The following is a 91,320-nucleotide window of genomic DNA, read 5'->3' as shown; positions in this document are numbered from 1 at the left end:
AATTATGAAGCTTTAAAAGCAGCTTAATTAACGCTAACACCTTGAGGCTATTGGCCTGTCGCCGTGTCAGTGGATGCGCATTATAGGCAAGTTAAGATTTAGCGCAAGGGCTTTTGGCATTTTTTATCTGCAACACAAACTGAATGCGCAAAAGCTAAACAATTCGTGGTTTTTATCACCTAAAACCACCCTGTTTTGTTGTTGACTGCCAATTCTAGGCTGCTTGTTTACCTTCAATAGCTCAAGTATTGGAACTAAGTCTTCAATAAACTCGATAATAACTATTGGTTTTAAGGTTCAAATCGCCTATTTTATTTTTAATAAGGAAAGTTGGTATACACCATTTAGGAATATATATGCTTAGTTTACGTTTATTGTGTTTAATAGGCTGTTGTAGTTTGATACAAGTTGCCAATGCTACCGTGATTTATTCTTGGGTCGATGAGAAAGGGGTAAAGCATTATAGTCAACAGCCACCGAATGAAGTTAATTCTGAAAAACTCTATAGTGAAGACATTGAGCCTGCACAAGTGGGTTACTTACCTGTTATTGCTAATGCATCATCAAGTGCAAATAAACCATCGGATGCAGAAAAGAATGCCGAAACCATTAAGGCTAGAGATGCTGAACAAGCAGCGTCTATTTGTGAAAGCGCTAAACACAGCCTAAATGTATTAAATACTTATCAACGATTACACCGCAAAGATCCCACCACCGGTGAAGCCGTACAGGTAACCGAAGAAGAGAGACTTGCTCAAATTGAAACCAATGAAGAAAGAATAAAACTGTTTTGCCAGTAATATTGTATTAGCTACAATATTAAGCAATAGCATGACATTGTGATATTAAGGGGCCTATTGGCCCCTTTTGCTATAAGCTTTGTCGATTGGGCATGATTAATTGCCAACAGTGTACATTGATTTAAACTCGCCACCATTACAGGTTTGGGTACCTGAGCGCCAACCTTTTTCAAATGCATTTATCCCATTTAAGGTTTTATCTTTCATTCCGTCGAGTGATTCACTTGATGTGCTTTGCAATAGTGCACTTTGACAGCCACGGTTATAGCCATAATGATAAATACTGTCGTAATCAACATTACCAACCTTAATAACTGGGATTTCGCATTGGTTTGGGGGGCAGAGCTACAGCCTGTTAGGGCTATTGCTATGAGTGCGCTACTTATTACAACTAATTTATTCATGCTATATCCTTTTGACTAAAATCACAGTGGTTGAGTTAAACAGTCTACTTTCAAGCTAGTTTATAAATTTGATACTCGCAAGATAGCTTGCCGACACTGGGTTTACGAATTCGTCAAAAGGGTTATTTATTTTGGATAGTTTCTATTGATCAGTCTCACCTCGCCAAAAACACAAAAGGGGCATAGTTAACTACTATGCCCCTTTAATTGCTTCACTCAATTGATTAGCCATGCACTAAGTTGATTAATGACGAAGTAGATTATTGGCTAAATGTTAGCAAACCATCTTTCACATCTACGTTGATTGCTTTACCTGGTAGTAAATCACCTTTTAGTAAGTGATTAGCTAATGGGTTTTCAACTTCCTGCTGCAAGGCACGCTTGAGTGGTCTTGCTCCATATATAGGATCAAATCCTGCTTCAGCAATTAATGCCAGTGCAGCTTTAGAGATCGTTAAGCTAAAGTCTTTTTCTGCTAAGCGCGCTTTTAAGTTCTCTAACTGGATTTCTGCGATATAGGCAATATGTTCAGCTGATAGTGGATGGAACACCACAGTTTCATCGATACGGTTTAAAAACTCAGGCCTAAAGCTTTGGGTAACGACTTCCATTACCGATGCCTTCATCTGAGCATAGTTTTGGGTTTCAAAACCTTGCTGGATAATGTCAGAGCCTAAATTTGAGGTCATGATAATAACGGTATTTCTAAAGTCGACCGTTCGGCCTTGGCCGTCAGTTAATCTACCATCGTCCAATACTTGCAGTAAGATATTGAATACATCAGGATGGGCTTTTTCAACTTCATCGAGCAAGATGACAGAATAAGGCTTACGACGAACGGCTTCTGTTAAGTAACCGCCCTCTTCATAGCCGACATAACCAGGAGGCGCACCCACCAGCCGTGACACGGTATGCTTTTCCATAAACTCTGACATATCGATACGCACCATGGAGGATTCAGTATCAAATAGGAATGTCGCTAATGATTTACATAGTTCGGTTTTACCCACACCAGTTGGGCCTAAAAAGAGGAAAGAACCTATAGGGCGGTTTGGATCAGCTAGACCTGCGCGGCTTCTACGAATCGCATTTGATACCGCTTCTATCGCTTCATTTTGACCAATCACTCTTTGATGTAGTGCGTCTTCCATTTGCAATAACTTGTCACGCTCACCTTCGAGCATTTTACTCACTGGTATACCGGTGGCTTTTGACAACACTTCTGCAATTTCAATATCGGTGACTTTATTGCGTAATAAGGTCATGTCTTGCATTTCAGCCTGAGAAGCTAAATCTAATTGCTTTTCAAGTTCAGGAATACGGCCATATTGCAGTTCAGACATTCGCGTTAAATCGCCTGCCCTTCTCGCCACGTCCATATCCATGCGCGATTGTTCTAAATCGGCTTTAATATGTTGAGTGCCAGCCAATGCGGCTTTTTCAGTGCGCCAAATTTCGTTTAGCTCGTTGGCTTTAATTTCAACTTGAGCAAGCTCAGCCTGTAAATCACTCAGACGTTTGCGACTGGCTTCATCTTCTTCTTTCGCTAGTGCTTGTTCTTCTAGCTTAAGTTGAATTGCGCGACGCTCTAACCTATCTAATGACTCTGGCTTTGAGTCAATTTGCATACGGATACTTGAGGCTGCTTCATCAATCAAATCGATAGCTTTATCAGGTAACTTTCTGTCAGAGACATAGCGGTGTGACATAGTGGCTGCGGCTACAATAGCAGGATCGGTAATTTCCACATGGTGATGCAGCTCATAGCGTTCTTTTAAACCCCGTAATATCGCAATGGTATCTATCACACTTGGCTCATCAACCAGCACTTTTTGGAAACGACGCTCAAGTGCGGCATCCTTTTCAATATATTGACGGTATTCATCAAGCGTGGTAGCGCCAACACAATGTAAATCGCCTCGAGCAAGAGCGGGTTTAAGCATATTACCTGCATCCATCGCCCCTTCGCCTTTACCTGCACCAACCATAGTGTGCAGCTCATCGATAAACAGGATGACTTGGCCTTCTTCTTGGGCTAACTCACTTAATACTGCTTTGAGGCGCTCTTCAAATTCACCGCGATATTTTGCGCCCGCAATTAACGAGCCCATATCAAGGGAAAGTACCCGTTTGTTTTTAATACCTTCAGGTACTTCGCCATTGACAATCCGTTGAGCTAAGCCTTCAACGATGGCAGTTTTACCCACACCGGGCTCGCCAATCAATACTGGATTGTTTTTACTACGGCGCTGCAGTACTTGGATGGTACGGCGAATTTCTTCGTCGCGGCCAATAACCGGATCTAATTTACCTTGCTCTGCTCGCTCGGTAAGATCGACGGTAAATTTCTTTAGCGCTTGGCGTTGATCTTCGGCATTGGGATCATCGACATTTTGTCCGCCACGGATTTGATCTATGGTCGACTCCAAGACTTCTTTGGTGGCACCCGCCGCTTTAAGGCTTTTAGCTAACGGGTCATTGCCTTCTAACGCCGCTAATACAAACAACTCTGACGAAATGTATTTGTCTTTTCGCTTTTGGGCTAATTTATCGCATAAGTTCAGCAAGCGGATCAGGGTTTGTGACAGCTGAATATCGCCGCCAGTTCCTTGCACTTGCGATACTCGTTCCAGCTCTTGGCTTACTGACGAACGAAGCGCACTGACATTAATGCCCGCTTGAGTCAGTAATGGATGAATTGAACCTGAATCTTGATTTAACAAAGCCATCATCAAATGAATAGGTTCAATAAACTGATGATCTCGTCCTAACGCCAGTGACTGTGCATCTGAAATGGCGATTTGAAACTTATTGGTCATACGATCGAGTCTCATACGGCCTCCTAAACAATTAATTTAAAAACGGGAATGTTTTTGATAAGTAAAATATGGGGGTGTTTATGGATTTTTCAATCTAATGAGGCGAATTTAAAAATAAACCGTTAGGTTAAATGATGTAGATCAAATCTAAAAAACAGATTAGGACTTAAGCCAGATAAGCGAAGCCATGCGGCCAGTTTGTTGATCACGGCGATACGAGAAATAATCACCATCACTAAAGGTGCAGCGATTAGCGCAATAAATTTGGGGAATACCTAATAACGCCAGTCTCATTTGAGCTAAGCCCGCTAAATCTGCTAAATACTTTTCAGCTTGCGGTTTAAAGTAGTCAGTCGCTTGAGGATGCTTTTCGGTAAAATATTGAAGTACTTCTGCGCCAACTTCAAACGCACCTGGGCCAATTGCAGGACCTAAATAGGCGATGAGTTCAGTCGTTGGAGAGGAAAATTTGCTAACTGCGGCTTCAATTATGCCATCACATAAGCCACGCCAGCCGGCATGGACTGCAGCAACTTCAGTGCCCGCATTATTACATAGTAATACAGGAAGGCAATCTGCGGTCATAATCGCCAGTGCAGTATTGGGGGAGTTGGTATAACTACCATCGCCAATGAGAGGAGATGCAATATCAGCTGTCGTCAGTCTAGAGCAATCAATGATGTCAGTGCCATGCACTTGCTCAAGCCAAACAAGTGGCGACTGGATTGAATGCGCTGTTTGTAATAAAGCCCGATTGGCCATGACATCTGCTACAACATCCCCCACATGCAAGCCTAAATTCAGGCTGTCATAAGGTGGTTTGCTGACACCGCCATGACGATTTGTCATGGCGATAGCAACATTATCAGGTAATGGCCAACTGGCTTTAAACACAATCAATCCTTATGCCATCGCTTACGCAAGACTAACACCTATAGGTATTCTATTGGATTTAGTTCTGTGTCTTCGCGCAATGCTTTGGTTAGCATCTTCATATCCTCAGGGATAGGAGCATGCCAAGTCATAATTTCTTGGGTAAACGGATGTGCAAGCTCCAAACGCACCGCATGTAACGCCTGACGCTCAAAGCCTTTTAAAAGTTCAAAAAACGCTTTGCTTGCTTTTTTAGGCGGACGTGGACGACCACCATAAACAGGATCACCAACTAGCACGTGGCCAATATAAGCCATATGAACACGAATTTGGTGAGTACGACCTGTTTCAAGACGCAGTCTTAAACGAGTATGGGCTCTAAATTTTTCAGCAACGCGATAATGAGTGACTGAAGGACGGCCCCCCATAATCACTGCCATTTGAGTACGACGAGTTTCATGGCGTTCAATAGGTTCATCAACCGTGCCACCAGCTGTCATAGTACCAATCACAATTGCTTCGTATTCACGCACGATATCACGGGCTTGAAGCGCCGCAACAAGGTGAGTTTGTGCTTCAACCGTTTTAGCCACCACCATTAAACCTGTGGTGTCTTTATCTAAACGATGCACAATACCAGCACGTGGTACATGTTCGATTTCAGGACAATGATGTAATAACGCATTTAATAATGTGCCATCAGCATTACCTGCACCAGGATGCACAACCAAGCCCGCTTGCTTGTTTACCACTAAAATATGGTCATCTTCGTAGACGATATCTAGTGGGATTTTCTGCGCTTTATCTTTAACTTCTTCTTCAAGCGTTGCTTCTACAGCAATTAACTGCGACTCTAGTACCTTCTCACGAGGTATATCGACGACAGTATCATCAACTGAAACTGCACCAGATAAAATCCATTCTTTGATGCGTGTACGGGAATAATCAGGGAACAATTCAGCCAAAGCTTGGTCTAATCTTAGACCCGTTTGACTTGCTGTGATTTCGCTTTTTAGATTAATCTCTTGTGTCATAGGAACCGTACCCCTTTTTTGGGGTCCAAAGTGAATGAACTATCTGTTACAATCGGATTGTTTTCTATTTTACAGTGAAATGGAAAAATTCTTAACAATAACTTATAAAAGAATTGAATTTACATATGCATAATTTTGCCAAAGGCGCCGCCCTAGTATTGTTTTCATTGACTTTAACGGCTTGTAGCACCTCTAAAGGTTTTGAAGAAGAAGTTGTCAGTAACAAGTCGCCAGAAGCACTTTATGCTCAGGCACGAACCTCAATGGAACTTGGGAACTACTCAAAAGCCGTTAGAACCCTAGAAGCGTTAGACTCGCGTTACCCGTTCGGCCCCCACAAAACTCAAGTCCAATTGGACATGATTTTTGCCTATTATAAGATGGATGATGTCGCATCAGGTATTGCTAACATTGACCGCTTTTTACGCTTAAACCCAACCCATCCAGATATTGATTATGTCTATTATATGCGTGGTTTGACTAATATGCAGGCTGATAATTATCTTTTTCACGATATGATGAATATTGACCGCACCGATCGCGATCCTAAAAATGCCCAAGATGCTTTTAAAGATTTTGATCGTTTAATCAAAAGCTACCCAGATAGTAAGTATGCAGCAGATGCACAACATCGTATGCAATACCTAAAAAACCGTTTAGCAAAATACTCAATCAAAGTAGCTGAGTATTATATTAAAATGGGCGCTTGGAGCGCTGCAGCGGTAAGAGCACAAACTGTGATGGAGCAATTCCCAGGAACACCATCAACTGAACATGCCCTTGAAATCATGGCTCAGGCTTACGAAGAATTAGGTCAAGAGCAGCTAAAGCAAAACGTGGTAACCGTGATGGCGGCGAATTTCCCGAATAATGAGTTAGTCAGTAACTAATGTTTAGCCTTACTGCTTAACAACGCTAGAATGCCTTCAATTTGAAGGCATTTTTTATTTATACGCCATGTAGAATAAAACATCACAAAAGGTACAAAAGATATGCAGTTGACACATTTTCAGCTTAAATGCTAAAAAAACGGTTGACTCAAACGCCTTAAAACCTTAAATTGCATCCCGTTGCCCGAATAGCTCAGTCGGTAGAGCAGAGGATTGAAAATCCTCGTGTCCCTGGTTCGATTCCGGGTTCGGGCACCATATTTAGATTTGGTGGCTAACGCGACCAAATAACAAAAAAGCCTCGCAATGCGAGGCTTTTTTGTTTCTGTCATTTATCATTCATGCGGTAACCATTGCATCAATAAAGCGCCTTAACGACTTTGAGTCAGTACTCTGACTCATTTACTAGCTCCTTGTACTAGCCTCTTGAGCAAGCACACCTGAGTAATACCAGCTCATTAAAGCGCAACTTATTAGCGCCGCAGCTAACTAACACAAAGTCACCCTTGGCTTAAGTTAACCTCACAGACAATACCCATTAAGCTGGCTCAATGTAATCCACCAGCATTTGTACGGTTTGATTACCTCTAAACTCATTCACATCCAGTTTATAAGCCACACGAGCATGTTTTATGCTTGCATCAGGCCAAGTGGTTAAATCAACATTAAATGCAATCGCATCCATCATTACAGCGCCACACTGAGACTCTAACACCAGCTTTAGGTGCTTTTCACCGACAATGCGCTGTTGAATGACACTGAAATAACCATCAAATAATGGCTCTTCAAATGCTTGCCCCCATGGGCCTGCATCTCTTAACAAATAGGCAGTATCGAGGTTCATCAGCGCGACTGGCAATTCACCATCAGATAAAATCTCACCGGTAAGCTGCTCAGGTTTTAATATCTCGCGCACCGCTTTGTCATAGGCTTGTTCAAACTCGCTAAAGGCATCAGCTTTTAGGGATAGTCCTGCTGCCATCGCATGTCCGCCAAACTTAAGGATCATCCCAGGGTGACGGCTATTAATTAGCTCCAATAAGTCACGCATGTGTAAGCCCTTAATCGAGCGAGCGGAGCCTTTAATCTCACCGTTACCCGCATCGGCAAAAGCAATCACGGGGCGATGATATTTATCTTTAATGCGTGATGCTAAAATACCAATCACGCCCTGATGCCAATCTTCTTGAAAAATGGCTAATCCCCAAGGTAATTTAGTTTCATCCAAGCTGAGTTTTTGTAAGCTTTTTAGGGCTTCTTGCTGCATACCGGTTTCTAATTCGCGGCGCTCAGCATTCAGACCATCAAGCTCACCTGCCATGCGTCTGGCGAGCATCATATCTTCACAAAGTAGGGTTTCGACCCCTAAGGCCATTTCATCTAAGCGTCCTGCGGCATTAAGTCTTGGGCCTACTGCAAAACCAAAATCTGATGCGACAATGCGCTGCGGGTTTCGCTTAGCGACTTCAAGCAGAGCTGTGATCCCAACACGGCAGCGACCACTACGTACTCTTTGTAAGCCAGCTTGCACTAAAATGCGGTTATTACTATCAAGGGAAACCACATCAGCCACAGTCCCCAGTGCAACAATGTCCAATAAACTGCCTAAGTTCGGCTCGGCTAATTGATTAAGCTGATACCAATCGCGGGCGCGTAATTCACTGCGCAGTACAGACATCAAATAAAATGCCACGCCCACACCTGCAATAGATTTACTGGCAAACTCACAGCCAGCTTGATTTGGATTAACAATGGCATCGGCTATGGGCAATGATTTACCCGGTAGATGGTGATCTGTCACCACTACGGTCATCCCCAGCGCTTTAGCCGCTGCTACGCCTTCTATGGATGAAATACCATTATCTACGGTAATTAATACCTCAGCGCCTTTTGACTGCGCCACAGCTACAATTTCTGGGCTTAAGCCATAGCCATAATCAAATCGATTAGGAATAAGATAATCCACATGCTGAGCACCCATCATCCGTAATGCCAACAAACACACACTGGTTGAGGTAGCGCCATCTGCGTCAAAGTCGCCCACAATCAAAATGGACTTTTTCGCCATAATAGCATCGGCAATAATACGCGCAGCTTCAGCCAAGCCCATCATAGAATCTGGGCGTAATAGCTTTGAAAGACTCAGATCACAGCCCAAAAGGTCGACGCCTCGACGGGCATACAATTGCTTTAAAATAGCAGGAATACTAGCTGGTAAATGACTATCGTCTACTAGAGGTCGGCGAACAATTTTATGGGCCACAAAAACACCTTAAGAAAATATCGAATTATGAAGTGGGAATGAATCATTGAAACTGAATTTACCATAACAAAAAAGGCGAGCTTTGGGCTCACCTTTTGTTATAAATTAACGTCTTTTAACGCGCTTTAGCGGCTAAATCCGTTAACTCACTGTAGATTAAAGATTGGTTTTAATGGTATTTAATAATGCTTCAGGCGGTTGATAGCCTGGTACTAATACGCCATTTTCTAACACAATTGCTGGGGTACCGTTAATACCAAATGAGCCACCTAAGCGGTATTGACCTTCGATATTAGCATCACATTTTGCCGCTTTTACATTACGACCAGTTTTGGCATCGGTCATCGCTTGTAGTGGATCTTTAGCACACCACACAGCTTCCATTTCATCGGCATTCGCTGACGGAATACCCGCACGAGGATAAGCTAAATATCTTACGGTAATTCCTAAATCGTTATAGCCATCCATTTGCTGATGCAACTTACGACAATAGCCACAATCAACATCGGTAAAAATAGTCACCACATGTTTTTCATTTTTGGCTTTATAAACCAACATATCCTTTTCAAAAGGTTTTAGCATATCAATGCGAGGGCCTGCTAGTGCTGCCTCGGTTAAGTTTTTCATGCCCTTTTGTAAATCATACATATTACCGTGAAGTAACTTACTGCCATCTGGAGACACATATAGCAGACCACGGTCAGTAAGCGCTTGATAAAGACCATCAATTGGCGATGCCTCAATGCTCAAAACATTCACACCTAAGGTATCTGAAACTTGTTTTTTGAGTTCTGCTTCATTAGGGATATCAGAGGCAGAAGCGGCATGTAATAACGGGGCTACTGCAAGCGTTATCGCTAAAGAGAATGCTTTGGTTAACTTCATTTAAAATCCTATTTGGTCAATCTGTATTAGTCTACTCACTATATAGACCCGCTCATCAGCGCAAAAGTTACAGACAATATTTCATGAAAGCAACTACACAGCGCTCATTTTGTGTAAGCAATAATAAACATTCATTTTGCACTAACCTCTTGGATGGTGCTCACTATGCAACTGTTGCAGCCTCGCTTTAGCTACATGGGTGTAAATTTGCGTAGTCGATAAATCACTGTGGCCCAGTAGCAACTGCACTACCCGTAAGTCTGCGCCGTGATTTAATAAATGGGTCGCAAAAGCATGGCGCAAAGTATGGGGCGACAAATGGCTGTGTATTCCTGCCCGTAACGCATATAGCTTAATTCGGTGCCAAAAGGTCTGCCTTGTCATCATTTGACCGCGCTTTGATGGAAACAGTACATCACTTTGCTTATTACCCAGTAGCTCAGCTCTTGCCGCAACAAGGTATTGATCTACTTCTGTCACCGCTAACTCACCTAAGGGAACTAAGCGCTCTTTACCGCCCTTACCGACAACTCTCACTAAGCCTTGGCGTAAGCTTATTTGCTCAAGGGTTAAGCTAACCAGTTCGGTTACCCGCAGCCCAGTGGCATAAAGTAACTCCAACATGGCTTTATCTCGGCACTCTAGCGGATCATCAACATTGGGCTCATCCAGTAAGCTGTTTATTTGGGCTTCACTGAGTGCCTCGGGTAATTGCCTAACTAATTGAGGGGACTCAACCAGCGCGGTGGGATCAACAGCTATCTGCTCATTAACCAACAAATAACCATACAAACGCCGCAAGCTACTCAATAACCGCGCAGTACTGCTTTTTGCAAAATTTTGTTCCACTCGAAAGGCTAAGTAATCGCGGATCAGCAACTGATCGACATTAATCAACTGGCGTTTTTTCGTTAGCACAAAACGTTCAAAATGGCGTAGATCAGTACGATAGGAAGCCAGTGTATTGTCACTAAGTCCTTTCGTAGACCAAAGGTCATCTAAAAATGCATCGATAATGGGATCGGCTTGATACTTATCTGTCACATGAATTCCTAAAAAAACGGCGTTATTTCAAGATGAAATAACGCCGTTAGTGTAACTAAAGTTAGCTTAGTTTGACAAAGGTTACCTAGCTTGCAGCTAAAGCTTGATCCTTGGCAGGAACAAATAAACAAGCAACAATCGCAAGCCCTACTGGTAATAACCATGCCATGCCTTCAGCATGAAGTGGCATAAAGCTTAGGAAACTTGTATCTACGCCAGCAACTTGAAGACCATCAAAAATACCAAAGAACAAAGCAACAGATAACACTAAACGATGTGAAAATTCAGGACGAGGGAAACGCTCAGTTAAGAAAGTAATCGCTACCAATGCAATTGCCACTGGGTAAATAGTCATTAACACAGGAATACTGATGTTAATTAACTGCGTTAAGCCCACATTGGCAACCGTGGCACAAACCAAACTGAAGAAAATCACAAACGCTTTGTATGAGATCTTAGGCAATAGCTCATTGAAAAACTCTGAACAGGCGGTAATTAACCCAACTGCAGTTGTTAAACAGGCAATGCTCACTACCGTTGCTAATAAGATAGTCCCCATAGTGCCAAACTCATGAGTCACATAGTTTGTTAGAATTTGGCCACCATTTTCAGCGCCCAAAGCAATATCACCAGCGGTAGCGCCTAAATAGAATAATGACACATAAACAAAAGCTAAACCCGATGCAGCAATGATAGCAGCGCGTACTAAATAGCGAGTTTGCGCTTTTGAATCAGTGATGCCTTTTTTACGCAAAATATCAATGATTAACATACCGAAAATCAATGATGCTAGCGTATCCATAGTGTTGTACCCCTCTAAAATACCTTTAGAAAGTGGACTATTAATGTAATCACCGCTTGCAGCTTGAATTGCAGCGCTAGGGGTAATGATCACAGATAATGCTAAACCGACTAATAGGAAAATAAGAATAGGGGTTAATACTTTACCAACGCTGTCTAATAATTTACCTGGGAATAACGACAACAACATCGCAATGGCAAAAAAGCCAATGGTATAAAACAATTGTGCTTTATTAAGTGACAGTGCACCAAGTTGGATGATTGCATCGGCATTATCTAAAAATGGACGAGCACCAATTTCAAAAGCCACCAAGCCTGTACGCGGAGCAGCAAAGGCTGGGCCGATAATAATATAGATAGAAATCGCTAAAGCAGTTGCCGCAAATGCCGGTAACATCGCCATGACCTTACCATTTGCTTTTGCAATCGCAATAAGTCCAGCAAGGGGTAAACCCACGGCAGTAATAAGAAAGCCTAACATTGCTAGTGTCATGTTCTCACCAGCTAACATACCTGCAAACGGTGGAAAAATTAGGTTACCAGCACCTAAGAAAAATGCGAACGTCATAAAGCCTAAGCCTATCGTATCGCCAATACTCATATTATTGTTTTGCACACATTGCCCCATCTTGTTGTTTTGTTTTTTTACAAACTTAAGGGAATAGTCACCAATTAGCTATCGCTAATCTAACCTCCCGACAAACCTGTAAACTTTAAATTACACTTAAGCTCACTAAAATCACTGCAATATTGCTGATAAATTCAGCGTATTTTCGTAATACCTATGCCGATTTGTGAAGCTGATTTCATTTTTCCTATTTAAACCGCAATAATGTGCTCAAACGGGTAGGAACTAATAGCAAATAGCACTTAGATACACAAGCGCAAAACCCGCATAAAGCAAAAACAACCATCATCTGAAAACAAGCTTAAAAACAGCCAAACATTAGCGCTACAATAACAACACAAGCACCGAAGCTGTCAGTATATTAGCAACAATAAATCAACCTACTATCCGTTTGGGAAAAATTGCAAAAACAGTTACCATAATCGGCCATTTCTCAATCTATAGTCCTATGCCTTTTAGTTTCAAACAATTTCATATTGATGATAGCCGCTGCGGTATGCCCGTCAGTACAGATGGGGTGATGTTAGGCGCTTGGGCTAATATCGAACATAGCCGAACGATTTTGGATATCGGTGCAGGTAGTGGATTACTGACCTTGATGGCAGCCCAGCGAGCCCATCAACAAGCAAGCTCAGCGATTAAAATTGTCGCTGTTGAGCTCGATGATTTAGCCGCTCAAGATTGTTTACACAATATCGCCAATTGCCCTTGGGCTGAGATGATTGAGTTACACCATGGGGCAATACAAGACTTTAGTGCCCAGCACTTAGTTCAGTATAAAGCTAAGCTAAGCCCATTATTTGATAGCATCATTTGTAACCCGCCCTACTTTGATAATGGGCCGCAATCAAAGCTGCAGCAGCGAGCAACCGCGAGACATACCGATAGCTTAAGCTTTAGCGAGTTACTGAAACATATTGAGTTATTATTGGCGCCACATGGCGCGGCGAGCTTGATTCTTCCAATTGAAAGTGAAACGCGCTTTACCGGCGCATTAACACAAACCTCTTTGGCCATATCTAAGCGCGTCAGCGTTTCAACGGTTAGCAAAAAGCCACCAAGACGATTACTGCTTGAGCTTAAGCATCAAGCAAAGATTGAAAGCACCGAGCACTCAAGTTTGGTGATAAGCGATCCCAGCGGTCAATATAGTCAGCAAATGATCGCCCTTTGTCGTGAGTTCTATCTAAAACTTTAAGCTTTGTATAGATATCGCTCTCGCTGAGTTGCGCTTCTTAGGTTATAATGCTCGGCTATCAATCAGTGAGACCTACAGCGCATGCTATTTGAAGATTTTGACCTAGATCCAATGCTTTTAGATTCATTAAAGGCCATGGGACATTTGAGCCCGACCACAGTTCAACAACAAACATTGCCAATGGCGATGGAACAACGGGATATTTTAGCTAAAGCGCCAACAGGTACCGGTAAAACGGCCAGCTTTTTGCTGCCGGCATTACAACACTTGATTGATTTCCCAAGACGATTCAATGGTCAAGCCCGTGTGTTAGTCCTAACCCCAACACGTGAGCTTGCTAGCCAAATTCATCGTTACGCTTGCCACCTTGCCACCGATTTAGATCTCGATATTGGTATTATCACCGGTGGTGTGCCATACGGCCCCCAAGAAGAACAACTTGAAGACAATGTCGATTTATTGATTGCCACTCCCGGTCGCCTAGTTGAATATCTTGATAAAGGCCAGTTTGAAGCAACAGAAGTTGAAATCCTGATCATTGATGAAGCTGACCGTATGTTAGATATGGGATTCTCGTCAGTGGTAGAAACTATCGCCATTGAGGCCCAAGGCCGTAAGCAGAATATGTTATTTTCTGCCACCCTTGAAGGCAGCGGTGTATCGCGCTTCGCGCAAGTGCTATTGAATGACCCGGTCACGATTGACGTTGACTCACCTCGCAGTGAAAAAGCCAAAATTCACCAATGGGCTCACCTTGCCGATAATCAAGCCCATAAGTTTGCCTTGCTATGCAACATTCTTCAGCAAGAGTCAGTTAAGCGCACTATCGTATTCGTAAAAACCCGTGAGATTGTAGCAAGCCTTGAAGGCCAGCTGCTTAAAGCCGGAATTCCTTGCGCTTTCTTACGTGGTGATATGGAGCAGAAAAAGCGCTTCCAAGCCTTAAGTAAATTCAGTAAAGGCGAAGTCAATATCTTGCTGGCAACCGATGTTGCAGCCCGTGGTATTGATATTGAAGGTATCACCCACGTGATTAACTTTGATATGCCTCGCTCAGCCGACGCCTATGTTCACCGTATTGGACGTACTGCACGCGCAGGCGCGAAAGGCACGGCAATTTCATTAATTGAAGCCCATGATATGCGCATCGTTAATAAAATTGAGCGCTATATTGAGCAGCCACTAAAACGTCGTTACATCGACGGTTTACGACCAACGCACAAAGAAGCGAAAGTGCCTGGCAAGAAAAAAGACAAAGTGAAAATCGCTGCGAAGAAAAAATCTAAAAAAGCAAAAGCGAAAAAGAAAAAGTAAGCCTTTCTCTCGCGATTAAAAAACTGTTTAAGCCCTGAATCAATATAATGCTTCAGGGCTTTTTTTTATCTAAAAATCAGTTTTATAGTGTAAAACCCTAAATAAAGATGAAAAAATCTTATGAAACATTTAATTTACATCTATCGCTTTAGCTCGCTGACGAACTCTGCTAATTTAGCGGGTATAAGACTCTAAAAGTCATGAAAAAAATAGAGTTACTCTCTGATGTAATATTTTGTATGGATACAGTTACCAATGAAACGAATCTTAAGAATCCTATCGCCTTTATTTATCCTGATCATTTTCGCAGGCTTAGCTTTTGTGCTGCTAAGTACCAAAGAAGCTCCTGAGCAAAAACAAGAACAAGCTAAAATTGCTATTGTTGATGTCATTGACGTCGAGCTACAAACAGTCTCGTTAAATCTGCCTTCGTATGGTGTTGTCAGCCCTAAATACAAAACCCAGTTAGTCACCGAAGTACAAGGCCGTTTAGTTAGCCTAGATCCAAGTTTTGTCGCCGGCGGTATAGTCAAACAAGGTCAAGCCTTAGCACAAATTGAGCCTTCAGATTATGAAGCAGATTTTATCCAAGCAGAAGCCAGCCTTGCCCAAGCTTATGCCGCGCTCAATGAAGAGGTCGCTCGTGGAGAAGTAGCCAAAATTGAATTTAAAGATTTTGATGACGGCTTACCGCCAGAGTTAGGTCTACGTATTCCGCAACTGAAAAAAGAACAAGCCAATGTCAAATACGCTAAAGCCGCACTTGCCCGTGCTCAGCGTAATTTAGAGCGCACAGTGATAAGAGCCCCATTTGATGGCCTCATTAAAGCGCGTAACGTCGATTTAGGCCAATATGTATCTTTAGGGACAAATTTAGGTGAGCTATACGATATCAGTATTGCTGAAGTTCGCTTACCGTTAAGCAACAATGATTTAGCTTACTTAGAGTCGGTGGATAACCCTGATACCTCAGTCACTTTAAGCGCTTCTTTGGCGGGTAATTCATTTACTTGGCAAGGTAATATTGTCCGCAGTGAAAACGTCATTGATGAGCAAAACCGTATGGTTTACTTAGTCGCAGAAGTTAAAGATCCTTACCTAAGACAGCAGCGCGGCGAAAATGAACTCCCACTTAAATATGGCAGCTTTGTGACTGCCGTTATCACCGGTCGCACTGTCGATGGCATAGTGAAGCTACCCCGCTATGTGGTAAGAGACAATCAAGTTGCCATTGTTAAAGACGACAATACCATTGAAATACGCCCAGTTAATATCGTGCGCACCGATATTGAACATGTCTATATTAAGGGTAGCCTGAAAAGTGGTGAGCGCGTATCGATCACCGATATCAATAATATGACCTCAGGCCAGAAAGTGAAATTGTTAGGTGAAGAAGCTGACGCGCCAGATGAGGAACTAGAAGCGCCAGCAGAAAACAGTGATGAAATAACCATAGCAGGTGATCTGTAATGGATAACACTAATTCAAACTCAGCCTCCGATAACGATATCAATTACAACAAAGGCATTATTGCTTGGTTTGCTCGCAATAGTGTTGCCGCTAACTTACTTATGGCAGCCCTGCTCATTGGTGGTTTATTCAGCGCCAAATTAATTAATAAGGAAGTTTTCCCTAGCTTTGAACTTAATTTGCTGACGATCTCAGTAGCCTACCCTGGCGCTGCACCTCAAGAGATTGAGGAAGGGATTAATATTAAAATCGAAGAGGCCATTCAAGATATTAATGGTATTACCAAGGTCACCTCAGTTGCCAGTGATAGCGTAGGAACAGTCACCATTGAGGTTGAAGACGGTTATGATGTTCAGCAAGTTTTAGATGAGGCTAAGCTGCGTATCGATGCGATTTCAACCTTTCCTGACAACATAGAAAAGCCGAATATTTTCCAAATAAAACCTGAAAACAATGTCATCTGGGTCTCTGTCTATGGCGACTTAAGTCTCCATGAGATGAAAGAAATGGCTAAAAGCATCCGTGATGATATTACCGATTTACCTGCTGTCACACGTGCCCAAGTTAATGGCGTGCTAGATTATGAAATAGGCATTGAGTTATCAGAAGATAAGCTGCGTGAATATGAAATAACCTTCACTCAAGTCGCACAAGCGGTACAAAACTCTTCGATAGATTTACCCGGTGGCTCAATTAGAGCCCAAGATGGTGATATCTTGCTGCGCACTAAAGGCCAGGCCTATACTGGAGCCGATTTTGCCAACATTGTGGTTTCCACCCGCCCAGATGGCAGCCGTATCATGCTACCCGATGTTGCCACCATTAAAGATGGTTTCGAAGAGCGCATTGAATACACCCGCTTTAATGGTAAACCTGCCGCGATTATTGAAATCACCAGCATTGACGATCAAAACGCGCTGACGATTTCAGAGCAAGTTAAAAGCTATATCGCCGATAAGAAAACCACCCTACCCGCCAATGTCGAGCTAGATACCTGGGGAGATTTAACCCATTACCTTGAAGGCCGCTTAAACATGATGTTATCAAACATGTTTTATGGTGCATTATTGGTGTTTATGATCTTAGCCTTGTTTCTCGACTTGAAACTGGCATTTTGGGTTATGGTCGGCTTACCCGTGTGTTTTCTTGGCACTTTATTATTGATGCCATTAGAGCCCTTTAACATGTCAATCAACATGTTAACCCTATTCGCCTTTATTCTGGTGTTGGGGATCGTGGTGGATGACGCCATTGTCATCGGCGAAAGTGCCTACACAGAAGTAGAAAACAACGGTCACTCCTTAGAGAATGTCATTAAAGGGGTGCAAAAGGTCGCCATGCCCGCAACCTTCGGCGTACTCACCACAATTGCCGCCTTTATACCGATGATCATGGTGTCAGGACCTATGGGGATAATTTGGAAGTCCATCGGTATGGTGGTGATCCTAGCGTTAGCGTTTTCACTTATCGAATCAAAATTGATTTTACCGGCGCATTTAGCTCATATGAAAGTGAAGAAAAAGCGCCCACCGACTAACGTATTTTCAAAATTTAAACAGTGGATTAATGAGAAGCTGCAATATTTTATTCATAATAATTATCGCAATTTTTTAGGTACTTGCATTAAAAACCGCTACAACGTAGTGGCGGTATTTGTCGGAGTTCTGATTTTATCCATCGCGCTGGTTGCCAGTGGCAAAGTCCGTTGGGTGTTTTTCCCTGATATTCCGTCGGACTTTATTCAAGTCAATCTTGAGATGGAAGAAGGTAGCTCCGAACTCAATACCTTATATGTGGTGCAGCAAGTTGAAGAAGCGCTGTATGCCATGAATGAAAAATTTGTCGAAGAGACCGGCTCTGACGTGTTAAAGCACAGCTTTATTGCGATAAACTCTAGTAGCTCTGGCTTTATTTTTGCTGAGCTATCAAAAGGTGAAGATCGTGAAATCGACGGCGTTACTATTGCTGAAGAGTGGCGCAAACAGCTACCTGAATTATTGTCAGTTAAAAAGCTTAATATTTCAGCTAGTACCAATGATGCCGGCGGCGATATTTCGTTTAGATTGACCTCAAGTAACTTAGAGCAACTAGCCCAAGCCTCTAAAGAATTAAAAGCCAAACTTGCCACTTATGAAGGTGTGTTCGATATCTCGGATAACTTTTCATCTGGTAGCCAAGAGATCAGACTCAACATTCGCCCAGAAGCCGAAGCACTAGGGTTAACCCTGTCAGATCTAGCCCGTCAGGTGCGTTATGGCTTTTATGGTTATGAAGCCCAGCGAATTCTTCGTAACAAAGAAGAGATCAAAGTGATGGTGCGCTACCCATTAGAGCAGCGCCGCACCATTGGTCACCTTGAAAACATGTTAATTCGCACCCCACAAGGTGTTGCTGTGCCTTTTTCAACGGTGGCAGATATTGAGCTAGGTGAATCCTTTGCATCAATTACTCGTGTTGATGGTCGCCGAGCGATTACCATTAGCGCTAATGTGAACAAAAACACCGTTGAGCCATCAAAAGTGGTTGGTGAAATCCAAGAAGAATTTATACCGCAATTGACTGAGCGCTACAAAGAGGTCAACGCCGCATTAGATGGTGGCAGTCAAGATGAACAAGATGCCATGCTGGGCCTTTTGCAAGGGTTCTTTTTTGCCATGTTTACCATATATGCTTTGATGGCGATTCCATTAAAGTCATATAGCCAGCCATTAATCATTATGTCGGTGATCCCATTTGGCATGATTGGCGCTTTGGTGGGTCACTTCATTCTTGGGATATCCATGAGTGTATTAAGCCTTTGTGGCATTGTTGCCTTGGCTGGGGTTGTGGTCAATGACTCACTGATTTTGGTGGACTTTGTTAACCGCGCCCGCCGCAAAGGCTTCTCGTTAATGGAGTCAGCCATCGACTCGGGCTGTTATCGCTTCAGAGCAATAATCTTAACCTCAATGACGACCTTTGTTGGCTTAGTACCTATTTTGTTAGAAAAAAGCCTGCAAGCTAAAATCGTCATTCCGATGGCAACATCATTAGCCTTTGGTATTTTGTTTTCCACTGTAGTAACGCTGATTTTAGTGCCTGTGCTGTACATCATTTTAGATGATGTGAAGCAGTTAACGCGGCGGATATTTAACTGGTGGTGGCAGCCGAAAAAAGAAGACGATGAAGCTTATTATTAGCGCCTAGTCCAAGTACATTAACAAGGGAGCTTAGCTCCCTTTTTTATGCCTAAAGCTCATGAAATTGGCGCTTTAGCAAATAATGCGAACTCACAAACAGATATCAATATTGGCTTAGGTTAATATCATTTAATCACACTGCAATAATGATATTCAGATGAAGCCTGAAACCACAATGTCAAAAACGAATACCACAGCAACGGCGACAAATGATACCGCAGCCAACACCTTAGTCTATGATATTCGCGGCAGTCGCTACCTTAATATTACTGGTCGCTGCACCTTAAGATGCCAGTTTTGCCCCAAACATAATGGCTCAAAACAAGTTCATCAATATGAATTATCTCTTGATAGGCAAGTGAAGCCTGACGATATTATTCCTTTATTAGGCAATGCTGCTGACTTTGATGAGTATGTTTTTTGCGGTTATGGCGAGCCAACCTTAAACCTTGAGACCTTATTAGTGGTCGCTACGCAGCTTAAAAAATCAGGTGCGAAAGTGCGTTTAAATACCGATGGCTTAGCTAACCTTTTCCATCGGCGCAATATATTACCTGAGTTAGCATCTTGTATTGATAGCTTGTCAATATCGCTCAATGCCGATACTGAAGCCCTGTATATTCAGCATTGTCAGCCCAAATTGAAACACGCATTTGCTGCTGTACTCAGCTTTATCGAAATGGCGCCCACTTTTATAAGTGATGTACAGGTGTCGGCAATCAATGGCCTTGAAGGGGTTGATATTGCCCGTTGTAAAATATTAGTTGAGCAACGAGGCGCAACCTTTAAATGTCGTCAACTGGATATTGTTGGCTAACTAAACCAAGAGGCTTCTGGATTAAGCTTTATTATTGGCTCCACTTGCCCTTATGGTAACTTTTACCTTTGAACAAAAAATTACTGAAAAACTCAGTCTCTAAGGTCAACCTTATGGGGCATTCGTGCTAACATTCACTTACCGGGACTGTTAAAAATAAGTAAGTGAATGTTTAAGAGATATACTAATAAAAACGTCTCAAAGTCTGTTTTAATCTCCACCCAAGATATTCAATGGGCGCGACAACATGTATTAGCGCTGTCTAGTCAATTATTGGTTATGCTGTTAAGTATTGTCATTTTGACTGTGCTACTGCTTAAGTTAGGCGAAAGGCGCCTACAAGAAGATTGGGCAGATAAGCGTTATAGTGAAATACAAACAGTAGGCACCCTCGCATCGGATAAAATTAACTTCCTTCAATTTCGCACCCAAGCTTTCGCGAAAGCAGAGCTTGTGAAACAATATTTAGCCAATCCATCTGAGGCGCAACGTCATAAGCTAGAAGAAAACTGGGACATATTGCTTAACAATATTCCTGAGTTATTAGGTTTAACCCTGTTTGATCCCCAAGGTAATCCACGCATAAGCTCAACAGATGCTTTTAGTAACGTCACTATCCCTGAATTTATTCTAGAAGCTTCCAATACAATGGGAGGCAATGACACTTACTACTCCAATATTCAATTTGTGCCAATAAATGGCAAGTTAACCCCTTATGTTTACCAGTTGGCATGGATTGAAAATAACGACCAAAGTATTCGCGGTTACTTAGTGACCTACAACTCGGTTTCTGAAATACTCGAATCCATCAAACCGGCATTTTTTAACCATAACTCGCCATTACTGCTTATTGGCTCTAAAGGCGTGCTCTATGCGGGCGGTAATCAGCAGTTTCCCATGAAAAGACTACCTAATACATTGGGCAGCAGTATTATTCAGTCATACCCAGAATTATGGCAACACATGGCCAACACCCATTTTGGTCAATTTCATACTGACAGTGGCACTTTTGTGTTTTTAAAGGTTGAAGTAGCACCTCAAGATGCAGAGGTAAGAGAATACTATCTACTGTCTTATATTCGCCATGAGGATATCGCTGCAAAGTTTGATCACTGGCGCTATATGTTAATTTGCTTCTCTTTGATCATTACCGCGTTAGCCTCCAGTTTATTGGTGTTAAAGCATCGCTTCTATTTAGAAAGCACCGCCAATAGCAATAGTATTAATTTAGCCAGCGTATTATTTAACAGTAATCAAAATTGCTTAATAGTGAATACTAGCGGTCGCATCATCAAAGCCAATTTACAAGCAGCTAATACCCTATCAACCAGTATTGAATCACTGTTTGAGCGCAGTTTACAGCGCGTATTGTCATTAGAAGATGAGCAATATAAACAGCTCACTGAAGCCATGCGTGACAATGTCACTTGGAAGCAGGTGGTCAATTTAAATAATGACAACTGCACTATTTCACTATGTTGTCAGCCCAGCTATAAAAATAAACACAGTGAGCAATACTGGCTGGTGACCTTTGAAAACATCACCGAACTTACCCAAGCAAAGCATCAAGCATACCGTTACCAGTTATTATCTGAGAGCGCGGTAGCCACGGCATTAACGGATTCCAGCGGTCAATTACTCAAATATAACCTTAAATTTAAAAACTTAATGGCCCTCGCTGCTGACAGCAATGTCAATATCTTAAGCCTGTTAGGTAAAGACATCACCAAACAATGGGCCGATATCAATAGCCGCATCAGCTTGCAAGGGAAATGGAAGGGCCAAGTAATCGCCAGCAGTGAAACCCCTTTTGCCACTAGCTTAAAAGCCAATATTCGCTCGGAGCATTCTGTCGACGGTGAACACGAGTATTTTATCTGTACTTTTGAAAATCTATTGCCGCAAACAGCGCTAAAACAATTACCTAATCAACAAACGCCACTGAGTTCAATGGTATTGCAGCTTTCAGAATTAGAACTACATTTTAATACCCTAACAGAGTCTAGCCGTGAACAAACCTGCTTATTGATCATGGACATTAACCCTGAGGGGCTCATAAGTCACATCAGTGATATAGACCATTTAGAGCAACGCCAAAAAGACATTGAAATGCAGTTACTCATCGATTTACCCACAGGCTTTCAAATCGCCCATTGGCGTCTAGGCTCTTTGGTGATATTGCTGCCACTAAGTGATTCCGTTCAAGCACACAAATACGCCATGAGCATTATGGATAGATTGGAGCAAAATGAATTAAATGAAGGGATTAATATCGGTATTTCTGGGTATCTAGAGCAGCAGTCTTTTGAACATTATCTCAGTAATGCAGAGGTAGCATTAAGGCGTGCAAAGCAAACCGGTAACCAAAATATTTGCCAAGCCTTTACCCGTAAGGCTCGCTAATCATAGCCAGCCTTATATCATCACTACAGCTAAAGTCTAATTGGCGAATAAGCAACTTATTCGCCAATTTCTAACAGCCCACCTGGCAGTTTGCTTTGAGTAATTTCAATGATACTAGAGCGGCTCATAATAACTTTGTAACGGGCATATTCAAGTGGGCCTTTGCCATCTTTTAGCACTGCAACAAGGTTGACTTGATAGCGCCTTTCTACTGATTCGTTACTGACTTTGCCATCTTGTTCACTATAGATTTTTGCCTTACCACGCTCTAAGTGGCGGGCAAATGGCACCAAGCTAAAGTTTACTTGCTCTTGGATTTTGGAGTAGCCAGCTTCAAATTCTTTGTTGGTCACCTTTGAAGCAATACGGTAATGCAGCACCACGGCATCGACTTTATTTTGCCTATGCCGCTGTTTCATTATCTCAGCGACTGCAGCGGGAATATCCTGGGTGCGGATAAAATCCAGCCATACGAACTGCTTAGCAATCACGGCTTGGGTGGTGGTATCCCTTAAAATCTGACTCCAGCGTGGACGTCCTCGCTGAATATAACGCCACATCGCAACCCGTACATCTTCTTTAAAAATTTCACGAAAACCGTATATCACCGCTAAGGTAACCACCAAACTCATGGTTAAGCCGCTAAACACCCCTTGGGCCTTAATGATCAGTGCTGATACCACCATCATCACTAACCCCGTAGCTAATCCCGTCACGAACTTTTTCAAGCCTATGCCTAAAGGTTTTAGCTCCTCCTTTAATACCACACCTTGTTGTATTAAGCGCCTTAATAACAGCATCTTATTTGAAATACGATTAGCATCTTGCTTGGTGCCGGATGAGTTATACTTTCTTTCCTCTTCACGGTAATGATGCTCAGCGCGGCATAACGCCACCAGTTGATCTTTAACATCACTATATTCAGCACTACGCGGCCGATAAGCTAAGGTTTTTAACAGTTGTTGTTCACAAAACCAGGACAGGTAATTGTCAGCATTATTGAAGTAGGATTTGAGCTTTTCATCGCTGGGCTCGTTACGGCGAAACTTTTTAAGTAACTGCGTGACCGACTCACCTAATTCAGTTAATGCGGGATAAAAGTCGTCAGGGTCAGTGATAAGACGCAATTCTTTTGCATCAGTCTCAATGGCTACGGCAAATTGATAGGCAAATAAGTTGAGGTATAAACGGAACTCTTCTTTAGTGCGTTTATTAATACTGGCAAAACGGTTTTGTACTAATGGTAGGTGTAACCCTTGAGAGTAATAAGACCGCCGCCCAAGCATTGCGCTGTGGTAATACTCTTCTTCGTCTAGGGTTTTTTCGCCAACCCCCATTTCTGTGGGTAAGTAAAAATATAAATCAAAGCTGCGCTGCTGCCCAGCCTCCATTTGATGGCTGAATTTAATCGATAATGATTCTTCTTTCTTTACTTTGACTTTAGCCACTATGGAAGTATTTTATCTCAGAGTTTGCCTTGCCTTAACTATAACGAATTTCAGCAGATAAAGGAGGCGTAAATAACTAAAACTATACCATTATTCATGTAAACGGCATGCCCAAAGCATATTGTAGGGCTTAAATTTCATTAAGATATATTTATTATCAATATCCATTTCTAAGACTTGAACAGCTATATGCAGCTGTGTTTGAGTTTGCAACTGAGCCGCTGTGGTTTTAAGCTCTTTGGCGAGGTACTTTCTCAAATAGGAATTATTTTGGTTAAACTGAGCATCGGTTAACACTAAATCTAATTTATAGGTCATGTCACCAACCTCTAGTTCAGTCAAATCGCCATCGAATGTTGCATATTCATGGTTTTTTGAACCTTTGGCATTGTAATAATTCAACTGAATTTGCTTATTTTTAACTGTTAATGCTAAAAATAGTGGTCCATGATCAAGCTCGATTGTATGCTCTTTGTCAGCGCTAAATTCATATAAATCACTCTGGCAATCAAAGGCCCATATATCTCTTGTATCAGCAAACTGCTCTAACATTAACACCGAAATACAAGAGACTACGATGAAACAGACAGTAAAAACAACACGACCAATTCTAGTTAACAAAAAATCTGTTACTGCTTTAACCACAAATATTTACCTTTTTTAGCCACGCAGGCGTTACAAAGCTATGCTGAGCTTGATCCCTCAAAACCTTGATATTATAAAAACGCCAGCGATCGGGTAGGCGTTTTTTCATTACGATGCTGACGGCTTTATTATCTTCAGCCAAAGTGGCGGAAATAGCATCCCAAGGCATGATGGGGCAATTTCTTAACTGATTAGAGATACGGTCTGCAATACTGCTTAAATCTAAATCGATTTCACTGGCTTTAGAGGCATATAAATACAGGTTAGAAACATTGCCTTGTTGAGTTAAAAACTCTCGGCTAGCATCCGGCTTCACCGATTCTTGATTATTAAGGTGTGAATGAACAAAAAATAGTGCGATTAACGTTAGCAAAATAATCACAATATACTGACCATAAGAAATCACCTTATTAGGTGAATCAAATAGGCTATTCTTACCAGAAACGACTTTAGTATAAAGAATGACACCCTGATTGGGGATTAACTCTATTAGCCTGCTATGAGAAGCGCCTAAATAATCCTGAAACAACACAATTATTTGTTGTAAATCTTCTTCTGAAATTTGCTGCTGATGCTGGCCATCAGTGGGGAAAGAGAGGCTTTCGATAGGCACAACTTGTCCGCGATGTTTTGCTAATAAGCTCAACACCCAGAATTCGTTATTATTGAGCTGCCATGTGGTAGCTTTGGATTGGTTGCTAAGCACTTTTTGCTTATCATCAAACCAACAACACCCAATTTGCATGCCTAGTCCATCTCATATTGCTCTATATATCATTAGATTATAGCGGAGCAGTAAATAGTTATTTGTGATCCACACAACTGATAGTCAGACAAGATTAAAATTCGTGAACTACGCCGCGAAATTTCGACATAAATCAACTCCAACGGCCCGCAAAAGCATACAACTGTTAACCAAGTTGCATCAAAGTCACACCGAAACCAACACAGATCAACATCAACCGATACTTAGTAACACCACCCACCACCCCTAGCGAACATAAAAATCATTTTCAATAGTTGGCGAGCTTTTTTTTTGCGCTAATTTTGTATCAATAAAGCTGTATTATTAAGCAAAAAAAAACCGAGCATAGCTCGGTTTCTGATATGACGATTTTTTTAAGGGCGCTTGCCCCAAAAACTAATTAGAATGCATACAACAAAGTCATATTGGTTTCAGTATCAGTACTCTTTTTATCTTCAAGTGGTGCATCGTTATAACGCACAATAACAGCAAACTTCATTGCCAATGCACCAATGATATTAGCCGTTAGCGCAGTTTCAGAGCGGCCTTCTAAGTTGTCACCGTAATCGGCAACAAACAGTTGGCTAAAAGTTGAGCTATCGGTGATTTTATAGGTAAAGTTCATCATACCATGAGCAACAACACTGTCCTCAGTGTCATAACCTAATGCCAATGATTGCTCATCATCTAATTGCTTATAGATATAACCTGGACCGATTTCTGCACTCAAAAAAGCTCTTTCATTATCAATAAACTTGTAACCATAACCCGCTGAAGCAATCATTTTGTAATCAAAACCAGTAAAAGGATCGGCTTCATAGTTTGCGGTGATATACATATAGCTTTTTTCGTCGAACTGATAGTTGCCTTGAACACCGGCATAGTAACGTTTAGCAGTATTTTCACCAGAATCTTCTTTATACAAACCTTCTAGCAGGTATGCATTCTCCCAATTGCCTAATTCTTGTTTCAAACCTAAACGCGCTTTAACTGAAGAAGTATCGGTATTACCCGTTGTTAGTGTTGCGCCTAATTCAGCCTCACCAGCGAAGGTTTTATCACCTTCAACAAAGTCTGCACCAGCATGGGCAGCAAACGGCATAGCTAAAGTTACAGCTGCAGCAAGTAGCAATTTTTTCATGTCATCAAGTCCTTTAATTACAATAGTTTCAAACTCACCCCAAAAATCGAACCGAATTCTAACACTTTGATAGCGAAAATGAAAAAACTACTCACCTATTAAAGCGATTAATACAAAACCCTAGAAACCATTTTCTATAATCTCTTGTGCTGCATCAGCTTAGCGCTGCCAAATTATCACTAAGCCATCACTAGGCACTTTTGCTGCCAACGCCCACTGCGCCAGCGCCATAACATCAATAAGCCCCTAACCCACTCGTCCACAGCCAAAGCGCACCAAATGCCTACTAAGCCTAAATCTAAATGTACTCCTAAAAAGTATGCCCCAGGCACAGCAATACACCACATAGATAAAAGGCCGATAAAAAATGGGAAACGAGCGTCGCCACAGGCTCTTAAGGCATTAATGACGACCAGATTAAATGTCCGACCAGGTTCCATTAATAGAGTTAGAATAAATAGCTGACCAACCATAGTAAGGATATCTTGGTCCTTGGTAAAAAAGGCCACTAAATGCTCGCCAAAAGCAGCAGCTAATGCCGCCACTATAGTGGTGACGATTAGCCCTATCTTGAGTGCTTTATACATTTGTGCTTCAGCAGCTTGATATTGTTTGGCGCCTATCATATGACCAATAATAATCTCATTACCAATGCCAATAGATAAGCCGAATAACAAGATAAACATACAAATTTGGAAGTACAAAGCTTGTGCGGCGAGGGCTTTATCGCCCATTAATCCCACAAAGGCGGTCACCACCATAAATTGCAGCATCCAAGAAATATTTTCTCCCGCTGCAGGCAGTCCGATATGAAAAACTTTATTAAGAAGCTGCTTTTTAGGTTTGATAATTTCAAGCAGTTTAAGTTGGATTTTGGTGTACTTAACAAATAAGTAAGCCATTAATGTCATGCCAACTAAGCGCCCTACAACCGTGCTAATAGCCACACCTGCAACGCCCATTTGCGGCAAACCAAACCAGCCGTAAAGTAACAGCAAGTTGCCGCAAAAGGTAATCACATTCATCAGTAAAGTGACCCACATGGCTTGTTGGGTAAAGCCATGGGCTCGCATCCCTGCAGCAAGACACATTGCCATCGCCTCAGGTATTAAACAAATACCGACAATTTGCAGGTAAAGTTTACCATCTGGGATCAGCTCAGCAGGTAAATTCATTAGATGTAGAATTAATCCTGCACCACTAAATACCCCTAATGCCGCAACCACACCCACTAATAAATTAAACCCTATCGACGAGTAAACAACGTCGCTAGCCGTTGCCTTATTATTGGCTCCAAGATATTGAGTGATCACCACACTGGCGCCAATACTGACGAAGCTAAAAAGCGTAATCGATAGCTCAAATACCATGTTGCCCACTGACAGTGCGGCAACCCCTTGATAAGAAACTCGGCTAATCATTAATGTATTTAAAGCTGCGGTCAAAAAGTGCAACGCAAAGTCAAAAAATAATGGCCAAGTGAGGGAGAAAAGCGATAACTGGGCATTGGGTTTAGCGTGCATACGTCATATTCAATATAGGTTAAAGGTTAGTCAGTTCCTTCTAAAGCTTAACAATAATTTATGAGATTTCGCCCAGCTTATTGTCAATATGAAATTAAGTCCGTTTTTAAGGGCGGCGATATTGCGCTATTTACCTAAGGGATACAAGTGGTTTTAGAAAAAAAGCCATAAAAAAACCCAACGCGAAAGGTTGGGTTTTTAGTACTATTATTAATCAATTAGTTACACAAAAAGCAGCAGTAAAAAACCATTGAACATCTTGTATGCACTATTGAGTAAGTTAGTTAATTTGCGGATCTAACTCACCAGATTGATACGCTTTGTACATTGCTTGTAGTGACTTAGGCTTAATTTTAGAACCCATGCCAGCACAGCCAAACGCTTCATAACGTGTGGTACAAATGTCAGCCATTGCTTCCATTGACGCTTTTAAGAATTTACGTGGATCAAATTCAGCTGGGTTTTCAGCTAAGAATTTACGTACTGCACCTGTTGATGCTAAACGTAAATCGGTATCGATATTCACTTTACGCACACCATGCTTAATCCCTTCAACGATTTCCTCTAAAGGCACGCCGTAAGTTTCTGGGATTTCACCGCCGTACTGGTTAATGATCTGCAGCCACTCTTGTGGTACTGAAGACGAACCATGCATGACTAAGTGCGTGTTAGGAATACGGGCGTGGATCTCTTTAATACGGTCAATACGCAGCACATCACCCGTTGGACGTTGGCTGAACTTATAAGCACCATGGCTAGTACCAATCGCAATAGCTAAAGCATCTACATGAGTGTCAGATACAAAACGCGCCGCTTCTTCAGGGGTTGTTAGCATTTGCTCCATCGTTAAGATACCAGCAGCACCGATACCATCTTCTTCGCCTGCTTCGCCAGTTTCTAAACTGCCTAAGCAACCGATTTCACCTTCAACAGATACACCACAAGCATGTGCGAAAGCAACAGTGCGACGAGTTACATCAACATTGTATTCGTATGACGCTGGCGTTTTACCGTCAGCCATCAAAGAACCGTCCATCATCACAGATGACATACCTAATTGGATTGAACGCTGACAAATATCAGGATCAGTACCATGGTCTTGGTGAATACATACTGGAATATCTGGATACTGCTCAAGTGCGGCAGCCATCAAATACTTAAGGAACTGTGGACGAGCATATTTACGCGCACCCGCTGATGCTTGCACGATAACAGGGCTGTCAGTCGCTTCAGCTGCTTGCATAATTGCACGCATTTGTTCTAAGTTATTTACGTTAAATGCTGGAACACCGTAACCGTGTTCTGCAGCATGATCTAGCATTTGTCGTAGAGATATTAAGGCCATTTTTTACTCCAAAAATAGGGTGATTACTCACCTAGGTCGCTATCGCTTGGATTGATTTTTATACCCTTACATCTTGCTAATATCCGATGTAAAAGTGCTTGTTAACTTATGTCAGCAAGCACTCAAACAGTAAACTAGCAAGTATAAGAGCGGTTTTTTTCTAATTATTATCGGTTTCGTACTACAATTTTTACTCGTTATTCGCGATAAACCACGACTCATCTTGACTCAGTTGTGCCGAGATAACTCTGATAATCGCGATTAAATTCGCCGCTTAAGCTATTAGTGCTTATTATTTGCCGCGTTGTTCGAGCATAGCAACGGCTGGTAACTCTTTACCTTCAAGGAATTCCAAGAACGCGCCGCCACCTGTTGAGATATAAGAGACTTTGTCTGCTATATCGTATTTATCCACTGCCGCTAAAGTATCACCACCACCCGCAATTGAAAATGCACTTGAATCGGCAATCGCTTGAGCGATACGCTTAGTCCCTGCGCCAAACTGATCAAATTCAAATACGCCCACTGGGCCATTCCATACTACAGTGCCTGCAGCTTCAATGATTTTTGCTAATGCTTCAGCGCTATCGGGGCCGATATCAAAAATCATATCTGTGTCAGCAACATCCGCCACTGACTTTAAGGTTGCCGCTGCAGTCGGGCTAAACTCACTGGCAACAACAACATCTGTAGGGACAGGGATATCGCCGCCACGGCTTTGTGCATTGGCCACTAAACGCTTAGCCTCATCAACTAAGTCAGCTTCAAAGAGTGATTTACCCACTTGATGGCCTGCTGCCGCAACGAAAGTATTAGCAATACCACCGCCTACAACTAACTGATCAACTTTAGTTGATAAGCTTTCAAGTACCGTTAGCTTAGTTGATACTTTTGAGCCACCCACAATGGCCACCATTGGACGAGCTGGATTATCAAGTGCTTTACCTAATGCAGCTAGTTCACCTGCAAGTAGCGGGCCAGCACAAGCAATAGGCGCATGTAGACCAACGCCATGGGTTGATGCTTGTGCGCGATGAGCGGTGCCGAAGGCGTCCATTACGTATACATCACATAATGCAGCCAATTTTTTAGCTAATGCTTCATCGTTTTTCTTTTCGCCGATATTAAAGCGCACGTTCTCAAACACAACCACTTCGCCAATGTTAGCAGCAACACCATCAAGGTAATCAGCAGCTAAAGTCACTGGGCAGTCTAATGCCGCTTGTAAGTAGTTAACCACTGGTTGCATAGAAAATTCAGCGTTGAATTCGCCTTCTGTTGGGCGCCCAAGGTGAGACATCACCATCACTGCGGCGCCTTTTTCAAGGGCTAGCTTAATTGTCGGTAAAGCAGCGCGTAAACGTGCATCACTGGTCACAACACCGTCACTGACTGGCACGTTAAGATCTTCACGAATAAGCACACGCTTATTGGTCAAATCCAACTCACTCATATTGATAATAGCCATGGAGATATTTCCTTTTAATTTAAAAACAAAGCTGCTGTTACAATTGAGCGCTTTACCTCATAAGATAAAGCGCTCAATTAATATAAATTAATTACCGTTATTTTTAGCGCAAATCATCGCTAAACTGGTATCAAGCATTCGATTAGCAAAGCCCCATTCATTGTCACACCACAGTAATAGCTTCACTAAATGCCCTGCGCTGACGCGTGTTTGGGTACCATCGACGATACTGGAACGGGGATCGTGGTTAAAATCACACGATACTAATGGTTCATCAGTATAACCCAAAATAGCATTAAAACGACCGCTGGCGGCATGCTCTAGCACATGATTTACACTGGCAATATCAACCAGTTTATCAACGGTGACTGATAAGTCGATTGCGGTCACATTGATGGTTGGAACACGCACTGAGATCGCTTCAAACTTGTCTTTCATGTGCGGTAAAATCCGCTCGATGCCACGGGCAAGTTTAGTATCAACCGGTATAATTGACTGACCTGCTGCGCGGGTTCTACGTAAATCATCATGGTAGGCATCAATCACTTGCTGATCGTTCATCGCTGAATGAATTGTTGTAATTGCGCCGCTTTTTACTTCAAAGTGCTTATCCAGTACATCGATGATTGGCACGATGCAATTGGTGGTGCAAGATGCATTTGACACCACAGTATGATGCGGCTGAAGTAAGTGGTCATTAACCCCAAATACGATAGTGCCATCAACATCTGCAGAAGATGGGTGACTTATTAACACTTGTTTGGCCCCTGCATAGATGTGGGCTTCACAGGCTTGCCTTTCAATTAAGCTGCCACTGCACTCATACACTATATCGATGTCTAATTCGGCCCAAGGTAATTTACTGGCGTCAGCTTGGTGAAATAATTGGATGACATCATCACCAATATGTAATTGGTCTTCATGCAATTTAACGCTGTTTTGAAAGCGGCCATGGGTGGTGTCATATTGGGTTAAATGACTGATAGCAGAAGGTTTAGCAAGCTCGTTAATGGCAACAATTTGGATCTGTTGACGTTTACCCGATTCGTATAAGGCACGTAAGATTGAACGGCCTATTCGGCCATAACCATTGATAGCAACTCGGATCATTGAGGGTTAAGCTTCCTCTTAACAGTACTCAGCAGAATTTAGAAAAAAAACGGCCTGCAAGTGATTGCAGGCCGCCATTATACAGATTAAAAGGCTAAAAGTTTACCCTTTAATTGAGTCGCTTAGGGATTAACCTAATGAGTTAACCGTATTAACGACATTCTCAACAGTAAAGCCGAAGTGTTTAAGTAAGTCGCCACCTGGCGCTGATTCACCAAAGGTCGACATACCAACCACTGCGCCATTGAAACCAACATACTTATGCCAGAAATCAACGTGAGCTGCTTCAATCGCAACACGCTTAAGTACTGATGAAGGTAATACAGACTCTTTATACGCAGCATCTTGCTTATCAAATACATTCGTAGATGGCATAGACACTACGCGAACCTTTTGACCTTTTTCAGTCAATGCTGCTGCCGAGTCTAATGCAAGTTGTACTTCACTACCTGTGGCAATCAAGATAACGCCTGCTGTGCCTTCACAATCAGCAAGTACGTAACCACCTTTAGCAACATTGGCTAACTGCTCAGCTGTTCGAGCCTGGGCTTTTAGGCCTTGGCGGCTAAAGATTAATGAGGTTGGCGACTTGCGCGTTTCAATTGCAGACTTCCAAGATACCGCTGTTTCAGCAGCATCACATGGGCGCCAAACCGTCATGTTTGGCGTCATGCGTAAGTTAGCTAATTGCTCAACCGGTTGGTGAGTTGGACCATCTTCACCTTGACCAATTGAATCATGGGTGTAAACAAAGATGTTTTGAATGCCCATCAGTGCAGACATACGTACCGCATTACGCGCATATTCCATAAACATCATGAAAGTTGCACCATAATTGATAAAACCGCCATGTAATGATGCACCATTCATGATGCCGCTCATACCAAATTCACGTACACCGTAGTAGATGTAGTTACCGGCAGCGTCGTCTTGAATACCTTTTGAACCAGACCAAAGGGTTAAGTTTGAACCCGCTAAGTCAGCACTGCCGCCTAGTAATTCAGGAAGCATTTCGCCGAAGAAACCAATGGCATTTTGTGATGCTTTACGACTGGCAATGCCTTCTGCTTTATCTTGACACTCTTGGATAAATGCTTGAGCTTTAGCTTCAAAATCAGCTGGTAAGTCACCGTTTAATACACGGCGCTCAAATTCAGCAGCAAGTGCTGGCTCTGCCGCTTTATAAGCTGCAAATTTTTCATCCCATGCTTTTTCGTTAGCAATACCAACTTCTTTAGCGTCCCAACCTTGATAAACATCAGCAGGAATTTCAAATGGCGCATGTGGCCAACCAAGGAATTCACGTGCTGCAGCGATCTCAGCATCACCCAGTGGTGCGCCGTGACAATCATGGCTACCAGACTTGTTTGGCGAACCAAAACCAATGACAGTTTTACAACAAATCATTGTTGGCTTGTCTGTTACTGATTTAGCTTCTGCGATTGCTGCGCGAATAGCATCACTGTCGTGACCATCAACACCCGCAATAACATGCCAGCCGTATGACTCAAAACGCTTAGGGGTATCGTCAGTGAACCAGCCTTCTACGTGACCATCGATAGAAATACCGTTGTCATCCCAGAATGCGATAAGTTTACCTAGACCTAAAGTACCCGCTAATGAACATGCTTCATGGGAGATACCTTCCATTAAACAGCCATCGCCTAAGAAACAATAAGTGTTGTGATCAACAATGTCGTGACCTGGACGGTTAAATTGTGCTGCTAAGGTTTTTTCAGCAATCGCCATACCGACAGCGTTACTGATACCAGCGCCTAAAGGACCGGTTGTGGTTTCAACACCCGGTGTGTAACCAAACTCTGGATGACCCGGTGTTTTAGAATGCAGCTGACGGAACTGTTTTAGTTCTTCAATCGGAAGTTCGTAACCCGATAAATGCAGTAAAGAGTAGATAAGCATTGAACCATGACCATTTGATAAGATGAAACGGTCGCGATCGGCCCAGTTAGGATTGGTTGGGTTATGCTTTAAAAAATCATTCCATAACACTTCAGCAATATCTGCCATACCCATTGGTGCGCCTGGGTGTCCAGAATTTGCTTTTTGAACGGCATCCATACTTAACGCACGGATTGCGTTGGCGAGTTCTTTACGAGATGACATGCTCTCTCCTGCTTGTTGATGATGAGGTCTAGCGGGCAATTGTGGGGACATATTTTCCCCTACTCAGCGATGGGACGCAAATTATAATTAAATATAAGTAGCAATTTTTTATCCCGAGCAATACTGCTTACACCTGACGATATTATTAATGGCTCGATTTATACCATGTTATCGGTAACATTTAAATCACATTTACACCAATAATTAACATTTTGTAAAAGTTGAACTTTGGATGCGTTGGGGAGGCAATAGCTGAAATGATAACGGGAAGGAAAAAAAGGCCAACATCCTTGTTGGCCTTATAAAGGTAATTAAACAATAAGAAGTACTGCCACAAACCCGATTAATTATATGACTTGATAATTCATCGGGCTGATATTAACAGCGAGTTTACAGTTAGTTTTTAAGCTATTTCTGAACACGTTTACGTTGGCGAATACAAGCCATGATAAGTAACATCATCCAACCCAAACCCAAAGCACCACCACTGCTTTTAGTTGGTTCTTCGATTACCGGAGGTATAACCTCTGGCGCTGCGGCAACCGTGAGTGTGAACATGCTAAATGCTGATAACTCACCATCCGTTGCTGTCACTTTAATTTCAAATGTTCCCGCTTCAGTCAAGCTGCCAGATAAGCTCATGCCATCAATGCTTAATGTATCTAAGCCTGACACGCTATAAGTCAGAGTGTCATTTTCGGCATCAGCAAATACATCTGTTAAATCAACACTGAATGCAACACTGCCTGAGTCAGTAAGCTCAGTTTCAACATCGCTAAGTGGATTAGCCACTGTTGGAGCGGTATTAACAGGTACTTCAACTGGAGCCAAACCTTCAACTTTAATCAGTGTGCCACCAATGTTACGCACTAAATTTGACGTTGTCCCCAGTTCTAGTAAGCCGTAGTAAACCTCACCTTCTTCTAGCGGAGTTAAGGTTTGACTGTCATCAAGATAGCCATTAACTGTCATGCTGACATCAAACTCTTCGTCTTGGGCAACAGTACTTGGCGCATCAATGTCGAAACTGGCTTGAGAAGAATAATTAACATGAGTCACTCGCACTGTAACGTCATCAGCCTCATCAGCGACTGTGCCTTCATAGTTATGCGCAAGTATCCAGTAATTACCTGTGGTAGGTGTTGGAATAATACACTGTTCGTTAGAGTCAATTTCACCACTGATACACACTAATGAGTAATACAGTTCGCTTGCATCCGCTTTACCATCATTGTTCTCATCAATACCCACATATAAGTCCATGTCAGGTGAAGTTGTATCTGTGATTTCAACCACTAAACGTTTGGTATATGGTTTAACAACAGTCGTTGTGGTAAATAACACCTCTTGATTGTATGCAGGGCTGTTACGCTCAACATCATTAGATGCACCGATCGCTGTGCCGCTAAAGCTTTGTGATTTAAATAAACCAAAGCCGTTAACTTGCAGATCATTACTACCAGATGTAACGATGTCATTGATCTCGATTGTATTATCTAGGTTGTTTAACTTAGCTGAAACGCTATCTACGATTTGCCCCGCTTTAAAGCCAATAGTGGCCTGTAAGTGAGTATCACTCATGTCATCAGCTGAATTCTTTAGATTAATGTAGCCATGCACCCATTCATCAACTAACTCTGCATTAGCGATAGCCTTGATCGTCAATACTTGAGACTCACCAGCGTTAAGTGCAAATGATGAAGGTGACACTTCAAAAGTAAACCCATCATTTAAGTACTCATAACCCACTGTCCAGTTACTGCTTTTCGTCGCTGTGACTTTACGTGTCCAAGTACAATTTGAAATACACTCATTGTTAACCATCGAGCTTGTATTCAAATCACCTGGGTTACCGTCAATCGATGGGTTAGCTGCAAGATATTCTTCTTTAGTGATATCCATTAATAAACCCGCTTTTAGGGCATCATTAATACGGATACTACCGGCACCTTGAGTGAAGAAATCAGAGCGCTGTTTAACACCGTCATAGTCATCATCTTGGTAAGTCACCTGATAAGCTGTAGACATAATAGCCATTTGCGCTTGCGCAGGCGTCCATTGAGGATAAGCTGATTTGATCAAGGCAAGTGCGCCAGCAACATGTGGGCTTGCCATGGATGTCCCAGAGAATGACACATAAGGAATATGGCCAATCTCACCTTCAAATACTCTGTCCTCTGCATTTGCAGCATAGATATCCACACCCGGTCCAGCAATATCAGGAGCAAAAATATTCGGATATGGCAAGTTTGGTCCACGAGATGTAAATGCGCCGGCAATATCACCCAAACTATCATCAGTGCTGGTTACACTGGCAGCTATTGTTGCTTGGTGATCAGTCCCAGTTGCTAACCAGTCAGTCAATAATTGACCGTCAACATCATTTAAATGAATAGCTGGAAGTACGTGGTTATCATCATTTACCGTATCTGCACCACCTTCCAGGTTAATCAAAATCATGCCACCCGCACCGGCGTCTCTGACAATAATACCTTTACGTACACGCGCGTTAAGGCCACGTTCACAGACAACAATTTGATCGCTAGTAAATGTGTCTGCTTCAAAAGGCTCAGTACACATAGCATTGGCTTCATCATAATCTTTAGCCTGAACCACCTTACCGGTAAAGCCTTTGGTAACACCACGGCCCGATAAATCAGCCAGAGAAGTGCCACCAACAGAGGTGAAATCAGTCAAACCTTTCTCGTCAAAACTCAGGTTATGGCTATAAGCTGCTACGGTTGTTACCCAAGGCGCATTACCAGGAGAGCCAATTGTGCTCGCTGTAGGTCCTGCGTTACCAGCTGCTGTTGCCACATGAATACCAGCTTCACGAGCATTTAGGAATGCCTCAGCGCTTACTGAATCCCACGGGTCAGTTGCAGAGCCGCCAACTGAATAATTAAGTACTTGCACGCCATTTTCAATGGCATGCTCAAGAGCTTGAATCGTAAATTCAGGGTAACAAGAGCCTACATCGTCACATACTTGGTAAGAGACGATATTGGCATGGGGGGCCACGCCACTAATCTCAGGAAACTCAAAGGCACTTTTTTCGGCAATGATATTGCCATCTTCTTCTTCCACTTGAAGGTAATAATTAACGTTTTGAACGACGTTACCTGCTGCCGTAGATGCCACATGTGAGCCATGTCCGTGGAAGTCATAACCCACTTTAGCTTTATCCGCTAGGTCATCATAACTTGGGTCATCTAGGTTATATGCAACACTTGCCCGATAATCAACAAGCTCTGGATAACTCACAATACCAATCAGTTTGTTGTTACAAAATTTAGGGTATTGCTGACAATCGCCAAAGTATTGATTTTCGCCATTTGGATTAACAAATACATGGCCATCATCGCCCACTTCTTTGAATGAGGGATGCGTAGCGTTAATGCCGGTATCCATAATACCGACAATAATCCCTTCACCTTTGGTACCAGGGATATCATTGACACCTTGCCAAACTTTTTTGGCTCCGATAAATTCAGGTCCTGTAGAAGTCTGAATATAATGCATACCGACAGGTTCAACACTGTATACATCTTGATCTTTTTGGATGGTTTTAACTTCACTGGCATCAAGCTGCAGTGCAAATGCATTAGCAACTACTTGATACTGTTGTGTTGGCTTTAAAGTACGGTTAAGTTTACCGCTTAACCTTTGGGTAATTTGTGTCTGCTTTGACTCAAGGTAGCGTTTATAGCTCACACTGGCTTGAGATTTAAGATTTAATACGCCCGCTGTAGTTTTGTTACTTTGATTACTTTTGATGCTGGTTGCGGCATAGCCTGTAACCGAGCCATCGTAACTTGCTAGCGCGCTATCTTTTAAACGGACAAAGTACAGTCCGTCAGTACGCATTTTTCCGGCACGTTCTAGTTTTATTTTTTCTTGGCCAGGATTGATGCTGTTAAGCGGTTTGCCTGAATCAGCATGACTAGAAAATGCCAATACTGAACTCACAGCACTAAGAACCAAATATCTACTACTTAATTTCATTTGATAACCTATTATTCTTTTTATAAAGGGAAAGCCGAATTCGGCTTTCCCTACCAGGGTTAAACAAGCAAGTGTTTAGCCAGTTAGAAACGACGACGCAGTGCGATAAGACCTGCGAACAGCAGAGATAACATACCTAAGCTACCACCACTGTCTTTTTCATACGTTGACTCTACAGTTAACGTATGGCTCACTTCATTCACACCGTCAGAAGCCGTAACAGTTAGTTGATGACTACCTTCACTATCAAGTTCACCCGTGATTTGAGTGCCAGCGATAGCCAGTGCAGTAAAGCCTGAACCTTCAACTGTGTAGCTTAAGCTGTTACCTTCGACATCCATAAACAGTCCATCGATATCCATGGTAAAGCTTGCTGAATCGCCTTTTTTGAAGGTCAATTGAGGTGTCGGCATAGCAGCGGCAACGTCTTCATCAACTACTGGCGCAATATCATTCACGTCCGTGACCATCACCTTAATGCTTTCGGTTTCACCAACTGTGTTGCCTTTTTGAGCAAGGATTTTAAGTTCAAATTCTTGGTTGTTCTCAAAATCAAGCGCTGACGGATTAACCACGTATAACTCATGAGTTTCTTGGTCAATCGCAAAAGGCGTACCTGTAACTGAATTAACGATATGCAATTCAAGCGGCTCAAAGTCTGTTGAACCGTAAGTAAAGAAGCCCTGAGTATCCAGCTCAATCTTTCCTAAAACAGTATTCATTTCAGCGCCTTCTGCAACGCTAAAGACTTGGTTAGCCTGTGCTCTTGCAACAATAGAACCATCATCATCTACCATTGCGTTATAGCCAATTTGCATAAAGTCATCGTTTACACTAACAACCATGAAATCTTTCGGTGCAGGGATCTGGCCGATACCACCTAAATCAGATGCGCCCACTGAAGCGATATAAACCTCTTCACCTGGTTGAGCGGTATAGGTTGGTGAAAACGCTAGCTCGCCAACTTCAGCATCTTGACCCATTGCCGCAAAACCAACATGAACAGAGCGGTCATTTGCTATATCGGTACACACATCCATGCCGGTAAGCCAATCAGAGTAACAAGACTCTTCAACAGCATAATTACCACCTTTAATCGGGTTAAATTGTGCAATTGGTTCGTATTGTTCTTTACCTGTGTGGCGGTCGGTTTGAATATGGAAACCAAAGTTTTGGTCAAAATCTTCTACGCTATCAAGCTCGTGGTGATATAGGTCTTCAAGACAAACCTGAGAAACGATATTTTTGCCATTATTGGTAAAATACGTTGGTAGGGTAGATTCTTTCATACGACCATTTGGGTTGGTGTAGTCATAAGCAACGCTGTAATCAATTACATATGTCGCTGGTTGACCTTTGGCATTTAACGCAATACGTGGCTGGTTTACTTGCTGCGCTTCATCCCAAATGTAGCCATCTGCAAAACTCTCATTCCAACCATTTTCTAAAACAACCGATTCAAAAAATAGGTCATAAGCAAATAGCTGTGGGCCACGCTCTTGAAAGTTAGCCAGTGCCACATCTGCGCGGTCGAATAAGCTTACGGCAATATTTAGCTTCTTACCTGAAACCGTACACATGGCATCATCAAAAATAGCGCCACCAACAGCTTTGATTTTATGACCTTTAACATTTTCTAAATCAGGTCTAACGGTACGGTTTTGTAAAATTAACGGATAAGCTTGAAAGGTTGTTTCAGTCTTAGAATCATTAATGAATGAAGCCACATAACCTTGATAACTGCCATTACCAAACTCATCATCAGGGTATAATTCACGACCCCAAGCTAAGTGATTCCATTCTGTTTGGAAAGTGTCTGGGTTCCAACCTAGATAAGTCGGAAACTCAATCGCGTTTGGGCGTTTAGTAATCGAGGTGCTGTGACGCGCTTTTACCATCCAACCAAGGTTAAGCTCAGGCTTACCTTCAGACATTAAGCTAATGTAACCATTTAGCTCAGTTGCTTTTAAGTTAGCGTCAGTATGATCCGCAGTGCTCATCAACGGCCATTGTGGCAGTTTATTAGCATCAACTATCATAGACACAGGTATAACCACACTTGAATTAGCAGGGATATTCACTGATTCAGGCAAGTTAAGTGTTAATGCTTCATGGGCAGCTTTATCACCGACCATTTTAAACGATAAGCTGTAGGTCTGAGCGGTATCTGAGACATTGCGAACAGTGATATTCTTATGAACTGTTTTAGTATCTGCAATTTCATGCATACCAAATTGAACGTAAGGTTGATTTGAAGCGCTTTCCCAAGCCACTAAAGGCGAGCTGATTGCAGCATCTAAATCTTCAACACCATGACCAATAGAATAGATTTCAGCAGGGGTAATTTCATCACTTTCTAAAATACTATCGATATTAGCAGTGTTAGCTAAAACAGCTTTAATTTCAGCAGGACCAAAACCTGGGAACTGACTTTTAATCACCGCAGCAGCGGCAGCAATTCTTGCAGCACCTGCCATAGAGCCAGAGCGCATACCGTACTTAGCTGCAGTTTCATCTGCATTGGAAATATGCACCACTGGCTGATTGTCAGTGAAAGTGACAATTTCAGGCTTTAACGTTTGTGAGCCACGCACTGGGCCCATTGCAGCCCATTCAGGTACAACAAGTGTTTCACCATCGTCAGCATAGTTTACTGCACCAACAGTAATTGCCGAAGTCGCACTACCTTCAGCTGAAATCCAGTTACGGTGTTTAGCTTCAGCGTCACCATAAAGTGAGTACTCAGCTAAATCTCCAGCATGAGTGACGACAGTCATACCTTGAGCTGATACACGTTCAATCATCAATTGCAGTAAGCTTACCGAGGCATTACCATCGATATCAAAAAATGCACCCGCGCCAGAAGCCTCTAGTAATGCAATATCGATACGGTCACTAATATCACCATCTTGGTTAGGGTCAAGAGCATGCTCAAAGGCTTGAACAAGTTTATCTAATGAAGGTCCTGACGCCGTAATATAAGTAGGGTCCCAACTTGCGCCCGATACGTTATAGACTTTATAAGCATGAAGTGATGCACCAGGTGCAAGTTGATGCACGATACTCGCAAGCTCAGTCCCCATGCCTGTAGGGTATACCCAACCATCCCAAGACTCATAGCTTAGGTTTTGATCGATTGGGTTAGCGTCATTACCGTAGTTTTCGCTTGAAAAATCCCAACCACCTGCAACTACCGCTGTAGGGAAGCCGCTATATTCAATAGCGCCATTTTCTAAGGCTTCTAAATAACTGCCAGCCGGTGGAGGCGTTTCAGGGTCATTATTTTCGCCATAAACACCTGAACCACCAAATATTGGTAAAGTGTAATCAATACCGGTAGAAATGATTGCAACGCTAACACCAGCACCAGCCGATTCATTGCCAGTATATGGAGTCAGTAAGGCGACTTCTTCATCGGCCATTACCGTAGCATTTTGCTGAACAGACTGAGTCGCTTCAGTTTGCTTAACGCTGCTAGTATTGCTGGCACTGAAAATACGTTGCACTGCATCAAGCGCCTTAACTTGAGCAACTGAGCCGCTTTGCAGTTCAACATTGATTATATTCGCAACTAACCCTGAACGCGCTGTTAATATTGCCTGCGGATCAATGGCTTTAATTTGGTTGAATACTTGATCTTGTAATTTGCTAACTTCAGCAAGGCGTTGCGTGTAATCGCGTTTATCACCTTGGCGCTCGATAGCTGCGGCATTTGTTAAATATAGAGTATAGGTCGCGCGTTCTTGCTGCTGAGCGCTACCATATGCTGATACTGATTCGGTCTGAGCATTCGCATGTAGAGCACCCGACAGAATGGCGGTTGAGACGCATAATGCGAGCGTGCATTTATTAAATTTCATTTCCATTCCTTCACGTTATTTTTTGTTATTCGGCCTTTTTCAGGCTCTAACCAATTAATAACGTGCAAGGAACATTGTCACAACAACCTCAGATTCATTTAATACTCATATTTATATCTGCGCTTGTCTAGCTTATATCTTTTAATTATCTTTTTTATTTAAATACAGGCATTTAACTACGAAAAACATAATACTAACAACACTAGTTAGAGGCGATAACCAACAACATCGGCCTCGTTAGCAACCTTTAATGTTAACAATAAAGACTGTTCATCAGCGCTTGATAAACCAAAAAACTTGCGCACTGTATTCGCTGGAAATGACATCACAGTTTGTATCTCGCCAGCAGCATTGATTCGTTGGATCAGGTCTTGTTTTACTGTGCGTTCGACGAAATATACAAAGCCATCTTCATAGTAAAATGAGCCAAAATCATATTTAGCTAAACGATCGGTAATCTGGCTAACTTCATTAGTATTGGCATCAAAACGCCAAATACCATTTAAATTAAACTTCGACATATACAGTATATCTGGGGACTCACCTTCAACAGCATAATTCCCTTGGCCAAACTTAATTGGCTGTAATTTATCATCAAGTGAATAACGATAAATGCCACTACTCTCATTTTCAGTGCCCTTAAAATAGATAGCCTTGCCATCTTTAGACCAACTGATGTTTTCGGCTGCAAGATCGCCAATATCAACTCTTTCAAATAGTTCCGACTGAATATTACCTAAATATAAGGTTTGTTTATCATTACGGTTGATGGTGACGGCAAACATCTCACTGGTGGGCGATACCCCCACGACCCCTGCATTCCCCATGCTTTTAGTCAGGTTTTTACTAGTGACTTGGTTATTTTTCCAGGTGGACCACAATTTTGAACGATTTGACAAAAATAAAATATCACCAGTCTTTTTTGAATAACGGGCATACATGTCTCGTGAAGATGAGGAGATTTTTCGCAGTACTTTTTGGTTTTGATAGCTCAGTTGTGCAATATACTCTTTTGAAATGTGCTCGCTAATAAATAGCGTCTCGGTCACATCGGAATAAGTGACGCTACTGATTAAGCCAGTAAATGGAATGGTATGCTGAACATTACCTAACAGATCAATTTTAGAAATCACTAAATTTGATCCTTCAATATGATTCACATAAAAGCTGTCATTTTGATAACTAAAGTCATAGTCAATAATACTGACACTATTCGCTATTAAATCAACAACATCACTTTCACCACGTTTTAATAGCAGGCTCATTTGAAGTGATGAACTTTTTTCTCTGATAAACGCAATTTCATCATTATTGGTCAATTGATGAGGCGAAAAGTCTACCTCGTTTTTACCGGGCTTGGTTAATTGTGTACTTTGCTTTGTCGACATCGAATATGAAAACAAAGCCACTCTATCAGTTAATTGCTTCGCAAAAATAAGTGTATCTTCATCATTTTTTGACCAGCTCAGTACTCGTTTAAATGGCAAATAAAAGCAGCCCTCAGTCACAAGATCATCGGTATTTTGCTGTAAATGCCTTACTCTTACTTGGCAAACACCACTAGCTAAAACTCGCACGTAAGCCAGTTTTTGATCGGACGGCGACCAAGCGGGAGAAGCTTCTTCACTATCGACAAACGAAATTAATTTCAGTGGCGAGTCATTGTTATTAAGCTCTTTAATATAAATTTTGCCCGGTTGCTGACCATTACGCCATTGCATCGCAAGGTATTTGCCATCATTGGACACGGCAATATGCTCTTCAACCCCTTCAAAATTGGTCACTTTACTTTTTATTGGTGACGCCAAAGCGGCTGCGGCTTCAGGCTCTGTAAAAGATTTGATAAATTGATAAGCGGAATAACTGAGTAGTATCACAAATGCGAGCACAAAAACTGCCAACACGGTATGTTTACGGCCAGCCTTTTTGTGAGTGATATCTGAAAGACTCGTCTCCTCATTAGCTGAAGAAATTAATGAAATCGGTAACACTAATTGGTAACCAAGTTTTGGTAATGTCAGCAGTAAATCAGCTTCAATATGTAAATCTTTAAAGGATTTTCGTATTAGCCATACTGAATTAGTGAAACCTTTTTCACCAACAGCTTGGTTACCATCCCAGATGGTATCAATTGCTGTTTGGCGAGAAACAATATGATCTGGACTATCAATAAACAGTTTCAGCAACTCAAACACTTTAGCCGACAACTTAATTGTCTTATCACCACAGCTTAAGGTCATTATGCTGCAATCTAACGTACACGGCCCTATTTGATACTGAAGTAATGCCATCAAGTCTCACCTAGTAATTTGTTATTATTATTATTTTCACTAGTCATCATAAATATAAATCAAATAAAAACCATTCTACGCACAAGTTGTTTGATACAAAATTAATTAAGCCACTGTTAATATAGGAATTAACCAGTGTTACAACTTGTATCGAAATATAAACAGTCACTTTATATAAATAAATATTATGAGTTATAGCTTGGTAGTATACAAAATAGCGTACCAGCTAACAATTACGTTTACATTTATTTAACAAGCGATTTGTGTTGATATTAGCGCTTTTTTTAGTGATAAATGCTAAAGGCACAGCAGCATTATTTAAAATACAACTTACTTGTCTGATTTTATTCAATAAAGACACGAGGTTAACCACAGTATTTTTTCAGAGCTTAGCCTCTCTTAAGGCTTATCAAACTCTGTATAGGTACAATAAAGTGGAATCTTGCTGGTTTACATAAGGCTTAATGACCATATTTCTAGTAAGTCAATAAGGGGGCCTCTATTGATAAGCCCAAATCCACTGGCTAAATAAATTGTTTAATTTAGCATACAGCCTTAAAAAATATCACCACAAAAAACACATTAAACTAATACAATCATAAAGATAAGCACAACTAATTCCTAAACAAGCTTTTAGGTTGAATTTAATTATTTGCGGCATTGCACAATTTTTGACTTATTATCGTATTGGGGGGTGTTATCATTTTTAAATTCGACTAAAATAGACGTCTAGATGTAGATACCTCTACACGTTCAAATTCAAAAAGACGAGATTTCCCATTATGGCAAACCACTTGTTCACCTCTGAGTCGGTCTCAGAAGGTCATCCAGATAAAATCGCTGATCAGATTTCTGATGCAGTATTAGACGCAATTTTAGAGCAAGACCCTAAAGCGCGTGTTGCTTGTGAAACTTACGTAAAAACAGGCATGGTATTAGTCGGTGGTGAAGTCACAACTTCTGCATGGGTTGATATCGAAGAAATCACGCGTAAAACAGTGCGTGAAATTGGTTACACTCATTCTGATATGGGTTTTGATGCTGATTCTTGCGCCATTTTAAATGCCATTGGTAAGCAGTCTCCTGATATCAACCAAGGTGTTGACCGCAGTGATCCTGCAGAACAAGGCGCTGGTGACCAAGGTTTAATGTTTGGTTATGCCAGCAACGAAACTGACGTATTAATGCCTGCTCCTATTACTTACGCTCACAAACTTGTGAAACGTCAATCTGAAGTACGTAAAGATGGCACCTTACCTTGGCTTCGCCCAGATGCAAAAAGCCAAGTTACCTTTGCTTATGATGAAGGTAAAATTGTTGGTATCGATGCAATCGTTCTATCAACTCAACATCGTGAAGATGTTAGTCAGGAAGACTTAATCGAAGGCGTAATGGAAACCATCATTAAGCCAGTTTTACCATCACAGTGGTTAAACAAAGATACTAAGTACTTCATCAACCCAACTGGCCGTTTTGTTATTGGTGGCCCTGTAGGTGACTGTGGTTTAACCGGTCGTAAAATCATCGTTGATACCTATGGCGGCATGGCGCGTCATGGTGGTGGTGCTTTCTCAGGTAAAGACCCATCAAAAGTTGACCGTAGTGCTGCATACGCAGCACGTTATGTAGCGAAGAACATCGTCGCTGCAGGTCTTGCAGATCGTTGTGAAATCCAAGTTTCTTATGCAATCGGTGTAGCAGAGCCTACCTCAATTAGCATCGAAACATTTGGTACCGGTAAAGTATCAGAAGACGTATTAATTAAGTTAGTTCGTCAACACTTCGAACTGCGCCCTTACGGCCTAACAGCGATGTTGGATTTGGCTCGTCCAATTTACCAACAAACTGCTGCTTATGGTCACTTCGGCCGTAACGAATTCCCATGGGAAGCGACTGATAAAGCTGAAATCTTACGTGCTGATGCCGGTCTATAATTAGCCCTCATTACAGTATGTAAAACTAAAAAAACCGTCAATTGACGGTTTTTTTATATCTATAATTTGCTGATTGATTCAACTTGGACTATTTCGCTATAGTTTTATTTCGCTACAGTTCTGCAGAGCACATAAACTGTCACTACTTACGAGTAAGCTTAACCTTCTCTCTGGTTAAGCAGTAATCACTGCCGGCCATTCTTCCTATGGCATCTAATTTGTCACTATCGATTCTAAAATCCTCAATGATGTCATCTTTAACATGAATAGCGACGACATTACCTAATATTAAATGGCCAGATAACGGTTCATTGCCCAAATCAATAATCTGATTAAGCTGGCACTCAAAGCTAATTAGCGCTTGCTTAACGAGACTCGGCTTAACTATAGATGCTGGGGCTTTTTCAATGTTGGCATACTCAAATTCATCTATATCCGCAGGAATATGATGGCAAGTTTCATTCATCACCGCTAAATCAGGATAGCTCACTGTATTGATGACAAATTCACCCTGTTGGCGAATATTAGTTAACGTATCCTTTTCCTGACCATCATCCATGCCCATAGGGTTGAAACACAGCACTGGCGGGTTAGCGCTGGCCACAGTAAAAAACGAAAAAGGTGCTAAATTGGCCACCCCATCAACAGAAATAGTGGAAACCCATGCGATGGGTCTAGGCGTTACTCCACCAATCAATAACTTATATATTTGTTGCTTACTTAACTGTTGTGGCGACAATAACATTAGGCTCTCGCAAATATTCTTAATAGGGTAAATCACATTCAACTTTAACAGTACTATGTCAGGTATGTACGCTGTATAGGTTTTAAAAATATGTTAACCCAACACATTTTGATCGGTTAAAGATGAAACTCCTTTGCAAGATATCAAACCGCTGTTCAGAATGACAATTGCTCAATTCTAACAAGGGAGTAATGAAGCGAGTCTTTTCTATCTAAGCCATCAATTAAACATTAAAATTGTGCCATCCAATAACAAAAGAATGAGCTTTCACCTTTCAGAACTTTATCGCTCTACATACTCAATAGGTAAAAATTTAATGCGTAAAACCCAATGGTTATTTGATGATGTCACTCAATTCAAAACGTCAATAGCACCAGCGATGACAGCCGGGCAACAAAAGCGCTGGTCAATGCTGAAACAGTTTTACAAACAACAGATGCCTTATTCAAAGCCAACAATGAAAGAAGATATAGCGGTGATCATGGCTCAAGATACTCAGTTACAGCAGTCGAATATTGATAAAGAAATGAATGAACCTGTTAATACAGTTTCTAGTGCCGCTATTGCTAAAGGAAAGAGTCGCAATAATCCTGACAATAGTATTATTGCGGTAGTAAGAATAAAGCCCATTGGCCAATATCAGTTGGTAACCGGCCTTGTCGTTGCTAGTGAGTATAGAGGCGGTGGACTTGCCCATACATTGCTAGCATTCATTGCTGAAAAACTAAAATGCGAGCAATGTTTTGTATTTTCCTTACCCCATTTAACCCAACTTTATCAAGAGCATGGCTTCAATGAGGTAAAACTGGCGACAAATGATATTCAACAACTTTATCTAAAACATCATTCACCACAAAAACCATTGGTGCTAATGCAGCTGCAGACTCAACTTTCTTCTAGAAAATAGTTTAAAAGCAACCGCTTGTTAAAAACTTCGCGTTAATAATCGTTTCGTTAACAGTGATCAAAATGCGCAGTTTCGACACACATAAAGGAAATCTGCTGTAATGATAAAACTGGTACATTCATCACTCGACCATTGTCAGTATCAAGTAGGTGATTGTCAGTACTCAGCACAATTTGCTCTTGATAACCATTTGAACGCCCGCATAAAATCCATTGGTCTTGCCATTTTACTGCATATATTGACTGAGCATTCCCGCTGGTTGTCGGCTGCTTATTAAGCTCAAATGCTTCACAATCCAAATCATTAGCCGCAAGCACACCCACTACAATTTTTAAATTCTCGAATGCTGATAGTCTTAACGACAAATAAGATGCAAATAACTCATTAAACAGCTGAGTTGTATTTTGTTCCATAGTGACCTCTTAAACCTCATCTTGATGTCTTTTTCGATGAGAGTACGATACTAATTAGCTAACACCAGTAAATAATAATCACGCTGCTGAAAGCCAAAATAATCGACCACTTCCATCGATGCCTTACGGGTATGTGCGGCAAAAGATAATGCATTATCTTCAGCAATGAAGGTGACCATATAAGGTAGCTTTTTGCCTACATGCCTTGCTAACTGACTAACCAGTTGTTCAAAAATACCTTGGCCGCGATGATTACTATGGATCCAAATAGGACCATATTGGCAACTGTTACTCTCAGATAAACGGCTATAACCCATTTCGATACTGGGTAAGCGCTTTAATATCGCTTGATAGATAGACCAAGATTTAAATAGGGACCAAGGGCCAGCAATAACATAACCAATAATCTTGCTATCGCAGCAAGCCAGCATTATCCAGCCTTGATTAATTAAGCTGGTAATTTGCGGCTCCGAAAAGTGTTGCCCTGCCATCCCCTGTCCATTTGACCCTAGCTCATCATGCATATGAGTTAGCTCAAGCTGAGCAATTTCAGCGGCATCATCTCGTTGGGCTAATCGATAACTAACTTTCATTTATCTTGCTCATCATCAGTTGAGTTTACGGCTTGTTTTTGCGCCCAACTAAAAACCAGGGCTACCGGATAAGGCGCCATGATGACAAACCCAAGCCCAATTAAACACGCCACGACTAACATGCCAGAGACTTGACTAGCCACTTCAGTGAATAAATACAAACCAGCGCCGACGGCGACAAAAATCAATCCAACGGCATGCAAAATTTTAAAAATGTTACTCATTAAACTCACTCTTTTTGGCTAATAGCCTTATTGTATCGCCTTATCGGGCAGATTCGGCTGATTTAACATTTATTGATTAAATAAGGCGGTAATAAAATCAGTAAATTATCATTAATTATTATTCAAGATGAAAAAAATCAATGTGACTCAGTATATACTATGGCTATTAACGACCCTATTTGGAAATGCCTCTCATGTTCAAACCTCTCCTCGGCGCGTGTGGTATTATTTTTGGACTCAGTGCTTGTCAAAGTGCGCCGCCTCCAGTTGAACAAGTCAATCTACTTGGCAGTTGGCATATTGAAACCGCGCTATCAAATCCTGTGATTGATAATAGCCCTGCACAAATTACCTTTGCTGAAGAAGGTAAATTATCTGGCAACAACAGCTGTAACCGCTTCTTTGGTGATTATAGCCAGCAACAAGATAAGCTAAGCTTAACGCCTGCAGGCACTACCAGAATGGCCTGTGTTGAAGTATTGATGCAGCAAGAGCAAAGTATTATGAAAGCAATGACGTTAGTCACCAATATCAAACAAGCGAAATCGGGTAAGCTATTACTAAAATCTCAAGATGGCGCCACCTTATTGGTATTGGCTAAACAAGATTAGCTTGCGATTAAACAAAAAAATAGTGAAGCCATGGCTTCACTCTTTTTGTATCAATCGCTCACAGCATGATGCTAGCTAGGTATTTTTACCTGTGACTCAGTTTGTTGTAATTCAGTTTCTGCCTGCTGCACAATCATCGCAGACTGCTCCATATCCGCATTATAATGCTCAACATCAAGTTCATCTTCAGAGCGAGCAATCATAGTCGTTGCCACTAAGTCTCCTGAAACGTTAACCACTGTTCGCGCCATATCTAATATTCGGTCGATACCGGCAATAATTGCCACACCTTCAAGTGGTAAGCCTACCGTTGTTAACACCAAGGTCAACATCACTAAACCAGCGCCAGGCACACCCGCAGTGCCAATTGAGGCTAAAGTCGCGGTAAGAATAATCGTTATGTATTCAACCCAAGTTAAATCCACCCCAAATGCCTGAGCAACAAATAACGCAGTCACGCCCTGATAAAGCGCTGTGCCATCCATATTAATGGTGGTTCCCAGTGGCAATACAAAGCTTGAAATCTTTTTATTCACACCTAAGTTTTCACTGGCACACTTCATGCTCGCAGGCAGGGTTCCTGCTGAACTTGAAGTGGTAAATGCCACCGCCATCGCATTAGCAATGCCTTTAAAAAACTGCAGCGGATTGAGTTTGCCAAACACAGTTAATACTAAGCTGTAAAAACCAAGAATATGTAATGCACACCCCAAATAAACCGCTACAATGACTTTAATTAGCGGCAACAACATCTCTAAGCCATACTCACCTGCAACCCAAGCCATCAGGCCAAACACGCCATAAGGTGCTAACTTCATCACCATGTCAGTCAGCTTGTACATGGCTTCTGCTAAGCTTTCAAATAGCTTAATCGCAGGCTTGCCACGCTCGCCGATTAACACCAGTGAAATACCTAATGCCACAGCAAATACAATTACCTGCAGAATTTGACCACTGGCTAGTGCCGCGACAGGGTTAGTCGGCACAATATTAATCAAGGTATCCATTAAGCTTGGCGCTTGCTTTACATCGGCTGCAGCTGCAGCCCCTTTAAGACCAAGACCTGCACCAGGCTGCATGATATAACCGACAAGCAGGCCAATACTGATAGCAATCGAAGTGGTACCTAAATAAAAGGCAAAAGACTTAAAGCCAATTCGGCCCATTTTCGCCGTATCCTGCATCGAGGTCACACCAACAATGAGCGAGCAAAATACCAAAGGAATAATTAACATTTTGATGGTATTTACAAACAAAGTACCAATGGGTTTTAAATAGTTGGCATCTTCACCTAGGCTTACCCCAGTAATAATACCTAGCACCATACCTATGAGGATTTGTAACCACAAAGGAACTGACATCCAGCGAGACCAGGCCCGACCAAGAAGTGAAGGAGCATGTTTTGACATGATTTAAAACCCTGTAAAATTGATAGTTGAGTAATTAAGTACGCTGCTTATGATATGACTAACGAATGCACCGCTAAAGGTGGCATATATCACGATAAAAATCGGCGACGCATACTAGCATGACACCTCAACTACATTAGATGATCTAGGTCACCTTATAAGGTCTATACACTATAAATTACAGGGTTTAAGCGCATTAAGCTTCAAAAACAGTTTCAGCCTCATCAGTACCGACCTTTAGAGTATAAAGTGCTGCCGGAGGTCGCTCCCTTTCAATTAAGTAACTCCAGTAATCATCATCAAATCCCGCGAGAAAATTATTGCCCTCGCCACGTGATTTTAAGATTAACCACCACCAGACCATGCCCCAACAGCCAAAGGTGACTATGGTGAGCAAAAAATGCAACAAATGATTAATCGAAGGCTGTGTAAGCGATCTGACTGTAGTAGCATGAGCTAAGTGAATCCTATTAGGGTGGCTAAAATATCGCCTAACCCTAAATTGATAGCGTCGGTAAATCGATGAGCTGACAGCTTTATTAGCCTGAACCGTAGAATTTAATCCTGATTGACATTGAGCATGTGGCTTTGCCATAACTGCCCCCAAAAACAAAACAAGTATAATTATTAAGCATAGCAGCTTAGACTTTAGTCGAATAAAAATTAGCACTATTTTTATATCAAGGAGCCACAATGAAAATAAGAAAAGGCCAACTATCAGATTTATCAGCATTAGTTGAATTTAACCAAGCCATGGCAATGGAAACTGAGCAGCTTCACTTGGATAATGAACAGCTCACTAAAGGGGTGAGCACTATGCTAAGCAGCCCAGAAAAAGGCTTTTATTTAGTGGCTGAGATAGATGGTGACATCGTGGGTTCATTAATGGTCACCCTTGAATGGAGTGATTGGCGCGCAACTAACTATTGCTGGATCCAAAGTGTGTATATACGCCCGCAAAACCGCCGCCAAGGAATATATGGCAAACTTTATCAGCAAGTTAAAGCAATGGCTGAGGACATGGGCGGCGCGGCCAGTTTCAGATTATATGTAGAGCATGATAATCATGCCGCTCAGCAAACCTATAAGGCACTCGGCATGGAGCAAAGCCATTATTTGATGTTTGAACAGCTTCCAGAAGCTCACTAATCAGCGTCAACTATCAAAAAATCTCAATAAAAAAGGCTTTCAAATGAAAGCCTTTTTTATTGAGTTCAAGCTGTTATCTCAAACTAAAAATTAAGCACAAAGGTTAGTCACTTTAATGGCTAAGCCGCCTTGACTGGTTTCACGGTATTTAGAGTGCATGTCTTTGCCAGTCTCATACATAGTCGCGATCACTTTATCTAAGCTTACTCTAGGCTCTGAATTACGACGAAGCGCCATACGTGAGGCATTAATCGCTTTAACCGATGCTATGGCATTACGCTCAATACAAGGCACCTGCACTTGACCTGCGACTGGATCGCAAGTTAAGCCAAGGTTATGCTCCATGCCAATTTCAGCCGCCATACACACTTGTGAAGGTGAGCCGCCCATTAACTCAGCTAAGCCCGCCGCCGCCATAGAACACGCCACACCCACTTCACCCTGACAGCCCACTTCAGCACCAGAGATTGACGCATTACGTTTATAAAGCGAGCCGACTGCCGCTGCTGCTAAAAAATAACGACTGCATTCTTTAGGGCCAACCTTTTGAATAAACTTATTATAGTAAGCTAATACCGCAGGAATAATCCCAGCAGCGCCATTGGTTGGTGACGTCACCACGCGGCCACCAGCAGCATTTTCTTCGCTCACAGCTAAGGCAAATAAGTTAACCCAATCAATTATTTCCATTGGATCATTACTTAAACGCTCACAGCGTAATAACTCACGATGTAACGCTGGCGCTCGACGTGACACTTTTAGCGGCCCCGCTAACACCCCTTCAGTATGACAGCCCTTTTCAATGGCGTTTTGCATGGTTTTCCATACTAAACTAAAGCCAGTGTACATCTCTTCTTCAGTGCGAAAACACAGCTCATTTTGCTTCATCAAACCGCTGATGCTTAAACCTGACTCTTTGCAGTGCGCCATGAGTTCATCAGCAAAATTAAAGTGATAAGGTACTTTTACCCCATTAGAGTGTGTTTGATTAAACTCAGCTTCATCAACAATAAAGCCACCACCGATTGAATAGTAGGTATTTGAGTAAACACGCTCATCACCAATCCAAGCATGCAACTTCATCGCATTTTCATGTAATGGCAGCGTTTCAGGATGAAACACTAATGCATCAGTAGGGAACGCCACATGATGAATCGCATCACCAATGATAATTTCTTCGGTTTTAGCCACTTGAGCAATGAAATGTTCAATAGCTTCAATATCCACAGTTTCAGGCTCATTACCGGCTAAACCCATAATAATAGCGATATCAGTATGATGACCCTTTCCCGTTAGTGAAAGAGAACCATAAACATCCACGGTAAATTTAGTAATTTGTGTTAGCTGTCCTTGTTCAATTAAATCATCAACAAACCGATTAGCCGCTTTCATTGGGCCTACGGTATGCGAGCTTGATGGCCCAATACCAATCTTAAAGATTTCAAATGCACTAAACATAGATGTACCTCAACACTTTTGTATCTAAGCGCGCGGTTTTGGCTATCATGTCAAATCAACATCGATTGTAGTTAATCAGTTGAGTTAACTTAATTCACTTGGACCAAAACAACACACTAAAACAGCAAAGATAAAACAGAAAAGAGGAGCATCAAAGATACTCCTCTACTACAGCAAAACTTGAATTAATTTAGCTCATTAAGCCAAATAGAATCGCTGTCATAGCCAGTAAACCAGCAATAACCACAAACACATTACTAATGCGGCCACGGTAAGCTTTTAGCGCAGGTACTTTATGGACAGCATACATAGGCATTAGATAAAGGATTGCAGCAATAATCGGACCGCCCAACGCTTCAATCATGCCTAAAATGCTTGGGTTAATAACCGCAACAATCCAGATGCTGAAGAACATGAAAGCCAAAATGAATTTATTTAGCTTAGCCTCTGATACTTCTTTATTACTGCTACGTAATTGCTTAGTGATCATGCCTTTTAAACCTTCAGTCGCCCCTAAGTAGTGGCCAAAGAAAGAAGAAATAATCGCAATAAACGCAATAATAGGGCCAAAGTAGCTCACAAAACCACTTGAGTGAACATTGGCTAAGTAAGACAAAATAGCTAAGTTTTCACTCTTTGCTTCAGCAAGTTGCGCTGGGCTTAATGATAAAACACAAGAGAACACGAACAGCATCACGAAGCCTACAAGCATCATTGAGGTGTTACGTAAAATCACATCTGCTTTTTTAGCTGCATTGTTGCCATGCTCACGCTTAAGTGACACAGAGAATTGTGAAATTGCAGGAGAATGGTTAAAAGCAAAGATCAATACTGGAATAGTTAACCAAACAGTACCAAAAAACTCACCTGCCGATGGCACCACTTGCAAAGCATCCATTTTCCAGTCAGGAATTAAGTAAAATGACATAAATGCCAAAATCGCAACCAGTGGGTAGACTAAAAATTGCGTCACTTTCAGCATGAATTTTTCACCCGCAACCATCACTGACATCATGCCAATAATAAGTAATGCCGATAATAAAAAACGTGGCGGTGAGGCAAAGCCAAGCTGGTGAACAATAAAGCTATCAACTGTGTTAGTAATACCAACACCATAGATAAGCACAATAGGAAAAATAGCAAAGAAGTATAACAGCGTGATCGCTTTACCCGCATTAACGCCAAAGTGCTCTTCTACCACTTGAGTAATATCACTACCCGGATTCTTAGAAGAGCACACAAAGCGAGATAAACCGCGATGAGCAAGGTAAGTCATAGGTCCAATAATAACGGCCATCATGACTAAAGGCCAAAAACCGCCCATACCCGCGTTAATAGGTAAAAACAAAATACCGGCGCCAACAGCGGTGCCAAATAGACTTAACATCCAAGTGGTATCTTGACGACTCCAGCCTTTAACTTGAGTTTGCTCACCTTGAGTTGCTACAGCAACATCCTGCGCACTGATTGAATCTCTTTGCATGGAATAACCTTTGAGGTAACTAATTTGGCACGGAGAATACAGTGTTCTTATTTGAGAATAGTGACCTAGTTCATTTTTTTGATCCCACACAGCAATAAGAGAGGCGCAATGTGCGCATGATCAAATATTAACTTGGTTACTAATACAGCTTCATTAACAACAATTAATTTAATTGCCAACATTAGATACAAATGATCAACTGCGAATGTACTGCAAAGTCACAAGCCAAAGGGGTTTAAACACTAATAACCTAGTGAATACTTGACTATTTCAATCAAGTAACTCAAGGTTTTTCGATGATAAAATAGCCTTATCACTGTCGAAAGGGAAACGAGAAGGTTAGCTTGAAATAGAAGATTAGCTTGAAAAAGAAAGTTAGCTGGAAATAGATAAGTAAGCTAAAAGCAAAGTTAATATTCACCCAGCAAAGCGTCGAATTTACATTTTTACAGCGGTAAATTCGACTCAACTGAAGTTATATACGATATAACAATATCGCTAGCCCGTTCTTAAACTTAATATGGCGGCGACATCCAGCGCCTTGTCATATTTGACAAACCCAGTCAGTTTTTGATCAATGGCATAAATCGACATACGGTCGGCCAATTCATTGCCTTCAATCCCCACATGAGCGGCAACGTGTTCAATCTCCATATCATCTTTAATGGCATCATAAAGTTCATGAGCCTGCTTAATGACTTCAAGATTGGCGATATCACCGGCAGTCTTGCGTTTCCAGCCTTTTGACTTCCAGCCATAAGCCCAATTAGTGATGCAATTAATCGAATATTGGGAGTCACTGAGTATTTTAACCGTTTGATTAGCCTTAATGGCCTTTTGTGCCACTAATATCGCTTGATAAAGCGCATTCAATTCGGCGCTATTATTGGTGCCATTGGGATTATATAAACCAAACCACAACTCAGCGACTGCGCCATTACGGTAAATCGCCATTCCTGAGCCCGCTTTACCAGGGTTGGGCTCACAGCCGCCATCAGTGAATATCATCACCTCATGAGTGGATAAATCAATCTTAGCTTTGCTGGTCGATGTTGTTTTAGTCGCAGTGCTAGCTTTACTTTTCGCGCTAAAAGCCGCTTTACCTATACTTTTACTTGCCGATGCGCCAAATGCCGCTTTAGCCTCTGCTTCAGTCGGGAAAGATTTGTATTTTGCTTGGGGAAATTTATCCACCTGCTTCTTGGTATAATCCCAACTGGTAAAAATGCCGGTCTCACGCCCTGCCCAAACCACATAAAACTTCTTCGCCATAATGACTTCTCTATAAAATCGCTTAAGATACTCAATGCGCACCAGTTTAGCGTATGACGTAGCAAAATCACCAACTGTTCAGTAAAACTTGGATACTAATTTATGCCTCAAGCACCATTAACGATTATTGTCGGCTCAAATAACCCCGTAAAAATCAATGCCGCCAAAGTGGCCATCAGTCAGTATTTTCCTGATCGTAAAATCAATTGCAGCGGCATGCATGCGCCCTCGTTAGTGGCCGATCAACCCATGACAGATGCAGAAACCAAATTAGGGGCCATTAATCGCGCCCAGTTTTGCCAGTCGCAATACCAATCAAATGCCCAAGAGGCTGACTTTTTTATCGCGATGGAAGGCGGTGTTGATAATTTTGACCATGGCCCTGCGACATTTGCTTATATGGCCATCATTCATAAGCAACAACTATCAGTTGGTCGCAGCGCGCTACTGCCATTACCCACTCAAGTTTACCAAGCGCTAGAGCAAGGTGAAGAGCTGGGCCATGTTATGGATAAACTCTTTAATACCCACAACATTAAGCAAAAAGGCGGCGCAATTGGATTACTCACTCACGGCTTAGCAACCCGCGAAAGCATTTACACCCAAGCGATTATTTTAGCGATGGCGCCTTTTATGAATGCTGAATTTTTCAACAATTAGTTTGCCCATAGGAATAAGTTACTTTGTTTTATGGATAAAGATTGCTAACTTCGAAGTAACTCGTTTCCATAGGAGAATTAAATGGAATATCAACGCATAGCGCATTCTAGCCTTGATGTTAGCAAGATTTGTCTTGGTACCATGACATGGGGCGAACAAAATACCCAAGCCCAAGCTTTTGCACAAATGGATTACGCCATTGGCCGCGGAATTAACTTTATTGATACCGCAGAAATGTATCCAGTGCCACCCAATGCTGACACCCAAGGTGAAACCGAGCGCATTATTGGTCACTACCTTAAGCAAAGAGGCAATCGCGATAATTTAATCATTGCATCAAAAGTGTCAGCTGCAGGCCCTAAAAGTGATTTTGTTAGACCAAACATGGCCTTAGATTGGGTCAACATCCACCAAGCGGTTGATGCATCACTAGAGCGACTACAAGTCGATACCATTGATTTATATCAGCTGCACTGGCCTGATAGACACTGTAATTACTTCGGTGAGCTACTTTACGACCAACTGGATGATGAACATCAAACCCCTATTTTAGAAACCTTAGAAGCATTAGCTGAAGTCATCCGCCAAGGAAAAGTGCGCTATATCGGCGTGTCCAATGAAACCCCTTGGGGCTTAATGCAATACCTTCGATTAGCTGAAAAGCATGGCTTACCCCGCATCGTCAGTGTGCAAAATCCTTATAGTTTGCTTAATCGCAGCTTTGAGGTGGGCATGTCTGAAATCAGCCACCGTGAAGAATTGCCTTTGCTGGCCTACTCGCCTTTAGCTTTTGGCGCATTAACAGGTAAATATGAAAATAATCAGTGGCCTGAAAACGCCAGATTAACGTTATTTAAGCGCTTTGCCCGCTATAACAGCACAGCAATGGCAATTGAAGCTACTCAAGCTTATGTGGATTTAGCCCGTGAGTTTGGTTTGTCGCCAACCCAAATGGCCTTAGCCTTTGTTAATTCAAGACGCTTTGTCGCTTCAAACATTATTGGCGCTACCAATCTTGAACAGTTAAAAGAAAATATCGATAGCCTTGATGTTAGTTTGTCCGCAGAGCTTATTGGCCGCATCAACGAGCTGTCTAACCTTTATCGCTTGCCTTGCCCATAACAAGTGTGAATAACAGGGGTTAATAAGACCTTTTGCCAATCAGCATATTGATGCTTGCAATAAGCGCTACAATCTATGAAGATCGTAGCGCTTTTCTTATGCTGAAGCGATAACTTCAGCGATTCATCATTAACTTAACGAGCTTTCAATGACAGTGCCTGTGGATACCGTTTTAATTAATAATGCCTTTGATCACCAAGCTATTCGATCTCAGTTTCCAATATTGGATCAACAGCTAGATGATAATCCATTGTGTTATTTAGATACGGCAGCCACCAGCCAAAAGCCTGTTAGTGTCATTGAGGCAATGACTCAGTATTATCAGCATGATAACGCTAATGTGCATCGCGCCGCCCATCAGTTATCAGCCAGAGCCACAGCCAACTATGAACACGTTCGTCATCAAGTTAAGCAATTTATTAATGCTAGCCAAACTGAAGAAGTTATTTTCACTCACGGCACCACTGAATCGATCAACATGGTCGCTGCAGGCTTAAGCAAACAGCTTAAAGCTAATGATATTATTTTAGTTGATAGCGCCGCCCATCACGCCAACTTAGTACCATGGCAACAATTGGCCAAAAATACCGGCGCTGTGGTTAAACCCATTCCACTGAATGAGCATTTATCCATTGATATCAATGCCTATTCAGCACTGCTTAGTTTAAAACCTAAGCTTGTGGCCATAAGCCATGTGACCAATGCGCTGGGGTCGGTAAATGATGTCAGCCAATTAGTTGAGCTTGCCCAGCAAGTAGGGGCTCTCACCCTTGTTGATGGCGCTCAGGCCATCGCTCATATCGATGTCGATGTACAACAAATTAACTGCGATTTTTATGTGTTTTCAGGCCATAAAATGTATGGCCCCACTGGCGTTGGGATCTTATATGGTCGTTATGCCGAACTCGATAAGCTTGAACCGCTGCTAACAGGCGGCGAAATGATAAAGTCGGTGAGTTTTGAAGCTACCACCTTTGGGGAGTTACCCAATAAATTAGAAGCCGGCACCCCAGCGATTTCAGCGGTTATCGGTTTAGGCGCGGCCATTAGTTTTATCAATGGACTGCCAAAAGCTGAGTTACTGGCCCATGAGCAAAGCTTACTGAACTATTTGCAAAATGAACTCAGAAACTTAGGCGATATAACCCTTATTGGTGCAACGGCGCATAATATTGGCGTGGTTGCGTTTAACTTGGCACAAGAGCATCATCAAGATGTTGGGATACTACTTGATCAACAAGGCATAGCCGTTCGTTGTGGCCACCACTGCGCCATGCCATTAATGCAGCAGTTAAACATTAAAGGTTGTTGCCGAGCATCCATTGGCCTCTATACTAATAAGCAAGACATTGACCTGTTTATCGCGGCGCTGGGTAATGTCAAAGATCTACTGTTATAGCTTTAAGTTATAGCCTGATGTTTTAGCCTTAGTATTAGGCTTATGTTTTAGGCTGGCTTTTTAACCTTAGCTTTATAGCTGCAAATACTCTCCACCACCTGATAGTAAATTGAGAAAATGACTAACCAATTACCACAACCCCAAGAGCACTGTTTTAAACCGCTAGATAATAAGGTCGCACAAGCCGTCAGCGCGATTGAGTCAGCAAGCAACTGGCAAGATAAATACCGTCAAATCATGCTGGTTGGTAAAGCCCTACCGACACTTGATGATGCCTTTAAGCTAGAGTCAGCCCAAGTCAAAGGCTGCGAAAGCCAAGCGTGGCTTTACCATAAAGCGATTGATGGCAAACATTTTTTTTGTGCCGACAGTGATTCACGTATAGTTAAGGGTCTAATTGCTATACTGTTATATGCAACTCATACAAAAACCAGTGCCGCCATTAGTGCATTTGACTTAACTGAGTATTTTGAACAATTAGGACTTAGCGGCCAATTAAGCCCCTCTCGTACCAATGGGCTTACCGCACTCGCCAATGCTATTAAGCAATACGCCGCAAACTAATCAATAATGATTACGAGCGTTAAAAGGAATAACAATGTCTGAAAGCGCTTGTAACCAAAACAGAAGAACCCTACTTAAAGGGATCGCTGCAACCAGCTTACTTTGCCCGCTGTATAGCACTTCTGTGTTTGCCGCCTCCAAAAAGCGCCTCTATATTGATGGTTTATCATTTCTGCCCGAAAACCTAGCAGATGTTCGCGAATCAAAACTTGATGCTTACATCTGTGATATCTCCGCTATCGAAACTATTACACAGCCCGATGGCACCACCAATTACAAACGCACCTACCAAGCCTGTATTGAAAGTATAAAACAAGCTAAAAAAGTGGTCGATGATAACCCTTCAGTTTTATTACAAGGGCTAACAGGCAACGACATTGCCAAAGCCCGAAATGAGCAGCGCACCGCGGTGTACTTTCAAATCCAAGGCGCTGACTGTGTTGAAGCCGATGCCGATAACGCTAACAGTGGCGATAAGCCTTGGCCACAACTAGACCAATTTCACAAACATGGTTTACGGGTGCTGCAATTAACCCACCACTACGGCAACCGCTTTGCCGGTGGCGCATTAGACAATGATGGCTTTCAAAGCCTCAATAAGCCACTGACCGCTGATGGTAAGGCATTAATCGCCGAGCTTAATCGTCACAATATTCTTATCGATGTCAGTCACTCAAGTCCGCAAACCGCACTGGATACCGCTAAAGTCTCCACTAAACCCATAGTGCAAAGCCATGGCGCTGTGCGCTCCATCGTCAATAATGCTCGCTGCTCACCCGATGAAGTGATCCGCGCTATTGCCGACACTGGCGGTGTGTTTGGTATTTTCATGATGAGCTTTTGGCTCACCAATAAGCCTGTGCCGACCATTGATGATTATATTCGCCAACTTGATAGGGTCGCTAGACTGGGCGGCATGGATGCAGTAGCCATTGCCAATGATTTCCCACTGCGGGGCCAAGAAAACTTACTGGCGTTAAATAACAATAACGCCGAAGGGGTAAAACAATACCTGGGTTGGTGGCAAAGTCTTGCTGATAAAAATGTATTAGGCTTTGACCATACCCCAGAGCATGTGGTGATCCCAGAATTTAACCATATCGACAGAATGAGTCGCATTGACGATGCACTGGCCAAAGCACGTTATAAGTCGAGCGATAGAGACCGCTTTTTAGGTGGTAACTGGCAAAGAGTGCTTAAACAAGTGTTGGTTTAATTTACATCGGATTTAGACCTACATCCTTTATTTCCAAACTCCGTTTGGATTAACATTGTGGCGCTTCGTTCACACCTGATTTATTTTTTTAAATATTTCCAAACTCCGTTTGGATTAACGTCGTGGCGCTTCGCCCACACCAGAGTCAAGGGGGAAAGCGCTTGTCCCCCTTAACAAACCCTCAGCGCCCCTAACGAAAAATGCTGAAAAGCGCATAGTTTTCGATGGGGATTGATCCGGCTTTTAACTTCGTTTGTAGACTGCTTCGGTCTTATTCGAAAATGCTAACGCTTCCGATGGTGCATCCCTGCACCGCGAAAGCTATGCTCACATCCATGTGAGCATCACGCTATTTTCTTCAACGTCCTCAATTCAAATTGAGCCTTTTGGATTTTTAGCTTTATATCTTTTTAATCTTTTTAATCTTTTACTTGGCACTAATACAGTCAAATCGAAGAAGCAATAATCCCAGTGTAGATGCAGCAGCGAACTTCCAAAACATGGATGTTTTGGCAGAGCCTACATGGATGTACTTGCGGCGTCTCGCAGTTGTATCTGCACATAAGCCTGCGGCAGGCAATTGGTTAAATCGAAGTTATGGTCTACGTAAAAAGTGCCAATATAAATGGAGAATAGAGTTGGTGGTCATGAAACATTTTGCCCCCTTTTTAATTTAGTCTTTAATCACAGGAGATGTTAACCATCGCAATTTGACCTCATTTCACTTATGCATGTAATCTGTTATCAATATAAAAATAGCAGCGATATAAGGGAGGGTTACACCTTGAACCTAGCTTACAAGGTAAACATCAAGATTTTAAGCTCGACAAACTCTAGACTCGATAAATTTTAGACAAAAAAAGCTGAAACCTAGGTTTCAGCTTTTTTGTTTTGAAACGCTTACTGTTAGTTAGCTTACTTTGAACATTAGTAACTAAACACTAGCCACCAAAGTCATCTAGCAAGATATTTTCTTCTTCAACACCTAAGCTTTCTAGCATGCTGATCACAGAGGAGTTCATGATTGGAGGGCCACACATGTAGAACTCACAATCTTCTGGCGCTTTGTGATTCTTAAGATAGTTTTCCAATAATACCGTATGAATAAAGCCGGTATAGCCGGTCCAGTTATCTTCAGCTAAAGGCTCTGACAAAGCTACATGCCATTCAAAGTTGTCATTTTCAGCGGCTAAGGTATCAAAATCATCTTGGTAAAAAATCTCTCGCGCTGAACGCGCCCCATACCAAAAAGACATTTTACGTTTTGTTTGCTTACTCTTAAGTTGATCAAAAATATGCGAACGCATCGGCGCCATACCTGCACCACCACCAACAAACACCATTTCTGCGTCTGTTTCTTTGACAAAAAACTCACCGAAGGGCCCTGAAATAGTTACCTTGTCGCCAGTCTTTAGATTAAAGATATATGACGACATTTGCCCTGGTGGTAAATCATTGCTTGGCGGCGTAGCAATACGCACATTCAGCATGATGGTGCCTTTTTCATCAGGGTAGTTCGCCATTGAATAAGCACGCAATACATCTTCATCAACGGTTGAAACTAGGCTAAATAAGTCGTACTTATCCCAGTCATCACGATATTGCTCAGGAATATCAAAATCAGCGTATTTCACCTCATGGGCAGGGGCTTCAATTTGAATATAACCACCGGCTTTGAAATGAACATCCTCCCCTTCAGGGACTTTCAGCAGCAGCTCTTTAATAAAGGTCGCTTGGTTGTCATTAGAAACTACCTCACATTGCCACTTTTTAACCCCAAAGATCTCTTCATCCACTTCTAGTTCCATGTCGGTGCGCACCGCAACCTGACACGCTAACCGGCAGCCTTCTTTGGCTTCTTTTTTGGTGATGTGGTCAAGCTCTGTGGCTAAGATATCACCGCCACCTGATTTCACTGTGACCCGACATTGGCCACAGGTGCCGCCACCGCCACAGGCCGATGGAATAAAAATACTGTTGCTCGCCAGTGCGCCAAGCAGTTTATCACCAGCAGGTGTGCACACACTTTTGTCTGCATCACCATTAATGCCGATGGTGACATCACCCGTACCCACCAATTTGCTTTTGGCGAATAAAATTATCATTACCAGCAAACTTACCACTATGGTAAACATGCCTATGCCAATTGCCATTTCCATTAAATGCACCTTCTCAACAGTTGCTGATAACAAGCAGTCTCATGGGTCAGTTTTACCAAAACCACTGATTCAAGCATGAGTGAGTCATCTATAAGCGAATTCAAATTTGTTTGCATTTTCACGCCTTACAAAGTGATGCCAGCAAATGACATAAAACCTAATGCCATTAAACCTGTAGTAATAAAGGTAATGCCAATTCCTTGCAGCCCTAGTGGGATAGCATGAAATTTCATCCGTTCACGCAGCCCGGCGAGTAAGACAATGGCCATCGCCCAGCCCACTGCACTACCTGCTGCAAACACCACAGATTCGCCTAAGTTATAATCACGGTTGGCCATGAAAATAACCCCAGCAAAAATGGCACAGTTCACCGTTAGTAGCGGTAAGAAAATACCTAAAGATTGATACAGAGTTGGAATGTATCTTTCTAAAAACATCTCCAAAATCTGCACTAAAGCGGCAATCACCCCAATAAAGGTAATTAACTGTAAGTAGCTTAAGTTAAGCTCAGGGAAGCCTGCCCATGCCAGTGCACCTGGCGCAAGGATATTCACGTAAATCAGCTGATTTACCGGTACGGCTAATACCATCACCACAATCACTGCAATGCCCAAACCAAATGAGGTTGAGACCTTTTTAGACACCGCGAGGAAGGTACACATGCCTAAGAAAAAAGACAGTGCCATGTTGTCGATAAAGGCCGCTTGAATAAATAAATTAATATAGTGTTCCATTGCCATTATCCTCTCTTACGCTGCACAACATTGATCGCCCAAATCATCACGCCGATCAAAAAGAATGCGCTTGGTGGCAAGGTGAACATTTCATTGGCAAGATACCAACCACCGTTTTCGATAGTGGTAAATATCTCTTTGCCAAATAAGGTTCCGCGTCCTAGTAGCTCACGCACAAAGGCGACACTTAATAAAATCACCCCGTAGCCCATGGCATTACCTAGCGCATCAACAAATGCCAAATGCGGTGGGTATTTCATCGCAAAGGCTTCTGCGCGGCCCATGATGATACAGTTGGTAATAATCAAACTGACAAATACAGATAACTGCTTTGAAAGCTCATAAGCCACGTCCTGCAACACCATATCAACGATAATTACCAAAGAGGCAATCACCGTCATTTGCGCAATAATACGCACGCTGCTAGGGATAAAATTGCGAATGCTCGAAATGATCACATTGGAGCACACTAAAACAAAGGTCACCGCCAGTGTCATTACCAATGCGGTTTGCATTGAATTACTCACAGCCAGTGCAGAGCAGACCCCTAGCACTTGCATCGCCACTGGGTTATTGGCAAAAATCGGTGAGGTCAGAATTTGTTTAGTTGAGATAGTCGTACTCATTATTTCGCCTCCGTAGTGGCAAACTGGTTAAGAAAGGTTTGATAACCTTCTACACCAAACCAAAATTCAACCGCACGTTGAATGCCCATGCCCGTTCGGGTTGCGCCACTAACGCCATCAACACCGTGAATATCGCCAGCTTTAGCACCGCCTTTGATAACCTTGATGGAAATTTTGCCTTTATCATCAAATAGCTGCTTACCTTTCCATAAGTCAGTCCACTGGGGATCTGTTACAAAATCAGCAATACCAGGGGTTTCACCGTGTTCGTAGAAAATAATATTCTCAACGGTATTTAAATCAGGCTTAAGGGCTAAATAACCATAAATCATCGACCACAGTCCTTTACCATAAATGGGCATCACCACACTGGATAATTGACCATTAGCGTCAAAGACTTCAAATACGCGGATATTATCCGCACGGCTTTTAATTTTGGCGGTATCTTTTTTAGGTTTTGATGATGTATCTGGGTTTATCGCTGCCATACGCTCATCAAAATCAAGTAGATTGTCATGATCAACAAACTCACCCGACTCTAGATTGACCATTTTAGGGCTTACTCTTTGTTCAAATAATTCCCTAAAATCGCCGCTGCTGATATCAATATTGGCGGCCCGTAATACAAACTGCTGCACTTCATCACGCTTTTTAACCAGCTTACGTTCTTTTAAAATTTCAGCGGTACCGGTGATCATAAACGAACAGACCAAACTCAGGCTGATGATAAAAATCATCGTGCCAGCTATGCTATCTTTCTTAAAGGCCATGGCGTTTTAGTCTCCGTTTAATGTTGGCACGAGCCACCAGATAATCGAATAATGGCGCCCATAGATTTGCGAACAATATCGCCAACATGATCCCTTCAGGCAACTTCACATTCAACACTCGAATGAGTATGGTCATAAAGCCAATTAACGCGCCATAGGCGTATCGACCACTGCGGGTATATGAGGCGGTCACAGGATCGGTTGCCATAAACATCATCCCCAGTGCAAAACCACCGGTAACTAAATGCCATGTCCACGGCATAGAAGCCATAGAGCTTTTCGCAGGTCCAACTAAGTTAAACAATATTGCTGTAGCGATCATGCCGAACATAACCCCTGCAACCACTCGCCAATCTGCCACTCGAGTTAGCAGCAATACTCCGCCGCCAATCAAAATAGCTAAGGTGCTGGTTTCACCAATAGAGCCTGGAGTGAAGCCTAAAAATGCATCCATCCATGCAGGATCTGATAAGGCGCTAATCCAGCTAACATCGGCAAACATATTCGCGCGACTGGCTGCAGCTTGGGTTAAGGTGGTGGCACCTGAAAAACCATCAGCAGCAACAAATTGGCTTAAGGCTGCGACTTCTGTGGGGTAGGCAAAATAGATAAAGGCATAACCGGCTAACGCTGGGTTTAAAAAGTTATAACCCATGCCGCCAAACATTTCTTTGGCTACGATAACCCCAAAGGTCACTCCTACAGCAATAATCCATAAGGGTGTCGATACCGGCACTATGATAGAAAACAGTAATGCTGTAATAAAGAAGCCTTCATGTAATTCTTGGCGCCGCACTTTGGCAAAAACCACTTCCCACACTAAACAGACAAACAAGGTCATTAGGTAAATTGGCACATAATAACTCGCACCATAAGCCATTAAGCTGACAAAACCTGATTGTTCGGTTAACTGGCCAAACAGCATTGAAAACAAGCCAGCCTGCCAAGCCTCAGGTTGAGTTGCCCCAGCCATGATGGCAATTTGCGCTTGTAAGCCTAGGTTGTACATCCCAAAAAATATGGCGGGCAGTAAACACATACCCACAATATGCATGGTACGTTTTACATCAATGGCATCACGAACATGCACTTTACCTTTGGTACTGCGGCCACGAGCAATCCACAAGGATCGCAAGTAACTTTTCATCGAGTCGCCATGAGCATAATAGCGATCTTGATGATCCGGTTTCTTTTGTTGCTGACTCATTAACCTTCCCTCTCGATGATATCTAGGCAAGCACGTAACTCTTTACCAAAGTCATACTTTCCGGGACAAACAAAGGTACAAAGTGCTAAATCTTCTTCGTCTAATTCTAAAGCGCCTAATAGCTGTGCTTCATCGGTATCTCGCACCACCAGATCTCTCACCAACAAGGTCGGTAAAATATCCAAAGGCATAACGCGGGCAAGCTGACCAAAAGCCATCATCGCACGAGGAGAGCCACCTGCATGGGTGGTAAAATCAAACAGTTTTTTAGTACGGCTAAAACCTGACATCATGATACCTGTCAGTGAGAACTTTTCTTTATTACGGCGCACCCAAGGTAATAACTCGTGACGGGCGTTTTCAGTTAGTACACAAACTTGATTATGATAACGACCTAAATAGTTATAAACCCCAACTGCGGTATGGCCACAAAGTACGGAGCCCGATACCACCCGTGAGTGAATATCTTCAATTTCATTTTCGACTAGCTCACCCAAGTCTGCCCCTAATTGGGTCCGCAGTAACCTTGGTTTTAACACATTGGGTCCAGCAAATGACACCACTCGCTCATTAAATAGCTCACCGGTTTGAAACAGCTTGCCAACGGCAATCACATCTTGATAGCCAATATGCCAAACTACCCGCTCAACACTTACTGGATGCAGCAGATGGATATGAGTACCCACCAGCCCAGCGGGATGAACGCCGCCAAATTGATATGACTCAACTTGAGCTAAATCATGGCCGGGTAACGCCTCACCTTGATCATGACACAGCATCACTTTACCATCGGTTAACCGGGTTAGTGCCTGCATTCCCACAGCAAATGCTTGTGGCTGCTCAGCGATAATCACGCGAGGATCGGCCGCTAACGGATTACTGTCCATGGCGGTCACAAAGATTGCCGATGGCCTAGTATCTAACGCGGGAATTTTTGAGAAAGGGCGGGTTCTTAATGCCGTCCATAACCCACTGTTAACCAGATTGGTTTGCACCGCTTCGCGGGATAATGCCAAAACATCATCGCTAGTAGCAAAACTCACGGCTTCATCGCCTTCGCAACGGATCACCACTGATAATAGCACCCGTTTTTCGCCCCTGTTTATGGCAATCACTTCGCCACTCGCAGGGGCAGTAAAGGTCACTCCGGCAATCTTTTTATCTTGAAAAAGCGCTTGGCCTTTTTTAACGATATCACCTTCTTCAACCAACATAGTCGGCTTTAAACCAACATACTCTTCGCCTAATATGGCAACTCTGGTTGGCTTTGCTGTGACGTCGATTATTTGTTGCGGCTCACCCGCGATAGGCACATCGAGGCCCCGTTTAATTGTTATAACCTGATTTGAGGATCCAGCCATTACTTGTAACCTTTAAAATTCAGATACCACATAATAAATAGATTTGTGACCTAAATCCGCTATTAAGGTCACACCTTTTAAATAAATTGTGAAATAAATGTACTAATAACACCTAAATTCGACCAAAAATTTGAACCAAGACCGATATTCAATTTCAAAACAGGAACTAAAGCACAAAAAACAGCATCTAAAACGCTACCCAATGCTGAACTACCCCATGTATCACAATTTAACATAGACACAGTTCACATTAATCTCAATAAAAGCTGTATAAGAATTACAGAAATCAAAATTTGCTAGGTAAGCACTGAGATAATAATTAAGTTTGAAGCAATAAGAATGACAAATATGGGATAAGTATGAAATGAACATGTTAATGGCAAGCCTGAGCAGCTAAAAACAAAAAATGGCCAAGACTGTCGTCTTCGCCATTTAAATTCATGCGGTCAAAATTATCGGTAAATATAGCTTAAGATCAAATCCGCTAAATACTCACTTGAGACTGAATTGGTGCAGCTGAGTACTCTTGAGGATTAAACCAATTGAGGCTGTCTGCCAATGACACCACCTCACCGATAATCATCAATGCTGGCATTTGCAAAGCAGGATCTGCAGCCAGCTGCGATAACTCACTTAACTTACCGATAAAGCGCTGTTGAGATGCGGTCGTCGCCTTAGAAACAATAGCCACAGGCGTATCACCATCACGGCCACTACTCATTAATCCATCACGGATAATCTCTGCGTTCAAAATGCCCATATAAACCACTAAGGTATTATTTGGATTTGCATAACCTTGCCAGTCCATCGGCCGACTTTGTAATTGGCAATGACCAGTAATAAACGTCACTCCTTGAGCAAAATCTCGGTGGGTTAATGGAATGCCAGCATAAGCAGCTGTGCCACTAGCAGCAGTAATACCGGGGACAACCTCAAAAGCAACCCCTGTTTCTGCTAAGGTTTGCAGCTCCTCACCGCCACGACCAAAAATAAACGGATCACCACCTTTAAGGCGTACCACGTTTTTGCGAGTGTAAGCTTTTGTCACCAGTAACTGATTTATTTCATCTTGCCCAGCACTATGCTTGCCAGCACGTTTACCCACAGCAATTTTTTCAGCGCTTTGTGGGATTAAATCTAAGATGTCTTGGCTAACGAGGGCATCGTACAGGACAGCATCGGCTTGCTTTAACACCCGATAAGCTTTGAGGGTGAGCAGCTCAACATCTCCAGGCCCTGCACCGACTATCCAGACTTTCCCTTTGGCCCCTTGACCCGGTATCGAAACCAATTCCATTTTTCAAAACCCCACAATGTTTACTTAGCATCAAATATAGCCCTTTATATATTCCATATATAATAGATAATACTTAGCTTTTATTCCATTTAGTTATATGAGACCTATTAAGTGGCATTTAAAAACCTTGGTAAACTAGCTGCACAGTTACCATACAAAGCCCAAGCTCAAATCATCAGTACTTTTCATTTTTAACCATAGTGTTAGTCTAGAAAAATATAATTAAAGGGAGCTTTTAATGAAACCAACATGGATCCGATTATGGTTTAGCGCAGCCATTGGTTTAGGAGTAAGCCAAGTGGCTTTAGCTGAAGACTCACTCGTTGATGAAAGAGTAAAAGACGAGCTTAAAACTTCAGAGGAGCGCTTTGTCATTACCCCCCATAAAGTTAATTACATTTTGCCATACACCTATAATGACAACCCTAACACTGACCCATATACAAACTTTACAACCAATGACGACAATGAAGAAGTCATCGATAACGCTGAGGCTAAGTTTCAGATAAGCTTTAAATTCCCGCTGTGGTATAACGTTTTTGGCGACAATGGCCACCTCTATTTCGCCTATACCAACCAGTCTTACTGGCAAGTCTATAATAAAGAAATTTCCTCCCCTTTTAGAGAAACTAATCATGAACCGGAAATGTTCATGCTATTCAATAATGACTGGCAAGTGGCAGGGTTAACAAATTCGTTTTGGGGTGTAGGGGCTGTGCATCAATCTAATGGTCAATCTGGTTCACTTTCACGCAGTTGGAATCGAATTTACGGCACCATGGTATTTGATAGAGGCCCTTTTGCATTAGGTCTAAAGGCGTGGTGGCGGATCCCTGAAGATGAAAAAGCAACACCCAGCTCGCCTGAGGGTGATGACAACCCCGATATTGAAGACTATATGGGCAACTTTGAGTTAACAGCCGTCTATGGCCTTGATGAGCATATGTTTACCTTAATGGGGCGCAATAATTTACAACACCCAAATAAAGGCTCCATTGAGTTTACTTGGAGCTATCCGATATTAGGCAATTTACGCTTATATACCCAGTACTTTAATGGCTATGGCGAAAGTATGATTGACTATAATCATCATAATCAGCGCATTGGGATCGGGGTTTCGATTGGTGATATTCTTTAAAATAGGCCATCACAAACAATAAAAACAACCATAAAAACAACAATAAAAAAGGTGAAGCTGCAGTTATATACAGTTCACCTTTTTTGTTATCAATACCCGACTAGCTTGTTAGCAACTTAGTAAGCTTTACTATCACCGCGAGTAGAGATTGAAATACCTTTATCGGTAATATCCAAGTTTACCTGCATGCGCATGTCATAATCTTTGAGCATTTCTAGTTCTTCTGGCACTTGCTCACCGCTTTCTTCAATGAGTGAAAATACCGGTTTCAGCACTTTTTGATAATCAATCGACATATTCGCTAAGCCATTAGCGACCAGCGGTTCTTTAGCCAGCTTATTAGCTAAATCCTCACCTTTATCACCACTATAAATCACAATGTGCTGATCTTTAATAGCCATTTGAGCGCTTACCCCCATTGAAGGTGGCAGCATTAGCAATGAAGACACATCGATGGGATCACCATTAGTCTCCAGTTGAACTTGGGCTAACTGAGGCACAAATGGCTTAATCATGTTTAATAGCATTTCTGGGTTTTCAGCCGATAAGCTAATCAGTGCATCTAGGTGCTTAAAGCCAGGCTCACCATTTTCGTCAGTTAACGAAAAGTCGACTATGGTGGCACTCATGCCCTTAACCCCATTGGCCATGCCTGTCATCATGCCAAGCATTGCCGGATTTTGGCCGCTGATTTCATATTGCATTTGCGCTAGTGCTTCACACTGATAACTGGGCGTTTGTAAATCTTGCCAAATTTCAGTTAATGCTGGTGCTAATTGCGCCGCATCAAGCCCCAGTGCTATGGACATGGCATTGTCAGTTAGGCTATTAGTGAAACTAGGAATAAAACCACGCATTTTATTAAATGCACCTAATATCACTTGGTTGTTAGATTCAACCACCATTTGGGCATCAAACTGCGCTTGTTTACGGCTAACATTAAATGCTTTTAAGCCCATAACCGTGCGCGGCCAATTTGCAGCGATAGCATCAAGCTCTGTTTGACACTCAGCCGTTTTAAACTCTGCAAAAGGATCACTGCCAGTGCCATCTAACTCGCCTAATTTAGATAACTGTTTAGCCAGCATATTGCCATCAGTTGAGGTTAATCCTTTCACTAATTCCACATGGTTTATAAAGCTTATACTGTCGTTTAAAAAACCATGAGTCTTAATGATATCTTCAACAATGCCACTGTCACTAATTGGATTATCAACTTTGGATAATCCCAGCGCCGTTGCTAATAATTCTGGTTTATTGAAGGAGGTATTTAAGGTTACTGTTAACCAGCCATCTTGCTGGGCAACAACTAAATCAATCGATTCATCGTCATCAATAAGTGAATAAGCACGATACTCAAGGCCTTCAATGGTTGCCGTGGTGTGGGCTAAACCGCTTTCTTCTGACGCTTTGTCCAATACTTTCCAAATAGCCTGTTCATCAGTGACTTGCACCTTAAAAACAGGCAACGCCCCTAGCGTGTAGGTATATGACTCAATCTTGGCAGGCAAACCAAAGGTTGTTAAAAACAGTTCAGGGTCTTCAAGGCTAGTTAAATAACTTTTATATAAACTGACAAAAAATCCCTCTTGGGCACTTGAATATGGGCCAGCCAGCTCAATTTGCTCTAGTTGGGCAGCACCGTTTTGCCCCATAGGCATTGAATACAAATAATCTTCTAACGGAAACGGGGTGAGTTGTCCTGAAAAAAGTAAGGTATCTGCTGGGATATACGCGAGCATGTCGTTATCAGTTGTGGTGACACCATCGTTGTTCGATAGCATGTATGCGCCTGCACCAGCAGCGGCAATGGCAACTGCGATAGCCAGTTTTTTCATTTATTTGTGCTCCATAATTCACATGTAAGTAATAACAAGTCACTCTTCCTTGAGAGTAAATGCTTAGTTAATGCCGATAACTCAATTTGATCAAGCATAGCGATAACTTAGCACACTTTTAATTTGCAAATAAAATAATGCCTCGATAAAAGTGGCTTGGGGTTTGATAAGCAATAACCGAGTTAAGCAATTGTTTATAAGGTTTAAAAGTCTAATAAAAGGTTAAGCAGGTGCCAAAAAGATAGGATAAATAAACCATGAAGATAGCGATATCGATGAAAGGTTGGTTTCTCGGCTAGCCAATGATGGCTAACCGAGACAACCAAAAGATTATGCTTACGCTAGCAAGCCAATCACTACACACTCGTTTTACGAGCGAGGCTTTGGAGGTACGTGGCGTGCAAAAACATGCCTAAAGTGTCGACAAAACCATCTACGGGAACTTCTAAATTTAGACTATAGAATTAACAAATGCCTAATTGTTTTTGGCTAAATATCACGATATAAAGCAACAGAGGTAAATATCAGTCATTGGTTTTAATACTTTGGTCGAAAGCAATGTTAGCTATTAATAATAAGCGCTCGCATTAGCAGTAAATATTAACCTTAGCGACCCATATATTGCGTTCAACATCCCTATTGACACTTTTATTGAATCCCAAAAATATTAAACTCAAAAAAATATCAGCCTCATTGGACTGATATTTTTTATAACCAAATGACTAACCTGCAATTGGCTAAATTTCGTAATGTAATCCACATTCACGCTTCAAGCCATTAAAACGGGTTTCTTCTTCGCTCATGCCAAGCTCAAGCGGCTTGCTTGAGTGAGTATCACCCACAGACACGTACCCTTGCTCCCAAAGTGGATGATAAGGTAATTGATGCTCAGTGAGGTATTCATGGACATCTTTGTTACTCCAATCAATGATGGGCAGTAGCTTATATTTATCACCATGAATAGCTAAAATGGGCAGCGCTTCACGGCTACTGGCTTGCGAGCGACGTAGCCCGGCAAACCAAGTGCCGACATTTAGCTCAGCCAAAGCACGTTGCATAGGCTCCACTTTATTGATGCGATTATACTTTTCTAAGCCTTCGAGATCTTGCTCCCAAAGCTTACCGTAACGTGCTTCTTGCCATGCAGATGACTGCTGGGCGCGAAATACTTGTAGATTTAAATCTAGTCTTTGGGTTAACTCATCAATAAATTGATAGGTTTCAGCAAACAAGTATCCTGTATCCGTCAATATCACCGGAATATCTGTCTGCGCTTGGCTTACCATATGCAACATAACCGCAGCTTGAATACCAAAACTTGACGATAAAGCATGTTCGCCAGGCAAAAAAGCTAATCCCCAAGTGACTCGCTCTTGCGCGGTTAAATCGGCTAAAAAGCGATTCACTTTTTCTAGCACTATTTTTTGCTCAGACTTGGGAGCTGATAATAGTGCTTGCAACTCATTGTGATTAATCATCGTAATGACCTCTGTTGCTAACCCGTTAGCCATGAAAATCTACAGCGGCATCGTTCACGGCTTTAATTATGCCAAAGCGAACTGTAAAGTTACCGAAGGTTTCACCTGCATCACGCTCAAGTACATACAAGCCGAATAATCTGTCTAACTCAGTTAAAATTTCAGCTTCTTGAATATTCTCTTTGTACATTTTATTAAGGCGTGTGCCTTCAAAGCTTGCACCTAAATACAAGTTATAACGTCCCGGCGCTTTACCTACTAAACCAATTTCGGCTGCGAACGGTCTCGCACAGCCATTAGGGCAACCTGTCATTCTCACCACAATGGCTTGCTCGCTAATACCATGCTTAGCTTGCAGCGCATCAATATGGTCAATAAACTCTGGGAAATATCGCTCCGCTTCGGCCATGGCTAATGGACAGGTAGGCAGCGCCACGCAGGCAATTGAATGGCCGCGGGTTTGACTGATAACCTTGCCAAAAAAGCCATGCTTACGGGCTAAATCTTCAATCGCAGCTTTATCTTCTTCTGCAACCCCAGCAATAATCATGTTCTGGTTAGAGGTCATTCTAAAATCACCTTTATGGATTTTGGCGATTTCTCTTAAGCCTGTTTGCAGCGTCTGACCTGGCTCATCTTTAATACGACCACTTTCAATGAACAAGGTTAAATGCCAGTTGTTATCTAAGCCTTGAACCCAACCATAACGGTCGCCGCGATCGCCAATCACTACCTCACGTTTAGGTTCAAAACTCACCCCTGCACGCTTTTCAACTTCTGCTTTAAATTCTGCAACGCCATGATCGACAATGGTGTACTTCAAACGTGAACGCTTACGATTGACACGGTTACCCCAGTCACGCTGAACTGTCATAACAGCTTCAGCGAATTTAATCACATCGTCAGTTTTAATAAAGCCAAAATCATCCGCTAGACGTGGGAAGGTTTCCACTTCACCATGAGTTGAGCCCATACCGCCACCAGCAACTAAATTAAATCCGACTAACTCACCCGCTTCAGCGATGGCAATAAAACCTAAGTCATTGGTATAAACATCAACATCATTGTCTGGGGGTACTGCTACAGCCATTTTAAATTTACGTGGCAAGTAGGTTTTACCGTACACAGGTTCGTTAGTTTCAGTATCAAGCAGCTTTTCTTTATCTAACCAAATTTCAGCATAGGCGTGAGTATGAGGCAATAAATGATCTGACAACTCTTTAGCCACTGCATAAGCCTGTTGATGTAACTTAGATTCAACAGGGTTTGGGTTACACATTACGTTACGGTTAACGTCACCACAGGCCGCAATAGAATCTAACGCCGCTCTATCAAGGCCTTGGATCAGCGTTTTTAAATTACGCTTTGGAATGCCGTGATATTGAAAGGTTTGACGGGTGGTTAAACGAATACTGTTTGATGTCGTTAGCGTTGATGAGATTTTATCCACATCCAACCATTGCTCAGGACTACAAATACCACCTGGTACACGGGCTCGTAACATGAAACTGTATAAAGGCTCTAGTTTTTGTTCTTTACGCTCATTACGTAAATCACGATCGTCTTGCTGATAAAAGCCGTGGAATTTGATCAACTGCTGATCGCCATCACTAAACGAACCGGTAACTTGGGTGTCTAAGCCTTCTTTAATGGTGCCGCGCAGGTAATCACTGTCGGTTTTTAAATATTCATTTACTGCTAACTTTTGCTCACTCATCCTGTGGCCTCTATCGATGCTTTTATGACGCTGGTGATATCAAATCACCAGCGTGTATATTATTTCGTTATGCTTATTTCGAACTCATGCGGTATTCATTTAGTAAACGTCTTTTTGATAACGTTTCGCACTGCGCAACCCTTCAAGGTAATCCTCAGCGCCCTGCGCATCTAAACCACCATACTTAACTGCGACATCTAGTAAGGCTTGATGGACATCTTTTGCCATGCGCTCTGCATCGCCACAGATATAAAAATGCGCGCCATTTTGTAGCCATGCCCAAATCGCTTCACCTTGCTCTGCAATCCGGTGTTGCACATAAATTTTATGTTGTTGATCACGTGAGAAAGCCACATCGAGGCGCGATAAATCACCCGCTTTTAGGTACTGTTGCCACTCAACTTGGTATAAAAAGTCTTGCTCAAAATGCGGATTACCGAAAAATAACCAGCTATCGCTGTTAACGCCGTCTGCTGCACGTTGTTGCATGAAGGCTCTAAAAGGCGCCACACCAGTGCCAGGGCCAACCATAATAACTGGAGTGTCGCTATTTTCTGGCAAACGAAAATGCTTATTCGGTTCAACGTAAACCTTAACTTGCTGACCTTCTTCTGCAGATGCTAAGAAGTGCGAAGCGCCGCCAAAACGTGCTTGACCCGCACGCTCATCTTCAACCAGTGCCACGGTTAAATGCACTTCGTTTTCCACTTCCGCTTGGCTAGAGGCAATTGAATATAAACGCGGTGTTAATGGGCGTAATAAACTTACTAAGGTTGCGGCATCGATTTTTACTGGATACAAACTGATTAAATCAGCTAATTGATGACCTAATACAAACTGGCGAGTTTGCTCTTTATCTGCAGCAATCGCGCTAAGCTCTGCATTCCCCGCAAGCTCTGCCCATGCCGTCACAAGACCCGGGTAAAGTTGGGTTAGCTCTTTTTTATCTGTTAATGCTTGTTGTAGCGATAAGGTATTTTTACTGACCACAACTTCAGTTGACGGGTCTAATCCTAAACCGCTAATCACTTCAGTGACTAAAGCCTCGTTATTGGTAAACCAAATACCTAAGGCGTCACCCACTTGATAACTGATACCAGATTCGCCTAAATCGATTTCCACGTGGCGAACATCACGATCAGAATCACGACCAGTAAGCTTTTGACTTAATAACACTTCTGCTTCATAAGGATTTTGCTTGGTAAATTCGCTTTCACCCGCCGCTTTGGCGCTATCAATTGACACTACGCTGGCACTGCTAGTTTCAACTAATGGCTCAACCGCTGTTATTACCGACTCAAGCCATTGCTCTGAAGCTTCTTCGTAATCAACATCACACTCAACTAACGGCAATAACTCTGTTGCACCTAAAGCAGATAAGCGTTCGCTGAAGTCTTTACCGGTTTGACAATAAAACTCATAGCTTGAGTCACCCAAGGCCAAAATTGAAAAGTTAAGTTGATCTAACTTAGGCGCTCTTTTTGAAGCAAGGAACTTATGCAATTCAATGGCATCATCTGGCGCCTCACCCTCACCGTGGGTACTGACCACCGCAATCAAAATGGTTTCTTGCTTTAACTGACGCACATTGTAATCAGCCATCGAGCTTAAATTAACCGTAAAGCCTTTAGTCGATGCCTTTGCAGCTAACTCTTTAGCGATACCTTGACCATTACCCGTTTGACTACCAAATAAAATTGTCACAGTTTGCGCTGCACTAGCCTCTGGCGCACTTGCTGTTTGCCCTTGATTTGAAGATGCAGCCAAATAGCCACTAACCCAAGCTAATTGCACCGCAGATAATTCAGAAGTGAGCTGTTTTAGCTTGTCGACTTGTCCTTGAGACAATGGCGATGCGAATGAAGAAAGTTCTTTTAACAACATTGGAGAGCCCTATAACAGTTTAATATCATCAGATTACTCCGATTCTTTAAAACCAAAAAAGACTAAAAGTTGATTCTTTATTCCATTAAGGAATATGCAAAGCTGCATTTTTAAGCTACAAAAGTGTGGTCTAGTGCAAACTTTTGGGTCTGAACTCGGTAAAAATGTGATTTAGCGCATTATTTACTTGTTTCAAACCTAATAATTGCCAGAATGAAGCACCTAAAAAAATGTGCACCATAAAAAGGCACTTAGAAAAAATGAGTATTTAAAACAAAGTTGTATTAAATACTCACACGACCCGACCCTTCCCTATTTACACTAACTAAGAGGTTGTCCTTTTGAAATTAGGTCTACCGAAAGAGAGTCACCCAGGTGAGTTACGCGTTGCGTTAATCCCTGCCAATGTGACCGCATTATTAAAAAAACAGCTACAAGTGATCGTAGAATCAGGCGCTGGACAAAACGCAGGCTTTACCGACGACGATTATGTCAAGGTAGGCGCCACTATTGCTTCATCACGAGCAGCGCTACTGAATGAAGCTGACATCATTACCGTGGTGAACTGTAAGGGTGAGCAATTCGATGAAATTAAAGCGCTAATCAAGCCTCAGCAACTGCTGATTGGCATGATGGACCCGCTGATTAACCCGCAAAATGCCCAAGCAATTGCTGACACGGGTGCCAGCGCGATTGCCTTAGAACTTATTCCACGTATTACCCGTGCCCAAAGTATGGATGTGTTGTCATCAATGGCAACGATTTCAGGCTATAAAGCTGTGTTACTCGCCGCCCATAAAGCGCCGCGTTTATTCCCAATGATGATGACAGCTGCTGGGACATTAAAACCCACTCGCGCCTTTATTATGGGTGTGGGTGTTGCGGGACTTCAGGCCTGCGCCACAGCTAAGCGTCTTGGCGCCGTTGTCGAAGCCTATGATATTCGCCCTGCGGCGCGCGAGCAGATTATTTCTGTTGGTGCAAAACCGGTTGAGCTTGATATTGAAGCCGAAAACACTGAAACCAAAGGCGGTTATGCCACCGAGCAAAGTGATGACTTTTTAAAGCGTCAACAACAAGCGATGGCGAATGTGTTAGCACAACAAGATATTGTGATTACCACTGCAGCCATTCCAGGCCGTAAAGCCCCTGTGCTTATCACTAAAGAAATGGTTGATGGCATGAAAAACGGCACCATCATTGTTGATTTAGCGGCTGAATCAGGTGGTAACTGTGAATTAACCCGCGTTGATGAAGTTATTATGCACAACGGCGTGATGATCTTAGGGCCATCTAACGTACCTAGCACTGCAGCGAATCATGCCAGCCAAATGTATGGTAAAAATGTCGAGAACTTACTGAACTTAATCGTCAGTAAAGAGGGTGAACTGGTTCTTGATTTTGAAGACGAAATCGTCAGAGACACTGTTGTTGCCCATGGCAAAGAAGTCACCAGTGCTCGCCTAAGAGATTTATTGGGTCTTGCGCCTTTAGCAACGCCTGAAGCTGACACCAGTGTAGAGGAAAAAGCATAATGGATATGACCTTACTATTATTACTGACGCTTTTTGTCGTCGCAGTATTTTTAGGTGTTGAGCTGATCACTAAAGTGCCACCGACACTGCACACGCCATTAATGTCTGGTTCGAATGCTATTTCAGGTATTTCACTGGTAGGCGCCCTACTGTCAGCAGGTTCTGGCGGTGGCATGATAGTGAATGTACTTGGCTTTATCGCCGTAGTGCTGGCTACCATCAATGTGGTCGGTGGTTACATGGTCACCAACCGTATGCTAGCTATGTTCAAGAGGAAATAGACTCAATGACAACAATTATTTATTTGGCTTACCTTGTTGCCGCAGTCCTGTTTATTCTTGGTATTAAAGGACTGACAAAACCTAAAACAGCGGTTCGTGGCAACCAATTATCAGCCATGGGTATGTTTATTGCTGTGGTGGTAACCCTATTTGACCAAAGCATTCTTAGCTATGAGTGGATCATTGCCGGCGTACTATTAGGTGGCACCATTGGTGCAGTGATGGCGACTAAAATTAAAGTCACCGACATGCCGCAAATGGTTGCACTGTTGAATGGTTTTGGTGGTGGTGCTTCACTGGCCATTGCTGCGGCAAGTTTCCTTGACCCGACTGCAGCTACTAGCATGGTGGCGTTAATTTCTATCGGAGCGACCATTATTATTGGTGCAGTTACCCTTTCAGGTTCATTTGTGGCTTTTGCTAAGCTGCAAGAGCTTATTTCAGGTAATCCAATCAAAGTCCCAGGTAATAAAATCCTTAACGCGCTGCTGCTGATCACTGCGTTTGGCTTAGCCATTGCGCTAGTCATTAACCCTGCTAACGTCAGCTTAATGTATGCTTTAGTGGCTGTGGCAGTGGTCTTGGGTGTGTTATTAGTGGTGCCAATTGGCGGCGCTGATATGCCGGTTGTTATTGCACTACTGAACTCCTATTCTGGTATCGCCGCGGCAACGACTGGTTTCATTACAGGTAATACGGTATTGATTATCTCAGGTTCACTGGTTGGTGCATCAGGAATTATCCTCACACAAATCATGTGTAAAGCCATGAACCGTTCATTATTTAACGTCTTATTCGGTGTGATGGCTGAAGGCGGCGAGAAAGTCGATGCAGATGAAATTTACGCAGGTAAAGTAAAATCAACTTCGCCAGATGAAATTGCCATGATGCTAGAAACCGCTGAACGTGTGGTTATTGTCCCAGGTTACGGTTTAGCCATGGCGCAAGCACAGCATGCAGTACGTGAGCTCGCTAACGTTTTACAAGAGCGTGGAGTCGATGTGAAGTACGCGATTCACCCTGTTGCTGGCCGTATGCCTGGCCACATGAACGTGCTACTTGCAGAAGCTGAAGTGCCTTATGAACAGTTAGTTGAAATGGATGAGATTAATCCACAATTTGCGCAAACGGATGTGGCGATTGTCATTGGTGCCAATGATGTCACCAACCCAATGGCACGTGAAGATAAAGGTAGCCCCATCTATGGTATGCCAATTCTAAACGTCGATAAAGCCCGCACCGTGGTGGTAATTAAGCGTTCATTAAGCCCAGGGTTTGCAGGTTTACCTAACCCATTATTTGCCATGGATAATGCACTTATGTTATTCGGTGATGGTAAAAAAGGCATTGTTGAGCTGACGCAAAGCTTAAAAGAAGCTGATTAATTTTCAACATGTTAGATATACCCCCTAAAAAGGCCGCTTAGCGGCCTTTTTATTAATAAGCGCTTCATTTCTATCATTGGGAGAATAAGTTATCAATAATCATACATTCTCATTCTTGACGAATTTATGAGTAAAATGTACAAAGGATATACCGATTGCTTTTCAAGCTTTAGCTCGTTTTAACACAAGGATGATTTTCTCAGATGGACCCATTGGCTTCACAAATTCAACAGCTCACAGCTCAGTTAAATCAACTCACCCAAGAGAATGATTTACTTAAGCAGAAACTAAAGCTGTGTGAAGAGAAGCTCTCAGCAACACTCGATGGCACAGGCTTGTGTCTGTGGGAGCAACATATCCCTTCTGGCGATCTGACCATTTTCAATCAAGAATGGGGCGCATTGCTGGGTTATACCCTCGAAGAGCGAGCGGCAAATATTTCTAGCTGGAAAAGCCATTTACATCCTGAAGATAAAGACTGGGTCATCAAAGCTTTTGAAGATCACCTCACAGGTAAAGAAGAGGTTTATCGCGCCGTTCATCGAATGATCCATAAAAATGGCACCACCAGCTGGGTTTCAGATCGGGGCCGTATCGTGGAATACACCTCAGATGGACACCCCTTAAGGATCATGGGCACCCATATCGATATTACCCAAGAAAAACGCTATGAACTCGACTTAGCCCGCCTTGCCCACCAAGACCCTCTCACTCACTTACTAAACCGCGCAGCTATTGAAAAAGCTTACTTGCAGATGCAGCAAGAGAAAGACTTTAACTCAGGTAGTTTATTATTTATCGATGTTGATAATTTTAAAGGCGTTAACGACAAATATGGTCATCATTTTGGTGATTTAGTCCTAGTCGAAATCAGTAATACTCTTAATCATTATTGCCAAACCTTAATCTCAAATAATAACGTCAGCATCGCTAGGCTCGGTGGTGATGAATTTGTGATTATTACCTCAACTGCTGATTTCGCGACTATCAGCCTGCTGGCCCAGCAATTAATCAAGCACTTTACCCGATTACAAACAATCGAAGAAAAATCAGTATCACTAGGGTTAAGCATTGGTATTAGAGGCTTTGATCAGCAAGACTCATTTACCCAAGTTTGTAAGCAAGCGGATAATGCCATGTACGGCATAAAACAATCGGGTAAACATAATTATTCATTTTCCCAGCCATGTTTAGAGCCAAAAGTTCAGCACATTGGCTAGGGGTTGTTGATGTGTCGAGATCAATGTGGAACACCAAAGTTCAGCTGCCGCTAAAGTTAAAAAATTGCTACAACAGCGACGATTTTCATTTTTGACAATATCTACATGCTATAATCCTGAAAATAAAAATTAGCGCTTACTTAGCTTTTTTACAGCCTCTTATCCTGCTAGGTATGAACAATTATTCTAATAATGATTAACGGTAAGCCCTCTATGCCTAAAACGTCCTCTTTACTTACCGCATTTGTTTACTTAAGCACATGCTCTTTTTCTGTCATCGCTGACAATGACCAAACCAAAACGGTTAATCCACCAAGCAAAGCAGATACTCACACTGCTCCAGAGGTTGAATACTTCCCGTCAACTTGGGGAGTTGGCATCGGCGTGCGTAAAGCTGATATTCCTTATGCCACTGAAAATGATGATGTCTATGACGTCATGCCATTAATTGAATTTGAAAATGACTACTTTTACCTAAACGGCTTAGAAGGCGGGGTTCATTTATGGAAAAATGATGAACATCAAGTCAATATATACAGTCGTTTTCGGTTCGTTGACATCCCTAAAGAATATCAAAATCAAACCCAATCTGACGCCTTTGATTTTGGTTTTCAATACCGCTTTCAAAAAGACGGCCTAGAAGCTGATGTTGCCATCATGAGTGATGGTAACAAGCGCATGTATGGTTACACTCGTACTCAATACCACTGGCAAGGCGGTGATTGGCAATTAAATCCTTATGCCCAATTCCAATGGAAAAGCAACGATTTCAATGAACATTACTATGGCTTAGAGCTAGCCGATCCCGGTGCTGGATTGGCTTTTTCAGCAGGGGTTAATGCTCGCTATCACCTTGCCAGTAATTTATACCTATTGGGTAACTTTGGGGTAACCCGCCTTGAAGATGATATTTATCACTTGCCCACCATTGAAAATCAATATCAATTTGACTCCTTCTTAGGCTTTGGATTTTTCCCTGATAATAAAAGGCCCAATACCAATCCAGTCCCTAAAGAAAGTGGCGAATTTTTAAGAGTCGCACACGGCTGGGCAACGCCTTCAAACTTGAATGACATTTTAACCGGGAATGCCAAAGGCGATCGTTACAACAATCAAATGACCTCCCTTTTCTATGGTATCCCACTCAGTAATAGCTTATTCAACTTACCCATTGATTTATACTTAACAACAGGTGCTGTTTGGCATCATGACTCTGAAGTACAAGATAACTTAGCTGAAGGTGTACTTGCAGTTAAAGCCTTTTACACCATAGATTTAGGCTGGCGTTTTCGGATAGGGGTTGCTGAAGGGTTATCTTATGTCTCTGATGTCACCTACATTGAAGGTAGCGAACTTGACGAAAAAGATTATCGACCCTCAAAACTATTAAATTACTTAGACTTTTCATTTGATGTTAACTTGGGAGATGTGTTCAACCACGCCCCAATGAAAAACGCATGGCTAGGTTATAGTATTCATCATAGATCAGGGATTTTTGAAACCAGCTCAGCTTTTGGCCGCATCAAAGGTGGCAGCAATTACAACTCGGTTTATCTGCAGTGGCATTTTTAACTTAAAAACATTGCCATAAAAAACAGATTGTTAGTACATAAAAAAGCGACTTAATTAGTCGCTTTTTTATAACGTTTAAGCTCGAGGTTACAGTACTAATCAGAGTTATAACTTATTGTGCCCAGCCTCTTTGTTGACTAATTGCGCCGCCTCAGAGAATTGCTCAACCAACCACTTATGGGCCTTATCCTCGCCCATTAACATGACTAATGTCGGGGAAATAACCTCAATAAGTCGTTGTTGTCGCCAAAATATATATTTAGGTAGCGCCAGCGTTGCACCTCGGCCAAATGTGCGTTGCACTAGGCTGGAGATTTCAGCAATTTCAGTGTCATCAAATAGCGCTAGCTGCGGAAATATTGTGGCAATAAACTCACTGTAGTGGTCAAAGCCTTGTATGTCTTTAAATTGATATTGGCTCAATAACCAGTGTAACTGCGGTGAGCTCCAATGGCTCATATTATGTCTATTGTTAATCAAATCCATATTACGGCGATGAAACTGCTGCCAAGCTAAATTCAAATCGGGGTGCGTTTGGGCAATACGCCACACTAAATACATGTCCGCCAACCATTCATGCTGATAGGCAGAAAGGGGACTGGGAAGTACATCGCCGACCAAGGCAATATTCTCTAAATGCCCCACCTCATGCCATAGAGTTAATTTAAATTGTTCTAACAGCGCTAACTGATAGGTATGCCCATTGATTGAGGTTATCGTTTGGGTAAGGGGCTGCTTAGCGCTGACAATAATAATGCCGGCGATATCATGGTGATTAACCGCTAACACCATTGCGGTTTTACCCCCTAAATGAGAGCTGATTTGCGTGTCTTTCGGTAATTGGCTCACGACTTCAATAGGTAACGCATTCAAGCAACTCGGGTAACGACTTTCATCGCACACAATTGCCTGCTTGTTACTAATAGGCATCCAACTAAATGAGCTTGAATAATAGGGGGAGATGGTGGGGGCGAGTGCGGTTTTTATCTGAAAAGGCAAGTGAGTATCAGCCAGCAATGACTGACTGATCACTAGGGTACTGATTAGAAATGCTCTCTTTAAAACGGCACTGTCTAAAATAGCACGGATTAAAATAGCACGGATTAAAACGGCACTCTTTAAAACAGCACTGGCCATTAAGTACAGTGCCCGCCTATTCACTACTTGTTAGCCATGATATTTTCAATAATAGCCGTAGTAGAGACGCCGTCTTCAAACCCAAGAATTTCGACACTACCACCAGCAGCCATCACCTCTTTACCACCGGCCACTTGTTCGACTTTATAGTCCCCGCCTTTTACCAACAAATCCGGTAATAAGCGGCTAATGACGCGCTGCGGAGTATCTTCACTGAAAGGAATAACCCAATCAACTGACGCTAATCCCGCTAAAACAGCCATACGGCGATCAACTTGATTCACTGGGCGACCATCACCTTTTAAACGCTTCACTGAAGCATCATCATTAACGGCAACAATTAAACGATGGCCCAATTCTTTTGCTTGCTGCAGATAGCTTACGTGGCCTGCATGTAAAATATCAAAACAGCCATTGGTCATGACTACCTTTTCGCCGCGAAGACGCGCTTGCTCAATGGCGTAAGCTAATTGATCTTCAGTCACCACGCCAAAGCCTGACTCGCCTTGATTTAAAGCTAAGGCCCCAATGAGTTCAATTCGGGTTACTGTTGCGGTACCTAACTTAGCCACCACCACGCCTGCAGCAATATTAGCGATAGAACAAGCCTGTGCTAACGAGCTACCCGCTGCCAGCGAACTTGCTAATGCTGAAATAACCGTATCTCCAGCACCTGTCACGTCATAGACTTCACGGGCAACTGTTGGGATATGCAGTTCAGCATCATCATGACTAATCAGCGTCATGCCTTTTTCAGAGCGGGTCACCAAAATAGCAGTAAAATCGTTATCTTTAATCAGCTTTTTGGCTTTTTCGATTAAGTCAGCTTCACTGGTTACTGGGCCCACAACCGCTTCAAACTCGCTCATATTAGGGGTGATTAACGTCGCACCGCGATAGCGTGAAAAATCACTGCCTTTAGGATCTACCAGCACCTTTACGCCTTTAGCGCGGGCTTTAGCAATAAAGTCGATTGGCGAGTCAATCGCACCTTTGGCATAGTCAGATAACACCAATACATCGACGTTATCTAACAGCGCTTCACTGCTATTTAATAAACTTTCGCTATCAGCTTTAGGGTATTTTTCTTCAAAATCTAAGCGGATAAGTTGTTGATTGCGAGAAAACACTCTTAATTTGGTAATCGTTGGTTTATCAGCAACGGTTAACCAGCGAGGTTCAACCCCTTGGGCTTGAACACCAAGGGTTAACGCTTTAGCATTTTCGTCATTACCGACAATACCAGCAAGCTCAACTTGACCGCCAAGGGCAGCAATATTTAATGCCACGTTAGCAGCGCCGCCGGGACGGTCTTCTATTTGATTGATGTTAACTACAGGTACTGGCGCTTCTGGTGAGATTCGACCAGTAGGGCCAACCCAATTACGGTCAAGCATGACATCGCCGACCACTAAAACACGGGCTTTTTCGAATGCAGGAAGAGATACCTTCATAGTAAACTTATTCTTTTGCTGATATTAAACCGTGATTGTACCTAATTTTGCTCTAAAATTAAGTTAGAATAGCAACTAATTTTGATTTTTGGATGAGTTCCTCGTGGTAGATAAAGCACAATTTTCCTCGCATTTATTGCACCCAAAGCATTGGCCATTATGGTTTGGTGTTGCTCTTATGAAGCTGACCCAGCTATTACCGCTTCGCTGGCAAATGACACTTGGCAAGGGTTTAGGCCGTTTGGTTTTAAAACTTGCTGCGAGTCGCAGACATACTGCAGAGCGCAATTTTCAGCTGTGTTTTCCTGATATGCCAGCACAAGAACGCGAGGCACTGCTTAAGAGAAACTTCGAAGAAACCGGTAAAGCCCTATTCGATACCATCAACGCTTGGTGGTGGTCTGATGAAAAAGTGCAGCAGCATATGACCATTAAAGGCGATGAGCATGTGCGCAATACCCTAGATAATGGTCAAGGCGTCATACTGTTTGCAGTGCATTGCTTACCGTTAGAAATGGGCGCGAGAATGTTTGGCCAGTTCCAACCGGGGATAGGCGTTTACCGCCCTCACAACAATCCCGTGATGGAATACTTACAAGTCAAAGGCCGCCTGCGCTCGAATAAAGGCTTAGTACCAAAACGTGATTTACGTAAGATGGTAAAAAGTTTAAGAAACCCAGATGTGATCTGGTATACCGCCGACCAAGATTTTGGTCGCTCAAGTGCAGTATTTATCCCGCTATATGCCGTACCCGATGCAGCGACTATTACTGGCGCTACCACCTTAGCGAAATTAGGCCGCGCCAAAGTATTACCCTTTTTTGTCGAACGTAATGATGATGACACGGGTTACAATATGGAAATTTTAGCGCCGCTTGATAACTTCCCCGGTGAAAATGAGCTCGAAGATGCTATTCGTGGCAATAAGATCATTGAACAATTAATTGATCGTAACCGTAATCAATATATGTGGCTACATCGCCGCTTTAAAACTCGGCCAACCAAAGAAACCCCCTCTTTATACAAATAGCCAGCAGAGTTAATATTAACTGTAAAATATCACTGGATAACGACCATAGCTTGAAATAAGCGCAAAAATGATCAAGTATCCAGTGATAAAAATAGCGAAACTTTAGTTTAAGTTTTCATCAGATGTTGAGATTTATTCTGCAGGAGCACTGATAACACTCACCAAAGCCATTGTGATCATCACTCACATAGGAAAACATCCACCTTATGATTAAGTCTTTTTGCGCCAAATTGATTGTTGTTTCTACCATGCTGTTTAGCGTCCAAGTGGTGGCGGTAGAATATGCTTTACCCGCTAAAGACAGTCGTTTAATTGGTGAAAATCAATATTATGTTGTACCTGAAGGTAAATTAACCCTAGAAGCCATTGCAGATCAGTTCCAACTCGGACTGAGCAATATGCTTGAAGCCAACCCAGGCGTTGACCCATACTTACCTAAACCAGGTAGCACCTTAGTGATCCCCCATCAGTTGATCCTACCGGATGCACCGCGTAAAGGCATCGTGATTAACAGTGCTGAAATGCGCCTATATCACTATAAAAAAGGCACCAATATTGTTGAAGTACTCCCAATTGGTATTGGTCAAGTAGGCCGTGACACCCCTGAAAATTGGGTGACTCAGGTTTACCGTAAGCGGGCTAACCCAACCTGGACTCCCACTAAGCGTACCCGCGAAATTTATGCAGCCAGAGGCGAAACCCTTCCCGATGTGTGGCCAGCAGGTCCAGATAACCCAATGGGGTTGTTTGCCTTATATGTAGGTAATTTATTTGCGATACATGGCACGAATGCCTCTTTCGGTATTGGCCTGCGCGTCAGTCAAGGCTGCGTCAGGTTACGTGAAGATGATATTGAGCATCTATTTAACACAGTGCCAGTTGGCACCCGAGTGCAATTTGTTAATCAACCGATTAAAGCCACGGTTGAGCCCGATGGTAATCGTTATTTAGAAGTGCATCAGCCATTATCTGAGACCCAAGAGCAATTTGATTCATCTGAGCCACTTCCATTGACCTTAAATAAAAAAATTACTGCTGTTGTAGCTAATGCTGACACTGACTCATTTGTACTAAAGCGCTTACTAGAGCAGCGCACCGGTATACCTACTCGAATTAACAGCTTGCAACAGGCAAAAAACCAAGACATGGTTAACCCTGTCGATTCAGAATAGCCGCTCAATAGCCAGCAGCGAATAACAATAAGTCATTTTGTTAAACACCTATATTCAAGCACTTACCATATGAATATTTCATTGATAAGTGCTTGAGCTCTTTATCAATACTCAGTAACCTAAATCAAGGGTTCACTTTATACACTGGGTAATAGATTGAAAGCCATCACTGCCATTTCTGCTTTACTATCAGTAACCTTGCTATCAATAACCTTGAGTGGCTTCATCAGCCCAGCTATTGCCAGTTCCCCCACATCACTATCTACATCACTATCTACATCTACATCTACATCTACATCAGCGTCATTGACCGAATCAAGATCAATAGCCCAGCAGTGTGACCTCACTGATGGCATAACTAAGCTTCAAATACTTGAACAGCAGATCGCCCTCAGTGAACTGGATAATGGTTTGATTATTCGCCAAGTGAATTTACCCAGTCTCAATACGGTGGCCATTGCCTCGCAATTTAATGTGGGCTCCCGTAATGAGCAAACAGGGCAAACGGGTTATGCGCATTTATTTGAGCATTTACTGTTTAAAGGCAGTAAAAATGCCCCCGATGAAAGCTACCCACAACAAATGAGCGCCCTTGGAGCACGTTTTAACGCCAGTACCCACTTCGACTACACCAATTATTATGTCACTATTCCAGCTCAAGCCTTAGAGCAGAGCCTGTTTTTAGAGTCCGACAGATTTATTCAACCGCAACTGTCAGAAACCACGGTCAAAAATCAGCAAGGCGCGGTGTTAGAAGAAATGGCCACCAGCATTGATAACCAACCCTACATTCGAAAGGCAATGGAGTTTCTATTATCGCAAGTCAAAGGCAGCCAATATGGTCATGCCATCATTGGCAGTAAGCAAGATGTTCAAGGCGCCAGTGCCGCTGAACTCATGGCATTTCATCAGCGCTATTACCGCCCAGATGCCATGCAAATATCCTTGGTTGGCCAACTCAATGACCGAAGTGCTGACTGGCTAACAAAGTACTTTGGCCACTGGCAAGCTCCCACTCATCCGCAAGATAAATTTAGCAAAATCGATCTAGGTACAAAGACTAACGCTATCCACGCTGAAATCATCGATACTCGCGGCCCATGGCCTGCATTATTGCTGGCTTGGCATACGGTAGGCAGACAAGATCGCGATTTTGAGGCAATTTCATTACTGCAAAGCTATCTTTTTCAAAATATCGCCAATGCATTAACCAAAGCAAGCCTTGCCAACCCGCCCCATATGCTCAGTTATTCAGTGCCATTAACCATGGACAATCACGGCGTCACTAATCTGGTATTGGTCCCCAGAGCCAACACCTCATTAGATGAACTTAATCAACTAGTCAGTACTATCCTTAAGCAAGTCGCCAGCCAAGGTATTGAGCCCAATGTATTGTGCCAACTTAAAAGTATTGCCCTTAATGACACGCTAATTAACTTTACTGATAGTCAACAATTGGCTATTCATTTATCAAATACCGCCAGTCGCGATAAATTCTTGCCGCTTACTCAGCCATGGCAGCGCATAAACCAAGTCACTAGCGATGATATTAAAACTGTCACCCAGCAATACTTTATCGGCAAACAAGTTCGCCTTGATTTACTGCCGCCTTGGTACATTCGCTGGGGCAAAACCTTACTTGAATGGTTACCCCAAGGGATGGCTGAATCTTTAGAAGAGTGGGCATTATGAAAAAGTCGCATTCAATTCTCTGGGCAAAAATAATCGGCTTAGCTGTCTTTATCTGCTCACAACAGGCTTGTCAGCATGCACCTATTAGTTTCACCCCTGCACAGCCGCCCAATTTAGCAAATTATAACGATTTGCCGGTATTCGGTAGTGAAAAAGTACAATTGCCATTAAGCGCAATAGTCTCGCCGCAAACCATGTCATTGACTACAAATAGTTTTTTACATCAATGGTCATTAACTGCTGACTCCTTTGCCCAGCAAGGACATCAGCTATACTTAGTCGGCATATCAACTCAGACTGCCATTGCTAACCCCGATATTATTATCGCAGCCTTCAAACAACGGCAAAAACACATGGCCAATACTCAAGTGCTAACCGCCGTGCAAGCAGCCTGTTATGACAGCATGCGCTTTAGGGCCAGCCTGCACAGTATCGGCATCAGTATTAATTGTATGGCAACCACAAAGCTTAAATCGGAACTACTGTGGCAGTTTTGGGATAACCAAGCGGTGAATGAGGTCAATATTGCCACTATCAAACGCAATCTTAAATTGAATAAGCACATAGGCGCTTTCACTGGTAGCGAAATAGATCTCGCCTTTAGAAAGCAATTACTGGGCAGCCAACACCCTTACAACCAAAACATCAATAATAACGCTGTGATTGATGAGTTAACCCATTCCAGCTTATCTGCATTGCACACTGAGCTGCGACAACAGCTGCAGTGGCACTTGTTTGCGCCACAATTTAGCCCGCAATTAACCAATACAAAAGCGCAGACCTTAAAAGCAAATACCTTAAAAACGAATAGCTTAAAAACGAATAGCTCAAAGACTCAAATAGCTCAGCACGTCACATCGCTGCCGAGTTGGCTATTAACAGAAAAGCCAGATTCAAGTCATTCAGCTTTCGATTCAAGCGCTCAAACAAGTGCTAAAGCAAGTGCT

The 91,320-nt window shown here is 42.4% G+C and carries 68 protein-coding genes, 1 tRNA gene and 2 pseudogenes; 28 read left to right on the top strand and 43 right to left on the bottom strand.

Translation table 11 applies throughout. The features are described from left to right. The first annotated feature begins 356 nt into the window (after window positions 1–356). Window positions 357–800, top strand: a complete 444-nt coding sequence (locus BCU94_RS16040; RefSeq protein ID WP_102439682.1) for a DUF4124 domain-containing protein — start codon at window positions 357–359, stop codon at window positions 798–800. Window positions 801–896: 96 nt separating this feature from the next. On the opposite strand, the gene BCU94_RS19610 is transcribed toward BCU94_RS16040, so the two are convergent. The 4 genes from BCU94_RS19610 to rluD all read right to left on the bottom strand — a co-directional run bounded on the left by BCU94_RS19610 (window position 897) and on the right by rluD (window position 5,930). After that, window positions 897–1,040: a hypothetical protein gene (locus tag BCU94_RS19610; RefSeq protein WP_157937401.1), complete on the bottom strand. Its 144-nt coding sequence runs from the start codon at window positions 1,038–1,040 to the stop codon at window positions 897–899. Between the two features lie 424 nt (window positions 1,041–1,464). Then, the gene (gene clpB, locus BCU94_RS16030) at window positions 1,465–4,038 is read right to left on the bottom strand and encodes an ATP-dependent chaperone ClpB (protein WP_102476942.1); all 2,574 of its coding nucleotides are present in this window, start codon (window positions 4,036–4,038) and stop codon (window positions 1,465–1,467) included. A 144-nt stretch (window positions 4,039–4,182) separates the two neighbouring features. After that, entirely contained in the window at window positions 4,183–4,917 is a 735-nt protein-coding gene (gene pgeF, locus BCU94_RS16025; RefSeq protein ID WP_102476941.1) for a peptidoglycan editing factor PgeF, read from the bottom strand. Between the two features lie 38 nt (window positions 4,918–4,955). Continuing rightward, window positions 4,956–5,930 (bottom strand): 23S rRNA pseudouridine(1911/1915/1917) synthase RluD, encoded by a 975-nt coding sequence (gene rluD, locus BCU94_RS16020; RefSeq protein WP_076540848.1) that lies wholly within the window; start codon window positions 5,928–5,930, stop codon window positions 4,956–4,958. A gap of 125 nt (window positions 5,931–6,055) precedes the next feature. Here rluD and BCU94_RS16015 point away from each other — a divergent pair, with 125 nt between their 5' ends. Continuing rightward, the gene (locus BCU94_RS16015; RefSeq protein WP_102439686.1) at window positions 6,056–6,820 is read left to right on the top strand and encodes an outer membrane protein assembly factor BamD; all 765 of its coding nucleotides are present in this window, start codon (window positions 6,056–6,058) and stop codon (window positions 6,818–6,820) included. Window positions 6,821–7,002: 182 nt separating this feature from the next. Next, window positions 7,003–7,078, top strand: a tRNA-Phe gene (locus BCU94_RS16010). Between the two features lie 280 nt (window positions 7,079–7,358). Here BCU94_RS16010 and recJ read toward each other — a convergent pair. The 4 genes from recJ to brnQ all read right to left on the bottom strand — a co-directional run bounded on the left by recJ (window position 7,359) and on the right by brnQ (window position 12,441). Then, the gene (gene recJ, locus BCU94_RS16005) at window positions 7,359–9,083 is read right to left on the bottom strand and encodes a single-stranded-DNA-specific exonuclease RecJ (RefSeq protein WP_102476940.1); all 1,725 of its coding nucleotides are present in this window, start codon (window positions 9,081–9,083) and stop codon (window positions 7,359–7,361) included. Window positions 9,084–9,239: 156 nt separating this feature from the next. After that, entirely contained in the window at window positions 9,240–9,968 is a 729-nt protein-coding gene (gene dsbC, locus BCU94_RS16000) for a bifunctional protein-disulfide isomerase/oxidoreductase DsbC (protein ID WP_102439688.1), read from the bottom strand. A gap of 141 nt (window positions 9,969–10,109) precedes the next feature. Next, on the bottom strand, window positions 10,110–11,012 hold the full coding sequence (gene xerD, locus BCU94_RS15995; RefSeq protein WP_102476939.1) for a site-specific tyrosine recombinase XerD: 903 nt from the start codon (window positions 11,010–11,012) through the stop codon (window positions 10,110–10,112). A gap of 85 nt (window positions 11,013–11,097) precedes the next feature. Continuing rightward, the gene (gene brnQ / locus BCU94_RS15990) at window positions 11,098–12,441 is read right to left on the bottom strand and encodes a branched-chain amino acid transport system II carrier protein (protein WP_198589256.1); all 1,344 of its coding nucleotides are present in this window, start codon (window positions 12,439–12,441) and stop codon (window positions 11,098–11,100) included. A gap of 448 nt (window positions 12,442–12,889) precedes the next feature. Here brnQ and BCU94_RS15985 point away from each other — a divergent pair, with 448 nt between their 5' ends. The 6 genes from BCU94_RS15985 (at window position 12,890) to BCU94_RS15960 (ending at window position 22,822) form a co-directional block, all read left to right on the top strand. After that, complete coding sequence (locus BCU94_RS15985) at window positions 12,890–13,639, top strand: methyltransferase (RefSeq protein ID WP_102476938.1); 750 nt, start codon at window positions 12,890–12,892, stop codon at window positions 13,637–13,639. An 81-nt stretch (window positions 13,640–13,720) separates the two neighbouring features. Then, on the top strand, window positions 13,721–14,953 hold the full coding sequence (gene srmB / locus BCU94_RS15980) for an ATP-dependent RNA helicase SrmB (RefSeq protein WP_102476937.1): 1,233 nt from the start codon (window positions 13,721–13,723) through the stop codon (window positions 14,951–14,953). 255 nt (window positions 14,954–15,208) lie between these two features. Next, window positions 15,209–16,423, top strand: a complete 1,215-nt coding sequence (locus tag BCU94_RS15975) for an efflux RND transporter periplasmic adaptor subunit (protein WP_102439693.1) — start codon at window positions 15,209–15,211, stop codon at window positions 16,421–16,423. A 38-nt stretch (window positions 16,424–16,461) separates the two neighbouring features. Continuing rightward, window positions 16,462–19,602 carry an efflux RND transporter permease subunit gene (locus BCU94_RS15970; protein ID WP_102476947.1) on the top strand — a complete coding sequence of 1,047 codons (3,141 nt, stop codon included), beginning with the start codon at window positions 16,462–16,464 and terminating at the stop codon, window positions 19,600–19,602. 175 nt (window positions 19,603–19,777) lie between these two features. After that, the gene (locus BCU94_RS15965) at window positions 19,778–20,419 is read left to right on the top strand and encodes a TatD family nuclease-associated radical SAM protein (protein WP_241904103.1); all 642 of its coding nucleotides are present in this window, start codon (window positions 19,778–19,780) and stop codon (window positions 20,417–20,419) included. A gap of 168 nt (window positions 20,420–20,587) precedes the next feature. Further along, window positions 20,588–22,822, top strand: a complete 2,235-nt coding sequence (locus BCU94_RS15960; RefSeq protein ID WP_102439694.1) for a PAS domain-containing protein — start codon at window positions 20,588–20,590, stop codon at window positions 22,820–22,822. A gap of 56 nt (window positions 22,823–22,878) precedes the next feature. On the opposite strand, the gene BCU94_RS15955 is transcribed toward BCU94_RS15960, so the two are convergent. The 12 genes from BCU94_RS15955 to BCU94_RS15900 form a co-directional block, all read right to left on the bottom strand. Beyond that, window positions 22,879–24,270, bottom strand: a complete 1,392-nt coding sequence (locus BCU94_RS15955) for a hypothetical protein (protein ID WP_102439695.1) — start codon at window positions 24,268–24,270, stop codon at window positions 22,879–22,881. A 90-nt stretch (window positions 24,271–24,360) separates the two neighbouring features. After that, on the bottom strand, window positions 24,361–24,891 hold the full coding sequence (locus BCU94_RS15950) for a hypothetical protein (RefSeq protein WP_133126407.1): 531 nt from the start codon (window positions 24,889–24,891) through the stop codon (window positions 24,361–24,363). Between the two features lie 16 nt (window positions 24,892–24,907). Continuing rightward, the gene (locus BCU94_RS15945) at window positions 24,908–25,660 is read right to left on the bottom strand and encodes a hypothetical protein (RefSeq protein ID WP_102439697.1); all 753 of its coding nucleotides are present in this window, start codon (window positions 25,658–25,660) and stop codon (window positions 24,908–24,910) included. 400 nt (window positions 25,661–26,060) lie between these two features. Next, window positions 26,061–26,801 (bottom strand): DUF481 domain-containing protein, encoded by a 741-nt coding sequence (locus tag BCU94_RS15940; RefSeq protein ID WP_102439698.1) that lies wholly within the window; start codon window positions 26,799–26,801, stop codon window positions 26,061–26,063. A gap of 179 nt (window positions 26,802–26,980) precedes the next feature. After that, a complete protein-coding gene (locus tag BCU94_RS15935) occupies window positions 26,981–28,324 on the bottom strand; it encodes an MATE family efflux transporter (protein WP_102476935.1) in 1,344 nt (447 codons plus the stop codon). Window positions 28,325–28,604: 280 nt separating this feature from the next. Next, window positions 28,605–29,669, bottom strand: coding sequence for a class II fructose-bisphosphate aldolase (fba, locus tag BCU94_RS15930; RefSeq protein ID WP_102476934.1), 1,065 nt, complete (start codon window positions 29,667–29,669; stop codon window positions 28,605–28,607). Between the two features lie 292 nt (window positions 29,670–29,961). Beyond that, window positions 29,962–31,137, bottom strand: a complete 1,176-nt coding sequence (locus BCU94_RS15925) for a phosphoglycerate kinase (protein WP_102476933.1) — start codon at window positions 31,135–31,137, stop codon at window positions 29,962–29,964. A gap of 87 nt (window positions 31,138–31,224) precedes the next feature. Further along, complete coding sequence (gene epd, locus BCU94_RS15920) at window positions 31,225–32,247, bottom strand: erythrose-4-phosphate dehydrogenase (RefSeq protein WP_102476932.1); 1,023 nt, start codon at window positions 32,245–32,247, stop codon at window positions 31,225–31,227. A 129-nt stretch (window positions 32,248–32,376) separates the two neighbouring features. Next, a complete protein-coding gene (gene tkt / locus BCU94_RS15915; protein WP_102476931.1) occupies window positions 32,377–34,371 on the bottom strand; it encodes a transketolase in 1,995 nt (664 codons plus the stop codon). 408 nt (window positions 34,372–34,779) lie between these two features. Continuing rightward, a complete protein-coding gene (locus BCU94_RS19895; RefSeq protein ID WP_102476930.1) occupies window positions 34,780–38,376 on the bottom strand; it encodes a S8 family serine peptidase in 3,597 nt (1,198 codons plus the stop codon). Between the two features lie 83 nt (window positions 38,377–38,459). Continuing rightward, complete coding sequence (locus BCU94_RS15905) at window positions 38,460–42,236, bottom strand: S8 family serine peptidase (RefSeq protein ID WP_157937400.1); 3,777 nt, start codon at window positions 42,234–42,236, stop codon at window positions 38,460–38,462. 206 nt (window positions 42,237–42,442) lie between these two features. Beyond that, window positions 42,443–44,527, bottom strand: coding sequence for a winged helix-turn-helix domain-containing protein (locus BCU94_RS15900; protein WP_102476928.1), 2,085 nt, complete (start codon window positions 44,525–44,527; stop codon window positions 42,443–42,445). A gap of 782 nt (window positions 44,528–45,309) precedes the next feature. Here BCU94_RS15900 and metK point away from each other — a divergent pair. After that, window positions 45,310–46,461, top strand: a complete 1,152-nt coding sequence (gene metK, locus BCU94_RS15895) for a methionine adenosyltransferase (protein ID WP_102439707.1) — start codon at window positions 45,310–45,312, stop codon at window positions 46,459–46,461. Between the two features lie 142 nt (window positions 46,462–46,603). On the opposite strand, the gene BCU94_RS15890 is transcribed toward metK, so the two are convergent. Continuing rightward, the gene (locus tag BCU94_RS15890) at window positions 46,604–47,206 is read right to left on the bottom strand and encodes a flavin reductase family protein (protein WP_102439708.1); all 603 of its coding nucleotides are present in this window, start codon (window positions 47,204–47,206) and stop codon (window positions 46,604–46,606) included. Between the two features lie 316 nt (window positions 47,207–47,522). Between BCU94_RS15890 and BCU94_RS15885 the strand changes: the two genes are divergently transcribed. Then, entirely contained in the window at window positions 47,523–48,113 is a 591-nt protein-coding gene (locus BCU94_RS15885) for a GNAT family N-acetyltransferase (RefSeq protein WP_157937399.1), read from the top strand. Window positions 48,114–48,160: 47 nt separating this feature from the next. Here the strand turns inward: BCU94_RS15885 and BCU94_RS15880 are convergent, their stop codons facing one another. The 3 genes from BCU94_RS15880 to BCU94_RS15870 are packed head-to-tail and all read right to left on the bottom strand — an operon-like array spanning window position 48,161 to window position 49,343. Further along, window positions 48,161–48,526, bottom strand: a complete 366-nt coding sequence (locus BCU94_RS15880) for a hypothetical protein (RefSeq protein WP_102439710.1) — start codon at window positions 48,524–48,526, stop codon at window positions 48,161–48,163. Between the two features lie 50 nt (window positions 48,527–48,576). Continuing rightward, window positions 48,577–49,119 (bottom strand): GNAT family N-acetyltransferase, encoded by a 543-nt coding sequence (locus BCU94_RS15875; protein WP_102476926.1) that lies wholly within the window; start codon window positions 49,117–49,119, stop codon window positions 48,577–48,579. Then, on the bottom strand, window positions 49,116–49,343 hold the full coding sequence (locus tag BCU94_RS15870; protein WP_102439712.1) for a hypothetical protein: 228 nt from the start codon (window positions 49,341–49,343) through the stop codon (window positions 49,116–49,118). Before BCU94_RS15870 ends, BCU94_RS15875 begins: the two co-directional genes overlap by 4 nt. A gap of 194 nt (window positions 49,344–49,537) precedes the next feature. On the opposite strand from BCU94_RS15870, the gene BCU94_RS15865 reads away from it, so the two are divergent. After that, entirely contained in the window at window positions 49,538–49,954 is a 417-nt protein-coding gene (locus BCU94_RS15865) for an META domain-containing protein (RefSeq protein WP_102476925.1), read from the top strand. Between the two features lie 71 nt (window positions 49,955–50,025). Here the strand turns inward: BCU94_RS15865 and BCU94_RS15860 are convergent, their stop codons facing one another. Both BCU94_RS15860 and BCU94_RS19830 read right to left on the bottom strand, forming a co-directional pair. Then, window positions 50,026–51,363: a dicarboxylate/amino acid:cation symporter gene (locus tag BCU94_RS15860; protein WP_102439714.1), complete on the bottom strand. Its 1,338-nt coding sequence runs from the start codon at window positions 51,361–51,363 to the stop codon at window positions 50,026–50,028. Between the two features lie 196 nt (window positions 51,364–51,559). Beyond that, window positions 51,560–51,781 (bottom strand): annotated as a pseudogene (locus tag BCU94_RS19830) (hypothetical protein); the annotation flags it as partial. Window positions 51,782–52,056: 275 nt separating this feature from the next. Here BCU94_RS19830 and BCU94_RS15850 point away from each other — a divergent pair. Further along, window positions 52,057–52,512, top strand: a complete 456-nt coding sequence (locus BCU94_RS15850) for a GNAT family N-acetyltransferase (RefSeq protein ID WP_102439716.1) — start codon at window positions 52,057–52,059, stop codon at window positions 52,510–52,512. A 90-nt stretch (window positions 52,513–52,602) separates the two neighbouring features. Here BCU94_RS15850 and BCU94_RS15845 read toward each other — a convergent pair whose 3' ends face one another. From BCU94_RS15845 to BCU94_RS15835, 3 genes are all read right to left on the bottom strand, one after another. After that, window positions 52,603–53,970, bottom strand: coding sequence for an L-serine ammonia-lyase (locus BCU94_RS15845; RefSeq protein ID WP_102439717.1), 1,368 nt, complete (start codon window positions 53,968–53,970; stop codon window positions 52,603–52,605). A gap of 190 nt (window positions 53,971–54,160) precedes the next feature. Next, on the bottom strand, window positions 54,161–55,453 hold the full coding sequence (locus BCU94_RS15840) for a serine/threonine transporter (protein ID WP_102476924.1): 1,293 nt from the start codon (window positions 55,451–55,453) through the stop codon (window positions 54,161–54,163). Between the two features lie 498 nt (window positions 55,454–55,951). After that, window positions 55,952–56,725 carry a ribonuclease H family protein gene (locus BCU94_RS15835; protein ID WP_102439719.1) on the bottom strand — a complete coding sequence of 258 codons (774 nt, stop codon included), beginning with the start codon at window positions 56,723–56,725 and terminating at the stop codon, window positions 55,952–55,954. A 102-nt stretch (window positions 56,726–56,827) separates the two neighbouring features. On the opposite strand from BCU94_RS15835, the gene yjjX reads away from it, so the two are divergent. From yjjX to BCU94_RS15810, 5 genes are all read left to right on the top strand, one after another. Continuing rightward, complete coding sequence (yjjX, locus tag BCU94_RS15830; protein ID WP_102476923.1) at window positions 56,828–57,385, top strand: inosine/xanthosine triphosphatase; 558 nt, start codon at window positions 56,828–56,830, stop codon at window positions 57,383–57,385. Between the two features lie 81 nt (window positions 57,386–57,466). After that, window positions 57,467–58,507 (top strand): NADP(H)-dependent aldo-keto reductase, encoded by a 1,041-nt coding sequence (locus tag BCU94_RS15825; protein ID WP_102476922.1) that lies wholly within the window; start codon window positions 57,467–57,469, stop codon window positions 58,505–58,507. 148 nt (window positions 58,508–58,655) lie between these two features. Further along, window positions 58,656–59,906, top strand: coding sequence for a cysteine desulfurase (locus BCU94_RS15820; RefSeq protein ID WP_102476921.1), 1,251 nt, complete (start codon window positions 58,656–58,658; stop codon window positions 59,904–59,906). Window positions 59,907–60,023: 117 nt separating this feature from the next. Next, entirely contained in the window at window positions 60,024–60,470 is a 447-nt protein-coding gene (locus tag BCU94_RS15815) for a SufE family protein (RefSeq protein ID WP_102439723.1), read from the top strand. Between the two features lie 34 nt (window positions 60,471–60,504). Beyond that, on the top strand, window positions 60,505–61,686 hold the full coding sequence (locus BCU94_RS15810) for a membrane dipeptidase (RefSeq protein WP_102476920.1): 1,182 nt from the start codon (window positions 60,505–60,507) through the stop codon (window positions 61,684–61,686). A 941-nt stretch (window positions 61,687–62,627) separates the two neighbouring features. Here the strand turns inward: BCU94_RS15810 and nqrF are convergent. The 7 genes from nqrF to cobA all read right to left on the bottom strand — a co-directional run bounded on the left by nqrF (window position 62,628) and on the right by cobA (window position 69,840). Continuing rightward, a complete protein-coding gene (gene nqrF / locus BCU94_RS15805) occupies window positions 62,628–63,845 on the bottom strand; it encodes an NADH:ubiquinone reductase (Na(+)-transporting) subunit F (RefSeq protein WP_102438461.1) in 1,218 nt (405 codons plus the stop codon). A 125-nt stretch (window positions 63,846–63,970) separates the two neighbouring features. After that, on the bottom strand, window positions 63,971–64,579 hold the full coding sequence (nqrE, locus tag BCU94_RS15800; RefSeq protein WP_076540866.1) for an NADH:ubiquinone reductase (Na(+)-transporting) subunit E: 609 nt from the start codon (window positions 64,577–64,579) through the stop codon (window positions 63,971–63,973). Window positions 64,580–64,584: 5 nt separating this feature from the next. After that, a complete protein-coding gene (locus BCU94_RS15795) occupies window positions 64,585–65,205 on the bottom strand; it encodes an NADH:ubiquinone reductase (Na(+)-transporting) subunit D (protein WP_076540771.1) in 621 nt (206 codons plus the stop codon). After that, the gene (locus BCU94_RS15790) at window positions 65,205–65,975 is read right to left on the bottom strand and encodes a Na(+)-translocating NADH-quinone reductase subunit C (protein WP_102438459.1); all 771 of its coding nucleotides are present in this window, start codon (window positions 65,973–65,975) and stop codon (window positions 65,205–65,207) included. Before BCU94_RS15790 ends, BCU94_RS15795 begins: the two co-directional genes overlap by 1 nt. Next, window positions 65,965–67,182, bottom strand: a complete 1,218-nt coding sequence (locus tag BCU94_RS15785; RefSeq protein ID WP_102438457.1) for an NADH:ubiquinone reductase (Na(+)-transporting) subunit B — start codon at window positions 67,180–67,182, stop codon at window positions 65,965–65,967. The genes BCU94_RS15790 and BCU94_RS15785 overlap by 11 nt, the downstream gene beginning before the upstream one ends. Further along, a complete protein-coding gene (locus tag BCU94_RS15780; protein ID WP_102438455.1) occupies window positions 67,182–68,543 on the bottom strand; it encodes a Na(+)-translocating NADH-quinone reductase subunit A in 1,362 nt (453 codons plus the stop codon). The genes BCU94_RS15785 and BCU94_RS15780 overlap by 1 nt, the downstream gene beginning before the upstream one ends. 484 nt (window positions 68,544–69,027) lie before the next feature. Continuing rightward, entirely contained in the window at window positions 69,028–69,840 is an 813-nt protein-coding gene (gene cobA, locus BCU94_RS15775) for a uroporphyrinogen-III C-methyltransferase (RefSeq protein ID WP_102438453.1), read from the bottom strand. 238 nt (window positions 69,841–70,078) lie between these two features. Here cobA and BCU94_RS15770 point away from each other — a divergent pair, with 238 nt between their 5' ends. Beyond that, a complete protein-coding gene (locus tag BCU94_RS15770) occupies window positions 70,079–70,978 on the top strand; it encodes a phospholipase A (protein WP_102438451.1) in 900 nt (299 codons plus the stop codon). Between the two features lie 116 nt (window positions 70,979–71,094). Here BCU94_RS15770 and BCU94_RS15765 read toward each other — a convergent pair whose 3' ends face one another. From BCU94_RS15765 to BCU94_RS15750, 4 genes are all read right to left on the bottom strand, one after another. After that, window positions 71,095–72,816: a hypothetical protein gene (locus tag BCU94_RS15765; RefSeq protein WP_102476919.1), complete on the bottom strand. Its 1,722-nt coding sequence runs from the start codon at window positions 72,814–72,816 to the stop codon at window positions 71,095–71,097. A gap of 737 nt (window positions 72,817–73,553) precedes the next feature. Continuing rightward, window positions 73,554–74,327 (bottom strand): phosphoadenylyl-sulfate reductase, encoded by a 774-nt coding sequence (locus tag BCU94_RS15760; protein ID WP_102476918.1) that lies wholly within the window; start codon window positions 74,325–74,327, stop codon window positions 73,554–73,556. After that, on the bottom strand, window positions 74,320–76,011 hold the full coding sequence (gene cysI, locus BCU94_RS15755) for an assimilatory sulfite reductase (NADPH) hemoprotein subunit (protein ID WP_102476917.1): 1,692 nt from the start codon (window positions 76,009–76,011) through the stop codon (window positions 74,320–74,322). The genes BCU94_RS15760 and cysI overlap by 8 nt, the downstream gene beginning before the upstream one ends. Before the next feature lie 99 nt (window positions 76,012–76,110). Beyond that, window positions 76,111–77,895, bottom strand: coding sequence for an assimilatory sulfite reductase (NADPH) flavoprotein subunit (locus BCU94_RS15750; protein WP_102476916.1), 1,785 nt, complete (start codon window positions 77,893–77,895; stop codon window positions 76,111–76,113). 341 nt (window positions 77,896–78,236) lie between these two features. Between BCU94_RS15750 and BCU94_RS15745 the strand changes: the two genes are divergently transcribed. From BCU94_RS15745 to BCU94_RS15725, 5 genes are all read left to right on the top strand, one after another. Next, window positions 78,237–79,430 (top strand): Re/Si-specific NAD(P)(+) transhydrogenase subunit alpha, encoded by a 1,194-nt coding sequence (locus BCU94_RS15745; RefSeq protein ID WP_102438441.1) that lies wholly within the window; start codon window positions 78,237–78,239, stop codon window positions 79,428–79,430. 5 nt (window positions 79,431–79,435) lie between these two features. Then, entirely contained in the window at window positions 79,436–79,711 is a 276-nt protein-coding gene (locus BCU94_RS15740; RefSeq protein ID WP_102438475.1) for an NAD(P) transhydrogenase subunit alpha, read from the top strand. A gap of 5 nt (window positions 79,712–79,716) precedes the next feature. Then, window positions 79,717–81,096: an NAD(P)(+) transhydrogenase (Re/Si-specific) subunit beta gene (locus tag BCU94_RS15735; RefSeq protein ID WP_076540751.1), complete on the top strand. Its 1,380-nt coding sequence runs from the start codon at window positions 79,717–79,719 to the stop codon at window positions 81,094–81,096. Between the two features lie 203 nt (window positions 81,097–81,299). Next, window positions 81,300–82,316: a sensor domain-containing diguanylate cyclase gene (locus BCU94_RS15730; protein ID WP_102476915.1), complete on the top strand. Its 1,017-nt coding sequence runs from the start codon at window positions 81,300–81,302 to the stop codon at window positions 82,314–82,316. Window positions 82,317–82,529: 213 nt separating this feature from the next. After that, window positions 82,530–83,888, top strand: a complete 1,359-nt coding sequence (locus BCU94_RS15725; protein WP_102476946.1) for a MipA/OmpV family protein — start codon at window positions 82,530–82,532, stop codon at window positions 83,886–83,888. Between the two features lie 105 nt (window positions 83,889–83,993). Here the strand turns inward: BCU94_RS15725 and BCU94_RS15720 are convergent, their stop codons facing one another. Together BCU94_RS15720 and hldE are read right to left on the bottom strand one after the other, a co-directional pair. After that, window positions 83,994–85,025, bottom strand: coding sequence for a hypothetical protein (locus BCU94_RS15720; protein WP_102476914.1), 1,032 nt, complete (start codon window positions 85,023–85,025; stop codon window positions 83,994–83,996). A 23-nt stretch (window positions 85,026–85,048) separates the two neighbouring features. Continuing rightward, window positions 85,049–86,479, bottom strand: coding sequence for a bifunctional D-glycero-beta-D-manno-heptose-7-phosphate kinase/D-glycero-beta-D-manno-heptose 1-phosphate adenylyltransferase HldE (gene hldE / locus BCU94_RS15715; protein ID WP_102438437.1), 1,431 nt, complete (start codon window positions 86,477–86,479; stop codon window positions 85,049–85,051). Window positions 86,480–86,582: 103 nt separating this feature from the next. On the opposite strand from hldE, the gene BCU94_RS15710 reads away from it, so the two are divergent. Next, window positions 86,583–87,509 carry an LpxL/LpxP family Kdo(2)-lipid IV(A) lauroyl/palmitoleoyl acyltransferase gene (locus BCU94_RS15710; protein WP_102476913.1) on the top strand — a complete coding sequence of 309 codons (927 nt, stop codon included), beginning with the start codon at window positions 86,583–86,585 and terminating at the stop codon, window positions 87,507–87,509. A gap of 206 nt (window positions 87,510–87,715) precedes the next feature. Continuing rightward, window positions 87,716–88,681, top strand: a complete 966-nt coding sequence (locus tag BCU94_RS15705; protein ID WP_102476912.1) for a L,D-transpeptidase family protein — start codon at window positions 87,716–87,718, stop codon at window positions 88,679–88,681. A gap of 137 nt (window positions 88,682–88,818) precedes the next feature. Here BCU94_RS15705 and BCU94_RS19550 read toward each other — a convergent pair whose 3' ends face one another. Next, a complete protein-coding gene (locus tag BCU94_RS19550; RefSeq protein WP_133126617.1) occupies window positions 88,819–89,037 on the bottom strand; it encodes a hypothetical protein in 219 nt (72 codons plus the stop codon). Between the two features lie 55 nt (window positions 89,038–89,092). Here BCU94_RS19550 and BCU94_RS15700 point away from each other — a divergent pair, with 55 nt between their 5' ends. Next, window positions 89,093–90,373: a pitrilysin family protein gene (locus tag BCU94_RS15700; RefSeq protein ID WP_133149796.1), complete on the top strand. Its 1,281-nt coding sequence runs from the start codon at window positions 89,093–89,095 to the stop codon at window positions 90,371–90,373. After that, a pseudogene (locus BCU94_RS19680) lies at window positions 90,370–91,320 on the top strand (hypothetical protein); the annotation flags it as partial. The gene BCU94_RS15700 and the pseudogene BCU94_RS19680, both read left to right, overlap by 4 nt.

Source organism: Shewanella sp. 10N.286.52.C2 (genome assembly GCF_002874545.1).
In the GTDB taxonomy this organism is placed as follows: Bacteria; Pseudomonadota; Gammaproteobacteria; order Enterobacterales; family Shewanellaceae; genus Shewanella.
The sequence above is the reverse complement of the archived record's forward strand: the minus strand, read 5'-3'. Positions and strand labels throughout refer to the sequence as shown.

Bases quoted from the DNA above. Each gene is read 5' to 3' on its own strand.
- BCU94_RS15720 (WP_102476914.1), bottom strand. From the start codon at position 85,025: ATGGCCAGTGCTGTTTTAAAGAGTGCCGTTTTAATCCGTGCTATTTTA.
- BCU94_RS15985 (WP_102476938.1), top strand. From the start codon at position 12,890: ATGCCTTTTAGTTTCAAACAATTTCATATTGATGATAGCCGCTGCGGT.
- BCU94_RS15965 (WP_241904103.1), top strand. From the start codon at position 19,778: ATGTCAAAAACGAATACCACAGCAACGGCGACAAATGATACCGCAGCC.
- BCU94_RS15760 (WP_102476918.1), bottom strand. From the start codon at position 74,327: ATGGCTAACGGGTTAGCAACAGAGGTCATTACGATGATTAATCACAAT.
- BCU94_RS15880 (WP_102439710.1), bottom strand. From the start codon at position 48,526: ATGGAACAAAATACAACTCAGCTGTTTAATGAGTTATTTGCATCTTAT.
- BCU94_RS16015 (WP_102439686.1), top strand. From the start codon at position 6,056: ATGCATAATTTTGCCAAAGGCGCCGCCCTAGTATTGTTTTCATTGACT.
- BCU94_RS15875 (WP_102476926.1), bottom strand. From the start codon at position 49,119: ATGAAAGTTAGTTATCGATTAGCCCAACGAGATGATGCCGCTGAAATT.
- BCU94_RS15885 (WP_157937399.1), top strand. From the start codon at position 47,523: ATGCGTAAAACCCAATGGTTATTTGATGATGTCACTCAATTCAAAACG.
- BCU94_RS16040 (WP_102439682.1), top strand. From the start codon at position 357: ATGCTTAGTTTACGTTTATTGTGTTTAATAGGCTGTTGTAGTTTGATA.
- BCU94_RS15725 (WP_102476946.1), top strand. From the start codon at position 82,530: ATGCCTAAAACGTCCTCTTTACTTACCGCATTTGTTTACTTAAGCACA.
- BCU94_RS15815 (WP_102439723.1), top strand. From the start codon at position 60,024: ATGACTAACCAATTACCACAACCCCAAGAGCACTGTTTTAAACCGCTA.
- BCU94_RS15795 (WP_076540771.1), bottom strand. From the start codon at position 65,205: ATGAGTACGACTATCTCAACTAAACAAATTCTGACCTCACCGATTTTT.
- BCU94_RS15810 (WP_102476920.1), top strand. From the start codon at position 60,505: ATGTCTGAAAGCGCTTGTAACCAAAACAGAAGAACCCTACTTAAAGGG.
- BCU94_RS15735 (WP_076540751.1), top strand. From the start codon at position 79,717: ATGACAACAATTATTTATTTGGCTTACCTTGTTGCCGCAGTCCTGTTT.
- BCU94_RS15975 (WP_102439693.1), top strand. From the start codon at position 15,209: ATGAAACGAATCTTAAGAATCCTATCGCCTTTATTTATCCTGATCATT.
- nqrE (WP_076540866.1), bottom strand. From the start codon at position 64,579: ATGGAACACTATATTAATTTATTTATTCAAGCGGCCTTTATCGACAAC.
- BCU94_RS15820 (WP_102476921.1), top strand. From the start codon at position 58,656: ATGACAGTGCCTGTGGATACCGTTTTAATTAATAATGCCTTTGATCAC.
- epd (WP_102476932.1), bottom strand. From the start codon at position 32,247: ATGATCCGAGTTGCTATCAATGGTTATGGCCGAATAGGCCGTTCAATC.
- BCU94_RS15890 (WP_102439708.1), bottom strand. From the start codon at position 47,206: ATGTTATTGTCGCCACAACAGTTAAGTAAGCAACAAATATATAAGTTA.
- BCU94_RS15845 (WP_102439717.1), bottom strand. From the start codon at position 53,970: ATGTTTAGTGCATTTGAAATCTTTAAGATTGGTATTGGGCCATCAAGC.
- nqrF (WP_102438461.1), bottom strand. From the start codon at position 63,845: ATGGAAATGGCAATTGGCATAGGCATGTTTACCATAGTGGTAAGTTTG.
- BCU94_RS15825 (WP_102476922.1), top strand. From the start codon at position 57,467: ATGGAATATCAACGCATAGCGCATTCTAGCCTTGATGTTAGCAAGATT.
- BCU94_RS15860 (WP_102439714.1), bottom strand. From the start codon at position 51,363: ATGTCAAAACATGCTCCTTCACTTCTTGGTCGGGCCTGGTCTCGCTGG.
- BCU94_RS15925 (WP_102476933.1), bottom strand. From the start codon at position 31,137: ATGGCTATTATCAATATGAGTGAGTTGGATTTGACCAATAAGCGTGTG.
- BCU94_RS15770 (WP_102438451.1), top strand. From the start codon at position 70,079: ATGAAACCAACATGGATCCGATTATGGTTTAGCGCAGCCATTGGTTTA.
- metK (WP_102439707.1), top strand. From the start codon at position 45,310: ATGGCAAACCACTTGTTCACCTCTGAGTCGGTCTCAGAAGGTCATCCA.
- yjjX (WP_102476923.1), top strand. From the start codon at position 56,828: ATGCCTCAAGCACCATTAACGATTATTGTCGGCTCAAATAACCCCGTA.
- BCU94_RS15750 (WP_102476916.1), bottom strand. From the start codon at position 77,895: ATGTTGTTAAAAGAACTTTCTTCATTCGCATCGCCATTGTCTCAAGGA.
- rluD (WP_076540848.1), bottom strand. From the start codon at position 5,930: ATGACACAAGAGATTAATCTAAAAAGCGAAATCACAGCAAGTCAAACG.
- BCU94_RS15740 (WP_102438475.1), top strand. From the start codon at position 79,436: ATGACCTTACTATTATTACTGACGCTTTTTGTCGTCGCAGTATTTTTA.
- BCU94_RS15705 (WP_102476912.1), top strand. From the start codon at position 87,716: ATGATTAAGTCTTTTTGCGCCAAATTGATTGTTGTTTCTACCATGCTG.
- brnQ (WP_198589256.1), bottom strand. From the start codon at position 12,441: ATGGGGCAATGTGTGCAAAACAATAATATGAGTATTGGCGATACGATA.
- BCU94_RS15900 (WP_102476928.1), bottom strand. From the start codon at position 44,527: ATGGCATTACTTCAGTATCAAATAGGGCCGTGTACGTTAGATTGCAGC.
- BCU94_RS15790 (WP_102438459.1), bottom strand. From the start codon at position 65,975: ATGGCCTTTAAGAAAGATAGCATAGCTGGCACGATGATTTTTATCATC.
- BCU94_RS19895 (WP_102476930.1), bottom strand. From the start codon at position 38,376: ATGAAATTAAGTAGTAGATATTTGGTTCTTAGTGCTGTGAGTTCAGTA.
- BCU94_RS15835 (WP_102439719.1), bottom strand. From the start codon at position 56,725: ATGGCGAAGAAGTTTTATGTGGTTTGGGCAGGGCGTGAGACCGGCATT.
- clpB (WP_102476942.1), bottom strand. From the start codon at position 4,038: ATGAGACTCGATCGTATGACCAATAAGTTTCAAATCGCCATTTCAGAT.
- srmB (WP_102476937.1), top strand. From the start codon at position 13,721: ATGCTATTTGAAGATTTTGACCTAGATCCAATGCTTTTAGATTCATTA.
- BCU94_RS15940 (WP_102439698.1), bottom strand. From the start codon at position 26,801: ATGAAAAAATTGCTACTTGCTGCAGCTGTAACTTTAGCTATGCCGTTT.
- BCU94_RS15905 (WP_157937400.1), bottom strand. From the start codon at position 42,236: ATGAAATTTAATAAATGCACGCTCGCATTATGCGTCTCAACCGCCATT.
- BCU94_RS15865 (WP_102476925.1), top strand. From the start codon at position 49,538: ATGTTCAAACCTCTCCTCGGCGCGTGTGGTATTATTTTTGGACTCAGT.
- BCU94_RS15960 (WP_102439694.1), top strand. From the start codon at position 20,588: ATGTTTAAGAGATATACTAATAAAAACGTCTCAAAGTCTGTTTTAATC.
- BCU94_RS15840 (WP_102476924.1), bottom strand. From the start codon at position 55,453: ATGCAAAGAGATTCAATCAGTGCGCAGGATGTTGCTGTAGCAACTCAA.
- BCU94_RS15945 (WP_102439697.1), bottom strand. From the start codon at position 25,660: ATGCAAATTGGGTGTTGTTGGTTTGATGATAAGCAAAAAGTGCTTAGC.
- BCU94_RS15765 (WP_102476919.1), bottom strand. From the start codon at position 72,816: ATGAAAAAACTGGCTATCGCAGTTGCCATTGCCGCTGCTGGTGCAGGC.
- BCU94_RS15870 (WP_102439712.1), bottom strand. From the start codon at position 49,343: ATGAGTAACATTTTTAAAATTTTGCATGCCGTTGGATTGATTTTTGTC.
- hldE (WP_102438437.1), bottom strand. From the start codon at position 86,479: ATGAAGGTATCTCTTCCTGCATTCGAAAAAGCCCGTGTTTTAGTGGTC.
- BCU94_RS15850 (WP_102439716.1), top strand. From the start codon at position 52,057: ATGAAAATAAGAAAAGGCCAACTATCAGATTTATCAGCATTAGTTGAA.
- BCU94_RS19550 (WP_133126617.1), bottom strand. From the start codon at position 89,037: ATGCCATCAGTGAGGTCACACTGCTGGGCTATTGATCTTGATTCGGTC.
- cysI (WP_102476917.1), bottom strand. From the start codon at position 76,011: ATGAGTGAGCAAAAGTTAGCAGTAAATGAATATTTAAAAACCGACAGT.
- tkt (WP_102476931.1), bottom strand. From the start codon at position 34,371: ATGTCATCTCGTAAAGAACTCGCCAACGCAATCCGTGCGTTAAGTATG.
- cobA (WP_102438453.1), bottom strand. From the start codon at position 69,840: ATGGAATTGGTTTCGATACCGGGTCAAGGGGCCAAAGGGAAAGTCTGG.
- BCU94_RS15730 (WP_102476915.1), top strand. From the start codon at position 81,300: ATGGACCCATTGGCTTCACAAATTCAACAGCTCACAGCTCAGTTAAAT.
- BCU94_RS15780 (WP_102438455.1), bottom strand. From the start codon at position 68,543: ATGGCTGGATCCTCAAATCAGGTTATAACAATTAAACGGGGCCTCGAT.
- fba (WP_102476934.1), bottom strand. From the start codon at position 29,669: ATGGCCTTAATATCTCTACGACAAATGCTAGATCATGCTGCAGAACAC.
- BCU94_RS15785 (WP_102438457.1), bottom strand. From the start codon at position 67,182: ATGAGTCAGCAACAAAAGAAACCGGATCATCAAGATCGCTATTATGCT.
- dsbC (WP_102439688.1), bottom strand. From the start codon at position 9,968: ATGAAGTTAACCAAAGCATTCTCTTTAGCGATAACGCTTGCAGTAGCC.
- BCU94_RS15935 (WP_102476935.1), bottom strand. From the start codon at position 28,324: ATGCACGCTAAACCCAATGCCCAGTTATCGCTTTTCTCCCTCACTTGG.